The sequence below is a fragment of the Massilia sp. 05N420 genome (assembly GCF_056397205.1).
In genome coordinates this window covers 54,595-168,656 of record NZ_JBFTMX010000005.1, presented here as the reverse complement: position 1 = coordinate 168,656, position 114,062 = coordinate 54,595, and the positions used below count along the sequence as shown (strand labels likewise).

The 114,062-nt window shown below is 64.3% G+C and carries 102 protein-coding genes and 1 tRNA gene (2 of these 103 only partly in view); 59 read left to right on the top strand and 44 right to left on the bottom strand.

The genetic code is table 11. The annotated features are described in order from the left end of the window. From AC1DIX_RS04745 to AC1DIX_RS04735, 3 genes are all read right to left on the bottom strand, one after another. Positions 1-82, bottom strand: partial view of a cation diffusion facilitator family transporter gene (locus AC1DIX_RS04745; RefSeq protein ID WP_477322394.1) — the 5' end (the start) only. Its footprint begins 920 nt before the window's first position; the window shows 82 of its 1,002 coding nt (coding positions 1-82); its start codon is at positions 80-82; its stop codon lies beyond the left edge, outside the window. Beyond that, positions 79-402, bottom strand: a complete 324-nt coding sequence (locus AC1DIX_RS04740) for an ArsR/SmtB family transcription factor (RefSeq protein ID WP_442124414.1) — start codon at positions 400-402, stop codon at positions 79-81. Before AC1DIX_RS04740 ends, AC1DIX_RS04745 begins: the two co-directional genes overlap by 4 nt. A 74-nt stretch (positions 403-476) precedes the next feature. Continuing rightward, complete coding sequence (locus AC1DIX_RS04735; protein ID WP_477322392.1) at positions 477-2,330, bottom strand: polysaccharide deacetylase family protein; 1,854 nt, start codon at positions 2,328-2,330, stop codon at positions 477-479. A 308-nt stretch (positions 2,331-2,638) separates the two neighbouring features. On the opposite strand from AC1DIX_RS04735, the gene AC1DIX_RS04730 reads away from it, so the two are divergent. Beyond that, complete coding sequence (locus AC1DIX_RS04730) at positions 2,639-5,350, top strand: TonB-dependent receptor plug domain-containing protein (protein ID WP_477322390.1); 2,712 nt, start codon at positions 2,639-2,641, stop codon at positions 5,348-5,350. Between the two features lie 14 nt (positions 5,351-5,364). Here the strand turns inward: AC1DIX_RS04730 and AC1DIX_RS04725 are convergent, their stop codons facing one another. The 3 genes from AC1DIX_RS04725 to AC1DIX_RS04715 are packed head-to-tail and all read right to left on the bottom strand — an operon-like array spanning position 5,365 to position 9,599. After that, positions 5,365-8,175: a M16 family metallopeptidase gene (locus tag AC1DIX_RS04725; protein ID WP_477322388.1), complete on the bottom strand. Its 2,811-nt coding sequence runs from the start codon at positions 8,173-8,175 to the stop codon at positions 5,365-5,367. Between the two features lie 19 nt (positions 8,176-8,194). Further along, on the bottom strand, positions 8,195-9,112 hold the full coding sequence (locus AC1DIX_RS04720; protein ID WP_477322386.1) for a metallophosphoesterase family protein: 918 nt from the start codon (positions 9,110-9,112) through the stop codon (positions 8,195-8,197). A gap of 4 nt (positions 9,113-9,116) precedes the next feature. Next, positions 9,117-9,599, bottom strand: coding sequence for a CinA family protein (locus tag AC1DIX_RS04715; RefSeq protein WP_442124409.1), 483 nt, complete (start codon positions 9,597-9,599; stop codon positions 9,117-9,119). Positions 9,600-9,831: 232 nt separating this feature from the next. Between AC1DIX_RS04715 and AC1DIX_RS04710 the strand changes: the two genes are divergently transcribed. Both AC1DIX_RS04710 and AC1DIX_RS04705 read left to right on the top strand, forming a co-directional pair. Next, positions 9,832-11,838, top strand: coding sequence for a sensor histidine kinase, YfiR-like protein-associated (locus tag AC1DIX_RS04710; protein ID WP_477322384.1), 2,007 nt, complete (start codon positions 9,832-9,834; stop codon positions 11,836-11,838). Positions 11,839-11,848: 10 nt separating this feature from the next. After that, positions 11,849-14,425 carry an EAL domain-containing protein gene (locus AC1DIX_RS04705; RefSeq protein WP_477322381.1) on the top strand — a complete coding sequence of 859 codons (2,577 nt, stop codon included), beginning with the start codon at positions 11,849-11,851 and terminating at the stop codon, positions 14,423-14,425. A 30-nt stretch (positions 14,426-14,455) separates the two neighbouring features. Here the strand turns inward: AC1DIX_RS04705 and thiL are convergent, their stop codons facing one another. Continuing rightward, on the bottom strand, positions 14,456-15,430 hold the full coding sequence (gene thiL / locus AC1DIX_RS04700; protein ID WP_477322379.1) for a thiamine-phosphate kinase: 975 nt from the start codon (positions 15,428-15,430) through the stop codon (positions 14,456-14,458). A gap of 178 nt (positions 15,431-15,608) precedes the next feature. Here thiL and AC1DIX_RS04695 point away from each other — a divergent pair, with 178 nt between their 5' ends. The 5 genes from AC1DIX_RS04695 to AC1DIX_RS04675 all read left to right on the top strand — a co-directional run bounded on the left by AC1DIX_RS04695 (position 15,609) and on the right by AC1DIX_RS04675 (position 22,569). Then, entirely contained in the window at positions 15,609-17,921 is a 2,313-nt protein-coding gene (locus tag AC1DIX_RS04695; protein ID WP_442124405.1) for an NADP-dependent malic enzyme, read from the top strand. A gap of 368 nt (positions 17,922-18,289) precedes the next feature. Beyond that, a complete protein-coding gene (gene gmd, locus AC1DIX_RS04690; RefSeq protein ID WP_477322375.1) occupies positions 18,290-19,333 on the top strand; it encodes a GDP-mannose 4,6-dehydratase in 1,044 nt (347 codons plus the stop codon). Between the two features lies 1 nt (position 19,334). Further along, on the top strand, positions 19,335-20,276 hold the full coding sequence (locus tag AC1DIX_RS04685) for a GDP-mannose 4,6-dehydratase (RefSeq protein WP_477322373.1): 942 nt from the start codon (positions 19,335-19,337) through the stop codon (positions 20,274-20,276). After that, positions 20,273-21,391 (top strand): glycosyltransferase family 4 protein, encoded by a 1,119-nt coding sequence (locus AC1DIX_RS04680; protein WP_477322371.1) that lies wholly within the window; start codon positions 20,273-20,275, stop codon positions 21,389-21,391. Before AC1DIX_RS04685 ends, AC1DIX_RS04680 begins: the two co-directional genes overlap by 4 nt. A gap of 26 nt (positions 21,392-21,417) precedes the next feature. After that, positions 21,418-22,569, top strand: a complete 1,152-nt coding sequence (locus AC1DIX_RS04675) for a glycosyltransferase family 4 protein (RefSeq protein WP_477322369.1) — start codon at positions 21,418-21,420, stop codon at positions 22,567-22,569. 17 nt (positions 22,570-22,586) lie between these two features. Here the strand turns inward: AC1DIX_RS04675 and AC1DIX_RS04670 are convergent, their stop codons facing one another. Next, the gene (locus AC1DIX_RS04670) at positions 22,587-23,597 is read right to left on the bottom strand and encodes a response regulator (RefSeq protein ID WP_477322367.1); all 1,011 of its coding nucleotides are present in this window, start codon (positions 23,595-23,597) and stop codon (positions 22,587-22,589) included. Further along, the gene (locus tag AC1DIX_RS04665) at positions 23,594-26,968 is read right to left on the bottom strand and encodes an MHYT domain-containing protein (RefSeq protein WP_477322365.1); all 3,375 of its coding nucleotides are present in this window, start codon (positions 26,966-26,968) and stop codon (positions 23,594-23,596) included. The genes AC1DIX_RS04670 and AC1DIX_RS04665 overlap by 4 nt, the downstream gene beginning before the upstream one ends. 305 nt (positions 26,969-27,273) lie before the next feature. Here AC1DIX_RS04665 and AC1DIX_RS04660 point away from each other — a divergent pair, with 305 nt between their 5' ends. The 9 genes from AC1DIX_RS04660 (at position 27,274) to AC1DIX_RS04620 (ending at position 37,773) form a co-directional block, all read left to right on the top strand. After that, positions 27,274-27,954: a substrate-binding periplasmic protein gene (locus AC1DIX_RS04660; protein ID WP_477322363.1), complete on the top strand. Its 681-nt coding sequence runs from the start codon at positions 27,274-27,276 to the stop codon at positions 27,952-27,954. A 220-nt stretch (positions 27,955-28,174) separates the two neighbouring features. After that, complete coding sequence (locus AC1DIX_RS04655) at positions 28,175-28,534, top strand: bleomycin resistance protein (protein ID WP_477322361.1); 360 nt, start codon at positions 28,175-28,177, stop codon at positions 28,532-28,534. 391 nt (positions 28,535-28,925) lie between these two features. After that, on the top strand, positions 28,926-29,231 hold the full coding sequence (locus AC1DIX_RS04650) for a hypothetical protein (RefSeq protein WP_477253602.1): 306 nt from the start codon (positions 28,926-28,928) through the stop codon (positions 29,229-29,231). 76 nt (positions 29,232-29,307) lie between these two features. Next, the gene (locus AC1DIX_RS04645; RefSeq protein ID WP_442124792.1) at positions 29,308-29,607 is read left to right on the top strand and encodes a hypothetical protein; all 300 of its coding nucleotides are present in this window, start codon (positions 29,308-29,310) and stop codon (positions 29,605-29,607) included. An 85-nt stretch (positions 29,608-29,692) separates the two neighbouring features. Further along, positions 29,693-30,043: a DUF4870 domain-containing protein gene (locus AC1DIX_RS04640; protein WP_442124793.1), complete on the top strand. Its 351-nt coding sequence runs from the start codon at positions 29,693-29,695 to the stop codon at positions 30,041-30,043. Between the two features lie 111 nt (positions 30,044-30,154). Next, the gene (locus AC1DIX_RS04635; RefSeq protein WP_477322359.1) at positions 30,155-32,557 is read left to right on the top strand and encodes a TonB-dependent receptor; all 2,403 of its coding nucleotides are present in this window, start codon (positions 30,155-30,157) and stop codon (positions 32,555-32,557) included. A gap of 227 nt (positions 32,558-32,784) precedes the next feature. Further along, positions 32,785-33,777: a helix-turn-helix domain-containing protein gene (locus AC1DIX_RS04630; protein WP_477322357.1), complete on the top strand. Its 993-nt coding sequence runs from the start codon at positions 32,785-32,787 to the stop codon at positions 33,775-33,777. A gap of 109 nt (positions 33,778-33,886) precedes the next feature. After that, positions 33,887-34,858 carry a hypothetical protein gene (locus tag AC1DIX_RS04625; RefSeq protein WP_477322355.1) on the top strand — a complete coding sequence of 324 codons (972 nt, stop codon included), beginning with the start codon at positions 33,887-33,889 and terminating at the stop codon, positions 34,856-34,858. A 38-nt stretch (positions 34,859-34,896) separates the two neighbouring features. Then, entirely contained in the window at positions 34,897-37,773 is a 2,877-nt protein-coding gene (locus AC1DIX_RS04620; protein WP_477322353.1) for an AAA family ATPase, read from the top strand. 31 nt (positions 37,774-37,804) lie between these two features. On the opposite strand, the gene AC1DIX_RS04615 is transcribed toward AC1DIX_RS04620, so the two are convergent. The 3 genes from AC1DIX_RS04615 to AC1DIX_RS04605 all read right to left on the bottom strand — a co-directional run bounded on the left by AC1DIX_RS04615 (position 37,805) and on the right by AC1DIX_RS04605 (position 40,277). After that, the gene (locus tag AC1DIX_RS04615) at positions 37,805-38,224 is read right to left on the bottom strand and encodes a hypothetical protein (RefSeq protein ID WP_477322351.1); all 420 of its coding nucleotides are present in this window, start codon (positions 38,222-38,224) and stop codon (positions 37,805-37,807) included. A gap of 811 nt (positions 38,225-39,035) precedes the next feature. After that, positions 39,036-39,566, bottom strand: a complete 531-nt coding sequence (locus AC1DIX_RS04610; protein WP_477322349.1) for a hypothetical protein — start codon at positions 39,564-39,566, stop codon at positions 39,036-39,038. A 123-nt stretch (positions 39,567-39,689) separates the two neighbouring features. Next, a complete protein-coding gene (locus AC1DIX_RS04605) occupies positions 39,690-40,277 on the bottom strand; it encodes a recombinase family protein (RefSeq protein WP_477322347.1) in 588 nt (195 codons plus the stop codon). Between the two features lie 443 nt (positions 40,278-40,720). Between AC1DIX_RS04605 and AC1DIX_RS04600 the strand changes: the two genes are divergently transcribed. Continuing rightward, positions 40,721-41,860: a hypothetical protein gene (locus AC1DIX_RS04600; protein ID WP_477322345.1), complete on the top strand. Its 1,140-nt coding sequence runs from the start codon at positions 40,721-40,723 to the stop codon at positions 41,858-41,860. 1,116 nt (positions 41,861-42,976) lie between these two features. On the opposite strand, the gene AC1DIX_RS04595 is transcribed toward AC1DIX_RS04600, so the two are convergent. The 5 genes from AC1DIX_RS04595 to AC1DIX_RS04575 all read right to left on the bottom strand — a co-directional run bounded on the left by AC1DIX_RS04595 (position 42,977) and on the right by AC1DIX_RS04575 (position 45,754). Next, positions 42,977-43,240 carry a helix-turn-helix domain-containing protein gene (locus AC1DIX_RS04595; RefSeq protein WP_477322343.1) on the bottom strand — a complete coding sequence of 88 codons (264 nt, stop codon included), beginning with the start codon at positions 43,238-43,240 and terminating at the stop codon, positions 42,977-42,979. Then, on the bottom strand, positions 43,240-43,437 hold the full coding sequence (locus AC1DIX_RS04590) for a helix-turn-helix transcriptional regulator (protein WP_477322341.1): 198 nt from the start codon (positions 43,435-43,437) through the stop codon (positions 43,240-43,242). The genes AC1DIX_RS04595 and AC1DIX_RS04590 overlap by 1 nt, the downstream gene beginning before the upstream one ends. A gap of 107 nt (positions 43,438-43,544) precedes the next feature. Then, positions 43,545-44,246 carry a hypothetical protein gene (locus tag AC1DIX_RS04585; protein ID WP_477322339.1) on the bottom strand — a complete coding sequence of 234 codons (702 nt, stop codon included), beginning with the start codon at positions 44,244-44,246 and terminating at the stop codon, positions 43,545-43,547. A 37-nt stretch (positions 44,247-44,283) separates the two neighbouring features. Continuing rightward, positions 44,284-45,504 carry a tyrosine-type recombinase/integrase gene (locus AC1DIX_RS04580; RefSeq protein WP_477322337.1) on the bottom strand — a complete coding sequence of 407 codons (1,221 nt, stop codon included), beginning with the start codon at positions 45,502-45,504 and terminating at the stop codon, positions 44,284-44,286. A gap of 165 nt (positions 45,505-45,669) precedes the next feature. Beyond that, positions 45,670-45,754, bottom strand: a tRNA-Leu gene (locus tag AC1DIX_RS04575). Between the two features lie 121 nt (positions 45,755-45,875). Between AC1DIX_RS04575 and AC1DIX_RS04570 the strand changes: the two genes are divergently transcribed. Then, positions 45,876-47,843 carry an APC family permease gene (locus AC1DIX_RS04570; protein WP_477322335.1) on the top strand — a complete coding sequence of 656 codons (1,968 nt, stop codon included), beginning with the start codon at positions 45,876-45,878 and terminating at the stop codon, positions 47,841-47,843. Positions 47,844-47,857: 14 nt separating this feature from the next. Here AC1DIX_RS04570 and AC1DIX_RS04565 read toward each other — a convergent pair whose 3' ends face one another. Continuing rightward, positions 47,858-48,310 carry a hypothetical protein gene (locus tag AC1DIX_RS04565; protein WP_477322333.1) on the bottom strand — a complete coding sequence of 151 codons (453 nt, stop codon included), beginning with the start codon at positions 48,308-48,310 and terminating at the stop codon, positions 47,858-47,860. Positions 48,311-48,598: 288 nt separating this feature from the next. Between AC1DIX_RS04565 and AC1DIX_RS04560 the strand changes: the two genes are divergently transcribed. Continuing rightward, complete coding sequence (locus AC1DIX_RS04560; protein ID WP_477253631.1) at positions 48,599-49,186, top strand: FxDxF family PEP-CTERM protein; 588 nt, start codon at positions 48,599-48,601, stop codon at positions 49,184-49,186. Positions 49,187-49,243: 57 nt separating this feature from the next. On the opposite strand, the gene AC1DIX_RS04555 is transcribed toward AC1DIX_RS04560, so the two are convergent. The 5 genes from AC1DIX_RS04555 to hutC form a co-directional block, all read right to left on the bottom strand. Continuing rightward, positions 49,244-51,025, bottom strand: coding sequence for an ArnT family glycosyltransferase (locus tag AC1DIX_RS04555; protein ID WP_477322331.1), 1,782 nt, complete (start codon positions 51,023-51,025; stop codon positions 49,244-49,246). Between the two features lie 121 nt (positions 51,026-51,146). Next, positions 51,147-51,416 carry a type B 50S ribosomal protein L31 gene (locus AC1DIX_RS04550; RefSeq protein ID WP_379776300.1) on the bottom strand — a complete coding sequence of 90 codons (270 nt, stop codon included), beginning with the start codon at positions 51,414-51,416 and terminating at the stop codon, positions 51,147-51,149. Positions 51,417-51,769: 353 nt separating this feature from the next. Beyond that, entirely contained in the window at positions 51,770-53,032 is a 1,263-nt protein-coding gene (rho, locus tag AC1DIX_RS04545; protein ID WP_442124777.1) for a transcription termination factor Rho, read from the bottom strand. Between the two features lie 137 nt (positions 53,033-53,169). Continuing rightward, complete coding sequence (gene trxA / locus AC1DIX_RS04540; protein ID WP_036236119.1) at positions 53,170-53,496, bottom strand: thioredoxin TrxA; 327 nt, start codon at positions 53,494-53,496, stop codon at positions 53,170-53,172. A gap of 320 nt (positions 53,497-53,816) precedes the next feature. Beyond that, positions 53,817-54,536: a histidine utilization repressor gene (gene hutC, locus AC1DIX_RS04535; RefSeq protein WP_442124778.1), complete on the bottom strand. Its 720-nt coding sequence runs from the start codon at positions 54,534-54,536 to the stop codon at positions 53,817-53,819. Positions 54,537-54,686: 150 nt separating this feature from the next. Between hutC and ada the strand changes: the two genes are divergently transcribed. Further along, positions 54,687-55,745, top strand: coding sequence for a bifunctional DNA-binding transcriptional regulator/O6-methylguanine-DNA methyltransferase Ada (gene ada / locus AC1DIX_RS04530; protein ID WP_477322329.1), 1,059 nt, complete (start codon positions 54,687-54,689; stop codon positions 55,743-55,745). Continuing rightward, positions 55,742-56,431 carry a 2OG-Fe(II) oxygenase gene (locus tag AC1DIX_RS04525; protein ID WP_477322327.1) on the top strand — a complete coding sequence of 230 codons (690 nt, stop codon included), beginning with the start codon at positions 55,742-55,744 and terminating at the stop codon, positions 56,429-56,431. The genes ada and AC1DIX_RS04525 overlap by 4 nt, the downstream gene beginning before the upstream one ends. 40 nt (positions 56,432-56,471) lie before the next feature. Here the strand turns inward: AC1DIX_RS04525 and AC1DIX_RS04520 are convergent, their stop codons facing one another. Next, complete coding sequence (locus AC1DIX_RS04520) at positions 56,472-57,167, bottom strand: transposase (protein WP_477322325.1); 696 nt, start codon at positions 57,165-57,167, stop codon at positions 56,472-56,474. A gap of 199 nt (positions 57,168-57,366) precedes the next feature. On the opposite strand from AC1DIX_RS04520, the gene AC1DIX_RS04515 reads away from it, so the two are divergent. The 8 genes from AC1DIX_RS04515 to AC1DIX_RS04480 all read left to right on the top strand — a co-directional run bounded on the left by AC1DIX_RS04515 (position 57,367) and on the right by AC1DIX_RS04480 (position 67,957). Beyond that, positions 57,367-59,037, top strand: coding sequence for an amidohydrolase (locus tag AC1DIX_RS04515; RefSeq protein WP_477322323.1), 1,671 nt, complete (start codon positions 57,367-57,369; stop codon positions 59,035-59,037). A gap of 64 nt (positions 59,038-59,101) precedes the next feature. Next, positions 59,102-60,808: a urocanate hydratase gene (hutU, locus tag AC1DIX_RS04510; protein ID WP_477253640.1), complete on the top strand. Its 1,707-nt coding sequence runs from the start codon at positions 59,102-59,104 to the stop codon at positions 60,806-60,808. Positions 60,809-60,824: 16 nt separating this feature from the next. After that, positions 60,825-62,387, top strand: a complete 1,563-nt coding sequence (gene hutH / locus AC1DIX_RS04505; RefSeq protein WP_477322321.1) for a histidine ammonia-lyase — start codon at positions 60,825-60,827, stop codon at positions 62,385-62,387. A gap of 16 nt (positions 62,388-62,403) precedes the next feature. Beyond that, on the top strand, positions 62,404-63,192 hold the full coding sequence (gene hutG, locus AC1DIX_RS04500) for an N-formylglutamate deformylase (protein WP_477322319.1): 789 nt from the start codon (positions 62,404-62,406) through the stop codon (positions 63,190-63,192). Then, a complete protein-coding gene (locus AC1DIX_RS04495; protein WP_477322317.1) occupies positions 63,189-64,559 on the top strand; it encodes a formimidoylglutamate deiminase in 1,371 nt (456 codons plus the stop codon). The genes hutG and AC1DIX_RS04495 overlap by 4 nt, the downstream gene beginning before the upstream one ends. After that, positions 64,556-65,173, top strand: coding sequence for a HutD/Ves family protein (locus AC1DIX_RS04490; protein WP_442124787.1), 618 nt, complete (start codon positions 64,556-64,558; stop codon positions 65,171-65,173). Before AC1DIX_RS04495 ends, AC1DIX_RS04490 begins: the two co-directional genes overlap by 4 nt. Next, positions 65,166-66,398 (top strand): imidazolonepropionase, encoded by a 1,233-nt coding sequence (hutI, locus tag AC1DIX_RS04485; RefSeq protein WP_477322315.1) that lies wholly within the window; start codon positions 65,166-65,168, stop codon positions 66,396-66,398. The genes AC1DIX_RS04490 and hutI overlap by 8 nt, the downstream gene beginning before the upstream one ends. 59 nt (positions 66,399-66,457) lie before the next feature. Continuing rightward, on the top strand, positions 66,458-67,957 hold the full coding sequence (locus AC1DIX_RS04480; RefSeq protein WP_477322312.1) for a glycine betaine ABC transporter substrate-binding protein: 1,500 nt from the start codon (positions 66,458-66,460) through the stop codon (positions 67,955-67,957). Here the strand turns inward: AC1DIX_RS04480 and AC1DIX_RS04475 are convergent. The 6 genes from AC1DIX_RS04475 to AC1DIX_RS04450 form a co-directional block, all read right to left on the bottom strand. Next, positions 67,952-68,131 carry a hypothetical protein gene (locus tag AC1DIX_RS04475; protein WP_477322310.1) on the bottom strand — a complete coding sequence of 60 codons (180 nt, stop codon included), beginning with the start codon at positions 68,129-68,131 and terminating at the stop codon, positions 67,952-67,954. The two genes, AC1DIX_RS04480 and AC1DIX_RS04475, sit on opposite strands and share 6 nt — an antisense overlap. A gap of 275 nt (positions 68,132-68,406) precedes the next feature. Continuing rightward, positions 68,407-68,901 carry an N-acetyltransferase family protein gene (locus AC1DIX_RS04470; RefSeq protein WP_477250862.1) on the bottom strand — a complete coding sequence of 165 codons (495 nt, stop codon included), beginning with the start codon at positions 68,899-68,901 and terminating at the stop codon, positions 68,407-68,409. After that, positions 68,898-69,845 (bottom strand): DMT family transporter, encoded by a 948-nt coding sequence (locus tag AC1DIX_RS04465; protein WP_477322308.1) that lies wholly within the window; start codon positions 69,843-69,845, stop codon positions 68,898-68,900. The genes AC1DIX_RS04470 and AC1DIX_RS04465 overlap by 4 nt, the downstream gene beginning before the upstream one ends. A 67-nt stretch (positions 69,846-69,912) precedes the next feature. Further along, positions 69,913-70,374 carry an outer membrane lipoprotein gene (locus AC1DIX_RS04460; protein ID WP_441934469.1) on the bottom strand — a complete coding sequence of 154 codons (462 nt, stop codon included), beginning with the start codon at positions 70,372-70,374 and terminating at the stop codon, positions 69,913-69,915. 53 nt (positions 70,375-70,427) lie between these two features. Then, positions 70,428-70,862: an Mpo1 family 2-hydroxy fatty acid dioxygenase gene (locus tag AC1DIX_RS04455; RefSeq protein WP_477250861.1), complete on the bottom strand. Its 435-nt coding sequence runs from the start codon at positions 70,860-70,862 to the stop codon at positions 70,428-70,430. Between the two features lie 52 nt (positions 70,863-70,914). Continuing rightward, on the bottom strand, positions 70,915-71,877 hold the full coding sequence (locus AC1DIX_RS04450) for a LysR family transcriptional regulator (protein ID WP_477322306.1): 963 nt from the start codon (positions 71,875-71,877) through the stop codon (positions 70,915-70,917). 122 nt (positions 71,878-71,999) lie between these two features. Here AC1DIX_RS04450 and AC1DIX_RS04445 point away from each other — a divergent pair, with 122 nt between their 5' ends. The 8 genes from AC1DIX_RS04445 to infA (AC1DIX_RS04410) all read left to right on the top strand — a co-directional run bounded on the left by AC1DIX_RS04445 (position 72,000) and on the right by infA (AC1DIX_RS04410) (position 80,997). After that, entirely contained in the window at positions 72,000-72,152 is a 153-nt protein-coding gene (locus AC1DIX_RS04445) for a hypothetical protein (RefSeq protein WP_477322304.1), read from the top strand. Beyond that, positions 72,149-73,027, top strand: coding sequence for an alpha/beta hydrolase (locus AC1DIX_RS04440; RefSeq protein WP_477322302.1), 879 nt, complete (start codon positions 72,149-72,151; stop codon positions 73,025-73,027). The genes AC1DIX_RS04445 and AC1DIX_RS04440 overlap by 4 nt, the downstream gene beginning before the upstream one ends. A gap of 198 nt (positions 73,028-73,225) precedes the next feature. After that, a complete protein-coding gene (locus AC1DIX_RS04435) occupies positions 73,226-74,431 on the top strand; it encodes an efflux RND transporter periplasmic adaptor subunit (RefSeq protein ID WP_477322300.1) in 1,206 nt (401 codons plus the stop codon). A 12-nt stretch (positions 74,432-74,443) separates the two neighbouring features. Further along, positions 74,444-77,638 carry an efflux RND transporter permease subunit gene (locus AC1DIX_RS04430; RefSeq protein WP_477322298.1) on the top strand — a complete coding sequence of 1,065 codons (3,195 nt, stop codon included), beginning with the start codon at positions 74,444-74,446 and terminating at the stop codon, positions 77,636-77,638. After that, positions 77,635-79,275, top strand: a complete 1,641-nt coding sequence (locus AC1DIX_RS04425; protein WP_477322296.1) for an efflux transporter outer membrane subunit — start codon at positions 77,635-77,637, stop codon at positions 79,273-79,275. Before AC1DIX_RS04430 ends, AC1DIX_RS04425 begins: the two co-directional genes overlap by 4 nt. Before the next feature lie 129 nt (positions 79,276-79,404). Further along, positions 79,405-79,944 (top strand): DNA-deoxyinosine glycosylase, encoded by a 540-nt coding sequence (locus AC1DIX_RS04420; protein WP_477322293.1) that lies wholly within the window; start codon positions 79,405-79,407, stop codon positions 79,942-79,944. Between the two features lie 316 nt (positions 79,945-80,260). After that, positions 80,261-80,527: a translation initiation factor IF-1 gene (gene infA, locus AC1DIX_RS04415; RefSeq protein WP_441934486.1), complete on the top strand. Its 267-nt coding sequence runs from the start codon at positions 80,261-80,263 to the stop codon at positions 80,525-80,527. A gap of 209 nt (positions 80,528-80,736) precedes the next feature. Beyond that, a complete protein-coding gene (infA, locus tag AC1DIX_RS04410; protein WP_441934488.1) occupies positions 80,737-80,997 on the top strand; it encodes a translation initiation factor IF-1 in 261 nt (86 codons plus the stop codon). A gap of 6 nt (positions 80,998-81,003) precedes the next feature. Here the strand turns inward: infA (AC1DIX_RS04410) and AC1DIX_RS04405 are convergent, their stop codons facing one another. The 3 genes from AC1DIX_RS04405 to AC1DIX_RS04395 form a co-directional block, all read right to left on the bottom strand. Beyond that, a complete protein-coding gene (locus tag AC1DIX_RS04405) occupies positions 81,004-82,005 on the bottom strand; it encodes an alpha/beta hydrolase (protein ID WP_477322291.1) in 1,002 nt (333 codons plus the stop codon). Between the two features lie 33 nt (positions 82,006-82,038). Beyond that, positions 82,039-83,190, bottom strand: a complete 1,152-nt coding sequence (locus tag AC1DIX_RS04400) for a tetratricopeptide repeat protein (RefSeq protein ID WP_477322287.1) — start codon at positions 83,188-83,190, stop codon at positions 82,039-82,041. 91 nt (positions 83,191-83,281) lie between these two features. Further along, positions 83,282-84,151, bottom strand: coding sequence for an HDOD domain-containing protein (locus AC1DIX_RS04395; protein ID WP_441934494.1), 870 nt, complete (start codon positions 84,149-84,151; stop codon positions 83,282-83,284). A 179-nt stretch (positions 84,152-84,330) separates the two neighbouring features. Between AC1DIX_RS04395 and AC1DIX_RS04390 the strand changes: the two genes are divergently transcribed. Continuing rightward, positions 84,331-84,900 (top strand): DNA-3-methyladenine glycosylase, encoded by a 570-nt coding sequence (locus tag AC1DIX_RS04390; protein WP_477250857.1) that lies wholly within the window; start codon positions 84,331-84,333, stop codon positions 84,898-84,900. Positions 84,901-84,903: 3 nt separating this feature from the next. Here AC1DIX_RS04390 and AC1DIX_RS04385 read toward each other — a convergent pair whose 3' ends face one another. The 3 genes from AC1DIX_RS04385 to AC1DIX_RS04375 form a co-directional block, all read right to left on the bottom strand. Continuing rightward, on the bottom strand, positions 84,904-86,571 hold the full coding sequence (locus tag AC1DIX_RS04385; protein ID WP_477322282.1) for a methyl-accepting chemotaxis protein: 1,668 nt from the start codon (positions 86,569-86,571) through the stop codon (positions 84,904-84,906). Positions 86,572-86,634: 63 nt separating this feature from the next. After that, a complete protein-coding gene (locus AC1DIX_RS04380; protein ID WP_477322278.1) occupies positions 86,635-87,090 on the bottom strand; it encodes a cache domain-containing protein in 456 nt (151 codons plus the stop codon). A 100-nt stretch (positions 87,091-87,190) separates the two neighbouring features. Further along, entirely contained in the window at positions 87,191-88,012 is an 822-nt protein-coding gene (locus tag AC1DIX_RS04375; RefSeq protein ID WP_477322275.1) for an alpha/beta hydrolase, read from the bottom strand. A 227-nt stretch (positions 88,013-88,239) separates the two neighbouring features. On the opposite strand from AC1DIX_RS04375, the gene AC1DIX_RS04370 reads away from it, so the two are divergent. From AC1DIX_RS04370 to AC1DIX_RS04335, 8 genes are all read left to right on the top strand, one after another. Then, positions 88,240-90,267, top strand: a complete 2,028-nt coding sequence (locus AC1DIX_RS04370; RefSeq protein WP_477322272.1) for an FAD/NAD(P)-binding protein — start codon at positions 88,240-88,242, stop codon at positions 90,265-90,267. Between the two features lies 1 nt (position 90,268). After that, positions 90,269-91,483, top strand: a complete 1,215-nt coding sequence (locus AC1DIX_RS04365) for a YbfB/YjiJ family MFS transporter (RefSeq protein WP_477322268.1) — start codon at positions 90,269-90,271, stop codon at positions 91,481-91,483. A 70-nt stretch (positions 91,484-91,553) separates the two neighbouring features. Beyond that, on the top strand, positions 91,554-92,405 hold the full coding sequence (locus AC1DIX_RS04360; protein WP_477250852.1) for a fumarylacetoacetate hydrolase family protein: 852 nt from the start codon (positions 91,554-91,556) through the stop codon (positions 92,403-92,405). 213 nt (positions 92,406-92,618) lie between these two features. Continuing rightward, positions 92,619-93,173: a carboxymuconolactone decarboxylase family protein gene (locus tag AC1DIX_RS04355; protein WP_477322263.1), complete on the top strand. Its 555-nt coding sequence runs from the start codon at positions 92,619-92,621 to the stop codon at positions 93,171-93,173. Positions 93,174-93,310: 137 nt separating this feature from the next. Beyond that, entirely contained in the window at positions 93,311-93,874 is a 564-nt protein-coding gene (locus AC1DIX_RS04350) for a transcriptional regulator (protein WP_477322260.1), read from the top strand. Between the two features lie 8 nt (positions 93,875-93,882). Then, positions 93,883-94,443 carry a transcriptional regulator gene (locus AC1DIX_RS04345; RefSeq protein WP_477322256.1) on the top strand — a complete coding sequence of 187 codons (561 nt, stop codon included), beginning with the start codon at positions 93,883-93,885 and terminating at the stop codon, positions 94,441-94,443. Then, positions 94,440-95,510: a sensor histidine kinase gene (locus tag AC1DIX_RS04340; protein ID WP_477322254.1), complete on the top strand. Its 1,071-nt coding sequence runs from the start codon at positions 94,440-94,442 to the stop codon at positions 95,508-95,510. The genes AC1DIX_RS04345 and AC1DIX_RS04340 overlap by 4 nt, the downstream gene beginning before the upstream one ends. Then, positions 95,507-96,238: a LytR/AlgR family response regulator transcription factor gene (locus tag AC1DIX_RS04335; protein WP_477322251.1), complete on the top strand. Its 732-nt coding sequence runs from the start codon at positions 95,507-95,509 to the stop codon at positions 96,236-96,238. Before AC1DIX_RS04340 ends, AC1DIX_RS04335 begins: the two co-directional genes overlap by 4 nt. 2 nt (positions 96,239-96,240) lie before the next feature. Here the strand turns inward: AC1DIX_RS04335 and AC1DIX_RS04330 are convergent, their stop codons facing one another. From AC1DIX_RS04330 to yjgA, 4 genes are read right to left on the bottom strand one after another with little or no spacing between them, the layout of a single operon-like run. Further along, positions 96,241-96,438, bottom strand: coding sequence for a hypothetical protein (locus AC1DIX_RS04330; RefSeq protein WP_441934518.1), 198 nt, complete (start codon positions 96,436-96,438; stop codon positions 96,241-96,243). Positions 96,439-96,442: 4 nt separating this feature from the next. Beyond that, on the bottom strand, positions 96,443-97,111 hold the full coding sequence (locus AC1DIX_RS04325) for an alpha/beta hydrolase (RefSeq protein ID WP_477322249.1): 669 nt from the start codon (positions 97,109-97,111) through the stop codon (positions 96,443-96,445). Positions 97,112-97,121: 10 nt separating this feature from the next. After that, entirely contained in the window at positions 97,122-97,733 is a 612-nt protein-coding gene (mog, locus tag AC1DIX_RS04320; RefSeq protein WP_477322247.1) for a molybdopterin adenylyltransferase, read from the bottom strand. Next, positions 97,717-98,316, bottom strand: coding sequence for a ribosome biogenesis factor YjgA (yjgA, locus tag AC1DIX_RS04315; protein WP_441934524.1), 600 nt, complete (start codon positions 98,314-98,316; stop codon positions 97,717-97,719). Before yjgA ends, mog begins: the two co-directional genes overlap by 17 nt. Positions 98,317-98,409: 93 nt before the next feature. Between yjgA and pmbA the strand changes: the two genes are divergently transcribed. Then, positions 98,410-99,762, top strand: coding sequence for a metalloprotease PmbA (gene pmbA, locus AC1DIX_RS04310; protein ID WP_441934526.1), 1,353 nt, complete (start codon positions 98,410-98,412; stop codon positions 99,760-99,762). Positions 99,763-99,792: 30 nt separating this feature from the next. On the opposite strand, the gene AC1DIX_RS04305 is transcribed toward pmbA, so the two are convergent. Further along, positions 99,793-101,802, bottom strand: coding sequence for a DUF262 domain-containing protein (locus AC1DIX_RS04305; RefSeq protein ID WP_477322245.1), 2,010 nt, complete (start codon positions 101,800-101,802; stop codon positions 99,793-99,795). Between the two features lie 209 nt (positions 101,803-102,011). On the opposite strand from AC1DIX_RS04305, the gene nfsB reads away from it, so the two are divergent. Further along, the gene (gene nfsB, locus AC1DIX_RS04300) at positions 102,012-102,665 is read left to right on the top strand and encodes an oxygen-insensitive NAD(P)H nitroreductase (protein ID WP_441934527.1); all 654 of its coding nucleotides are present in this window, start codon (positions 102,012-102,014) and stop codon (positions 102,663-102,665) included. Here nfsB and AC1DIX_RS04295 read toward each other — a convergent pair. Then, positions 102,660-103,469 carry a hypothetical protein gene (locus AC1DIX_RS04295; protein ID WP_477322242.1) on the bottom strand — a complete coding sequence of 270 codons (810 nt, stop codon included), beginning with the start codon at positions 103,467-103,469 and terminating at the stop codon, positions 102,660-102,662. The two genes, nfsB and AC1DIX_RS04295, sit on opposite strands and share 6 nt — an antisense overlap. Before the next feature lie 87 nt (positions 103,470-103,556). Beyond that, positions 103,557-104,690, bottom strand: a complete 1,134-nt coding sequence (locus AC1DIX_RS04290; RefSeq protein ID WP_477322240.1) for a M14 family metallopeptidase — start codon at positions 104,688-104,690, stop codon at positions 103,557-103,559. A gap of 260 nt (positions 104,691-104,950) precedes the next feature. On the opposite strand from AC1DIX_RS04290, the gene AC1DIX_RS04285 reads away from it, so the two are divergent. After that, the gene (locus AC1DIX_RS04285; protein WP_477322238.1) at positions 104,951-105,214 is read left to right on the top strand and encodes a DUF2442 domain-containing protein; all 264 of its coding nucleotides are present in this window, start codon (positions 104,951-104,953) and stop codon (positions 105,212-105,214) included. On the opposite strand, the gene paaX is transcribed toward AC1DIX_RS04285, so the two are convergent. Further along, positions 105,187-106,113 (bottom strand): phenylacetic acid degradation operon negative regulatory protein PaaX, encoded by a 927-nt coding sequence (gene paaX / locus AC1DIX_RS04280; RefSeq protein ID WP_477322236.1) that lies wholly within the window; start codon positions 106,111-106,113, stop codon positions 105,187-105,189. The genes AC1DIX_RS04285 and paaX overlap by 28 nt on opposite strands. A 128-nt stretch (positions 106,114-106,241) precedes the next feature. Here paaX and paaA point away from each other — a divergent pair, with 128 nt between their 5' ends. The 9 genes from paaA to paaK form a co-directional block, all read left to right on the top strand. Further along, a complete protein-coding gene (gene paaA / locus AC1DIX_RS04275; RefSeq protein WP_441934537.1) occupies positions 106,242-107,231 on the top strand; it encodes a 1,2-phenylacetyl-CoA epoxidase subunit PaaA in 990 nt (329 codons plus the stop codon). A 110-nt stretch (positions 107,232-107,341) separates the two neighbouring features. After that, positions 107,342-107,626, top strand: coding sequence for a 1,2-phenylacetyl-CoA epoxidase subunit PaaB (paaB, locus tag AC1DIX_RS04270; RefSeq protein ID WP_047821541.1), 285 nt, complete (start codon positions 107,342-107,344; stop codon positions 107,624-107,626). Between the two features lie 8 nt (positions 107,627-107,634). Continuing rightward, complete coding sequence (gene paaC, locus AC1DIX_RS04265; RefSeq protein ID WP_477322234.1) at positions 107,635-108,396, top strand: 1,2-phenylacetyl-CoA epoxidase subunit PaaC; 762 nt, start codon at positions 107,635-107,637, stop codon at positions 108,394-108,396. Positions 108,397-108,405: 9 nt separating this feature from the next. Beyond that, positions 108,406-108,933, top strand: coding sequence for a 1,2-phenylacetyl-CoA epoxidase subunit PaaD (gene paaD / locus AC1DIX_RS04260; protein ID WP_477322232.1), 528 nt, complete (start codon positions 108,406-108,408; stop codon positions 108,931-108,933). Positions 108,934-108,937: 4 nt separating this feature from the next. Beyond that, positions 108,938-110,014, top strand: a complete 1,077-nt coding sequence (gene paaE / locus AC1DIX_RS04255; RefSeq protein ID WP_477322230.1) for a 1,2-phenylacetyl-CoA epoxidase subunit PaaE — start codon at positions 108,938-108,940, stop codon at positions 110,012-110,014. A 71-nt stretch (positions 110,015-110,085) separates the two neighbouring features. Next, positions 110,086-110,877, top strand: a complete 792-nt coding sequence (gene paaG, locus AC1DIX_RS04250; protein WP_477250845.1) for a 2-(1,2-epoxy-1,2-dihydrophenyl)acetyl-CoA isomerase PaaG — start codon at positions 110,086-110,088, stop codon at positions 110,875-110,877. Positions 110,878-110,880: 3 nt separating this feature from the next. Continuing rightward, positions 110,881-112,461 (top strand): 3-hydroxyacyl-CoA dehydrogenase PaaH, encoded by a 1,581-nt coding sequence (paaH, locus tag AC1DIX_RS04245; protein ID WP_477322228.1) that lies wholly within the window; start codon positions 110,881-110,883, stop codon positions 112,459-112,461. After that, complete coding sequence (paaI, locus tag AC1DIX_RS04240) at positions 112,451-112,906, top strand: hydroxyphenylacetyl-CoA thioesterase PaaI (protein WP_441934548.1); 456 nt, start codon at positions 112,451-112,453, stop codon at positions 112,904-112,906. Before paaH ends, paaI begins: the two co-directional genes overlap by 11 nt. Positions 112,907-112,924: 18 nt before the next feature. After that, positions 112,925-114,062, top strand: partial view of a phenylacetate--CoA ligase PaaK gene (paaK, locus tag AC1DIX_RS04235; RefSeq protein WP_477322226.1) — the 5' portion only. It continues 185 nt past the right edge of the window; the window shows 1,138 of its 1,323 coding nt (coding positions 1-1,138); its start codon is at positions 112,925-112,927; the stop codon falls past the right edge of the window.

The window sequence follows — 114,062 nt, the reverse complement described above, 5'->3', positions numbered from 1 at the left end:
TGAAGGCGCGGCCGGCGTCGCTCGGGGCGGGATGGTGATGACCGTGCCCGTGGCCGTGGTCGTGATGGTGGTGAAGGCTCATGTGTCCAGTCCTGTTGCAGAGTCGGGTTCGGCGATGTGTTCGAACATGTTGGCGAGCAGCCCGCTGATGTGGGCATCGGCAGCCGTGTAGAACACCTGCTTGCCCTGGCGTTCGGCCTTGACGATGCGGGCCGCGCGCAGCAGGCGCAGGTGGTGGCTGACCAGGGAACTGGACAGTTCCAGCTGGGCGGCGATGTCGCCCACCGCGATCGGCTGTGCCAGGCAGGCCAGTACGATGCGCAGCCGGGTCGGATCGCCCAGCAGGTGGAACAGGTCGGCGAGTTCGTCGACCAGGTTGTCGATGTCGGGTGGCGTGCTCATCTTTAACATGTGAATAGGTGTTCACATGTTAATCGCAGAGTCAGGCCGGTGCAAGCTTTATTTGCCCCGGCGGCTCAATGGCGTTGCAGCAGCGCGTCCATCTCGTCGAGCGTCACGACCTTGACGAGGCCCTGGTCGGCGCGCGTCCTCAGGGCGGCGCACATGTTTTCCAGGTTGGACGTGGTGGCCCCGCCTACCATGTGGTGGTAGGAGCAGCCGCAGGCATGCTGGGTGATGCCGTCGTCGATATAGGCCACGATCTGCTGGATCGAGGGCTGGTCCGGGTTGTCGGTCTGGATGCAGTCCGGCTGCGCCAGCCATCCGCCGGGCGTGTTGGCGATGTTGGACAGGCCGCCGCCGGTCGGGTAGCCGGCCGCGATGGTGTGGGCGTGGTCGGAGGTGCCGCGGATCCATTTCAGGCCGCTGCGCATGCAGGCCGAGCGCACGTAGATGTCGGCGGCGCCTTGCGGCAGGGCGAAGAACTTTGCCCCGCTCGTGATGCCCAGTGCTTCCAGACCGGCGATCCCGGCCATGATGTCCTGGTAGATGGCGCTGTCGTCGAGGACCGCACCAGGATAGCGGTATTGGCCGAGCCCGGTCCAGTCGGCCTTCACCGTCACGGTGGCATCCAGGCTGCCCTGATCGCTGGCGAAGGTGGCCGTGAGCGCACTGGGAATGCTCTGGCAATAGTAGGTGATGCCCGGGACGAAACCGGACGGCGCGTCGTCGACGAAGACGATCGGCATATTGATCAGGAAGCGGTGCGGATTCTCGAAGCTCACCACATTGCTGCCGGCCGCGGCGCTGACGGCACGGCGCCGGAACGATGCATTCAGGCCCCAGGCCCGCACATACTGGGCCGGCAGGGCATCGACCGGATTGCTCAGGAAATAGCCGTAGGGACCGAGCAGGCGCAGACCCGCGTTCTCGGCGCTGGACGGATGCGAAAACGTATGCGAGCCCACCGACCAGCCCGCGGCATGCATCGCCTGCGCGTCGGCCACGCTCATGAAGCTGTTCGGGAGTTTGCCGTAACCGTGGATGCCCGAGGTGCCCAGCCAGCCCGGCACGAGGAAGAGGCTGCCCTTGAAGCCGTAGCTTTCGACGATCTGCTGGCCGCTGCGTGGCGGGCCGTCGTCGATGCTGAACGGCGCATCGCCGGTAAAGCCGCTGCTGGCCACCGCGGTCGACAGCGCGGCGTCGGCGGCGAGCGTGAAGGCATCCGGCGCCGGAATCGAGCGCACCCAGTAGCGTGTTCCCGGCGCCAGTCCGGACGGCGCAATCGACGGGAACACGATGGGGGCGCCGACCACCACCGTGTGCCGCCCGGCGGTGACGAACACGCCATTGTCGGTGCGGGTGACGCGGCTGCCGGGCGGCATGAAGACGGGCGGCGCGTTGCGCTGGGAATCGAAGCCGTCGTCGAAGGTGATCGCGAACAGGGCCTGCCCCGGCACAGCGGCGTAGATGTCGCCAAACAGCAGATAGTCGCCCGGCTGCCACGCTCCTTCGGGGGTGTCGTCCTGCTGCTCGAGGCGGACGGCGCCGACGGCATCGTGGCCGGCGTTCCAGCTCGTTCCCGCCAATTGGCTTGGCGATATGGTGAGCAGGACCCACCGATCGAGCGGGTCGGCCGCGCAGTTCCACGTGAGCAGGTGCTGGCCGCTGCCGTCGAGTAGCCGCAGCCGGAAGGCCAGCGTGCGCTTGCCCGGGTTGCGTGCCCAGATCGCCACCGAGAAGCCGGGTTGCGCGCCGGGCGGCACATAGCCCTGCGCCGCCGCCAGCACGCCCTGCTGTGCGCTGGTGGGAGAGGAGGCCCAGCCGAGACGCAGGGCCATGCTGGACGGCAAAGCCGATGGCTGGTCGCTGGCGGCCACCTGCACATCGCCGCTTGATTGCAATGCCCCGGACYAGTTGGCGATGGGCACGCCATATGGTCCGGCAACGGGAGGCCCGTTTGTGCCGGACGTGGTGCTGCTGCTGGTACCACTGGGGCCGCCGCCGCATGCGGACAACAGCATCGAGCCGCCCAGGATAAGGATCTCACGCCGGCTGACCATATCGTCGCTCCTGTCTGCCAAATTAGATTAGCAGTCAGCTGGTGGGTTCAACATTACCGCTTCATTACAGCCCATTGCCGGCGCACTGAAATAGTGCATAAGCATCTGAGAAATGCTTCGTTCTATTTCCAATAGGGAATTGTTAAGGTGGCGCCCCCATCAACAAGGACCCTTCAATGCAAACACGATTTAAATTGAAACCGCTGGCCGCGGGCGCGGGCGCGATCGCGCTGCTCTGCGGCGTAGCCGGCCCTACCCGGGCGCAGGCACAGGACGCGGTGGCGACCCCGGCAACGGCGGCGCCGGCCGTGGTGATCACCGGCTCGCGCATTCCACGCGCCAGCCTCGAAGGCCCCTCGGCCRTCACCGTGATCACCGGCGAGGACATCACCAGGCAAGGCTACAAGAACGTCTTCGATGCGCTCACCAACCAGTCGCAGAACAGCGGCTTCGTGCAGGGCGCCGACTTCGGCAATACCCATACGCCATCGGCCAATGCCATCAGCCTGCGCGGCCTGGTACCGAACCATACGCTGGTGCTGCTGAACGGCCGGCGCCTGGCGGACTTCCCGATCGCCTACGAAGGCACGGTCAACTTCACCAACCTCGCGAACATCCCGTCGAGCGTGGTGGAGCGCATCGAGATCCTCTCCGGCGGCGCATCGGCGGTCTACGGCTCGGATGCGATCGCCGGCGTGGTCAACATCATCCTGAAAAAGCAGGCCGAGGGTGTCGACGTCAACCTCAAGGCCGGCACCACCACGCGCGGCGGCGGCAGCGACAAGCGCGTGCAGGTCACCGGCGGCCACAGCTTCGACAAGCTCAATACCCTGTTCAGCGTGGAGCTGCTCGAGCGCGATCCGCTGTGGAGCGCGGACCGCGACTTCATGGCCAGCAGGACCGGCGTGGCGCCGACCCTGGTCATGGGCCGCAAGAACATCGGCACCGGCAAGTACGTGGACCTGGGCGATGCCTGCCAGTCGATCGGCGACCTGTTCGGCGGCAGTACCGTCAAGTACACGGCCAAGGCGGGCAGCTACTGCGCCAGCCCGAAGGTCGGCCCGACCTACTGGACCACGCAGACGAAGAACAGCAGCCAGAACCTGTTCGGCAGCGCCAACTACGAGCTGTCGCCGACCACCACGCTGTTCGCGGAAGCGTTGTATGGCCAGAACCGCAGCAGCAACAACACGCGCGGCCCGTCGTGGACCTCGCGCTCGGCCACCGACAGCTATTTCTGGAACCGGAATACCAGCGCCTACGAGGCCTGGAGCCGCTACATCTCGCCGGAAGAAATGGGCGGCGTGAACCGCTACAACCGTAGCTGGGACGACCAGGCCAGCTCGCTGTCCTTCGGCCTGCGCGGCGAGATCCCGCATACCTCGTGGAGCTATGAAGCGGGCTACACCGCTTCGCTGTACAAGAGCCAGAACCACACGCCGCGCGCGCTGGCCAATATCGACAGCTTCTTCCTCGGCCCGCAGCAGGGCGTCAACGCGGACGGCCTCGCCATCCATGCGCCCGATCCGGCGCGCCTCGCCAGGCGGCTGACCCCGGCCGAATTCGACACCGTCTACGGCGAGTCGGTCAGCGACGACAAGTCATGGACCAACACCCTGAGCCTGACCGCCAACGGCGACGTCTTCAGCCTGCCGGCCGGCCCGGTCAAGGTGGCGACGGTGGCCGAGCTGGGCAAGCAGGGCTTCTCCGCCGTGCCCGACGCGCGCATCAACCAGGGCTACTTCAATACCCTGGTGCCGTCCGACGGTGCGGCCGGGACCCGCAAGCGCTTTGCCGTCGGCGCCGAGGCCAGCATCCCGATCGCGAAGACCCTGGCCGCGACGCTGGCCGGCCGCTACGACCGCTACAGCTTCGCCGGCCGCAACGACGGCAAGTTCACCTATAACGGCGGGCTCGAATGGCGGCCGGTCACGCAGCTGCTGCTGCGCGCGAACCATGCGACCAGCTTCCGCGCGCCCGACATGAACTACATCTACCAGGCGCGCGGCAGCGGCTACTACGCGTCCACCACCGACTATTACCGCTGCGCGAAAGCCGGCCAGCCGGTGTCCGGCTGCGACTACGCGAACTATTCGCCGGGCGCGGATTACGTGCAGACCGGCAGCCGCGACCTGCGTTCCGAGAAGGGCCGCTCGACCGGCCTGGGCGCGGTGTGGTCGCCGAGCGCGGACTTCGACGTCTCGCTGGACTACTGGAAGATCAGCATCGACGACCTGGTCACCAACCTGAGCGCCGACAAGCTGCTGCGTGACGAAGCCGACTGCCGCACCGCCGGCGACCTGACCTCGCCGACCTGCGCCGACGCCATCGCCCGCATCGTCCGCTATCCGGACAATGCATTGAACCGGCCGGGCGAGATCAGGCGGATCCTGGTCAATCCGATCAACGCGGCATCCACCAGGGTCAGCGGCATCGACCTGGCGGCCAAGTACGTCCTGCGGACTGCCGGCTACGGCAGCTTCACCACCAGGCTGAACTACTCGAAGACGCTGACCCAGGAATCGCGCCAGTTCGCCGGCGATCCGCTCAACGACGACCTGCACGACCTCGGCAACGCCGACTGGCGCGACAAGCTGAACGCGAGCGTGAGCTGGAAGGCGGGCGACTGGACCAACACCCTGTTCCTTCAGCGCTACGGCAAGATCCCGAATGGCGCAGGGGAGGCCTGGCTGTCGCCGACCACCCTGGTCAACGCCAGCGTGGTCTACCGGCTGAACCAGCGCACCACGGTGTCGGCGGTGGTGAACAACCTGTTCAACCACATCAAGATGGATGCCACCGGCGGCTGGCCCTACTACCCGGTCGGCAGCTACAGCCCGGCAGGCCGCCAGGTCTGGCTCGAGCTGAACCACCACTTCGGTTCGTAAGCAGGCGGGGCGCCTCAGGGCAGCTGCCCATCGGCGTCCCGCAACTCCGGCTGCCCCAGCCCCAGGTCCTTCAGCTGCGGCAGCACCTTCGCTTTATCGCCGACCGCGATCACCTTCATCTGCTCCGGCGCCAGATATTTGCCGGCGGCCGCCTGCACCTGGGCGGCGGTGACGCGGCGGAACTGCTCGGGCAGGGTCTGCCAGTAATCCTGCGGCAGGTCGAAGATCCAGGTCTCGGCGAGGCTGGCGCCGATCGCGCTGTTGGTCTCGAACTGGCCCGGCAGCGAATACACCTGCGAGTCGCGCGCGCCCGCCAGTTCAGCCGGCGGCAGGGCCTTGGCGCGGATCGCGCGCACTTCCTTGAAGATCTCGGAAATCGAGGCGCCGGTGGCGTCGGTGCGCACGCTGCCGGCGATGATGAAGGGGCCCTGCGTGCGGTCGTAGCGGAAGTTCGAGAACACGCCGTAGCTGTAGCCCTTGTCTTCGCGCAGGTTGAGGTTGATGCGGCTCGAGAACAGGCCGCCGAGCGCCGCGTTCATCACCTGCAGGGCCGGATAGTCGGGCGTCTTGCGGTTCGTGGCCAGCTGGGTCAGGCGCAGCGCGGTCTGCGGGGCGCCCGGTTTGTCGACCATCACCAGGCGGGCACGCGTGCCTTCCGGATCGCCCATCCGCACCGGCGACGGCAGCACGCGCGGCCAGCCGCCGAAGCGCGCGGTCGCCAGGGCGCGCAGGTCGTCCAGGGTGATGTCGCCGGAGACGATCAGGGCCGCGTTGGCGGGCACGTAGTGGCGGCGCCAGAACTGGAACAGGTCGTCGCGGGTGACGGCGCGGATTGCCTGCTCGGTGCCGAGCTGGCCGTAGCCGTAGGGGTGTCTGGCGCCGTACAGCGCGCCGGCACTGGCCACGGCCGCCACCGCCTCCGGGTTGTCGCGCTGCTGGGTCAGCGCGCCGATGCGGGCGGCGCGCTGGCGCTCGACTTCGGCGGTGGGGAAGGCCGGATGCTGGACCACGTCGGCCAGTACCTCCAGCGCCTGCGGAAAGGTCGAGCGCAGCGACAGCAGCGAGACCGTGGACGAATCCGTGCTGCTGGCGCTGCCGAGGAAGGCGCCCAGCTGGGCGATCTCGTCGGCGATGCGCGGCGCGCTGCGGGTGGCCGTCCCTTCCTGCAGCATCTGGGCGGTGAAGCCGGACAGGCCGGGCTCGTGGTCCGGATTGGCGTCGGAGCCGCTCTTGACCACCAGCTCGGCCGCCACCAGCGGCAGCGCCGGATTGTAGTGGTGGATCACGCGCAGGCCGTTCGGCAGCTGGAAGCCATCGCCGCGCGGCAGCGTGAACYTCGGCGCCGGCCCCGGCTTCGGCGGCTGGCGGCGCCAGGCTTCGTCGCGGTTGATGCCGGTCGCGGCGACCGTCTTCGCTCCCGCTTTCGCCGGCTGTGCGGCCGGATCCGGTCCCAGTTCCGGCTTGCCCGGCACGGCCGCCGCCACCACCCGCGCGTTCGGCTGCAGCCAGCTGCGCGCCACCCGCTGCACGTCGGCGGCGCTGACGCGGCGCAGGCGCGCGATGTCCTTCGGCAGGTAGCCCGGATCGCCGGTGTACTGGTTGTACTGGTTGACCTGGTTCGCCAGGCCGGCGCCGCCCAGCTTCTCGATCGAGGTCAGCATTGCCGTCTCGATCGTGTTGCGGGCCCGTTCGACTTCCTGGTCGGAAGGACCGTCGTCGCGCAGCGCTTTCAGTTCGGCGTCGATCGCCGTTTCCAGGGCGGCGGCCTCAATGCCGGGCCGGGCGGTGACGTCGATCACGAAGGTCGAGGCGAGGGCGTTGGAATTCTGCGCGGCGGACGTGTCCTGGGCGATCTGGCGTTCGTAGACCAGCGATTTGTACAGCCGACCGGCCTTGCCGCCGGCCAGGATCTGGGCCGTGACGGCCAGCTCGGCGTCGCCCGGCTGGTAGGCGGGCGGCGTCAGCCAGGCCATGTAGACGCGCGACAGTTCGATCCGATCGGCCACGGTCAGGCGGCGCTCGCGCGTGATCGGCGGCGTTGCCACGTCCGGTCTCGCCACCGGCGCGCTGCGCTTGAAGGTCCCGAAATATTTCGTCACCAGGGCGCGCGCCTTCGCCTTGTCGATGTCGCCGGCGATCACGATGCTGGCGTTGTTCGGGCCGTAGTAGCGGGCGAAGAAGTCGCGCACGTCGGCCAGCCTGGCGTTCTGGATGTCGGCGTGGGAGCCGATCACCGAGGCATAGTAGGGGTGGTTCTTCGGGAACAGCGCGTGGTTCAGCGCTTCCTCGACGATGCCGTAGGGGCGGTTCTCGACGCTCTGGCGGCGCTCGTTGCGCACCACGTCCTGCTGGTTCGACAGCGCAGCCTGGTCGAGCACGTCGAGCAGGTAGCCCATGCGGTCGGCATGCACCCACAGCGCCAGCTCCAGCTGGTTCGAGGGCACGGTGTCGTAGTAATTGGTGCGGTCGTAATCCGTGCTGCCGTTGCTGTCGGTGGCGCCGGCGGCTTCCAGCAGGCGGTCCGCTTCTCCGCGCGGGATGTGCCGGGTGGCGGCGAACATCATGTGCTCGAACAGGTGGGCGAAGCCGGTCAGCCCCGGCGCCTCGTTGGCCGGCCCCACGTGGTACCAGATGTTCACGGCGACGATGGGCAGGCGGTGGTCCTCGATCAGGATCAGCTCCAGGCCGTTCGGCAGCGTGGTTTTCTCGTACGCGATCTGCGGCAGGGCGGTGACCGGCGGCGGATTCTGGGCGGCCGCCGGCGGGACGGCGATGGCCAGCACCATGGCCAGGGGCAGCAGGAGCGACGGCAGGCGCATGTTCATGAAACCTCCGTGGGGGCAATCAGTGGCAGGCTTCGCTGCCGCGGTCGGGCTCGGGCAGGCCCAGCGTGGTGAGGCGGTCCGACTCCAGGAATTCCCATTCGTAGCGGCCGTCCAGCAGGCGCAGGCGCAGCACGCCGGTGCGGCCGCTGTCGCGCATCTCGCTGTTGTCGACCGTCAGCAGGAACGGTGTCGGGTAGGCGCCGCCGGTGCCGACCACGAACTGGCGCATGCCGTGGGCGCGGTCGAGGCGGCCGTCGGCATCCTGGGGCGCGAAGCGTTCGTAGTCGTGGTCGTGGCCGGACAGCACCAGCTCGGCGCCGGCTTCCTGCAGCAGGCGCCATGCGTCGCGCATCTTCGGGATGCTGCCGTGGCCGCCCGAGCTGTACAGCGGATGGTGCCAGAAGGCCAGCGTGCAGCGGGCCGGATGGGCGGCCAGGTCGGCGCGCAGCCACTCCAGTTGGGCGGCATGCTCGGCCGGGGCCAGGTTGCTGTCCAGCGAGACGATATGCCAGCTGCCCAGCGCCAGGCTGTAGTAGCCGCGTCCGGCGCGCTCGCCGAAGTAGGCGAAGTAGGGCGCGGCCTTCGGCGTGTAGTACTCGTGATTGCCGGGCGCCGGCCAGGTGCGGTTCTTGAATGCGCCCCAGGTCGGGTCGTAGCAGTCGGTGAATTCCGCGGCGCGGCCGTAGGGATAGGTATGGTCGCCCAGGGTCAGCACCACGGCCTCGGGGTCGGCGGCGAGGCCGGTGGCGACGGTGCGGGCGGTATCGGCCGCGCGCGAATACGCGGGGTCGGGGTAGGGACAGCGGGCGATGTCGCCGGCCGCATACACGGTGACGTCGGTGCCGGCGCCGGTGCTGGTAGCAGTGCCGGCATACGCGGAAGCGGCCAGCAGCAGGCTGCCGGCCGCCAGGCCTAGTCGCAGGGCGAGGGCCGGCATCTCCTTATTCAAGGAAGCGCAGCAGCCCGGCCAGGGCGTGCGCCACTGTCTGTTCGCGCACCGCGCGGCGGTCGCCCGAGAACACCAGGCGCTCGGTGTAGGTGGTGCCGCCCTTCGACCAGCCGAAGCAGACGGTGCCGACCGGCTTGCCCGGCACCGCGCCGGTCGGGCCGGCGATGCCGGTGGTGGACACGGCCACGTCCGCATTGCTGTTGGCCACCGCGCCTTCGGCCATGGCGCCGGCCACCTCCACGCTGACGGACCCGAACTGGGCGATCAGCGCGGCCGGCACGTCCAGCATCTCGGTCTTGGACGCGTTCGAATAGGTGACGAAGCCGCACTCGAACCAGCCGGTCGAGCCGGGGATCTCGGTGATCGCCTGGGACACGCCGCCCCCGGTGCAGGACTCGGCGGTGGCCAGCAGCAGGTTCTTCGTTTCGAGCAGTTTGCCGACCCTGGCCGCAAGTTCAAGAATATCGTTCTGCATATCGTCTCCCGTATCCATTGGCGTTTACTTTTGAAGTGCGCCGGACCATTCTAGCGCGCATCGGTCCGGTGCGCGCTAAAACGTTAACGGAAAAATATTTGCTGTCGTTCCGTGCGACATCATCTTTGGGGCTGCTGCTATCCTGCACGCCTGCCGGGCTCGTCCCGGTAGCGCTCACTTCTTGACGTAGGACTGACATGCCGTTCGAACGTTCGCGCATGGCCGAGGCGGCATGATCGGCCAGCGCTCGATCCGTACCAAGCTGGTTACCATCGTGATGTCGACCACGCTGGCGGCGCTGGCGGTATCGGTCGGCACGGTGGTCGCCTATGACCTCCGCGGCTACCAGCACGCGCTGCTGAACGACCTCTCGACCCAGGCCGAACTGGTCGGGCACATGACGTCGGCGGCGCTGGCTTTCGACGATCCGCGCCTGGCCCGCGAGAACCTGGCCCTGCTGCGTTCGCGGCCCTCGGTGCGCGCGGCCGCCATCTACGACCAGAGCGGGGCGCTGTTCGCGTCCTACCTGGCGCCGGGCGAGAGCGGAACCTTCCCGCCGCATCCGCGCAGGACCGGGAAAAAAATCAAACCGTATACCAGGGACGGCGACGACCTGGTGCTGTACAAACCCATCGTCGAGAACGGCGAGACGCTGGGTACGGTCTACCTGCGCTCCGCCAACCAGCTGATGGGCCGGGTGCGCGACTATCTGCTGATCTGTATCGCCACCACCCTGCTGGCGTTGCTGACAACCTGGCTGCTGGTGCGCCGGCTCGGCCACACGATCACGACCCCGATCGACGCCATCACCACCATCGCGCGCGAGGTGGTGGAAAAGCGCGACTATTCGCGCCGCGCGCCGCGTATCAGCGAGGACGAGGCGGCCGCCCTGGTCGATTCCTTCAATGCGATGCTGACCGAGATCGAGCAGCGCACCCTGGCCCTGGAAGGCTCGAAGCAGGAAGTGATGCGCCTGAACGAGAGACTGGAGCAGCGCGTGCAGGAGCGCACCATGCAGCTGGAGCTGGCCAATTCCGAGCTGGAGCTGGCGATCGAGGAGGCGCGCAACGCCAACCAGGCCAAGTCGGCCTTCCTGTCGTCGATGAGCCACGAGCTGCGCACGCCGCTCAACGCCATCCTCGGCTTCGCCCAGATCCTGGCCGCCGACAATATGCCGACCACGCCCGAGCAGAAGAAGGAATTCTCCGGTCACATCCTGAAGTCGGGCCGCCACCTGCTCACCCTGATCAACGAGATCCTCGACCTGGCCAAGGTCGAGGCGGGCGCGCTGACCCTGTCGATGGAGCCGGTCGGCCTGGCCGAGGTCCTGGCCGAGTGCCGCAGCATGATCGAGCCGCTGGCGGCGGCGCGCGGGATCCGCGTGCAGTTCCCTGCGGCCGGCGATCCCGAAAGTGCCGTGGCCCTGGTCCAGGCCGACCGCACCCGCCTCAAGCAGGTGCTGCTGAACCTGCTGTCGAACGCGGTCAAGTACAACCGCGAGGGCGGCACGGTGAGCGTGGCGTGCACCGCCCGCGCGCCGGACCGGCTGCGCCTGTCGGTGGTCGATACCGGCATGGGGCTGCGCCCGGAGCAGGTGGCCGCGCTGTTCCAGCCTTTTAACCGCCTCGGCCAGGAGAACGGCACCCAGGAAGGCACCGGCATCGGCCTGGTCTTCACCAAGCGCCTGGTCGAGCTGATGAAGGGCGAGATCGGCGCCGCCAGCACCCCGGGCGTGGGCAGCACCTTCTGGATCGAGCTGTCGGCAGCGGCGCCACTGGCCCAGCTGGCGGCGCCGGCCCAGCAGGAGGCCGGCCAGGCCGCGGCCGCACCGGACAGCGCGGCGCCGCGCCTGATCCTGTATATCGAGGATAATCCCGCCAACCTGCGGCTGGTGCAGGAGATCGTGGCCTTCCGCGCCGACCTGCGCCTCCTGAGCGCACCGGACGGCCATGCCGGTCTGGCGCTGGCGCATACGCACCGCCCGGCGGTCATCCTGATGGACCTGAACCTGCCGGGCATGAGCGGCTTCGAGGTGCTGGCCCAGCTGCGGCGCGATCCGGGCACCGCGCACATCCCGGCCATCGCCCTCACCGCCAACGCCATGCCGCGCGATATCGAGCGCGGCCTGTCGGCGGGTTTCGCCCGCTACCTCACCAAGCCGATCGACATCGAACAGTTGAATGCGGCCATAGACGGCGTGCTTACCCAGCGCGCCCCGGAAGAAAGGACAGCCCCATGAGGTCATCTACATGATTTCGCCTTCGGATATCCGGCGCGCGAGCATCCTGATCGTCGATGACGAACCGGTCAACGTGCAGCTGCTCGAATTCCTGCTCAAGACCAGCGGCTACGAACAGGTCGCCAGCACCACCGATCCGCGCCAGGTGGCCACGCTGCACCTGCAGCATCGCTTCGACCTGATCATCCTCGACCTGCAGATGCCGCACATGGACGGCTTCCAGGTGATGGAAGCGCTGAAGCCGATGGAGCGCGAATCCTGGCTGCCGGTGCTGGTGGTGACGGCCGAGCCGGACAAGAAGCTGGCCGCGCTCGAGGCCGGGGCGAGAGACTTCATCGGCAAGCCTTTCGATACCGTCGAGGTGCTGACCCGCATCCGCAACCTGCTGGAAGTACGCCTGTTCCACAAGGAGTCGCGCGAGCACGGCGCCCGCCTGGAGCGCAAGGTGAGGGAACGCACCGCCGAGCTGCAGCGCTTCCGCGGCGCGATGGACGCCACCGCCGACGCCATCTTCCTGGTCGATGCCCGCAACATGGCGATGGTCGACGTCAGCGACGGCGCCTGCCGCATGCTGGGCTTTTCGCGCGAGGCGCTGCTGCGCATCGATCCGGTGGCGCTGGGCCTGGCCGAGCGGGCCCAGCTGGAACGCTACTCGGACCCCGGTTCGGCGCCGCGCGAGCACGACATCGTCGAGACCGACCTGCTGCGCGCCGACGGGCAGGGCGCGGTGCCGGTCGAGATCAGCTGGCAGCTGCAGCGGCTGGACGAGATGCGCATGCTGATCGCGGTGGCGCGCGACATCAGCGAACGCCTGCACGCGGCCCAGCGCCTGAAGCACATGTCGAACTACGACAGCCTGACCGGCCTGCCGAACCGCACCCTGTTCTTCCACACCCTGCGAGACGCCATCGAACTGGCCCAGGACAAGAACTGGCGCATCGCGGTGCTGTTCATCACCCTCGACCGCTTCAAGATCATCAACGATTCGCTCGGCCCGGCGCTGGGCGACGAGCTGCTGCGCCAGTTCAGCACCCGCCTGGTGCGCTGCGTGCGCCTGCGCGACACCGTCGGACGCCTGGGCGGCGACGAGTTCGCGCTGATCCTCACCATGACGCGCGAGCAGCAGGAAGAGGAGGCGGTCGCCGTCGCCAACGAGGTGCGCGAAGCGCTGCGCGCGCCGTTCGACCTGAACGGACAACAGGCCGCGCTGACGGCCAGCATCGGCATCGCCATGTACCCGGACGACGCCACCGACCCGGGCACCCTGGTCAAGTACGCCGACGTCGCCATGGTGCGCGCCCGTGAAGCGGGACGCGACGGCTACCGATTCTTCACCTCCGGCATGAACGTGCAGGTGCTGGCGCGCCTGGACCTCGAGCTGGCCTTGCGCGGGGCGATCGACGGCGAGCAGTTCGAACTGCACTACCAGCCCAAGCTCGACCTCAACACCGGAAGGGTCAGCGGGGTCGAGGCGCTGCTGCGCTGGCGCCGTCCCGGCTTCGGCCTGGTCTACCCGGCCGAGTTCGTGCCCATTATGGAAGAGACCGGGATGGTGGTGCGGGTCGGCTCCTGGATCATCGACGAAGCCTGCCGCCAGATCGCCGCCTGGAACCGGCAGGGCGTGCGCGACGTGCGGGTGGCGGTGAATGTGTCGAGCCGCCAGTTCGTCGAAGGCGACCTCGAGGGCGACATCCGCGCGGCGCTCCGGAAGCACAAGGTCGAGCCGGGGCTGCTGGAACTGGAGCTGACCGAGAGCGCGCTGATGAGCAATGCCGAGCGCACGATCGAGGTGCTGGAGAGCCTGAAGGCGCTCGGCATCCGCATCGCGATCGACGACTTCGGCACCGGCTATTCGAGCCTGGCCTACCTGAAGCGCTTCCCGATCGACAAGCTGAAGATCGACATCGCCTTCGTGCGCGACATCACGACCAATCCGGACGATGCCGCGATCGCACTGGCCATCATCAGCATGGCGCACAGCCTGCACATGCAGGTGATCGCGGAGGGCGTGGAATCGCGCGCCCAGATGGCGCTGTTGCGGCGTCATTTCTGCGACGAGATCCAGGGCTTCCATTTCTCGCGCGCGCTTGGCGCCGGCGAGCTGGGCAAGCTGGTGCTCGAGAACCGCGCCCAGCCGACCCGCCCGGCGCCGGACGATCGCAACGTCCAGACCCTGCTGGTGGTGGACGACGACGTCAACGTGCTCGCAAGCCTGCACCGCCTGTTCCGGCGCGATAACTACCGGGTGCTGACGGCGGCCACGCCGGCCGAGGGCTTCGAGCTGCTGGCGCTGTACCACGTGCAGGTGATCCTGTGCGACCAGCGCATGCCGGCGATGAGCGGGATCGAATTCCTGAGCAAGGTGAAGGAGATGTATCCGGACACCATCCGCATCATCCTGTCAGGCTATGTCGGCGTGGACACGGTGCTCGATTCGATCAACCGCGGCGCCATCTACCGCTTCTATACCAAGCCCTGGAACGACAACGAACTGCGCGACAATGTGCGCCTGGCCTTTCGCCAGTACTGGCTGACGCATGGGCCGTATGACGACCGCAAGAAGCCGCGCGACGAGCAGGTGGCCTGAACCGGGTAGGCTGGACTCTCCGAGTCCACCCTACGCGAAGTGGTCCCAGCCGTGCAGATTCAGGGCCAGCGGTGCGCCGCCGCCGTTTACCAGGCGCAGTCCAGGCTCGGTCTCGATACGTCCCACGCGCGTGACCGGCGTGCCCAAACGCTGCCCGGCCGCCAGGATCGCATCCCGGTTCGCGGCCGGCGCCGTGAAGCACAGTTCGTAATCGTCTCCGCCCGCCGCCGTGAAGCGCCGCCGCAGGTCGAGCGCCTGGCGCGCCAGCGCCGGTCCGGCCGGCAGCGCGTCGACGTCCAGCAGCGCGCCCACCTCCGAGGCCGCGAGGATGTGGCCGAGGTCACCGACCAGGCCGTCCGAGATGTCCAGCGCCGCATGCGCCAGCCGCTCGCCGGCCAGCAGCCGTCCGAGGGCCACGCGCGGCGAGGGCGCATGCAGGCGCGGCGCCGCCTGCCGCCGGTCCGCCTCGTCCAGCGCGAGCTCGTCCAGGGAATCCGCCAGCGCCAGGCGGGCATCGCCCAGGGTACCGGAGATCCAGATGTCGTCGCCGGGACGGGCGGCGTCGCGCCGCAGCGCCGTACCGGGCGCCAGCTCGCCGAAGATCGTGATGCAGATGTTCAGCGGCCCCTTGGTGGTATCGCCGCCGACCAGTTCGCAGCCGTGGGCATCGGCCAGCGCGAACAGGCCGCGCGAAAAGCCGTCCAGCCAGGCGGGATCGGCGGCGGGCAGGGCCAGCGCCAGGGTGAAGCCGAGCGGTGCGGCGCCCATCGCGGCCAGGTCCGACAGGTTTACGGCCAGGGATTTGTGGCCGAGGTCGAAAGCATCGGCGCCGGCCAGGAAGTGCCGGCCCTCGACCAGCATGTCGGACGACACCGCCAGCTGCATGCCGGGCGTGGGCGCCAGCAGGGCGCAGTCGTCGCCGACGCCGAGCACGGTGCGGCCGGAGGCGTCAGGGCGCCCCTTACGGGTGAAATACTGTTTGATGAGGTCGAATTCGGAGAGCATGGGCGGGATTGTAATCCGGCCCGGCAGCCCGGAATACGTCTGCCTGGCATACTGGCGGCCGCTGTATGTACAACTTTTTGGCAAGGCTGTCGGTAGAAATACCTACACGATTAGAGGATTCCCTCTGATAAAATCAAAGTCCCCCAGTCCCAGTACAGTTCAGGAAGGCCTGCAAAGCATGGATTCGTCAATCGACAAAAAAGAAGAATTACGCCAACAACTGCGTGCTGCAGCGCTCGAGTATCACCAGATTCCCCGCCCCGGCAAGATTTCCGTCACCGCCACCAAGCAGCTGCTGAACCAGCGCGACCTGGCGCTGGCCTATTCTCCGGGCGTGGCCGCTCCCTGCGAGGAGATCGTCAAGGATCCGGCCAACTCCTATAAATACACGGCGCGCGGCAACCTGGTCGCCGTGATCTCGAACGGCACCGCCGTCCTCGGCCTGGGCAATATCGGCCCGCTGGCTTCGAAGCCGGTCATGGAAGGCAAGGGCGTGCTGTTCAAGAAGTTCGCCGGCATCGACGTCTTCGACATCGAGATCAACGAGACCGATCCGGACAAGCTGATCGACGTGATCGCCGCGCTCGAGCCGACTTTCGGCGGCGTGAACCTGGAAGACATCAAGGCGCCGGAGTGCTTCTACATCGAGCGCAAGCTGCGCGAGCGCATGAAGATTCCGGTCTTCCACGACGACCAGCACGGCACCGCGATCATCGTCGGCGCCGCCATCCTGAACGGCCTGAAGGTGGTCGGCAAGGATCTCAAGCAGTGCAAGCTGGTGGTGTCGGGCGCGGGCGCGGCGGCGCTGGCCTGCCTCGACCTGATCGTCGACCTCGGCTTCCCGATCGAGAACATCTTCGTGACCGACCTGGCCGGCGTGGTCTATAAAGGCCGCACCGAACTGATGGACCCGGACAAGGAGCGTTTCGCCCAGGACACGCCGCACCGCAGCCTGGCCGAGGTGATTCCGGACGCCGACATCTTCCTGGGCCTGTCCGCCGGCGGCGTGCTGAAGCCGGAGATGGTGGCGAAGATGGCGCCGAATCCGCTGATCCTGGCGCTGGCCAACCCGAACCCGGAGATCCTGCCGGAAGATGCGAAGGCCGTGCGCAGCGACGTGATCATCGCGACCGGCCGCTCGGACTACCCGAACCAGGTCAACAACGTCCTCTGCTTCCCCTACATGTTCCGCGGCGCCCTGGACTGCGGCGCGAGCACCATCACGCGCGAGATGGAAATCGCGGTGGTGCATGCGATCGCCGAGCTGGCCCATGCCGAGCAGTCGGACATCGTGGCCTCGGCCTATGGCATCGCCAACCTGTCCTTCGGGCCGGAATACCTGATCCCGATGCCCTTCGACCCGCGCCTGCTGACCCATATCGCACCGGCGGTGGCGAAGGCCGCGATGGATGGCGGCGTCGCCACCCGTCCGATCGCCGACCTGGCCGCCTACGCCGAGAGCCTGGAGCAGTTCGTGTACCGTAGCGGTTCCTTCATGAAGCCGCTGTTCCAGGTCGCCAAGAGCGCCCCGGCCGAGCTCAAGCGCATCGTCTACGCCGAAGGCGAGGACGAGCGCGTGCTGCGCGCGGTGCAGGTGGTGGTGGACGAAGGCCTGGCGCGCCCGATCCTGGTCGGCCGCCCGGCCGTGCTGGAACAGCGCATCGAAAAGTTCGGCCTGCGCCTGAAGCCCGGCCAGCACTTCGACGTCATCAACCCGGACTTCGACGAGCGCTACCGCGACTACTGGCAGACCTACCACCAGATGGTGATGCGCAAGGGCGTGACCCAGGACATGGCCAAGCTGGCGATGCGCCGCCGCCATACCCTGATCGGCGCCATGATGGTCCACAAGGGCGATGCCGACGGCATGATCTGCGGCACCTACGGCACCACCCACGCCCACCTGGAATTCATCGACAAGGTGCTGGGCCTGCGCCCGGGCGCCAACGTCTACGCGGCGATGAACTTCGTCATCACCGAGGAACGCCAGCTGGCGATGGTCGACACCCACGTCAACGAGAACCCGACGGCGGAAGAGCTGGCCGAGATCACGATCATGGCGGCCGAGGAGCTGGAGCGTTTCGGCATCACGCCGCGCGCGGCGCTGCTGTCGCACTCGAACTTCGGTACATCGAACAGCGAGTCGGCGCAGAAGATGCGCGCCGCGCTGGCGCTGGTGCAGCAGAAGGCCCCGAACCTGGAAGTCGACGGCGAGATGCACGGCGACGCCGCGCTGGATTCGAAGCTGCGCGCCAAGATCATGCCGCAATCGACGCTGAAGGGCGACGCCAACCTGGTGGTGATGCCGAACATCGACGCCGCCAACATCGCCTACAACCTGCTCAAGACCGCGGCCGGCAACGGCATCGCCGTCGGTCCGGTGCTGCTGGGCTGCGCGCGTCCGGTGCACATCCTGACGCCGTCGGCCACCGTACGCCGGATCGTCAACATGACGGCGTTGTGCGTTGTGGACGCCGTATCCGCACGCTGAGATTTAACATTCTCGGGACAAGAAAAAAGGCCGTTCGCGGCCTTTTTTCATTGGTGTTCCCTATGGTGTCGTCCAAATGTAGAAGTTCCCTACATTTGAAGAACTTGTAAGGATTCTTGAGGCATGCGTAACAATGCGTAATCACGCGACGTGTTTCAAGCCTTTGAGGTGATAATAGTCATATATATATTTTAGTCAAATATATATTGCTCCTTTTGCACGATTTCTTTCGTGCATGGGTGTGAACATTGGCTCTGTTACAGTGCGGAGTTTTCGGAACTTCAATGAGTCCGGACTCGCCCAAACGCATGCCGTCTGCCGCCTGTCGCGGCGGCCTCCTCAGACCAGCACCTGGAACTACCTAGAACATGCAAACTACAAAAAGAGCCCTGATTACCGGCATTACGGGCCAGGATGGCGCTTATCTTGCGCAATTGCTTCTGGAAAAGGGGTACTACGTGACGGGTACGTTCCGCCGATCCAGCTCTGTCAATTTCTGGCGCATCGCAGAACTGGGCATCGAGAACCACCCGAACCTGGCGCTGGTCGAGTACGACCTGACCGATCTCTCCTCCAGCATCCGCCTGCTGGAATCGACCCGCCCGGACGAAGTCTACAACCTGGCGGCGCAGAGCTTCGTCGGCGTTTCCTTCGAGCAGCCGGTCACCACGGCCTCGATCACCGGACTGGGCGCCGTCAACCTGCTGGAAGCGATCCGCATCGTTCATCCGGCAGCGCGCTTCTACCAGGCTTCGACCTCCGAAATGTTCGGCAAGGTGCAGGCCGTGCCGCAGGTCGAGAGCACCCCGTTCTACCCGCGCAGTCCGTATGGCGTGGCCAAGCTGTATGCGCACTGGATGACCGTCAACTACCGCGAATCCTACGGCATCTTCGGCAGTTCCGGCATCCTGTTCAACCACGAGTCGCCGCTGCGCGGCCGTGAATTCGTGACCCGCAAGATCACCGACTCTGTGGCCAAGATCGTGCTGAACAAGCTCGACGTGCTCGAACTGGGCAACCTGGACGCCAAGCGCGACTGGGGCTATGCGCGCGAATACGTGGAAGGCATGTGGCGCATGCTGCAGGCCGACCAGCCGGACACCTTCGTGCTGGCCACCAACCGCACCGAGACCGTGCGCGACTTCGTGACCATGGCCTTCCGCGGCGCCGGCATCGACGTCGAATGGAAGGGCCAGGGCGAGGGCGAGACCGGTCATTGCGGCCGTACCGGCAAGCTGCTGGTGCGCGTGTCGCCCAAGTTCTACCGCCCGGCCGAGGTCGACCTGCTGATCGGCGATCCGGGCAAGGCCGAGCGCGAACTCGGCTGGAAGGCGCACACCACGCTGGAACAGCTGTGCCAGATGATGGTCGACGCCGACCTGCGCCGCAACGAACTGGGTTTCTCGTTCTGACATGAACCGCATGGTCACGGACGAGATCGCCGGCATGGTCGAAGGGCGCGAAGGCGAGGGCAAGCGCGCCCTGATCACCGGGCTGCGCGGTTTCACCGGTTATTACATGGCGCGCGAACTGAGCGCCGCCGGCTACCACGTCCACGGCACCGTGCTGCCGGGCGAGCCGACCGGCCCGGACATCTTCGCCGTCGACCTGCTCGACCGCGCCTCGGTTGCCGCGGCCGTCGAACAGGTGCGCCCGGACGTGGTCGTGCACCTGGCCGCCATCGCCTTCGTGGCCCATAACGATGCCGACCAGATGTACCGCGTCAACGTGGTCGGCACCCGCAATCTGCTGGAAGCGCTGGCGGCCGGCGCGCACAAGCCGTCCAGCGTATTGCTGGCTTCTTCCGCCAATATCTACGGCAACGCCGACGTGGCCGTCATCGACGAAAGCGTGGCGCCGAATCCGGCCAACGACTACGCGGTCAGCAAGCTGGCGATGGAAACCATGGCGCGCCTGTGGATGGACAAGCTGCCGATCACGATCGCGCGTCCGTTCAACTATACCGGCGTCGGCCAGACCGACAATTTCCTGCTGCCGAAGATCGTCTCCCACTTCCGCAAGGAAGCGCGCCGCATCGAGCTGGGCAATCTGGCGATCGCGCGCGACTTTTCCGACGTGCGCATGGTGGCCAGGAGCTACCGCCGGCTGCTGGCGGCGACGCCCGCCGGCGAAGCCTTCAACGTCTGCTCGGGCCAGCCGCATTCGCTGGAAAGCCTGATCGACATGATGAGCGAAATCGCCGGCTACCGCATCGAAGTGCACGTCAATCCCGCCTTCGTGCGCGCCAACGAGGTGCTCACGCTCACCGGCAGCAACGCCAAGCTGGCAGGCGTCATCGGCAAGGTCGAGCCGACCCCGCTGCTTGACACGCTGCGCTGGATGTACACGGCGTGAGTGGAGTGAGAGTCGGCCTGGGAACGACCATGATCGAACCGGGCTTCACTGGCGGGCGGCTGGACGGCATCGGGGTATACACCCGGGCCCTGCTGCGCCACCTGCCGGCTGCCGGATGCGAGGTCTTGCCGTTCTCCTGGCCGGAAGGGAAGATCCCGCCCAGCGAGGGCCGGGCGCTGCCGCAATCCTTCGGGCGCGCCACCCTGATCGACCTGCTGACGCCGAACGCGCACCGCATCCACATGCCGGCCGACGTCTTCCACGCGACCGATTACCGCGTGGCGCGGATGGATTGCCCGGTGGTGGCGACCCTGCACGACGCGCTGCCGATCAAGCATCCAGAATGGTGCAATCCGCGCCTGAGAGGAATAAAGAACTGGCTGCAGCGCAAGGCGGCGCAGAAGGCCGACCACGTGATCGCCGTGTCGCAGTATGCGGTCGAGGAACTGGTCGACTGCTTCGGTGTCGACGAGCGCCGCATCTCGGTGGTGCCGAACGGCGTCGACGAGGAATGGCTGGAACCGCCGGCGCCGGGCGAAGTGGCGGCCACGCTGCACGCCTCCGGATTGCGGCCCGGCTACTTCCTGTTCGTCGGCACGCTGCAGCCGCGCAAGAACGTCGAGCGCCTGCTGGAAGCCTGGCTCGCATTGCCGCGGGCGGTGCGGGACGAGCGCCAGCTGGTCATCGTCGGCAATGCCGGCGCCCGTTCGGAAGATCTGCTGCGCCGGATCGCCGCCAAGGTCGCGGACGGCGCCTGCGTGATCTGGCTGAACCGCCTGACGGACGACGCCCAGCTGCGCCATGTGTATGCCGGCGCCGGGGTGTTCGTGTTTCCTTCGCTGTACGAAGGCTTCGGGATTCCCGTGCTCGAAGCCTTCGCATCGGGTGTGCCGGTGGTGACCTCGAACGTGACCTCGCTCCCCGAGGTATCGGCCGGGGCGGCGCTCGAAGTCGATCCGCTCGACGTCAAGGCGATCGGCGAGGCCATGCTGGCCCTGGTGCGCGAACCCTCGCTGCGGGCGCGCTGCATCACCGCCGGGCGCGCCCGCGCAGCCCAGCTGACCTGGCATGCGACGGCGCGCCAGACCGCCGCCGTCTACCGTTCACTTATCTAAAGATTCAGTGCTCTAGCGATTTAGCCATGCGTATCCTTCACTTCTACAAGACTTACTATCCCGATTCGGTGGGAGGGATCGAACAGGTCATCCGCCAGATGTGCGTCGGAACCGGGCGGCAGGGGGTGACCAACCAGGTGCTGTCGTTGTCGCGCGAGACCGACCTCCGGCCTTTCGAGTTCGAGGGGCATATGGTGCACCGGGTGCCGCAGAACTTCGAGCTGGCATCGAACGCGGTGTCGCTGCAGGCGATTTCCGAGCTGGCGCGCATGGCGCTTGATGCCGACGTCGTGCACTACCATTTCCCCTGGCCCTTCATGGACCTGGCCCATTTCCTGGCGCGCGTGAACAAGCCCAGTGTGGTGACCTACCATTCCGACATCGTGCGTCAGAAGGCCCTGCTGCGTCTCTACCAGCCGCTGCAGCACCGCTTCCTGCAGAGTGTCGACGCGATCGTGGCAACCTCGCCCAACTATCTGGGCTCGTCGACGGTGCTGGACCGCTACCGCGACAAGACCCGCGTGATCGCCTTCGGCCTCGACAAGTCCAGCTATCCGGAGCCGGATGAGGCGCTGCTGGATCACTGGCGGGCCAAGGTGGGGCCGAAATTCTTCCTGTTCGTCGGCGTGCTGCGCTACTACAAGGGGCTGCATATCCTGCTGGATGCGGTGGCGGGCACGGATTACCCGGTGGTGATCGTCGGCGCCGGCCCGATCGAGAAGGAGCTGAAGACCCATGCCGGGCGCCTGGGCCTGAAGAACGTGATGTTCGTCGGCAAGGTCAATGAGCTAGACAAGGTTGCCCTGCTCAAGCTGTGCTATGCGGTGTCCTTCCCCTCGCACCTGCGCTCGGAAGCCTTCGGCATCTCGCTGCTCGAAGGCGCGATGTTCGGCAAGCCGATGATCTCGAGCGAGATCGGCACCGGCACCACCTACATCAACATCCACCAGCAGACCGGCCTGGTGGTGCCGCCCTCCGACCACGAAGCCCTGCGCGAAGCGATGCGCACCCTGTGGGACGATCCGCAACTGGCCAGCGAGATGGGACGCCGCGCCGAGGCGCGCTACTGGCAGCTGTTCACCGCCGAGCAGATGGCGGACGGGTATGTGAGCCTGTACCAGGAACTGGTGGCGCGGCGGGAGCAGGTGGGGTTGAGGCCGGCGACGCGGCTGGGGTGACGTTCGCGGGTGGTCAATCAGGCCGCTTTCAGATCCTGCGTATCTTCCGCCCAGCGCTGCCGGATCGCCCGGATCGCCGGTATCTGGCCGATGAACAGGTCCACCAGGGCCGGATCGAAGTGCTTGCCCTTCTGCTCGACCAGGAAGGCCAGCGCTTCCTCTTCGCTCCAGGCTTTCTTGTACGGACGCACCGAGGTCAGGGCGTCGAACACGTCGGCGATCGCCGTAATCCTTCCTTCCAGCGGAATCGCTTCGCCCGCCAGCCCCTTCGGATAGCCGCTGCCGTCCCATTTCTCGTGGTGGGTGAGGGCGATGTTGCGCGCCAGCGCCAGCATGCCGCTCGGGTGCTCGCCGATGATCTCGGCGCCGATGGCGGCGTGGCTTTGCATGATCTTCCATTCGTCGGGGTCGAGCGGCCCGGGTTTCTGCAGGATGCGGTCGGGGATGCCGATCTTGCCGACGTCGTGCATCGGCGCCGCGTGCAGCAGGTCGTCGGCTTCGTTCTCGCCCATGCCGGCCGCCAGGCCGAGGATGCGCGAGAAGTGGCTCATGCGGATCACGTGCAGGCCGGTCTCGTTGTCCTTGTACTCGGCGGCCAGGCCGAGGCGCTGGACGATTTCCAGGCGCGTCGCGCGCAGCTCTTCCATACGCACCAGCGACAGGTGGGTGCGCACGCGCGCACGCACGATCGGCGGGCTGACCGGCTTGGTGATGTAGTCGACCGCGCCGGCTTCGAAACCTTCCAGCTCGTCGTTGGTGTCGGTCAGCGCGGTCACGAAGATCACCGGGACACTGGCCGTGCGCGGATCGGCCTTCAGGGCGGCGCAGACTTCGTAGCCGCTCATGCCCGGCATCATGACGTCCAGCAGGATCAGGTCGGGACATTCCTCGCGCACCAGTTCGAGTGCGCGCGGGCCGTCCTTGGCGAAGCGCAGGCGGTAATGGTCCTGCAAAATCTGGCGCAGCAGTTGCAGGTTGCTTGCTTCGTCGTCGACCGCAAGGATCAGCGGAAGGGTGACGGTACTCATTCGGACATCTCCTGTGCCATGTCGTCGATGGCGCCCAGCACAGCGTCGAGCTGCTGCAGGGCCAAATCAAAATCAAAATCGGCGATCGCCGCGTGGACCTGGGCCGCGCGCGTGGCGAGCGGATGGCCGCTCAGCGCTGCCGCCAGGCCGGCCGAGGCGGCGTCGTCCAGTCCGCCGCGGCGCAGGGCTTCGCGCAGGACATTGCCGGCGCGCTTGGCGCGTTCCAGGTCGAAGCCCGGACGGGCGGCCTTCGCCGCCTTGGCCGCCGCCGGGGCCGGCTGCGCGGCGCGGATCTCCGCCAGGCCGCCGTCGAGCAACGCTTCAAGCCGGGTCAGGGAATCGCGCAGGGTATCCTCGGCGCCCGGATAGAGCTTGCCGCTGTCGCCGTCGACCAGGCCTTCCAGCTTGCCGAGGGCATCGGCAAGCAGCTCCAGGCCGAGGTTGGCGGCGACGCCGCGCACCCGGTGCGCCAGCATGCGCAAGGCGCGGTAGTCGGCGCTGGAAGCCTGAGCCGCCAGTGCCTGGACCAGCCCGGCGTGCTGGCTTTCGAAATGCGCCAGCGCCTCCAGATAGGCGTCTTCCTTGTGGCTCCAGCGGCGCAGGCCGGCCTGGCGGTTCAGAATCATGCGTTCCTGGACCGGCAGGTCCGGGTCCGGATGAAAGTTGCCCAGGCCCAGCACGCGTGCGATCTCGTGCGACAGCGCGAACCAGTCGACCGGCTTGCTGGCGAAGCCGTCCATGCCGGCGTCGACGCTGGCGCGGCGATGTTCGGGCAGCACGCTGGCGGTCATCGCGATCACCGGCACGCGCGGGCGGCCGGCGGCTTCGGCCTGCTGGCGGATCAGGCGCGTCGCCGCGAGGCCGTCGATGGTCGGCATCTGGAAGTCCATCAGGATCACGTCGAAGGCTTCGCGCGCGGCCAGCTCGACCACCTGGACGCCGTCGCCGGCGGCGGTCATGGTGTGGCCGCGGCGCGCCAGCAGCAGCTGCAGCAGTTCCTGGTTCTGCGGCACGTCGTCGGCTACCAGCACGCGCAGCGGCGGTAGGGCGGCCGGGGTGCGCACGCGCGGCTGCTGCGGCGCGAAGCGCGCCAGCAGCAGCGGCAGCACCACGTGGAAGGTCGTGCCCTTGGCCTGTTCGCTCTCGGCCCAGATCCTGCCGCCCATGAGCTCGACCAGCTGCTTGCTGATCGTGGTGCCCAGGCCGGTGCCGCCGAAGCGGCGCGTCATCGAGGCGTCGGCCTGGGTGAAGGGATCGAAGATCGCCTGCAGGCGCTCCGGCGCGATGCCGATGCCGGTGTCCCTGATCTCGAAGTGCAGCTGTTCGTCCAGCAGCGAGGCGCGCAGGGTGACGCTGCCCTTTTCTGTGAACTTGATCGCGTTGTCGAGCAGGTTGGTCAGCACCTGGCGCACGCGCAGCTCGTCGCCGCGCAGGCAGGTCGGCAGGGCGGGGTCGTAGTGGATGTCGACGTGCAGGCCCTTGGCGCGCGCATTCGCCGCCAGGGTCGACGACAGTTCGTCGATCAGCGACAGCAGGTTGTAGTCGTTCTGCTCGAGCTCGACCGCGCCTTTTTCCAGCTTGGCGGTGTCGAGGATCTCGTTCAGCAGGCGCAGCAGCGCACGGCCGGCGCTGCGGATCGTATCGAGGTGACGCCGCTGCTCGGGCGCCAGCTCGCCGTCGAGCAGCACATCGGTGAAGCCGAGGATCGAGTTCATCGGCGTGCGGATCTCGTGGCTCATATTGGCCACGAAGCTGGCGCGCGCCGCGGCGGCCTGCTCGGCGTTCTCCTTCGCCTCGCGCAGCGCGTCTTCCATCTGGCGGCGTTCGGTGATGTCGAGGATCACGCCGTCCAGCCAGTGCAGATCGCCAGCGTCGTTGCGTACGCCGGTGCCGTTTTCCCACAGCCAGTGGACGCTGCCGTCGGCGTGCAGCAGGCGGTACTCGACCAGGTAGGGATGGTCGTCGCGCAGCGCCGTCTCGATCGCCTCCAGCACGCGCACGCGGTCGGCGGCGTGAATCAGGGCGTCGAAGCTGCGGCGCGCCGGCTTGCCGGGGTGCGTCGGCACGAAGTCGCTGCCGCGGTAGCCGGTGATGCGCTCGACGGCGTCGCTGATGAAGACCAGTGGGCGGTCGCCTTCCAGCAGGCTGCGGTAGGAAATGCCGGGAATATTGCCGATCAGGGAACGGAACTGCCGCTCGCTGGCGCGCAGCGCCTGTTCCATCGCGCGGCGCTCGCTGATGTCGGTGATGAAGCAGACGAACAGCTCCTTGTCGTCCAGGCGCGCATGGCCGACCGCGCGCCGGATCGGCACGATGCTGCCGTCCTTGCGGCGGCCGGTGACGTCGGCGCTCTGGGCGCCGGCCGAGATTTCGCCGGTCTGCAGCGTGCGCAGCAGGCCGACCTGGGCCGAGGCTTCCTCGTCGCCGATCAGGACGCGGATGTGCTGGCCGAGGATTTCCTCGCGCGTCCAGCCGTAGATGCGCTCGGCCGAGGCATTGAATTCGAGGATGGTGCCGGAACGGTCGACGGTGACCACGCCGTCCACCGTGGTGGTCAGGAGGGCGCGCATCCAGGCTTCGCTGCGTGACAGTTCGCGGAACAACTGGCGGTAGCGCAGCAGGCCGTTCCCGCCCAGCACGAAGATGGTGAAGGCGACCGTGATCAGGCTGATCGCCAGCGCCAGGAAGGTATCGGATTGCGCCTTGTGGGTGGTCTGGGCGGCGCGGCCGACGAAGCGCGCGGCTTCCATGCCGGTATAGTGCATGCCGGCGATGGCGCAGCCCATCACGACGGCGGCCAGGAAGATGCGGCGGCTCTCGCTGAGGCGGTGCGACAGGCTGGACAGGCCGAAACGCACCCACAAGGCCAGCGTCGCCAGCACCACGGCGACCACGATCGACAGCAGGAACATCGGCAGGTTGTAATGCAGTTCGAGGCCCATCCGCATGCCCGCCATGCCGGCGTAGTGCATGGTGCCGATGCCGGCGCCGACCACCACGCCGCCCGCCAGCAGGCCCCAGCCGCCCAGGCGCTCGCGCGCGATCAGCCACAGCGCGGCAAGCGACGCGAAGATGCTCGGCACGCCCGAGATGATGGTGGCGACCGGATCGTAGTCGACGTCGGTGCACAGGTCGAAGGCCAGCATGCCGATGAAGTGCATCGCCCATACGCCGGTACCCAGCGCCATGCTGCCGGTGCCGAGCACGATCCAGCGCTGGCTGCGGTTGGCGGCCGCCTGGCCGGCGATCAGCAGCGCCATCCAGGAAGCGAAGATGGCCACCAGCACCGACAGGATCACCAGGCCAGGCGCATACATCCCGTAACTCAGCAGGGACGGATCGTCGGGCACGTTAAACAATGAAAACAGCATAAATTTGATGAAAATGACGGCGATTGTTGTCAATGGGCACGCAAGTATGTCACTTTCTCACAGGAAAATGTTATGGTACAAGTAGATAGTGAAGGATCAGTAGCAAATCCTGTCGCGTTGGCACCACCAATTTGACGAAAATTGTCGAGTTGTTATGAATTGCCGCAGGCCGGATGTTGCTGGTATGCTAGTTGCACAGGTCGCTGCCAGACGGCAGCGTTGGCATCGGGTGCGCTATGCGAATCGACACAATCATTGTTTCCGCAATGCTTGCCCTTGGCTGTGCCGCATCGCAGGCACAGCCGGTGCCGCGTCTGCATCTCACCACCGAGGCCGCGGCGCCGCACAGCATGCAGGACGGGCCGCGCGTGATCGGCATCGGCGCCGACACCGTGCGCGAGATCATGACGCGCGCCCGCATCGATCACACGATCGAGCTGCTGCCATGGAAGCGCGCCTACACCGCGGCACTCGAGCACGACGACACCTGCGTGTTCTCCACCACCCGCACGCCCGAGCGCGAAGCCCTGTTCAAGTGGATCGGACCGATCGGCGAGGCCGAATGGGTCCTGATGGCGCGCGCCGACCGCAAGCTGCATCTGGACAGCCTGGAGGAGGCGCGCAAATACCGCATCGGCACGTATAACGGCGACGCCCGTGACCAATACCTGCGCACGCGCGGCTTCGACGTCGACCCGGCGCCGAACGACCTGCTCAATCCACGCAAGCTGATGGCGGACCGCATCGACCTCTGGGCCGCCAGCTTCCGGCGCGGCAGCGCCACCCTGTCGCACCTGGGCTATGGCGACAAGATCGTGCCGGTGCTGGTCTTCAACCGCATCCGCGTCTACCTGGCCTGCAACCGCGGCGTGCCCGACGCCCTGACGGCGCGCATGAACGCGGCCTTCGAATCGATGGAGCGCGACGGCACCCTGCAGCAGATCCCGCACCGCTACGACGCTGTCGGCATGCCGGCGCAACGCTGAGTTTCCGCGTGCGACCCGAACGGGTCGTTTATGTATGATGGAAAATCTGCAACTGAACCGCAGAGGTAGTTGTGACGGCATCCCTCATCCCGACCGACCGTTTCTCGCTTGGCTCCCTTCGCATGCTGTCCCTGCGCGACGCTTTGTTGACCATCCGATAACCCAGGGGTATCGTGGACGATCAGCCGGCATCCCGGCCGGCTCCTGACATGAGGCTCCGATGGCCACCCGTTTCCTGCGTGTGTCACCCCTGATTCCTGCCCGCGACGTTGAAGAAGCCATTCGCTTCTATCGCGAGGCACTGGGCTTCGAACTCGATTACCGCGACGCCGAACCGGCCCAGTTCGCGATCGTCGGGCGCGATTCGGCCTGGCTGAACCTGTTTTTCAATGAAGACAAGTACCTGGCCGACCAGACCAGCCTGCGGATCGTCGTCGATGGCGTCGATGCGCTGCATGAGCGCTGCCAGGCGGCCGGTTGCGTGCATCCGAACGGCGCACTCGGCACACGGCCCTGGGGCACGCGCGAGTTCTCGATCATCGATCCGAGCGGGGTATGCATTGCCTTGGTGGAGCAGTAGAGAAAGTCGGGACAGCAGGCGGGCCAGGCGAAGCTCTTGCCGGACCATTGGACGGGCTCGTGGCCCAGGAGTTGTCAAACCGCTCGGGTTTTCCTGATGCGTGCGATTGCTTCCTGATTCAGGACATTTTGAATGTCTTGATTGGGGCGGTAACGGAAAAGCGCATATCTCCATGTCTCTGCACAGGGACATATTCAACGAGACCCATCCATTCGATTTCCTTAATGACGTTTTGGCCCCGACCATTTAGGACATGTGTTCTATATGCTCGCCGAGATCGGAAATTTATAATCCGACAAGCAGCCAGCGCTTTGCGCCATGATTTTCCTGATAAAGAACCGCAGGTCGCGCACGCCCTGAATCGTCACCATTCAATTTTAAGGATATTCGAATGCACCAGTCTCCGACCATCCGTCGATCGGCAGGCATCCTCGCGATGCTCGCAATGCTTTCGGCATGCTCGACCATCGCTGAAAAGACGAATTTCATCTCCGACAGCGAGATCCAGTCGAAAGTGGCGGGAACGCTCGGCTACAGCCCCGACGCGGTTACCCTGATCAATCGCCGCACCGAAGGCACCAATACCTTTGTCGTGGTGCGGGTGGGCGGCAAGAAGGAGTATTCCTGCACGCTCAACGGCGGGAATCTGTTGAGCGCCGGGATCGTCAATCCGCCGACCTGCACGCCGAAAGCCTGATATCAAAGCGGTCAATGTACTGATGGTTTCGGAAGCTGCCGATCAATGACTCGGCCAATCCTGGTAGGAGAACTCGATGAAGAAAATGCTTGTACTTGTGGCGGCAATTTCCCTGGCTGGATGCGGTAAGGGTCCATCCGAAAGCGACATGAACAAGGCGGTCAAGAAATCCGTCGAAGACAGCAATCGCCAGATGGCGAATATCGGTTTTGGTGGCTCTTTCCAGTCGGAGGTGCCCGAGGTGAAAAAAATCGGCTGCAAGGACGACGGTGACAATGCCTATCGTTGCGATATCGAACTCAGCGGCAAGGGCGGAAAAAAGATCGTGCCCGCGCGATTCGTGAAGGCCAGCGACGGATGGGTGATTACGAACTGACCGGGTCGCGGGAATCGGGCGGTATCCGACGCGTGTCACGCCCGAAAGATTCGAACAATAACAGAAGACTATAACGAGGATTCGTATGCAAAATACAGCAGCTTCCAGTGTCGTTCGCCAGGATAAAACGGTTGCGATCCTGGTCCATATCGGCGGCCTTTTTTTCAGCTGGCTTGCCCCGCTCGTCGTTTACCTGATCAAGAAAGGGTCGGATGATGAATTCACCGTTCATCATGCACGCGAAGCCCTGAATTTTCAGTTGACTCTGATGATCGCTTATTTCATGTGTTTCCTGCTGTCGTTCATATTGATTGGTCTCTTCCTCATCTGGTTTGTCATGCTGGCCAATCTGATCCTGTCGATCATGGCGGCGGTGAAGGCAAGCAATGGCGTCGATTACCGTTATCCCTTGACCATTCGCTTCGTCAAGGCCTAGGCAATGCAATAGATTTTGCTGTCTTTCCGATGGTATGATATGAAAATTGAAATATTAAGTTTTCATTATTAAACCAAACGTAGGAATCCAGTGAAGTCGAGTCAACGGCGCGTGCCCTTACGCAGGGTCGTCCTTGTAGTCGGCCGCGCGCTCGCCGCCCTCGGCATGACCGCGGCCGCGCCGGACATCGTTCACRCCCAGGACGGCACGCCTGTGGTGACCGTGACCGCCCAGAGCCGCAGCCAGCAGATCCAGGATGTGCCGATCGCCATGCAGACGCTGGCGGGCGATACGCTCAGGGACGTCGGCGTGAGCAACCTGGCGGATATGGACGCCTTCGTGCCCGGACTGTCGGTCGACATGGCGCAATCGACCCGCCCGATGATCTACCTGCGCGGTATCGGTACGCAGGACTTCGGTATCGGTACGGATTCGCCGGTGGGTATCTACATCGATGGCGTCTACACCGGCAAGACCGGCGGCTCGGTCCTGAACTTCAACGACATCAAGCGGGTGGAAGTGCTGAAAGGACCGCAGGGCACGCTGTTCGGGCGCAATGCGGCGGCCGGTGCGATTCTCATCGTCAGCAACGATCCGGTCGACCGGCGCGAAGCCACCGGTCTGGTACGGGGCGGCACGCGTGGTGCCATCTTTGCGGAAGCGGTCTACAACACGCCTTTGGCCAAAGGACTGGCGCTGCGCATCGCGGCGATCGGCCAGCAGGACGACGGCTGGGTCCGTAACAACTACGACGGCAGGCGCATGGGCGACGAAGGCGACCGGGGCCTGCGCGTCGCACTGCGCTGGAAGGGCGACGACGTCGACGCCATCTTCGGTTGGGAACACGAAGTGATGCGCGAATCCGGGCCGCCAGTGTTTTCCCTGAACGCCGGGAAGATCGACTTCGGACGACCGGCAGCCCCGGCCGACCTGTTCAAGCAGCCTTTGTTCAACGACGCTTCGCCAAGCCTGCAGTCGCGCACCTTCGATGGCGTCACCTTGCGCGTCACGGTGCCATTACGCTTCGCGACGCTGAGCAGCATGAGCGCCTACCGCCATTTCAACACCCAGAACTGGATGGATAACGACGCTTCGGCGAATCCGGCCGCTTATCTCGGCACCGGAAATATCGAGTCGAACTCGACCTGGCAACAGGAGTTGAAGCTCAATGGCCAGACGAGCGTGCTCGATTGGGTGGCTGGCGTCAGCGCCTACCGCGAGCGCGTCACCGAGATGGAAAACGTCGATGTGACCACCAGTTCACTGGATACACTGATCAGCCACGCCGCCGGCATCGCGCCGTATGCCACCTTGACCAGCTTGTCCCAAGGCCTTGGCGCCGCTACCGGCAACACGGCGCTGAAGGGGCTGAGCCTGGCCGGGCTGCCATGGCGCGAGAGCATCCACGACAAAGGCGCATATCGTGCCTGGGCGGTGTACGGCGATACGATCTGGCGCATCGGTCCGACCACCAGGCTAAGCTTCGGCGGGCGCTTCACCCGCGACGATAAACGGTTCAGCTGGTATAACCCGCCGCGTACTGCTCCCGAACTCGATGCCCGCCTCGCCGTTTTGCAACAGGCGAAGCTATTTTCGACCGCGTTCGCGACGCGGCTGCTGACGCCGCAACAGGCGTCATCGTTGCAGGCAGTCGTCGCACGCAATGTCGAGTTCAACAACGCGGTCTCGAGCACGATGCCGTTCGCGTCATCGAAAAGCTGGCGGAATTTCAGCCCGCGCCTCGTGCTGGACCGCCGGTTGGCGCCAGACCACATGGTGTATGCGTCATGGAGCAAGGGCTATCTGGCGGGCGGCTTCGACGCCGTGGGCGTGAATGGGCATTATGACGAGGAGCTGGTGACGAATTCCGAAATCGGCATCAAAGGCCAGGTGCGATCGCTGGGCCTGTCCTACGACGCCTCGGTCTTCCATTACGATTTCACCAAGCTGCAAAGCCTGACCCTGGTGCCCTCCAACGCCTCGGCCGGCGTGCCCAGCTACCAGGTCGTCAACAGCGATCAGCGCGCCACCGGTGCCGAACTGGGGACGCAGTGGCGGCTCAGCCACATTTGGCGCCTGACCGGCACGCTGGCCTACCTCGACCAGACGTATGCGCATTACATTTCACCGACCGGCGTCAGGCTGGACGGCCAGCCAGCTGGCGCACCGCGCCTGAGCGCCAGTGTCGGCACCGGCGCGCGCTGGCCGCTGTGGGGCGGGACGGCGGATTTCAACACGATGCTCGGCTACATCGGCAAACAGCGCTGCAATGCCGACACCACAGCCCAGGGCACCTGCACGATTGGCGGCAGTGCCGGCGTGGCGCGCGAGAAGGTCAATGCACGCCTTGGCTGGTCGGCAGCATCCGGCAACTGGGGCGTGGGCCTGGTCGTGAACAATCTGACCAACAAGCAGTATCTGACGGTCAGCACGCTGGGTGCGGTGGTCGGCTCACCCTATGCCTACGCCACCAGGCCGCGCACGATCGCGCTCGAGTTGCGCGGGCGCCTGTAGATCCCGCCGGCCGACCAAACCGATGCTCTTCCAATGGCTGCCATTTACGGGTGGGCGGCTCCGTGATATCTACTTGCAGGCAATGAGCATGATCTACTAGCAAGAATGATATTATTGAATTATTATCTTCACTTGTTTTTAGTGAAATAGTTTTTCAGGACTGCCAAGATACGACGTCGTAGTCGTTCGGGATCAGTAACAAACACTGTCCGGATCAATGAGCCGAAATGCATGCGCTTAATAAATCACTGATTGGCATCTATGAGCGCGCACAGGACTGCAGTCTGGCGGAATTCAACCAATCTGCGCTGCAGGAAATGAAACAAGTGGTCGCCTTCGATGCCTGCGCCCTGGCCGACCTGCAGGTCGCCGCAACCGGCAAGATTGTCGTCCAGACCCTGTATCTCGAGTCGACGCCGATCGAACGGTTTCAAGACCGTAGCGCGGCAGTGGGGCAGGAGGCCCTGGCGCAAAATGGCGCCCTGACCAGTCAGGACGATACGCTGGTCAGTGCATTTCGGCAGCGTGGCCGGAGCGTCGTCGCCGACATCGCAGCAACCGCACGCGACCCGCATGTGCTCTCGTATTGCCGCAAATACGAAACCGCCCATTCCCTTGCTTTTGTGTCTGAAAAAACATTCGGTTGCGCCGTGCCGACACTGGGCTTATGGCGGGCCAACAGCCGGAACGGCTATACGGCCCAGCAGGAAGAAGATGCCAATGTTTTTATTCCCCATTTCATACAGGCTAGGGAGATCAACCGGCGTTTCAAATCGGTTGCGGCAACTGTGCCGGCATCCAGCGCAATGGTTCTCAGTTCGTTGATGGGCCAAGTGTATTTCGTCGACGACGAGACGAGTCAATTGCTGCAGACCGAATGGCGGGAATGGAGCCCTCCTTTCCTGCCGCGCCCCCTGATGGACGCGCTCGAGTCGGCCAGTGCAAAAGTATTCGTCGGAAAGAAAATTGCAATTCGTGCTGAAATATTGAATGGGATGCTTTGCCTGAAAATAAATAAGATCGAAAACAGGAGCGCAGGTCTTACCGCCGCCGAATCGCGCGTTGCCATGCTTGCTGTTCGCGGAATGCAATACAAGGAAATTGCAAAACTGATCGACGTGGCGCCGGCCACAGTGAGGAACCAGCTTCATTCGGTCTATCGCAAGCTCGGCGTGTCGAACAAGACAGCCCTGGCCGCGGCAATGGCTGCTCCAGCCTGAGACAAGCTGCCGCTGCCGCATGTCCCACGATGGCATGGGACATGTGTTCTATTGTAGCGGGATTGTTCGCTTCATATGATTGCATATCGATAACCATGCAATCAATGACATGTTTCCTGAATCTGCACAATCCGCTATTCGAATTCGTACCGGCTATCTCTTCGTCGGCATCGGCCTGACCCTTGCCCTGGCGTCGGGATGCGCCAAAAAAGAAAACAATCAAGCAAAGCCCGAAAGCTCGGCCGTGGTTTCGAGCGAAAAAATCCGGCGTGACGATTACGGAAATGTCCTGCTGGCACGTGAACCCCTGCGTCCGTTCGATCAGTATCAGGTCAAGAATGTCTCGAGCGGTTTCAGGGTCTCGGGTGACGAAGCCATCGCCGCCGAAGCCTACAAGTATCGCCAGCTGTTCTGGTCCGGCGCGAGACGGGATGACGCCCTGCTCGCCTATGACTACCTTGAAGAGTACCGTGCAGAGCAGGACAGCTTCAAGCGTGCGGATATCGTGAAGCAGCAAAAGCCGGCTTTGGAAAAAGCTTACCGCGAGGCGCAGGAGAAAAAACTCCATGCATTCTATTTCTCGAAAGAGAACGAAAACCAGCAAATGGTCAGTCTGGGCCGGTATGACGCGGAAAAAAACCGTTTCGAAATCAACTTCGGCATACCCGATACATCGTCGTTCGCATGGGAGAAGCCGCACGGGAAAAACCATCCCCGCCAGACCTGGGGCGCAACGTTTATTGGCGGCGAATACAGCAATACCGGTTCGCATTTCTATACGCCGAAAAGCGAAGACGAAGCTCGCGCAATCGAGGCGGCATTGGCACCGTTGAGGGAACAGTCGAAGTATGGCAATGGGAACATGGTCCAATTGCCGACTTATTATCTTGGACATGTCGTCGGATCGAATGCCGGGATGGGTAATTCCGATTACGTGACATTTTTCGTCGTCGATGGGCTCGCGGTAGAGGATCCCAAGTCCAGGCGTATCCTCTTCACTGTCGACCGGATGAAGGAAGAGCCGATGGCACATACCTCCTTGCTGGCGGCTCAGAGGGAATTCTTCCCCCAGAAAGACTGATTTCTTCGTCCTTGAAATACGCTCTCGCTTACCAACCCATGCGCATTCGAAAAGTCGGCTATGGCCTGTTCTCCCCCAAGACCTTGAGCGAAGCGCTGCTCAAGGTCGAGTCTGGAGAGACGCTGAGCATCGCATCCGAACATCGGCAGTCCGGCACGGAACTGAACCTCGACAAATCCATCACACTTGCGCCCCGCGCACCCGGCGAATCCGTGGTCCTGCGAGATCCGATCAAGATCGGCGGCGCTGCACAGGTAGCCTTCCGCGAGGTAACGATCGCGTCGACAGTCCTCGTACTGGAAGGGTGCGAGGCGAACTTCGAGCATTGCATCTTCACCCCCGACGTCGTGCTGACAGTAAGGGCCAATGGCCGGATCTCGATCCGGCAGGGCCACGGCAAAGGCGAGATCCGGGCCGTCGGCGCAGCAGGCAAGCCTGCAAGCCTGCACATGCAGAACGTTCGCTGGGATGGTGCGAACGGCGACACCCTGTCGCTACAGCATGCGAACGCGGAGATGAAAGGCGTGATCCTGGCTGGCGGCGCCATCGTTGCGGACGGGACTGGCGGTTTGTCGATCGAGCAGGTCACGATCCACAACACGGCAAAACCTGCCTTGAGCCTGCGCGGGAATGTCATGGCCAACGTGCGCGCCCTGAAGTCCACCGGCGGCGGAATCGTCGTCGAGGGGAATGCGACCGCGTCGATCAATACGCTCCACATCGAAAGAGCGGTGCAGGTGGCGTTGAGCCTGCGAGGCAATGCGCAGGTCGAGGTCACGGACGCCGACATCAGCGATGGTCGCGAAACGGGATTCGTGCTTCAGCAGCAAGCGAGCCTCAAGGCGTCCAAATGCCGGATAAGCGGCGGCGCCAAGGGCGCGGTCTGGGTGCGTGAAACCGCCCAGGCCACGCTCACGGATTGCGAATTGCTGGGCGGCGGGCCCAAATATCCGGCCGTGGTCGCGACCGAGAAAGCGAAGCTCACCATGTCGGGCGGACGTATCGCCGACACCAATTCGAACGGATTGTGGCTGAGGAACGAGAGCGTTGCATCGGTCAACGGAACGTCGATCGAATTCACTGCCGGCGCGAACGTGGAAACCGAGGATTCCGCCCAGCTCAAGCTGCTCGATTGCGTACTCAACGGCGGTAAGGGATATGGGCTGCTAGCCGAAGGAAAGTCCCAGATCAAAGCCATCAACTGCCGTATCAGCGGCCATGCCGCCGGCAGGTTGAGCCGCGATCCCGAAGCCGGCATCGACCTGCAGCATTGCGACTTGCGTGACAATATGGCCCTGGCTGTCGCAATGACCGAACTCAATGCGCTCCAGGGGCTTGAGTCGGTGAAGAGTGAAGTGTCGAAGCTGATCGACCTGGTCGAGGCCGAGCGCCGTCGCGCAGAGGCGGGCGTCGCCGCAAACGTCATCGCCTTGAACCTGGTCTTCACGGGAAACCCGGGCACAGGCAAAACCACCGTGGCGCGCATCATCGGCAAGATATTTGCGGCCCTGGGCCTGCTCAAGCAGGGACAGCTCGTGGAGACCGAACGCAGCGGGCTCGTTGGCCAGCACATCGGCGAGACCGCGCCAAAGACCCGCAAGATCGTCGACGCGGGCAAAGATGGCGTTCTCTTCATCGATGAGGCATATACGCTTTATGTGCCGGACTCGCCGCGAGATTTCGGTCCCGAGGCCATTACGACCCTGATGAAGGAAATCGAGGATCGGCGCGGTACGATGGCGGTGATCGTCGCGGGCTACGAAAGGGAAATGCGGTCCTTTTTCGACGCCAATCCGGGGATGAAATCGCGATTCAATCGCTACATCGATTTTCCCGACTATGCCGCGGCGGAGCTCTGCCAGATATTCGCCTCCATGGTCACTTCGCGCCAGTTCCGCCTGACCGCAGAGGCCACGATGCGCGCCAACCATACCTTCGAACAGATGGTGCGTACAAAGGGCAAGCACTTTGGCAATGCGCGCGACGTGCGGAGCTATCTCGACGCGACGATCGAACGCCAGGCGGGGCGCCTGCGCACCCAGCCGCAGGCGGACCCCCTGATTCTCGAGGACCAGGACTTGCCGGTCATCGGCCGCCAGGGCGAGCTGAATTTCGAAGGCCTGCTCGCGAAACTCGATGCCCTTACCGGTCTCAAATCGGTGAAGGCCGAGATCCGCAAGCTCGCCAGCCTGGTGCGGGCGCAAGAGCGCCGGCGCGAAGCGGGAATGGGTTGGACACCGGTGTCGCTGCACCTGGTCTTCACCGGCAGCCCGGGGACCGGGAAGACGACAGTCGCGCGGCTGGTCGGTGAACTGTATGCCGCACTCGGTCTACTCGAAAAAGGGCATGTGGTCGAGGTGCAGCGTTCCGATCTGGTGGCCGGTTATATCGGCCAGACCGCGCAGCGAACCAAGGCGAAAATCGAAGAAGCGTATGGCGGCGTGCTGTTCATCGACGAGGCGTACACGCTCGTGGGAGCGAACACCAACGATTTCGGCCCGGAAGCCATCGATACCTTGCTGAAGGAAATGGAGGACAACCGGAACCGGCTGGCAGTCATCGTCGCGGGCTACACGGACAGGATGACGCAATTTGTCGAATCGAACCCGGGCCTCGCATCCCGTTTCACCCGCTATATCGAATTCGACGACTACTCGGCTTTCGAACTCTCGCATATCTTCCAGTGCCTGGCCAATACGCATGGCTACCGGCTCAGCAGCGAAGGCGAGGGCTTGCTCCTCCAGATCACGGAACGCCTGCTCGCCGCCGGCGATCCGAATTTTGGCAATGCCAGGGTCATGCGCAGCCTGTTCGAAGCGACAATCGAACAGCAAGCCCTTCGTATCGGCATCGACGAGCTTGCGCCGGTCGACGGCATCGATCCGGCAGACATCGAACTGGCGTCGGTGGCATAAGGAATAGCAGCTTCCGTGCCCGAGGCGGCGCTCAGCGCTTGGCCTTCTGCGCGGGTATCGACACCATCGATGGTTTGCTGGGGTCGGGTACATAGCTCATCTTCATGTCGTCGCCCGTGCCCTGGTTGAATTCCATGACCACGTTGCCGTCGCCGGAGACGAACTTGTTCTTCGACACTGCTTTGAGCCGCATCGGTTTTTCCATATCGATGGTCGCGTCGATGTATTCTGGCTTGCCGCGCACTTCCAGCCGCCAGCCATTCGCCATGTCATAGGTTCCGGCGATCTGCCTGACTTCGTCAGGCATGAGCCGGACCGTCCTGGCCGGGGCCGTCACCGTCACGGTCGAGATCGGCGCAGTATCGGGCCGTGGGTAGGGTTGGGTCTGCGCACTGGCGCCAGTGGCAAGCACCAGCAGGAATGCGGGAATCAGGAGAGATAGGGGTCGCATGATCGTTCCTTCACAAAGCAGAAACCTTTGGACAGGCGTCACGCCGAATCAGCCTCGTGGCGGGCGTCGGATGCCGCAAAGCCGGTATTGCCCTTGCGGTATTTCAGTCTAGGTCAGTGCCGATCCAGGACAAGGCATGCAGGCGCGCGCATCACGAAACTGTCTGGAACCGGAAAAAGTCATATCCGCGCGAAATGAGGTCAGGCTCGGCCAGGAAACGTAAGCGCAACGGACTTTACCAGCGATTGACGAACAAAAAACCCGCGTTCTCACTATGAGAGTCGCGGGTTCAGTGGGCTTTCCTGGACTGCTTAATACTTGCTTTTGGTGCTCCGGCCGGAACCGCGAAATGGCTTGAAACCCGCATGGATTCTATTTCATACAGTTTTTTTTTCGAATGATGGATGCACTTATGGATGAAAAACTCATCTTGCCTACTTGTTGGAAGGAGGGGGCGCTCGTCTAAGGTCAAGATGCGACTATTCCCGTAGCCTGATTTTTCGCTGTCTCACTAATACAACACGATATCGCGYCACGTTAGCCTGCGTTGACCACGCGAACCAGTCGATCCCAACCAATTTTACGACTACCAAACCTTGGCGGTTTGGTCGATGAAAACCGATTTTTCAATTTCTGGATAGAAATCCGTCGAGGATTAGTCGTGTTGCCAAGCAGACACATGGCGTCTCAGATGCCGCCCTAACTTGCTGAGTCAAAATATCCGTACTCAAACGCTCCAGGCGGTGCGGCATCGTTTAGCGAGAGATAGCTACCGAACGCTGCCGAGCCCTCGTGCTATACACGTCTACCGTTAAACTACTTCAGCGCCTTTGGTGCGCAAATGCGCAACTGCACTCCGAAGAAGGACCTCGGTATGTGCATTGTCGTGGACTTGTTGGAACAAGTTTCCTTTATAGCCGATCGTAACGAAACCTGTTTGCACGCTATCGCCTTGGAAGAAGCCGAACTTTGCACCGTCCTTGGTAGCATAGATCACTTCTGTGTAATCAGTCTTTGTTCTACCAATCTCTTCCGCTGTGTGTCTAATGACCTTGAGCGCCTCAATAAGCTCTTCAATCTCATCGAAGTCTAGATGCACCTTCTCGTTTAGGTTGGTGGTTTCGTTCTTCAATGTTAATAACGCACCGAAAGCGTCTTTTTGATCTGCACCCTTAATTACGCGTAGCACCACCGTCTCAACGTCGAGGGCACAGCCATAGTCCCCGCTGACGGTTCCGATTGGGCGTGTCTCCTTGATGATGATTGCGCCACGGTTTGCCATAAAGCTACGTAAGTTCGTGCCAGCGTCAGGAGCGGTTTTTGCTGTCGCGAGATCATCCATATTCTGTTCTCCGAGAGGTAAGTCGATGAGCACGTCCGAACATAGTATGGTTCTGTGATTTAAAAATTGCAACAGTTTTCGCCGGCTGAGCAATGCGAACCCTTAACGCCACATGTGATACGTTTAAACGCCGGTTTGAGTTGCCTTCTTCGCGTCCGCCAAAATACGGTAAACCGACGCGACTCCGATATCTACCGCGTTTGCGATCTCTTGCTTAGCCAAGCCTTTACCAGCAAGCTCAAGTACTTTTGCCGTCTTCGCCTTTGCTTTTGGAGCTCGCCCTTTGTAAAGCCCTTTTTCCTTCGCAGCCGCGATACCTACCTTCTGACGTTCAAGCATGTTTTCGCGTTCGAACTGACTAATGGCTGAGAACAAACCGAGCGTCAACCGGCCTTGAGGTGTCGCGGTATCCACATTCATGTCCAAGATGCGAATGGTTGCGCCTGCTGCTGCAACCTGAGATTCGATCTCCATCATGTGGATCATCGAGCGTGCTACTCGTGACAAGCTGGTGAAGACCAACACATCGCCGCTCCTGAGCTTTGCAAGCGCCTTTGCGAACTCGGTGCGATCAGCCATCTTGACCGAGCTTACCTGCTCCCTGAAGATCGTCTGATCGCTGCACCCAGCATCTTTTAGCTTTGCTACCTGATCTTCCAGTCCTGCCACTTGTTCGACAGTCGATGTCCTTGCATATCCCCAAATAGTCATTACTCCTCCTTATTCTCAAATGACTCTAGATACACTGATATTATCATTAGAATCTAGAGTTAACAAGCATTCTGATAGCTTTTCTCAGTCATTATTAGCTCTACCATTAGGGCAAGCCCCAGTGATACAAAATCCAAGCAGAGCATTATCGGACCGCGAAGTCATATTAATTTCTTTACAATAATTGTTCCCCTAAGTAGAATCGCTAGAACGACCGCCAAAAGTTAGATTTAGCGCGACATGCATGCGACATCTGTCTTGGCTATTATGCAGCAACGAATTTTCGAACTTTGAGCTAACGTCGGGTTGTTTCCCAATGGCTGGCAGAGCTAGATGTTCAGCTATATTTCGATTTTGTCCTTAATATTCTCTAGATTATTTGTTTTTTAAAGTCGGCAAAATAGTTAATTCAACAGGTTAATATTTTCTGGAGCTTGTTCCATATGATTAAAATGGCCTTGTGTAGCTGTGCTTTTTTCTCCTCATTGCTTGCCAGTCAAACTGCTAGTGCAGGTCTATACACCTATTCTAAAATTAGTTACCCGGACTCTAAATATGGGGCAAACATCATGCAGGTCAACGGTAGTGGACAGTTTACTGCTAACGTATTTGACGCATCAGGATCATCATTGGCTCCTTACATATGGTCATCCAAAGGTGCAGAGGTTCAGCTACAAACACCTGGCAGTTCCTATCAATCCGAAGTATTGTCGTTAAACGATCACGGATTGGCAGTGGGAGACTCTTTCAATTCGTACGCTACCGATTTTGCCACACGTGCGACCGTATGGCGCAGTGCTACGGCAAGCTTCTTGCCGGGGTTAGGCGATAACAGGACTGAACAAGCTCGTGATATCAACAATGCCGGCGTTATCGTCGGGTATTCATATTCGAACGACACCAGAGTTTCCAATGCATTGTTTTGGAATAGTGATGGCCTTCACGATCTTGGCACTGGCGGTGGTATATCGGCTGGTGCCTACGCCATCAACAACGCGGGCGTTATTGTCGGCAGTACGCGCTTTTCCGGCGGCCAACAAGGCACTGTCTGGAAGGACGGCGATGTAACTCACATTGGAACCTTAGGGGGCACGCGTAGCGTGTTAGCCGATGTAAACGATGTTGGATGGGCGGTCGGAGATTCTCTACTAGCAGGTGATAACGAAAATTGGCGTGCCATACTCTGGGATGGTGTTGCGTTACACGACTTGGGGACCCTGGGGGGACAGTGGAGTTCAGCCAACAATATCGGAGCGGATGGTACCGTCTTTGGATCGTCTTTAACCTCCTCCGACTGGAAACAGCATGCAACAATATGGCGTGACGGTTCAGCTATCGACCTAAATGATATGATAGTTAACCCTGCAGACCTTGGTGCGAGAATACTGGCAACTGCGATTGGATCTGATTCTAAAGGAAATATTTACGGCATCGCTATTGACGAGACGGGGTCCATGAATGGAACATTCGTACTGACTCCTGTCAGTGAGACCGAGGTACCCGAACCAGCTCCAGGAACATTCGTCTTGGCTGGCGCGATTTATTTCCTATTGCGTCGTAAAAAGTTGGCGACTGGTTCGTAACCTATATTATTAGCGGAACTCGCGCCAACTTGAATTTTACATAGACTGTAGGAATGCAACTCCTAGCGCCCTGCGCTAAACCTGCTTGCGCTATAGACCTCGCCACTGAGGGGCTTCGAGCGCATTTTGTAAAGATAGCTAATCCATACTTTTGCATCGTGTATTTTCTCTTGCTTAGAACACGGAAGACTCACATAATTCTCACCGGAATGCATGGGGTCCAGCGGGGGATTAATGAAAACATGTATTCCTCGCTTTCTTCCGTACGTCGCAAGCCATCCTTTATCCTTGCGATTCAGAATGTGGCATGGATTATTCAGCGATGCTTCACAACACAGGAAAATGTGAAGATGATCGCCCCTGCTCTCGTCAACCTCCCTCGCTGCTCTCCAACTGCATCGGATACGCTTGCGGCGTAGTCGTTGCACAACATCCTTAAGCATGCTTTTATGAGCTTGGTACTCTGCACCAGTAAAACAAAGATGGTATAGACGAGGACTTTTGTACTCAGTCGTGCATTCGTCTATCCATGTCCATGCTTGACGCGTATGCTGTGGTGCATGGTTCCCCTCATTGCATTCAGTAATCAATGTTTGATACCTCAATTCTCCACTCCTTTCATTAACTATTCTTCTGATAGAGACTACTCACTCTTCCCCATACACTACTACTTAATAACAAATCACCTTAGGCTCTCTATGCCCTTTGGCGCGTACATCCGATAATGTCTAGAGATGTACGAATCATTGGCGGCGTCACTCAGAAAAGCGATCATGAAAGCGGAAAACGCCCCTATTCCGCAAAACAGTGTTTCTAACTCGCCTATTTGGAGCTTAAATGCTTAATGTCAGTTAAGTGAGATAGACATGGCAGTTGCCTGCGACATATAGAAACCAATCAACCCGCTTCGGAGTGCACAAAAGCCGCACAAAGCGCTTACACCGCATCGACGTGCCCCAATCCCTTACCAATCTAGAAAAAGGCGATTTAGGGGCCGCCAGCCGCGTTAAAAAGGCTTCGTTGTTCAACCGACCGTCAAGGGTAGTCACTGCGCGCGCGCGGGCTTATGAAGCCAGCACAGAGCATGCCTGACAGCCCTAACGTCTGACCTCTAAATTATTCCGATGCGCTGCTCTTCCGCTTCCTAGAAGGCTCAGCCAAGAGAGAATAGAGAGTTACGTTTTTTCGCTTGACGCCGTTGGAGTCAACGATATCGATTCGTCGTCTGTGGATTACATAGCCCTTGGCGATGAGTTCAACGATACGCGGAGCGGGATTGGCAACACCTAGGGTGCGAAACTCATACGTGTTGCGAGGCTTCAGACGAAGCAGGTGAAGGATCAGTTGATACGTGAAGTTGCTCTCTTTTGCTTGGGTCATCAGTTAACCTCGCGAGACGTAGTGACAAGCGAGTCAATGAACTCATCAATGTCTGATGAGAGCCAGCCAACAGCCCTTGCTCCGAGCTTGAGAGGGGGAGTCAAGTGTCCCGACTTAATGCGGGCATAGATGGTAGAGCGGGAGAGGCCCGTCCGTTGAATCACGTCGGGCAAACGAAGAACTGCTTTGTGTGTCATTTATCGAACCTTTCTTTTGTCATCCGAAATTGGATAACGACAGCTTAGAGTGTGCTGCGAGAAAGATCGATGCCGTCTACCGGCAGACTGTATAAGAGCGGGAATTCCTACAATGTTCCTCTATCGAGAATCTTAGCTTTGAGTTCAGCAAGTCGAGACTCAATAAACGCGCGGTCGGCTTCGGTGGTACAGGAGTTGTCGTTTGGCTCCGTGAGCCCAGAACGAGAAGGCAGAAAAACAGAAGAAAGGCCGGCGATGTACTGATCCGTAGCCTTGCCTAGCAACTTAAACTCTGCCGCATAAAGCTCGGCGGTTCTTAACTCAACAGCGCATTGCTTAATTAAAATTTCGGCTGCGGCCTTATTGGTAAGCTTGTCAAGACCATTCTCTCTGTAAAAACGTCGAGCCAAAGCTTTTTCAGCAGCATTTTTTTTATGCCTTCCCTTTCCACCACTTCGACCGCGCGCAGCAGAAATTAATGGCGCTACTTCTTCACTCACCAAAAATGCTTCAATCTTAAAAAGCTCATCAAGCGCCATTATGAACTGATTGTTGTTTAATGCTTCGTTCGCGCCCTGAAACTGCATAAGTGCTAGATAAGTCTTAAAGAAATATTCATTTACCTGATACTCATCATCTTTTTTAAAGGCATATAGATCAACAAAGGAAGATGGAATTGTGCCTAGCATTTCCCACGTACTGGCAAACTCGATTTGCTCTGAGTTATTCGAGCTACGAAGAAGCTTTAAAAAGCGCTCACGATATTTGCATAACTTTTCTTTTATGAAATTGTTTATATCTTTTTCCATGTCAGCATGCAACCTTAGTATGTTGAATAATTAAATTTTAATTAACTGAAGGTGGTGTTAATCGCACTTTGTCCAAATAGTCTGCCCACCGCTGCATCATCGATCGGCGGGCCGGAAGGTGTGCCGTCCGGTTGTAGGCGCGTCCGTTCGGATCTTTGACGGCGTGGGCAAGCTGATGTTCGATCAGGTCAACCCGCTCGCCCAACTCTTCATCCATAATAGTGCGCGCCATCGCGCGGAAGCCGTGGCCAGTCATCACAGCTTTGCTGAAGCCCATGCCGCGCAAAGCCGCATTGATAGTGTTCTCGCTCATGCAGCGTGCGCCGGTGCGGACGCTCGGAAATACGAATTTGCCATGCCCTGTCATTGCGTGGACGGTCCATAGCAGCTCGACGGCTTGCGTTGCCAGCGGCACGATGTGATCCTGCCCCATTTTCATCTTGGAGCCGGGAATGCGCCACTCTGCCGCGTCGAGGTCCATCTCGCACCACTCAGCGGTGCGCAGTTCCCCAGGACGAACAAATACCAGCGGCGCTAGCTTTAGCGCGGCGACAGCGTAGGGATGGCCGCTGTAAGCGTGTATAGAGCGCAGCAGTTCGCCCGCTTTCTTTGGTTCAGTGATTGCGGCGTAGTGCGCTTGAGGGACCGCAGACAAGGCTCCGCGCAGGTCAGTGGTCACGTCACGCTCTGCTAGTCCGGAAGCCACGGCGAACCGAAATACTTGACCGCATAGCTGCTTGATCTTGTGTGCAGACTCGATCGCCCCCCGTGCCTCGATTACGTGCAGCGCGGCCAGTACGTCTTTTGGCTTAATGGTCGAGATAGGCAATGCACCGATAGTCGGGAATATGTTCCGTTCAAGCCATGCAGTATTTTTGTCTTGAGTGCTGCTGGCACGGTCTGCGGCGGTTTTACCTAGCCATGCCCGCGCTACGGCCTCAAAGGTGTGAGTCGCGGCAACTGCCTTGGACTGCTTTTCCTCGCGTTTGGCGCGGGCAGGGTCGATCCCTTGGTCTAGCAGCTTGCGTGCCGCCAAGCGCCTCGCGCGAGCTTCTGCAAGCGTCACTTCGGGATACTTACCGAAGGTCAGACGGTTGGTTTTTCCGTTCGTCTGGCGATAGGCCATGCGCCAAAACCTCGACCCATTGGGCATGACTTCCAGGTACATACCGTCGCCGTCGCCCAACGTGTAAGTCTTGTCCTTCGGCTTGGCATTTCTAACGGCAGTGTCTGAGAGCGGGGTGGCGAGTTTAGGCATTTTGTATCCATGTTGTTTGGGGCTTTGCATCCATGGACAAAAGTATGGATGCAAAAATGCTGGATCGCAATGGACGCTAAAGACGCTTGACGAACAAAAAACCCGCGTTCTCACTGGGAGAGTCGCGGGTTCATGGACATTATTGGACTTCTTGAAACGTGTTTTTGGTGCCTCCGGCCGGAATCGAACCGGCACGCCTTTCGGCGCTTGATTTTGAGTCAAGTGCGTCTACCAATTCCGCCACAGAGGCTGCAAGCGCAGGCGCGCATCTTAGCACATGCGATGCCAAAAAGACCAGTGCCCGTGCGCACGGTTCAGGCGTATGATCTCGCCTACCTCGAGAAACGACCGCCGGCAGTGCGGTGCGCATAATGAAGAATAAGAAGATACGCGAGATTATCCTCGGCAAGGCGCTCGATCCGATGCAGAGCGAGACCCGCCATTCGATGGCGCTGGTCGCCTTCCTGGCCTGGGTCGGATTGGGTGCGGACGGCCTGTCCTCGTCCGCCTACGGTCCCGAAGAGACCTTCCGTGCGCTGGGCGCTCATACCCACCTCGGCCTCTACCTGGCGGTGGCCACCGCGGTCACCGTCTTCGTCATCGCACTCGCCTACAACCAGGTGATCGAGCTGTTCCCGACCGGGGGCGGGGGCTACCGCGTCGCCACCAAGCTGGTCGGGCCTTATCTTGGCCTGGTCTCGGGCTGCGCGCTGGTCCTCGACTACGTGCTGACCATCGCGATCTCGATCGCCTCCGGGGTCGATGCGCTGGCGTCCTTTTTGCCGCTCGGCTTCCAGGACTATAAATTGTGGGCCGAGGCCTTCTTCATCGGCCTGCTGATCGTGATGAACCTGCGCGGCCTGAAGGAGGCGATCCAGATCCTGCTGCCGATCTTCCTCGGCTTCGTCGCCACCCACCTGGTGCTGATCGTGTACGGCATCGTCGCGCATGCGTCGCACCTGCCGGCGCTGGTGCCGAATACCCTGGGCGAGACGCGCGAACTGGCGGGCAGCATCGGCTGGGCCGGCGTGGCCGGGATGCTGCTGCTGGCGTATTCGCAGGGCGGCGGTACCTATACGGGCCTGGAGGCGGTATCGAACAACGTCAACCTGCTGGCCGAGCCGCGCGTGCGCACCGGGAAGATCACGATGTTCTACATGGCGGTGTCGCTGGCCGTGACCGCCGGCGGCATCATCCTGCTCTACCTGCTGTGGGATGTGCGGCCGGTGGCCGGCGAAACCCTGAACGCCACCACCTTCCGCCACATCATCGGCAACATGGGCATGCACAGCGAGATGCTGAATCACGTGCTGCTGGCCGTGGCGCTGGCCTTCGAGGCCGGGCTGCTGTTCGTCGCCGCGAATACCGGCTTCCTGGGCGGTCCCTCGGTGCTGTCGAACATGGCGTCGGACTCCTGGGTGCCGCACCAGTTCCGCTATCTGTCGACGCGCCTGGTGAAGGAGAACGGGATCCTGGTGATGGGCATCGCCGCGCTGGCGATCCTGTTCTGGACCGGGGGCCAGGTCGCCTTGCTGGTGGTGCTGTATTCGCTGTCGGTGTTCCTGACCTTTGCGATTTCGCTGTTCGGCCTGTGCCTGTACTGGTGGCGCCACCGCAAGGACACGGACAACGTACGCTGGGTGCGGCGCTTCCTGTTGTCCCTTGGCGGATTCGTGATCTGCGCCGGCATCCTGGCGATCCTGCTGGTCGAGCGCTTTACGCAGGGGGGCTGGGCCACGGTGCTGATCATCGCCGCGATCGCCGGCCTGTGCGTCGTCATCCGCAACCACTACCGCGAGACCAAGCGCGCGATCAGTTCGGTCGACGAGGTCTTCGCGGACCAGCCCTTTGGACCCGAGAAGGAGTCGGTCGAGCCGGATCCGGAAGCGCAGACCGCGGTCTTCATCGTCGGTAACTCGCGCGGCGGCGGCCTGCATGCGCTGCTGTGGGTGTTGCGCATGTTCCCGGGCCACTTCAAGAACTTCCTGTTCGTGAACGCGCGCACGGTCGATGCGCATGCCTACGGCGGCGAGGGCGCGCTCGAAAAGATGCGGGAGGATGCGGCGGAGACGCTGGAATACTTCGTCGATTACTGCCAGAGCCACGGGATGGCGTCGGCGTCCTATATCGGCTTCGGCACCGACGCGGTGGATGAGATCACGCGCATGTGCGAGCAGATCAATCGCGAGTACCCGAATACGATCTTTTTCACCAGCAAGCTGATCTTCGCACGGGACAACTGGTTCACCCGGCTGCTGCACAACCAGGCGGCGCTCGCCGTCCAGCGCCGCCTGCACCTCGAGGGATTACAAATGGTGATCCTGCCGATGAAAGTCTGAGCGGGCGCGGACCGTCAACGCGTCATCTGCTGGCGCAGTACTCGCAGCGCCGGCACCGGCCCCGTGACCTCGAGCGCATGCGCGCGCACGGTCACGGCGATTTCCTTGCCGCCACGCGTGCGGTAACGCACGGCGCCGGGGATGCGTTCGGCCGGCGCATAGCCGAGCCGGCCCAGGGCTTCGTCCAGCGTGCAGACCAGGTGGCAGGCTTCGAAACGGGTCGTGACCTCGAAACGGCCCGGCATCATGGTCAGCGTCGGCAGCAGGCCGCCGGCGAGGATCGGCAGCACGATATAGGCCAGCGGCGCGCCCGGATCCAGTTGCCAGAACGCATACATCAGCGCCGGCAGGCCCAGCGCCAGCGTCAGCGCCAGCCACGCCAGGCGTTGCGGCGAACCCAGGGAGGAGGAGGTGCGGCGCGCCTGTTCCGGGACGCGCACGATATCGGAAAACGTCACGCTTTTCATGATGGCTCCTTGGCTGGCGATGCCGCCGGATAGCGGGCACATCCACCATTCTGATAATGTAAGCCAAGGAGGAATTGATTTTTCTCAAGTGGGCTCTTGCCGGAAATGAAGTGTTTTCGTTGCGGAAATTCGTAGTCAAACAATGCTAATTTCCGGCAGAAAACGGCTGAGATTTGTGCGCAATCTAACAGTTGACAGGTTGGACCGAACTTAAGCTGCTATCAAGGATCGGTGTCAGTACGCCGTACCCCGGATAGTATGTCCCGACAACTTATCTCAGGAACTATCATGAAACTGAAATCTCTCGTTCTGAGCGCCCTCATCGCGGGCGCGGCGTGTGCCTCCCAGGGCGCCGCCGCCCAGGCGATCGACCGGACCGCTCCGCTAGTGACAGCGGGCGACGGCGTGGGCGGCTTCAACGCGCATTTCGGCGATACCTTCGCGGCCTCGACCGTCGGCAATACCTTCACCGATATCTTCACCTTCAACATCGGCACGCCTTTCGATGCCGCTTCTTCCCTGACCTCGTCCTACCTGAACACCCCGCAGACCAAGGACCTCTTGATCACCGGCTTCAGCCTGTACCGCTACGATCCGGCGACCATGGCGATCCTCGGCACGGCAATCGCCGGCATCAACGACACCGGCTTCGGCTCGCATCCAACCGATTCCTGGTCGCTGACGGCGTATGGCCTGAATAGCGGCTACTACGCGCTGAAGGTCGACGGGAAGGTGCTGGGAGCGGGTGGCGGCGCCTTCGGCGGCGATTTGACGGTGTCACCGGTACCGGAACCGCAGACCTGGGGCATGCTGCTGGCCGGCCTGGGCCTGCTCGGCGTGGCGGCGCGGCGCAAGCTGGTGCCGGTCAGGATCTGAATGACGCGAAGGGATCGTGGATACGAAAAAGCCACCTGCTCAGGTGGCTTTCTCGTTTCAACGCCGCTGGTACAGGCGGAAGCGCTCGGTGCGGTCGGAGGGCCGGCGGCCTTCCCACAACAGGGTCCAGTCGCGCGGGCGGAAGTCGTCCAGCACGATCTGGCCGCCGCGCGGACCGTCGCCGGTCTGGAGCACGCTCTGGCGGTTCGCATCCGCATGCGCGCCGTCGGCGGGCTTCCTGAGGCTTTCCTGCAGCAGCAGGTAGCTGCACTTGCCGCCCTCGACGCCGGCGAAGGGCAGGTGGCCGAAGTAGGCGAAGGAGGCGCGCTGGGCCGGGCCGACGTTGGTGTCGATGCAGTCGGCATTCGCCGGCAGGCGTGCCGCGATCTGCTGGCCGACGCTGGCGTAGCTCCTGGCGTAGTTCAGGTCCGGCATGAACAGGGTCATCAGCAGCACCCACAGCAGGATCAGGCCGCCGGACGACAGCACCACGGCGCGCCACAGCACCGAAGGCTGGCGCGACAGGCGCCAGTGCACCAGCAGGAACCAGCCGACCGTGGCGGCGGCGGCGACGATGAAGGCGACGATGCCGAATTCCGGCTTGAAGCCGGGCACCAGTTTCAGCGCGTTCTTTGCGAGCTGGGCCGGCCAGCCGGTCAGCTTGGCGACCCAGAACAGCCAGACGAAGCCGCCCAGCAGGCTCAGGACCATCACCGAGAACCAGTCGATCGCATTGATGGTGCCGCGTTTCATGGTCGGCAGGCCGAAGGCGGCCATCAGGGCCATCGGCGGCAGCAGCTTGAGCAGGTCGCCGTTTTCCGGCACCGGATCGCACAGCACCAACAGCGCCAGCAGGCCGACGAAGCAGGTCGGCAGGATGATGTGCAGCATGCCGTGCTGGCGGCGCCAGGCCCAGGCGGCCCAGGCGGCGAAGGGCCAGGCCGGCCAGCAGAACCAGATGCCGACGCGGAAGAAGGCGCCGATCGAATGCCAGCTCGGCACGCTCAGCTGGCCAGCGTTCCAGACCAGCCATTCGCTCACCGGCGACAGGCCATAGGGTTGCACCAGCATCGCGGGCAGGATCCAGACCAGCATCACCAGCACGGCCGAGCCAGCGGCCAGGCCCAGGTTGCGCAGCACGGGACGGGCGGGCAGTTTCAACAGGCGGGTGCACAGGAGCAGCGCGCCCAGCAGCACGATGGGTGAGGCGACGCCGCGGGTCAGTGCCAGCGCGCCCAGCACCAGGCCGGTCAGGGCCGCGTTGCGGCGGGACGGATCCTCGATATAGCGCACCGAACGGTAGAGGAACCAGGCCAGCAGCGAGCCCTGCAGGGTCACGGCCAGGGTTTCATGGCTTTGCAGCAGCAGGCCCAGGCAACCCAGGTAGATCAGGACGGCGGTGTCGGCCAGGGTGCGGCCATAGTCGTCGGGTTCGGGCTGGCCGCCGAAGGCCAGGCGCAGGGGCTGGGCTTCCGCGCGCCGGCCCAGGCGGAACGCGGTCTGCCACAGCGAGACGGTGCCGAGCACGAAGATGCCGATGGTCGACAGGCGCGCCGCCAGCACGTCGCCCACCAGCCAGCCGAACAGCTTGATGCACAGCGCGCCCAGCCAGAAGGCCAGCGGACCTTCCTCGGGCGAGGGCAGGCCGGCGATATTCGGCAGCAACCAGTCCTTGAAACCGCCGTGCGCCATGGTCCACATGATGCCGAAGCTGGCGGCGTCGTCCTTCCAGGGATCGCGCCCGATCAGGCCCGGCAGGATGTATAACAGCCCAAGTGCATACAGGGCCCATCGTGGCAGCGCGAGGGTGGCGGCGGCTGGGAGGCGGACTGGTTTCATCGATAGTGTTGCGTGATGTGCTGGAATAATGTCGCGCTAGTATAGCGGCAAAAAAAAAGGAAGCCCCAGGGCTTCCTTCTTGGAGACCCGAAGGCCTCCTGACAGTGCGCTCGCCGGGGAATTAGCCGTTGGCGACGCTGGTCTTCGAGCCGACCGAACCGAACTTCTGGCGGAATTTCTCGACGCGGCCAGCGGTGTCGACGATCTTGTGCTTACCGGTGAAGAACGGGTGCGATTCAGCCGACACCTCGATCTTGACCAGCGGGTATTGCTTACCTTCGAAATCGATGGTTTCGCGGGTGTTGATGGTCGAACGGGTGATGAATTTGAAATCGCAGGACAGGTCGTGGAAGACGACTTCGCGGTAATCCGGATGGATATCGGTTTTCATGTTTTGCCTCGGTTAAGTTGGTAGCCAAAAGGCACTTCGTCGGTCGCGCTGCTTCTTGACCCGATTGCCGATCACTTGCCATGGGTGGTAATGAACCGGAGATTATATGTCAGCCGGAGCCACGAGGCAACCTTCCAGGGTTCAGGCATGGGGCAGGCGCGACATCATGGTCAGGATCATGCCGCCGAAACCGATGACCATGGTGATGGCGGTTGCCGCCATCCACTTGCTCAGGCGTGAGGATTGGCCATGGATGTCCGTTTTGAGGATCTGAACGAATCGTGGCGCATAAAGCAGAAAAGGCGAGTTCGACTCGCCTTTTCCGTGGATCCCGTTATCTCAAACGGCAGGGATCAGCCGCCGCGGCGCATCATGTCGAAGAACTCGACATTGTTCTTGGTTGCGCGCATCTTGTCGAGGATGAACTCCATCGCCTCGATCTCGTCCATCGAGTACAGCAGCTTGCGCAGGATCCAGATCTTCTGCAGCTGGTCCGGCTTGATCAGCAGTTCTTCGCGGCGGGTGCCCGATTTGTTCAGGTTGATCGCCGGGTAGACGCGCTTCTCGGCCAGGCGGCGCTCGAGGTGCACTTCCATGTTGCCGGTACCCTTGAATTCTTCGTAGATCACGTCGTCCATGCGCGAACCGGTTTCGATCAGCGCGGTGGCGACGATGGTCAGCGAACCGCCTTCCTCGACGTTACGGGCGGCGCCGAAGAAACGCTTCGGACGCTGCAGGGCGTTGGCGTCGACACCACCGGTCAGCACCTTGCCCGAGGCCGGGATCACCGTGTTGTAGGCGCGTGCCAGGCGGGTGATCGAGTCCAGCAGGATCACGACGTCCTTCTTCATTTCGACCAGGCGCTTGGCCTTTTCCAGCACCATCTCGGCGACCTGCACGTGGCGGGTGGCCGGTTCGTCGAAGGTCGAGGCAACCACTTCGCCGCGCACCGAACGCTGCATCTCGGTCACTTCCTCGGGACGTTCGTCGATCAGCAGGACGATCAGGGTGACGTCCGGGTGATTCGCGGTGATCGCGTGGGCGATATGTTGCAGGATGACCGACTTGCCGGATTTCGGCGATGCCACCAGCAGGCCACGCTGGCCCTTGCCGATCGGGGCGATGAGGTCGATGATGCGGCCGGTGATGTTTTCCTGGCCGTTCATGTCGCGCTCCAGGCGCAGCGGCTCGTTCGGGTGCAGCGGCGTCAGGTTCTCGAACAGGATGCGGTGCTTGGAGGCTTCCGGCGATTCGCCGTTGACCTTGTCCACCTTCACCAGCGCAAAATAACGCTCGCCATCCTTCGGCGTACGCACTTCCCCTTCGATCGAGTCACCCGTATGCAGGTTGAAGCGGCGGATCTGCGACGGCGAGATGTAGATGTCGTCGGTCGACGCCATGTAGCTCGCATCGGGCGAACGCAGGAAACCGAAACCGTCCGGCAGCACCTCGAGCGCGCCGTCGCCGAAAATCTGTTCGCCTTGTTTCGCGCGCTTCTTGAGGATCGCGAACATCAGTTCTTGTTTGCGCAGGCGGGCTGCGTTGTCGATATCCAGGCTGATCGCCATCTCCAGAAGGGCGGAGACGTGCATTGCCTTCAGTTCAGATAAGTGCATGTGTCGGGTGTCCCGTGACGGGAAAGTAAAGGTAGGGGAGGGAACTACGTGGGTTGATTAAAAGAGAAGCATCGGAGTCGATGGCCTTCCCGGACCGGAATGGCGGCAGTGCGGGCGCGCTGCCGCCGGCTATGGTATCAGATGTTGCTATCGATGAAAGCAGTCAGTTGGCCTTTTGCCATTGCGCCGACCTTCTGGGCCGCCGCCACGCCATTCTTGAACAGGATCAGGGTCGGGATGCCACGGATGCCGAACTTGGCCGGCACGGCCTGGTTCGCATCGACGTCCATCTTCGCGATCAGGAGCTTGCCGTCATATTCCTTAGCGACTTCTTCGAGGATCGGGGCGATCATCTTGCAGGGGCCGCACCACTCGGCCCAGAAGTCGACCAGGACCGGGCGCTCGGACTTCAGCACGTCGGTTTCGAAAGATGCATCGCTAATGTGTTTGATGTTTTCGCTCATGTTTTCCTCAGTGAGAGGTAGGTCAATTAACGCCTGAACGCACAATGGTGGAGACACTGTGTGCAATATTCAATAGTGGAAGTGCTGCAAGGAGGTGTCAGGCGGGGGTTAGCTGAAATAATAACCGATTTTCCTGAAACGTGTTCGCAAGCTTTGTACAAAATCTTAACACGTTGTGGCGCACTGCAAGCGCGCCACAGTTTTAGCCCTTGCCAGGCTGGCGGACGGCGGATCGACCTGAACCTATTATTGCCGACGATGTCGCCGTCTGTACATGGGGCCGGCGGAATTATTTTGCGGCGTGGTACAAGCGGCAAGCTTCAGGTGACGCTGCCGGTAAACTTGTACAGCTGGCCCGGATGCCACATGGTCGCCACCGTCGCCACCCGGCCCTGCGAGGTGGTGCGGCGCCGCAGCACCAGGCAGGCGCTACCGGCGTCGACGTCCAGCATCTCGGCCACCTCGCGCGGCGCCGGCAGCGCTTCGATGCTGTAGGTCGCATCCTGCAGGGGCGCGGCCACCATCAGGTGTTCGTTCGGGGTGACGCGGGTATAGTCCTGGTCCAGGTAGGCGGGGGCGCAGGCCGGGTTGACCCAGCGGTCCTCGATCTGGATCGGCTGGCCGTTCTCGTGGTGCACGATCACGGAGTGGAACAGCGGCGTGCCCGGTTCCAGTTCGAACTGCAGGGCCAGCGCCTCGCCGGCGGGCGCCTGCTCCAGCAGCAGCGGGCGGCTGGTGTGGGCGTGTCCGCGGGCGCGCACCTCGTCGGCGATGTTGCGGATCTCGACCAGCGTGGCCTGGTATTTTTGCGGCGCGACGAAGGTGCCCGCGCCCTGGCGCCGGGTCAGTACCTGTTCGGCGGTCAGCTCGCGCACCGCGCGGTTGACGGTCATGCGCGAGACGCCGAACTGGCGCACCAGCGCCTGCTCGGACGGCACCAGGTCGCCTTCCTTCCAGCGGCCGGAGGCGATCTCGCCCATCAGGTAATCCTTGATGCGCTGAAAAATGGGGGTGGCGTCTTGCGCGAACTGTTCGTCCAAACTACTCTCCGGGATTCAGGTGTGTCTTGTGCCGCTTGCCGAGTGACGCCACATTCTAGCACTGCGATTTGAAAGCAAGACCCGGGATGACGCCGCCTTGGCCATGCCGATACGATGATGGCATTCGACTCGTGGAGCATGGAGATTATCATGGACAAACTGGCTTTCGACACCGACGCGGAGCGCTGGGCCGCGGTGCAGCAGCGCGCGCGCGAAGCCGACGGCATCTTCTATTACTCGGTGCGCAGCACCGGCGTGTACTGCCTGCCGTCCTGCCCGTCGCGCCCCGCCAAGCGAGCTAACGTCGCCTTTCACGCCACCCGTGAAGCTGCCGAAGCGGCCGGCTTCCGGCCCTGCCTGCGCTGCAAGCCGGACCAGCCGCCGCTGGCCGAGCGCCAGGCGCAGGCGGTGGCGCGGGCCTGCCGCCTGATCGACGCCGCGGAAGACGAACCTGACCTGGCCAGCCTGGCCGAGGCCAGCGGCATGAGCCGCTTCCACTTTCACCGCGTGTTCAAGGCGCATACCGGGATCACGCCGAAGGCCTATGCGGCGGCGCGCCGCGCCGAACGACTCAAACGCGGACTGGCGCAGGCCGCCACCGCGACCGAGGCGGCGTATGACGCAGGCTTCAATTCGAGCGGCCGCTTCTACGCGGCCACGCCCGGCGTGCTGGGCATGACCCCGGGCCGCTGGCGTGCGGGCGGCGGCGGGGAGCAGATCCGCTTCGCCGTGGCGCAATGCTCGCTGGGAGCGCTGCTGGTCGCCGCCACCGGCAAGGGCATCTGCTCGATCCTGCTGGGCGACGATCCGGATGCGCTGGTGCGCGACCTGCAGGACCGTTTCCCGAAGGCCGAACTGATCGGCGCCGAAGCGGCATTCGAAGCGACGGTGGCGCAGGTGGTGGCGTTCGTCGAAGCGCCGCGCATCGGCCTCGACCTGCCGCTGGACCTGCGCGGGACCGCCTTCCAGCAGCGCGTCTGGCAGGCACTGCGCGCGATCCCGGCCGGCCGCACGGTGGGCTATGCCGAACTGGCCGCGCAACTCGGCATGCCGCAGGGAGCGCGCGCCGTGGCCGGGGCCTGCGCCGCGAATCCGGTGGCGATCGCCGTTCCCTGCCATCGCGTGGTGCGCAACGACGGATCGATTTCCGGCTATCGCTGGGGTGTGGAGCGCAAGCGTGCGCTGCTCGAACGGGAGAGCAGCGAATGAAGGATATCGATTGGGACCGTGCCGGCGTCGAGCTGGACGCCTATGGCTGCGCGGTGCTGCCGGCGCTGCTGGATGCCGGCCAGTGCGCCGCCTACGCGGCGGCTTACGCGCAGCCGGACATGTTCCGCAGCCGGGTCGTGATGGAGCGCCACGGCTTCGGGCGCGGCGAGTACCAGTATTTCTCGTACCCGCTGCCGCCCGACCTGGCGGCGCTGCGYGGCGCGCTGTATCCGCCGCTGGCGCGCATCGCCAACCGCTGGCAGGCGGCGCTCGGGCTGGACGGGCGCTATCCGCTGGAGCACGTACGCTACCTGGAACGCTGCCGCGCCGCCGGTCAGGCCAGGCCGACCCCATTGCTGCTGCAGTACGCCCCCGGCGACTACAACTGCCTGCACCAGGACCTGTACGGCGAGCACGTGTTCCCGCTGCAGGTGGCGGTGCTGCTCTCGCGTCCGGGCGAGGATTTCAGCGGCGGCGAATTCGTCCTCACCGAACATCGCCCGCGCATGCAGTCGCGCGCCGAGGTCGTACCGCTGGCCCATGGCGATGCCGTCGTGTTCCCGGTCCACACCCGCCCAGTCAACGGCACCCGCGGCCTCTACCGCGTCAACATGCGCCACGGCGTCAGCCGCATCCGCAGCGGCCACCGCCACACCCTCGGCATCATCTTCCACGACGCCGCCTGACCTTCGGGGTCAGAAATTCGGGGTCAGAGCACTTTTTCGATCAAGTGCCTGACCTCACTTTCGGCCGCCCGCGCACGCCGATGCCGCCGGGACGGCCGATTTTCCGGGCGATGTCATCGACAAAATCCGGCGCCCCGAGCACCGCATTGGCCTTGCCGGCCTGCCGGATCTGGGCCAGCAGATGTTCAGGCATCGCTTCCCTGAACAGGTCGCGGTAGGCGGCGCGCCGTTCTCCTTCATGCATGCCGAGGCCCGTGTAGATCAGGTGCGGCGTGACCAGATCGTCTTCCGCGCCGAGCGCATTGGCCCGATAGCTCGACCACCGGTAGTGCGCCGGATCGCCGGCCATGCCCGCCCGCACCGGATTCAGCTCGATATAGCGCTGGCAGACCAGCAGATAGCGTTCATCCTCGACCAGGCACGAGCGGAACCTGCCTTCCCACAAGGTACCGGTACGCGCATGCCGCCGGTTGAAATACTGGACATAGTGCTGGCCGAGGCGCCGCATGAGCACGCTTGGCCCGGTCTTGCTTCCCGATGACAGCAACAGGTGCACGTGATTGGTCATCAGGACATAGGCATGCACCTGGCATGCGGACTCGGCGGCGTATTGCCGGGCAAGGGTGAGATAGACGAGGTAATCGGCCTCGCAGCTGAAGCAGGAAGTGCGATTGTTCCCGCGCTGGATGATGTGGAGCGGTACCGCGGGCAGTACCAGGCGTGGTCGTCGTGCCATGGGATCGTGGGTGCATGAGAAGGCATGACCATATCGAAGCAGGGCGGATGGGGAATGGATGAATCTCAATTGCGCGCGGGTCCTTGCCGCAAAAAGTGCTCTGACCCCGAATTTAGAGAAAAAAGTGCTCTGACCCCGAATTTGACCCTTGCGTGTTTTTCTATACACTCTGTTTCTTTATAAGAATGGAGGCCCGACGATGCGCCTGAAACCTCTGCAGTCCGCCCTGTTCGCCCTGATGGCCGGCGGTGCCATGGCCGCGGCCCATGCCGATACCGTGATCGACAATGCCAACGGCTATACGCTCAACGCCAAGGGGGATGTCATCCAGTTCGCATCGATGGCCTTCGACGACAACGGCAGGATCATCGCGGTCGGCAGCGCGGGCGAGGTGGCGGCCAGGGCGCCGAATGCGAAGCACGTCGACCTGCAGGGCCGCACCGTGCTGCCCGGCCTGATCGATGCGCACGGCCACGTGTTCGGCCTGGGCGCGATGCTGACCCAGCTCGACCTGTCGACTTCCACCTCGCTGGACGGCGCCCTGAAATCCATCGCCGACTATGCGCGCGCCAATCCGCAGCAGGCCTGGGTGCGCGGGCGCGGCTGGAACCAGGAGATCTGGAAGCTGGGCCGCTTCCCGACCGCGAAGGAACTCGACGGCGCCGTAGCGGACCGTCCGGTGTGGCTGGAGCGCGTCGACGGCCACGCGGGCTGGGCCAACAGCCGCGTGCTGGCGCTGGCCGGCATCACGAATGCCACGCCGGATCCGGTCGGCGGCAAGATCGTGCGCGACGAGAAGGGTGTCGCCACCGGCGTGCTGATCGATGCCGCCCAGGCCCTGGTGACGAAAGTCCTGCCGCAGGAGACCGAGCAGGAAGGCCGCATCATGCTCGACCGCGCCCTCGAGAACATGGCCAGCGTCGGCCTGACCAGCGTGCACGACGCCGGCATCACGGCCGGCGAAGACAGGCTGTACCGCGACTACGCCGACCACGGCAAGCTGACCGCCCGCATCTACGCCATGATCGGCGGCACCGGTCCGGATTTTGACCAGTTGGCAAAAAATGGCCCGCTCCCCAGCTATGGCAAGGACATGTACGCGCTGGCCGCGGTCAAGCTGTATGCGGACGGCGCCCTGGGCAGCCGCGGCGCGGCCCTGCTGGCGCCCTACAGCGACGATCCGCATTCGCACGGCCTGCTGTTCCACACGAATAAGGAAATCGACGCGATGATCACCAAGGCCATCAAGAAGGGCTACCAGGTGAACGTGCACGCGATCGGCGACGCCGGCAACAAGCAGATCCTCGACACCTTCGCGAAGGAGATTCCGGCGAATAAAGCGCTGGACAAGCGCCACCGCATCGAGCATGCCCAGGTCGTGACCCTGAGCGACATTCCGCGTTTCAAGAGCATCGGCATCATCCCGTCGATGCAGCCGACCCACGCGACCTCGGACAAGAACATGGCCGAGACCCGCATCGGTGCCGAGCGCATGAAGGGCGCCTACGCCTGGCGCAGCTTCCTGCAGCAGGGCTCGCGCATCGCCTGCGGTTCCGACTTCCCGGTCGAGGCGCCGAACCCCTTCTTCGGCATCCACGCCGCCGTCACCCGCCAGGACAAGCACGGCCAGCCGATCGCCGGCTGGTATCCGGAGCAGGAGATGTCGCTGAAGGAAGCCTTCCGCTGCTTCACGCTGGACGCGGCCTACGCCGGCCACCAGGAAAAGACCCTGGGCTCGCTCGAAGCCGGTAAATACGCCGACTTCATCGTGATCGACCGCGATCTGTTCAAGATTTCGCCTTACGACATCTACAAGATCGGCGTGCTGGAAACTTGGGTGGCGGGACGCCAGGTCTATCAAAAGAAGTGAAAAGAGGGGCTTGACTAGGTTGTATAGACAACCTAGACTTTCTTGACATTCAAAGGAGCCTGCCATGACCAACGCTTCGCCGATGCAAGACCCCCGGTTCGATCCCACCCGCGACATCCGCGCCCCGCGCGGCAGCCAGCTCTCGTGCAAGAGCTGGCTGACCGAAGCGGCCTACCGCATGTTGCAGAACAACCTGGATGCCGAGGTGGCGGAGAACCCGCAGCACCTCGTCGTCTACGGCGGCATCGGCCGCGCCGCGCGCGACTGGGCCTGCTACGACCAGATCCTCGCCTCGTTGCGCGAACTCGAGGACGACCAGACCCTGCTCATCCAGTCCGGCAAACCGGTCGGCGTGTTCCAGACCCATCCCGACGCGCCGCGCGTCCTGCTCGCGAACTCCAACCTGGTGCCGAAATGGGCCAACTGGGAGCACTTCAACGAGCTCGATCGCAAGGGCCTGTTCATGTACGGCCAGATGACGGCCGGCAGCTGGATCTACATCGGCACCCAGGGCATCGTGCAAGGGACTTATGAAACCTTTGCCGAAGCCGGCCGCCAGCACTTCGGCGGCGACATGAGCGGCCGCTGGGTCCTCACCGCCGGCCTGGGCGGCATGGGCGGCGCCCAGCCGCTGGCCGCCACCTTCGCCGGCGCGGTCTCGCTGACGGTGGAGTGCCAGCAGAGCAGCATCGACTTCCGCCTGCGCACCCGCTACCTGGACAAGCAGGCGTTCAGCATCGACGAAGCCCTGCAGATGATCCGCGAGCACAAGCAAAACAAGGACGCGATCTCCATCGGCCTGCTCGGCAACGCCGCCGACGTGCTGCCGGAGCTGGTGCGCCGTGCAAAGGAAACCGGCATGGTGCCCGACCTGGTCACCGACCAGACCTCGGCCCACGACCTGATCAACGGCTACCTGCCGCGCGGCTGGACCGTCGAGCAGTGGAAAGCGGCCCAGCAGGACCCGGGCCAGCACGCCCAACTGAAGAAGGCCGCAGCGGAATCCGCAGCCGCCCACGTGCAGGCCATCCTCGACTTCCAGGCGATGGGCGCCAAGGCCGTCGACTACGGCAACAACATCCGCCAGGTCGCCTTCGACGAAGGCGTCAAGAATGCCTTCGACTTCCCCGGCTTCGTGCCGGCCTATATCCGCCCGCAGTTCTGCGAAGGCCGCGGCCCCTTCCGCTGGGTGGCCCTGTCGGGCGACCCGGAAGACATCTACAAGACCGACGCCAAGATCAAGGAGCTGTTCCCGCAGCATGCGCGCGTGCACCGCTGGCTCGACATGGCGCGCGAACGCATCGCCTTCCAGGGCCTGCCGGCGCGCATCTGCTGGCTGGGCCTCGGCGAACGCCACATCGCCGGCCTGGCCTTCAACGAGATGGTGCGCAAGGGCGAGCTGAAGGCGCCGATCGTGATCGGCCGCGACCACCTCGACACCGGTTCCGTCGCCAGCCCGAACCGCGAAACGGAAGCCATGCGCGACGGCACCGACGCCGTCTCCGACTGGCCGCTGCTGAACGCCATGCTGAACACGGCCGGCGGCGCGACCTGGGTCTCGCTGCACCACGGCGGCGGGGTCGGCATGGGATACTCGCAGCATTCCGGCGTGGTCATCGTGGCCGACGGCACCGAAGCCGCCGACAAGCGCCTGGCGCGCGTGCTGGTGAACGATTGCGCCTCCGGCGTGATGCGCCATGCCGACGCCGGCTATGAGCTCGCGATCGAAGCCGCCAAGCGCTTCGGCCTGAAACTCCCAATGATCAAATAAGCAGCACATGAGCACCATGAAACCAGCATCGAACCACCTGACCCTGCAGCCCGGCTCCCTCACCCTTGGAGAGCTGCGCGCCGTCTGGCAATCCGCCGGCAGCCTGTCGCTCGCTTCGGAAGCCTATGCCGCCATCGAAGCCTCGGCCGCCACCGTCCAGGCCATCGTCGCCAAGGGCGATCCGGCCTATGGCATCAACACCGGCTTCGGCATCCTGGCCAAGCGCCACATCCCGCAAGCCCAGCTCGAGCAGCTGCAGCAGAACCTGATCCTCTCGCACGCGGTCGGCACAGGCGAACTGCTGGCGGACCACATCGTGCGCCTCATCATGCTGACCAAGATCGGCAGCCTGGCGCGCGGCTTCTCGGGCGTGCGTCCGCTGATCGTCGATACCCTGATCGCCCTGTACAACGCCGGCATCATGCCCGCCATCCCGTGCCAGGGTTCGGTCGGCGCGTCCGGCGACCTGGCGCCGCTGGCCCACATGACCCTGGCGATGCTGGGCGTCGGCCAGGTGCGCATGAAGGGCGAGATCATGGATGCAAGCGCGGCCCTGCAAGCGGCCGGCATCGCGCCGGTGACGCTGGCGGCGAAGGAGGGCCTGGCCCTGATCAACGGCACCCAGGTCTCGACCGCGCTGGCCCTGCACGGCCTGTTCATGTCCGAGCGCCTGCTGGAAGCGGCGATGGTGAGCGGCGCGCTGTCGCTGGACGCCGCCCGAGGCAGCGACGCGCCCTTCGACCCGCGCGTGCATGCGGTGCGCGGCCAGCCGGGCCAGATCGCGGCGGCGAAGATTTATCGGGAACTGGTGGCCGGCAGCGCGATCCGCGCCTCCCACCTGGTCGGCGACGAACGCGTGCAGGATCCCTACAGCCTGCGCTGCCAGCCTCAGGTGATGGGCGCCGTGATGGACCTGATCGCCCAGGCCGGCCGCACGCTGCTGATCGAAGCGAATGCCGTCACCGATAACCCGTTGATCTTCCCGGACGCCGGCGACACCGGCGCGGGCATGATCGTTTCCGGCGGCAATTTCCACGCGGAACCTGTCGCCTTCGCGGCCGACACCCTGGCCCTGGCCATTGCCGAGATCGGCGCCCTGGCCGAGCGCCGCATCGCGCTGCTGATCGATTCCACGCTGTCCGGCCTGCCGCCTTTCCTGGTCAAGGAACCGGGCGTGAATTCCGGTTTCATGATCGCCCACGTGACCGCCGCGGCCCTGGCTTCGGAGAACAAGTCGCTGGCGCATCCGGCCAGCGTCGACAGCCTGCCGACCTCGGCCAACCAGGAAGACCACGTCAGCATGGCCACCTTCGCGGCGCGCCGTCTCGACCAGATGGCGCACAATACGGGTGTCATCGTCGGGATCGAACTGCTGGCCGCGGCGCAGGGCATCGAATTCCACCGTCCGCTGACCAGTTCAAGCCACCTGGAGCACGTGCACGCCCAGCTGCGCAAGCGGGTGGCGGCCTTCGACGAAGACCGCTTCTTCGCGCCCGACATCGAGGCGGCGAAGCGGATGGTGATGGCGGGCGAGCTGTCCTCGCAGTGCCGCGAATTGTTCACCGCGCTGCATCCTTAAGCGACAAGGAGGGGTAATGGATTTCAGGTTCAAGGCGGGCACCCTGCCGCTGCTGGTATCGATGCCCCACGTGGGCACCGACATTCCCGACGAGCTGGCAGCAAGCCTGGCGCCTTGCGCGGCGGCGCGCGCCGACACCGACTGGCACCTGACGGAGCTCTACGGCTTCGCCCAGGAGATGGGCGCCTCGGTGCTGTCGGCGCGCTGGTCGCGCTACCTGATCGACCTGAACCGCCCGCCGGAAAACACCAACCTCTACCCGGGCCAGGATACCACCGGCCTGTGCCCGGTCGACACCTTCGGGCGCGAGCGCCTGTACCGCGAAGGCATGGAGCCCGATGAGGCGGAGGTCCGGCGCCGCCTGGAGCAGTACTGGCGGCCCTACCACGACCAGCTGCGCGCGGAACTCGACCGCCTGCTGGCCGAGCATGGCAGGGTGGTGCTGTGGGACGCRCACTCGATCGCATCCGAGGTGCCGCGCTTCTTCGAGGGCCGCCTGCCGGACCTGAACTTCGGCACCGCCGACGGCAAGTCCTGCTCGCGGCAGCTGGAAGGCGCGATGATCAAGCTGGTGGACAGCCAGGACCGCTTTTCCTTCGTCTTCAACGGCCGCTTCAAGGGCGGCCACATCACGCGCTTCTACGGCAACCCGGCCGCCGGCGTGCACGCGATCCAGCTCGAGATGGCGCAGTGCCTGTACATGAACGAGAGCGCGCCCTTCGACTACCGTCCGGACCTGGCCGGCCGGATCCAGCCGCTGCTGCGCGAGCTGCTCGGCGCGGCCGTGGAGTGGGTGCGAACGTGAGCGCGAACCAGCTGTTTGCGCGCCACGCGCTGCTGCCCGGCGGCTGGCAGGACGACGTCCTGCTGGAATGGGACGATGCCGGCAATCTGACTGCGGTGCGGCCGGGGGCCGAGCCCGGCGCGCGGATGGTCGATTACGTCCTGCCGGGGATGGTCAACCTGCACTCCCACGCCTTCCAGCGCGCCATGGCGGGCCTGGCCGAAAAGGCGGGCGATACCCAGGACAGCTTCTGGACCTGGCGCGAACTGATGTACCGCTTCGCCGGCCGCATCACGCCGGAACAGATGGAGGCGGTGGCCGCCCAGCTGCACGCCGAGTGCCTGCGCCATGGCTACACCTCGATCTGCGAATTCCACTACGTGCAGCGCGACCCGGATGGCGAGCTGTATGCGAATCCGGCCGAGACCGCGCTGCGCATCGCCCAGGCCGCGCGCCGCACCGGCATCGGGCTCACCATGCTGCCCGTGATGTACAGCTACGCCGGCTTCGGCGAGCAGCCCTTGACACCCGGACAGCGGCGCTTCCGCRCCGATCCGGAACTGGTGCTGCGCATCGTCGAGGCCCTCGAAAAGCAGCGCGGCCCGCAGATCGAAGTGGGCGCGGCCCCGCATTCGCTGCGCGCCGCCTCGGCCGGCCAGCTGCGCGAGCTGGTCGCGGGCCTGCCGGCCGGCCGGCCGCTGCACATCCACATCGCCGAGCAGCAGCTCGAGGTCGAGCAGTGCATGGAGGCGCTGGGTGCGCGTCCGGTCGATTACCTGATGAACCAGGTCGAGGTCGACCAGCGCTGGTGCCTGGTGCACGCGACCCATTTGTCGGACCGCGAGACGGCCGCGCTGGCCGCCAGCGGCGCCGTGGCCGGCCTGTGCCCGACCACCGAGGGCAATCTCGGCGACGGCCTGTTCCCGCTGACGCCCTATATCGCCGCCGGCGGCGTGTTCGGCATCGGCAGCGACAGCCATGTGTCCCAGAGCCCGGTCGAAGAACTGCGCTGGCTCGAATACGGCCAGCGCCTGGTGCGCCAGCAGCGCAACGTGGCCGTCGACGGCGCCTGCCGCGACGTCGGCACCTATCTGTGGCAGCAGGCCCTGCGCGGCGGCGCCCGGGCCTCCGGGCGCGCCGTGGGCAGCCTGGAGGCGGGACGGCGCGCCGACCTGCTGGTGCTGGACAGCGCCCATCCGAACCTCGACGGCGTGGATGCCGGCGAGGTGCTGGGCCGCTTCCTGTTCTGCGGTAACGACAACCTGGTGCGCGACGTGCTGGCCGGCGGCCAATGGGTGGTGCGCGACGGCCGCCACGTCGACCAGGATGCGATTGCCCGGAATTACACGCAGGCCGTGCGCGCACTGCGCGAAAGGAGTCAGCCATGACGATGCTCATTCCCTATGCCGGCCTGAGCCCGGTGTCCTGGAAGAACGGCGGCGGCAGCACGACGCAGATCGCGGTCTTCCCGCCGGACGCCGGCTTCGAGGACTTCGACTGGCGCGTCAGCCTGGCGACGATCGCCGAGGATGGCGCCTTCTCCGAGTTTCCCGGCATCGAGCGGACCCTGGCCCTGGTCGACGGCCACGGCATGACGCTCGAGATCGACGAGCGGTCGGTGCTGCTGACCAGGGCCGACCCGGTGGCCGCCTTCGACGGCGAATCGCGCGTGGTCGCCAAGCTGAATCGCGGACCGAGCACGGATTTCAATGTGATGACCCGGATCGAGCGCTGCTACCACCGGTTCGGCCGGCGCGTGCTGAGCGGCGAATCTCGCTTCATCGCGCGCGCCCCCGTCACCGTGCTGTTCCTGGCCGAGGGCGACAGCCTGGAACTGTGCAGCGACCACCAGCGCATCAATATGGTGCGCTACGACGCCGTACTGCTCGACCAGGGCACGACCTGGACCCTGCAGGCGGGGCAGGGCGTGATCTTCATCGCCGACATCCATTACTACGACAGCGAGGAAGACCTCGAGGAAGGCGATGGCCACTATGAGTGAGCGCGCTGCGCATGTCGATCTTCTGTTCGTCCACGCGCGCCTGGCTACCATGGCCGGCGGCTACGGCATCGTCGAGGACGGCGCGGTGGCGGTGCGCGATGGCCGCATCGCCTGGGTGGGACCGCGCAGCGAAGCCCCGGCCGCAGACCGCGAGCACGATTGCGGCGGCCTCTGGCTCACGCCCGGCCTGGTCGACTGCCACACCCACATCATCCACGCCGGCAACCGCAGCGACGAGTGGGAGGCGCGCCTGAACGGTGCCAGCTACGAAGACATCGCCCGCCAGGGCGGCGGCATCATGTCGACCGTGCGCGCAACCCGCGCGGCCAGTGACGACGAGCTGCTGCGCCAGAGCGCACCGCGCATCGAGGCCCTGCTGGCCGAGGGCGTGACCACGCTCGAGATCAAGTCCGGTTATGGGCTCGACCTGGCATCCGAAGCGAAGATGCTGCGCGCGGCGCGCCGGGTCGGCGAGCTGCTGCCGGTGGAGGTGGCCACCACCTTCCTCGGCGCGCATGCGCTGCCGCCGGAATTCGCCGGCTGCGCCGACGACTACATCGACGAGATCTGCGAGCGCATGCTGCCGGCGCTGGCGGACGAGGGCCTGGTCGACGCCGTCGACGCCTTCTGCGAACGGATCGGCTTTTCGCACGCGCAGACGGCGCGCGTGTTCGAGGCCGCGCGGCGGCGCCATCTGCCCGTGAAGCTGCATGCCGAACAGTTGTCCGACCAGGGTGGCGCGGCGCTGGTGGCGGAATACGGCGGCCTCTCGGCCGACCACCTGGAACACCTGTCGGCGCAAGGCGCGGCGGCGATGGCGCGCGCCGGCACGGTGGCGGTGCTGCTGCCTGGCGCCTACTACTTCCTGCGCGAGACCGTGATGCCGCCGCTGGCCCTGCTGCGCGAAGCGGGCGTGCCGCTGGCGGTGGCGACCGACTGCAATCCGGGCACCTCGCCCATGACCTCGCTGCTGCTGGCGATGAACATGGCCTGCACCCTGTGGCGCATGACGCCGCTGGAAGCTCTGCTGGGCGTGACCGCGAACGCGGCGCGCGCGCTGGGCCGCGGCGACATCGGCACCCTCGAGCCGGGCAAGCGCGCCGACTTCGCGCTGTGGGACATGGCCCGTCCGGCCGACCTGGCCTATGCGATCGGTGCGAATCCCTGCCGGGGCGTGGTGAATGCCGGTGTGCCGCGCGAGCCGCGGGTAAGCCTGTCTTTTTAATCACGGCTATCATGGCGTAGCCCGGCGGCTCATCCGCCGGCTTCACGACATGGAGGCGTATGCGCAGGTTTGCCTTGCTGGTGCTGGTGTGCTTGGTCTGCTGTGCGGCGTCGGCGGCGCCGCCGGCCGACCGGGTATTGAAGGTCGGTTCCAAGCGCTTCACCGAGTCCTATATCCTGGGCGAGATCCTGGCGCAGACGGCCGCGCCGGTGACGCGCGTCGAGCATCGCCAAGGCCTCGGCAATACCGCCATCGTCCTGAATGCGCTGCGCACCGGCGCCATCGACGTGTATCCGGAATACCTCGGCACGATCGACCTCGAAATCCTCAAGAATCCCAAACCGACTTCGCTGGAAGCCATGCGCGACGCCCTGCGCCCGCTCGGCCTGGGCGTGGGCGTGCCGCTGGGCTTTTCGAACGGCTATGCGCTGGCCACGCGCGGCGACGCCGGCATCACGACCTTGTCCGGACTGGCATCGAAGCCGGCCTTCAGGCTGGGGCTGTCGCATGAATTCCTGGGCCGGGCCGACGGCTGGCCGGGGCTGGCCAGTTACTACGGCCTGCCGCAGCAGCCGCGCGGGATCGACCACGGCATCGCCTACGAAGCCCTGAAGCAGCACCAGGTCGACGTCATCGACATCTATTCGACGGACGCCAAGATCCGCCAGTACGGCCTGCGCGTGCTGGACGACGACAAGCACTACTTTCCGCGCTACGACGCGGTGCTGCTGTACCGGCTCGACCTGCCGCAGCGCTTTCCCCAGGCCTGGCGCGCCTTGCAGGGCCTGGAAGGGAGAATCGCCAGCGATGCGATGATCGCGATGAATGCCGAGGCCGAATTGGAGGGCAAGCCGTTCGCGGCGATCGCGCGCGGCTGGCTGGCCCGGGAGGGCGGCCAGCCGGCGGCACCCGCCGGGGCGCCGGCCCCGCGCGACGGCCTGCTGGCCAAGACCTTCGGCAACGGATTTGCGCAACTGGCGCGCCAGCACCTGATGCTGGTGCTGGCCGCGGTGCTGCTGGGCTGTGCAGCCGGGATACCGCTGGGCGTGCTGGCGGCGCTGGCGCCGCGCCTGCGCCAACCGGTGCTGGCGGTGGCGGGGACCTTGCAGACCGTGCCTTCGCTGGCCCTGCTGGCCATCCTGATCCCGCTGCTGGGGCGGATCGGCACCGTGCCGGCGCTGGTGGCCCTGTGTGCCTACGCCCTGCTGCCCATCGTGCGCAATACCTGTACCGGCCTGCTGCAAGTGCCCAGTGGCCTGCGCAACGCCGCTCTGGCGCTGGGCCTGACGCGCCGCCAGGCGCTGCTGAAGGTCGAGCTGCCGCTGGCGGCGCCGGTGATCCTGGCCGGCGTGAAGACCGCCGCCGTGATGAGCGTGGGGACGGCGACCATCGCCGCCTTCATCGGCGCCGGCGGCTTCGGCGAACGCATCACCACCGGGCTGGCACTGAACGACAACGACATGCTGCTGGCGGGCGCGATCCCGGCCGCGCTGCTGGCCTTGCTGACGCAGGCCGGGTTCGAGCTGGCCGAGCGCCTGCTGGCGCGCCGGCGTCTATAAGGATTGTAGTTTGGAGCGTGTAGCGGAAATCGCGCGGTGCAGGATGCGCTCTGCGTGGAAGTCGTTCTCGCGCTGCGCCGCGATGATGTGCAGGCTGCGCGTGTAATTGTCGAGCCGGGACCGCAGCCAGGTCCGGTAGATGATCCGCGTGATCGGTTTGACGCTCAGTTTCATGTCCGTGTCCTCGTCTGGAGGCCACATTGTCATGCAGCGCGGCTTATTGCATTTGTGATCACTCAATCGGGCGCGGCAGTGTCCTGTCAACCGGCGCAGGGCGCTTTTAAGCCTCAGTTAAGCCATCTTAACCGCGCGTTACCGACGTAAGCATTTGTAAGCGACCATTCCRCCCGGGCTGTCCGGGGCGTATATTGAAATCGTTGGATTCAAGTCTCCCCTCCCATCTAATTGGGTTCACCCACGGCGCCACACGGCCCCGTGGGTTTTTTCTTTTAGGCCCGCGCCAGTGCCGTCAGCGGCTCGCCGGTCACGCGGCAGATGCGCCAGTCGGGCAGGATCTCGGCGCCCATGGACTTGTAGAAATTGATTGCCGGAGTGTTCCAATCCAGCACCGACCATTCGAAACGGCCGCACTCGCGCTCGACGGCGATGCGCGCCAGGTGTTTCAGCATGCGGCTGCCGTAGCCGTGGCCGCGGTGGGCCTGGCGCACGTACAGGTCTTCCAGGTACAGGCCCTTCTTGGTGAGGAAGGTCGAGAAGTTATGGAAGAACAGGGCGAAGGTCACCACTTCGCCATCGGCCTCGCCGATGATCGCTTCGCAGGACGGTTTCGTGCCGAACAGGCCTTCGTGCAGCAGCGCTTCGGTCGCCACCACCATGTGCTCGAGTTTCTCGAACACGGCGAGTTCGACGATCATCGACATGATGTGGGGGACGTCGGCCGGGGTGGCGGGACGGATGGCAAAAGTGGACTGTTGAGCGGTCATGGTGTTTCGAGGGGTGCGTCGAGCGCATTGTTCAGGTTGACGGAAGCCGCCTTGCGTTTAGGCGTGTACAGGGCCCAGGCGACACTGCCCAGGCAGACTGCCATGCCCAGCCATTCGATGGGGCCGGGACGGTAGTGTTCGAGCTTGATCGACATGAGCACCGACAGCACCGGCGTGATCACGCCGATATAAACGGTCTTGGCCGAGCCGATGCGGTTGATCAGCGTGAAGTAGCAGATGAAGGCCACCACCGAGCCGAAGATGGCCAGGTGCAGCAGGCCGAGCACGTAGGGCGTCGTGTGCGGCAGGATGAATTGCTGGCCGCTGGCCAGGCACCACAGCGCGACCATGCAGGTACCCCAGAACATCGACCAGCCTGTGGTCAGGATCAGCTTGCTCGACTGCTCGCGCACCTTGCCGACCACGATGCTGCCGGCCGCGCTGGCGATCGAAGCGCAGATGCCGAGCCCCAGGCCGAGCAGGAAATGGCCCTGGCCGCCCTGGCTCAGGTCGTGCAGGGCGCCCTGGATCGAATGCCAGAACAGCAGGATGACGCCGGCGATCGCACCGACCCCGGCGGTCCAGGTCTTGCGCGGGATCGGCGTGCCGAACACGAAGCGCGACAGCAGCGGCGTCCAGAACACCATCAGTGCGAACAGCACCGCCACCAGGGCCGAGACCACGTACTGTTCGGAGTTGTAAGTGCATACATACGAGAGGCCGAAGGTCAGGAAACCTTGCAGCAAGGTCCACTTTTGCGTGCGCCAGGGCAACCACAGCTTGTCGCCGCGCGCCAGGCACCAGGCGAACAGCGCGCCTGACGCTAACGCGAACCGGTAGACGACCGAGACGGCGGGCGGAATGTCGCCCAGTTGCAGGGTGATGGCCCAGAAAGTGGAACCCCAGATCAGGGAGGCGATGGTGAACAGGACGTAGGAAGGCATCCGGAAAGTATACGTGCTTTCCGGAGTTCATTGTGGCGCCAGCCGGGTTTGCTCGTCTATTTCGTCGTCAGTGCGTCACGCGGGTCGTATAACCGTTGCTCAGCAGACGCACCCGGTCCCCGGGCCGGAACATTTCGTCAGCCGGCTGGGTGATGGCGCGCAACTCTCCGCTGTCGAGGCGGACCGTGATCTCGAAGCCGGCGCGGTTGCCGGCATTGCGCTCGACCTGCTGGCCGACCAGGCCGCCGGCCACGGCGCCGATGATGCCGGTCGCGATCGACCCTTTGCCGCCGCCTATCTGGGAGCCGCCCAGCCCGCCCAGCGCGACGCCGGACATGGTGCCGACCCCGGATTCGGGGCTGGCGATGGTGACGTTGCGGATCGATTCGACGGTGCCCATGCGGATCACCTGTTCGTTCATGGTCTGGTAACTGTTGTACACGCTGCCCGACTCGGGCGGTGTGGCGCAGCCGGCCAGCAGGCCAGCTCCGGCCAGGGCGACGGAAAGGGGAATGGCGGCGGATTTCATGATGTGCTCCTCATGCGGCGCTGCGGCTGCAGCGGCCGATCCAGCCTACTCTTTTAATACGCCAGATTCAAACGGCGATACAGGAAGCCCAGCACGAACAGCGGTCCGATGAGCAGGAAGCGCAGGTCGTCGAAGAAGGAAGGCTTCTTGCCTTCGATCTTGTGGCCGATGAACTGGCCGATCCAGGCGACCACGAAGATCGCGATCGACAGCGGCAGCACCGTCATCGGCGGCATCAGGGCCAGCACGCCCAGCATCACGGCGCTCATCAGGAGCATGCCGAAGGCGAAGGGAGGCGACAGCCTGAAGTAATACACCAGCGAGGCCAGGCAGGCGATGACGGCGACGGCCGGGTGGATGCTCCACAGGATGCCCAGCAGCGACAACACGATCACCGGCACGCACACGAAATGGATCAGCTCATTGGTCGGGTTGCGATGGCTGTCGCTGTACTGTTCCAGCAGGGTGTCGATGGTGCGCGGCTGCATCGCTGTCTCCTCGTCATGTGACTTGTCATGCAGCCGATTCTACCGTCGCATTTTAGGCGGTGGCCTCTATTAATGCGGGCACCGCCTGCGGCCGCGGCACCGCGCGCAAGTGCATATAAGGGTGGTTCGCGAACAGGTCCGACACCCATTCGACGAAGACCCGCACCTTGGCCGACAGGTGGCGGTTCTGCGGATAGACGATGTGCACCGGCAGCGGCTCGCTGGTCCAGTCGGGCAGCAGCTGGACCATGCGCCCGGCCGCCACGTGCTGGGTCACCAGGTAATCCGTCATCTGGATCACGCCCAGGCCTGCCAGGCCCGCCTGCACATAGGCGTTCGAATCGTTCAGCGCGATCACGCCGCGCATCGGGATGTCGATGCGTTCCTCGCCGCGCCGGAAATCCCAGTCATAGGTCTTGCCGGTCTTGGCCGAGAAATAGTTCACGCAGCGGTGGCGCTCGAGGTCGAGCGGGTGCTGGGGCACGCCGTAACGTTCCAGGTAGGCGGGCGAGGCGGCGGTCAGGAAGTTGATGATGCCGACCCGGCGCGCGATCAGCCTGTCGTCGCCCAGCTCGCCGCCGCGGATCGCGCAGTCGACGCCTTCCTCGATCAGGTCGACGGGACGGTCGGTGCTGCCCAGTTCCATCATGATGTCCGGATAGCGCTCGAAAAAGGCGGGCAGGGCAGGGACCAGGATCTCGCTGGCCAGGCCGGTGGGCACGTCCACGCRCAGGCGTCCGCTGGGCGACAGCCGCGTGCGCGACAGCGATTCCTCGGCATCGCGCACGTCGGACAGGATGCGCACGCAGCGTTCGTAATAGGCGGCGCCGTCGGTGGTCACGGTCACCAGGCGCGTGGTCCGGTGCAGCAGCTTGGCCGACAGCGAGGCCTCCAGCGATTGCACCAGAGTCGACACGGTGGCCTTGGGCATTTGCAGGGTCTCGGCCGCGCGCGTGAAGCTGCCGGCGTCCACCACCTGCACGAAAACTTCCATGGCTTGCAGCTTGTTGTTCATTTCGATTGTTCAGGGATCTGAATAATGGATTCGGGATTGAGGTATTTATCAGATTCTAGATCATGTCTATAGTGTCGGCACGGTCACTGATAAAAGTGCCACTTAACGAAGGGAAGCAGGTCATGAAACGACGCGATGGAGGTTTCTTCACAAGCCTGGCGCTCGCGCTCAGCGTGACGCTGATGGCGGGAGTGATTGGCACGGACGTCTACGCGAACGCCGCCGCGGGCGAAGCCGCCGGCTACCAGGCCCTGTTCAATGGAGCGCAATCATGAATGCCGCCGTTCTGAACAATGAGCAGCTCGACCAGCAGGAAGCGATGCGCGACCTGGTGGTGCGCGAACTCGAGGTCGCCGGCTTCGAAGGCCCGCTGGCGGGCCGCCTGTACCGCGCGGCGGTGGACGGCAAGCGCGACATCCTGATCGTGTTCTTCCATGGCGGCGGCTTCGTCGAGGGCGACCTGGACGAGTCAGACAGCTTCCTGCGCCGTCTCGCAGACGCGAGCGCTTATCCGGTGGTGCTGTCCTCGACCTATACGCTGGCGCCGGTCAAACCCTTTCCGGCGGCCGCCGAGGATGCACATGCGATCGTCAACTGGGCCAAGAAGAACAAGAGCAAGCTCGGCTGGACCGGCAAGCGCCTGATCGTGGCCGGCATCGAAGCCGGCGGCAACCTGGCGGCGGTGGCGGCGATGATGTCGCGCGACCGCGGCGGCCCGCTACTTTCCGGCCAGATCCTGATCATGCCGATGCTCGATCCCGGCCTGTCGACTTGCTCGATGCGCGAGATGCCGACCTGCCCCGATAAAGCCCGGGTGTTCGACGAATGCGCCGCCGCCTACCGCGGCTACCTGCCGCACGCGGCCGACCGCGGCCACCCCTATGCGTCGCCGCTGCAGTCGAGTCGCCTGAAGAACCTGGCGCCGGCACTGATCCTGTCGGCCGACGACGACCCGCTGCGCGACGAGGCCGAAGCCTACGGTGCCAAGCTGATCAACGCAGGCGTGAGGACCACGGTGCGGCGCATGGCGCCGGCCCGCATCGAGGAGCCGAACGCCCGCAACGAATGTGCGTGTACGGGCCATGCCCTGCACGAAATCGCCAACTTCATCGCCGGGCTCGAATCCGACAACGCACCGCCCGGCAAATGACCTGATCTGTCACGGATCGCCCGGCTGGAACGTCTAGCCGGTAACGCTTCACCGCACCCAAAACCACAACAACGTGCCTGTTCGCAGGCACGGGAGACCTGTCTTTTCCTGCGTTTCTGTCCGCATCCCGCATGCGAGACCRGAAGGGACCGCTTTCGCCTAATTATTAATAAGTCATCAAGATCGGAGGGCTCACTCATGAAAGCAATTCATCAATTACGTAGCGCGGTACGACCCGTCGTCCTGGCGCTCGGCGCCGCCGGCGTCGCTGTCCTGATCGCCGGCTGCTCGGACGCGACCGGCAAGGCGGCCGAAGCCAAGACCCAGGCCCAGGCCGGTCCGCCGGTGTCCGCCGCCGTCGTGGTCGAGAAGCCGGTCGCCGATACCCAGGAATTCTCGGGCCGCCTGGAAGCCGTGGAACACGTCGAGATCCGTCCGCGCGTGTCCGGTTTCATCACCGCCGTCAACTTCAAGCCCGGCGCCACGGTGAGGAAGGGTGATGTGCTGTTCGTGATCGATCCGCGTCCGTTCCAGGCCGAAGCCGAACGCGCCGACGCCGCCGCAAGATCCGCCCGTGCGAAAGCCGAGCTGGCGAAGCTGGAGCTGACCCGCGCCGAGCGCCTGCTGGGCGACAAGGCCATCGCCCAGCGCGAGTACGACGCCAGCGCCTCCGCGCAGAAGGAACTGGAAGCGAATGCGCGCGCCGCCCAGGCCCAGTACGAAACCGCGAAGCTGAACCTGGGCTATACCCGCGTGGTCGCGCCGATCGACGGCCGCGTGTCGAAGGCCGAGATCACCCTGGGCAACCTGGTCGACGCCTCCAGCATCCTGACCTCGGTGGTGTCGCTCGAGCGCATCTACGCCAGCTTCGACGGCGACGAAGACACCTATCTGCGCGTGCGTTCGCAGGCCCACAGCGGCCAGCCTGTCACGGTGCGCGTCGGCCTGGCCAACGAAGAAGGCTTCCCGCACGAGGGCAAGCTGGAATTCGTCGACAACCAGCTCGACACCCGCGCCGGCAGCGTGCGCATGCGCGCCATCTTCGCCAACAAGGACGACGTGATGGCGCCCGGCCTGTTCGCCCGCGTGCAGATCGGTGGCGGCAGCGAGAAGCCTGCCCTCCTGATCAGCGACCGCGCGGTCGGCACCGACCAGAGCCACAAGTTCGTGTTCGTGGTCGACAAGGACGGCAAGGCCGAGTACCGCGAAGTGAAACTGGGCCCGGTGGTCGAGGGCCTGCGCGTGGTGAAGGCCGGCCTGAAGCCGGGCGAAAAAATCGTCGTCAACGGCCTGCAGCGCGTGCGTCCGGGTTCGCCGATCACCGCGCAGACCGTGCCGATGGTCGCCACCACCAGCGTGGGCAAGGACAAGTCCGCGCAGCTGGCCATGGCAGATGCAAAATAAGGAATCAATAACATGAACATCTCACGCTTTTTCGTCGACAAGCCGATCTTCGCGGCGGTGTTGTCGGTCATCGTCTTCGTGGCCGGCCTCATCTCGATCTTCCAGCTGCCGATCTCCGAGTATCCGGAAGTGGTGCCGCCGTCCGTGGTGGTGCGCGCCCAGTATCCGGGCGCGAACCCGAAGGTGATCGCGGAAACCGTCGCCACCCCGATCGAACAGGAGATCAACGGCGTCGAGGACATGCTCTACATGACCTCGCAGAACACCTCGGACGGCGCGCTGCAGCTGACCGTGACCTTCAAGATCGGCACCAACGTCGAGCAGGCCGAGACGGCCGTGCAGAACCGCGTCCAGCGCGCGCTGCCGCGCCTGCCCGAAGAGGTGCGCCAGATCGGCGTCACCACCGTCAAGAGCTCGCCCAACATCACGATGGTGGTCCACCTGAATTCGCCGGACGGCCGTTACGACGACCTCTACCTGCGTAACTATGCGACCCTGAACGTCAAGGACCAGCTGGCGCGCATCAAGGGCATGGGCGACGTCCAGCTCTTCGGTTCGGGCGACTACGCGATGCGCGTCTGGCTCGACCCGCAGAAGGTCGCGGCCAGAGGCCTGACCGCCGGCGACGTCGTGGGCGCGATCCGCGAGCAGAACGTGCAGGTCGCGGCCGGCGTGGTCGGCCAGGGCCCGTCGAAAGGCGCGGACTTCCAGCTGACCGTGAACACCCAGGGCCGCCTGCAGTCGGAAGAGGAGTTCGGCAACATCGTCGTCAAGACCAGCCAGGATGGCGCCACCACCCTGCTGAAGGACGTCGCTCGCCTGGAGATGGGCTCGAACTCCTATGCCCTGCGCTCCCTGCTCGACAACAAGTCGGCGGTGGCGATCCCGATCTTCCAGTCCCCGACCGCGAATGCGCTGCAGCTGTCGACGGACGTGCGCAACAAGATGGAAGAGCTGTCCAAGGACTTCCCGCAAGGTATGAAGTACAGCATCGTCTACGACCCGACCCAGTTCGTGCGCGAGTCGATCGACTCGGTCGTCCACACCCTGATCGAAGCGGTGGTGCTGGTGGCCCTGGTCGTGATCGTGTTCCTGCAGACCTGGCGCGCCTCCGTCATCCCGCTGCTGGCGGTGCCGGTGTCGGTGGTCGGTACTTTTGCCGTGATGCTGGCTTTCGGCTTCTCGATCAATACCCTGTCGCTGTTCGGGCTGGTGCTGGCGATCGGTATCGTGGTCGACGATGCGATCGTGGTGGTGGAGAACGTCGAGCGGAACATCGAGAACGGATTGACGCCGCACGACGCCACCGTGCAGGCGATGAAAGAGGTGTCCGGTCCGATCATCGCGATCGCCCTGGTGCTGTGCGCCGTGTTCGTGCCGATCGCTTTCGTGTCCGGCCTGACCGGCCAGTTCTACCGCCAGTTCGCCCTGACCATCGCGATCTCGACCGTGATCTCGGCCTTCCTGTCGCTGACGCTGGCACCGGCCCTGTCGGCCGTGCTGCTGCAGCCGCATGGCGCCAAGAAGGATGCGCTGACCCGCGGCATGGATGCCGTGTTCGGCCGCTTCTTTGCGGGCTTCAACCGCTTCTTCCACCGCTCCTCGCATGCCTATGAAGGCGGTGTGAAGGGCGTCCTGAAGCGCAAGAGCGCCTCGCTGGGCGTGTACGTGCTGCTCGCGATCGCCGGCATCTTCATGTTCAAGGCGGTGCCGCCGGGCTTCGTGCCCTCGCAGGACAAGGCTTACCTGATCGGCTTCGCCCAGCTGCCGGACGCCGCCTCGCTGGACCGCACCGACACCGTCATCCGCAAGATGTCGGATGTCGCCAAGCAGATCCCGGGCGTGGAATCCTCGGTCGCCTTCCCTGGCCTGTCGATCAACGGCTTCACCAATGCGCCGAACGCCGGCATCGTGTTCACCACCCTGAAGCCTTTCGACCAGCGCAAGGGCAAGGGACAGAGCGCCGAAGCCATCGCCGGCGAGATCAACAAGCGCATGGGCGCCATCGAAGACGCCTTCGTGATGGTCCTGCCGCCACCGCCGGTGAACGGCCTGGGCACCACGGGCGGCTTCAAGATGATGATCGAAGACCGCGGCAACCTCGGCTACGATGAGCTGAACAAGGCGGTGCAGGCCTTCATGGCCAAGGCCGCGGCCGACAAGCGCCTGGCCGGCGTGTTCTCGGGCTACCAGATCAACGTGCCGCAGCTGTTCGCCGACGTCGACCGCGTGAAGGCCAAGCAGCTGGGCGTGTCGCTGGCCGAGATCAACCAGACCTTGCAGATCAACCTCGGCTCGCTGTACGTGAACGACTTCAACCAGTTCGGCCGCACCTACCAGGTGCGCGTGCAGGCCGATGCGCCCTTCCGTTCGCAGCGCGAGCAGATCGCGCAGCTGAAGGTCCGCTCCGGCAGCGGCGAGATGATCCCGCTGTCCTCGATCATGAAGGTCAAGGACACCTATGGCCCGGACCGCGTCCAGCGCTACAACAACTATGTCGCCGCCGAGATGAACGGCGGCCCGGCTCCGGGCGTGTCCTCGGGCCAGGCCCAGGCGGCGATGGAGGAGATCGCACGTGAAGTGCTGCCGAAGGGGATCGCGTATGAATGGACCGACCTGACCTACCAGGACATCCTGGCCGGTAACACCATGATCTACGTGTTCCCGCTGTGCGTGCTGCTGGTGTTCCTGGTGCTGGCCGCGCAGTACGAAAGCTGGACCTTGCCGTTGGCAGTCATTTTGATCGTGCCGATGTCGATCCTGTGCGCGCTGATCGGCGTGAAGCTGACCGGTGGCGACAACAATGTGTTCACCCAGATCGCCCTGTTCGTGCTGGTCGGCCTGGCGTCGAAGAACGCGATCCTGATCGTGGAATTCGCGGTCGAGCTGGAACACCACGGCCGCAGCATCGTCGCCGCCGCGCTGGAAGCCTGCCGCCTGCGCCTGCGTCCGATCCTGATGACCTCGATCGCTTTCATCATGGGCGTGGTGCCGCTGGTGTTCTCGCACGGCGCCGGCGCCGAGATGCGCCACGCGATGGGTGTGGCGGTGTTCGCCGGCATGCTGGGCGTGACCTTCTTCGGCCTGTTCCTGACGCCGGTGTTCTACGTCCTGCTGCGCACCCTGGCGGCGCGCTTCGGCAAGCCCTCGCATCGCCTCGAGCATGTCGAGCCGCACGCCCCCGAACTCGAAGGAGCATTGAAATGAGTGTCATGAGCATCAATCCGGTTTCCCCGACGCCGCAGGCCGAACAGGCCTGGGATCGGGCTCTCGATGAAGCGCTGGCGACGCCGAAGCGCCGCCCGCTGGCGCAGCCGGTGGTGAAGACCGCCGCCAAGTTCGCGCCGCGCTTCGCCACCGTGCTGGCGGCCCTGCTGCTGAGCGCCTGCGCGGCCCCTGCCTTCCACCAGCCTGCCGTGTCGACCCCGGCGGCGTTCAAGGAATCGCAAGTGGCTACGCCGTCGGCATCGCCCGAGGTGGTGCGCAGCGCCGCCGACGGCACCACCTGGAAGATGGCGCAGCCGGCAGAAAGCCAGCCGCGCGGCGAATGGTGGAAGGCCTTCAATGACGCCCGGCTAGACAGCCTGATCGCCCAGGCCACGGCCAGCAACCAGAACCTGTCGGTGGCCGCGGCGCGCGTGAAGCAGGCGCGGGCCATCGCCGGCATCGCCGAAGCCGACCGCATCCCGCAGATCGGCGTCGGCGTCGGCGCCCAGCGCGGGCAGCAGTCGCCGCTGGAAGCCGGCCTGGCGCCCGGGACGCGCATGTCCCCGGTGACCAGCTACAAGGCGAACCTGAGCGCCAGCTACGAGGTCGACCTGTTCGGCCGCGTGTCCGGCAATGTGGCGGCAGCGCGCGGCGATGCGGGCGCCGTCGAGGCGACCTATCGCTCGGTGCTGCTGTCGCTGCAGGCCGACGTCGCCCAGACTTACTTCCGTCTGCGCGCCCTGGACGCGGAAATCGCGACCGTGAACCAGACCGTGCGCCTGCGCGAAGAGAGCGTGCGCGTGACCGGGCGCCGCTTCGAACTGGGTGACATCGGCGAGTTCGACCTGTCGCGGGCGAAGACCGAACTGTCGACCGCGCGCGCCGAGGCGATCGGCCTGCAGCGCCAGCGCGCCACGGCGGAACACGCACTGGCGGTGCTGCTGGGCCAGCCGGCCTCGAACTTCGGCGCCGCCAGCGATCCGCTGGAAGCGAGCGCCAACCTGCCGCTGATTCCGGCCGGCCTGCCGTCCGCGTTGCTGGAGCGCCGTCCGGACATCGCCAGCGCCCAGCGCACGATGGAAGCGGCCAACGCCCGCATCGGCGTGGCCAGGAGCGYGATGTTCCCGGCGCTGAGCATCGGTGCCAATGGCGGCGGCGTGGCCGGCACCTTTGCCGACGTCTTCAAATGGAGCAGCCGTTCTTGGCTGCTGGGCGCGGCGCTGTCGATGCCGCTGATCGACGGCGGCCGCAATCGCAGCAACGTGGTGCGCAGCGAGGCCGCGCTGGAAGAAGCGGTGGGCGCCTACCGCCAGAGCGTGCTGGTGGCCTTCGCCGAAGTCGAGGACAACCTGGCCGGCCTGCGCGTGCTGGCGGGGCAGGGCGCCGAAGTCGAGCAGGCTTTGGTATCGGCGCGCCGCTCGGCCGACCTGGCGCAGAAGCTCTACGACGCCGGCCGCTCCAGCTATCTGGAGCTGCTGGATGCGCAGCGCAACCTGGCTGCAGTCGAGCGCACCGCCGTGCAGCTGCGCGGCGACCGGGCGGTCACCACGGTGGCGCTGATCCGCGCGCTGGGCGGCGGCTGGGGTGCTGCGCCGGCTTCTTCGCCGGCAGGCAGTGTGGCGCTGGCCAGCAAATGACGTGAGGTGAGGGGGTAGTTTTGGGATGCCCTTTGCGGCGGTACGTACGAGCGTGCCGCCGTTTTTTTTCATCGTCATTCCGCTTTCGCGGGAACGACGTATTTCAGGCGAGCGGGCTACAATCGCCCCATGTCCAGCACTTCTCTCGAATCGACCTCCCTTCTCACCGGCCTTGCCCCTATCATCGCCCCCGGCACGCGCATCCTGATCCTGGGCAGCTTCCCCGGCGCCGCCTCGTTGGCCGCCCAGCAGTACTACGCCCACCCGAGGAATCAGTTCTGGAAACTGGTCGGCGCCCTGGTCGATGAAGACCTCTACAGCCTGCCCTACGACGAACGCCTGCCGCGCCTGCTGGCCCACCGTTTCGGCCTGTGGGACGTGCTGGCCGCCTGCGAGCGCGAAGGCAGCCTCGATTCCGCCATCCGCAAGCCGGCCGCCAACGATTTCGACCGCCTGCGGCATCTGTGTCCGGCACTGGAAACGGTGGGCTTCAACGGCCAGGCATCCGGCAAATTCGCGCCGCAGTTCGAACAGGCCGGCTACCGCACCGTGGTGCTGCCGTCGTCGTCGCCGGCGCACATGGCGATGAGCTTCGAGCAGAAGCTGGCCGTGTGGCGCAGGCTGGTCGACGCCGGCCTGGATGCCGGCGTTACCGCCCGGCTGTTCTGAGGTATTTGTGCGGTGCAAAAGGAACCGTGCTACACTACGTTATCGGTCAGGTCTGATGGTCCTGCCGTTCCCCGCGAAAGGCACGCGGCGCAATATGTGTAATGCTGCGCGCGAGCACGCCCGACGGGGATGTCATTCCACATACGTTGGTCGGTTTACACGATGGGTGCACCTGGCAGATAGCCTGGGCGTCCGGGCTCCGCACCTTGCAGATAGCAAGGGCTGGAGCGGCGATTAAGGCATTGGCGTCACATTGAAACGAAGCCCGCAGTGAGCGGGCTTTTTTTTCACCATCCTACCGAACTGGAGTATGCAGATGGCAAAAGAAGAACTGATCGAAATGAATGGCGTTGTCTCGGAAGTTTTGCCCGACTCGCGTTTTCGTGTGGATTGCGAAAATGGCCACAAGCTGATCGCCTACACCGCGGGCAAGATGAAGAAAAACCACATCCGTATCCTGGCCGGCGACCAGGTCAGCCTGGAGCTGTCGCCGTATGACCTCAGCAAGGGCCGCATCACCTTCCGCCACATCGAAAAACGCGGCGCACCGGCAGCCCGGTCGAGCTTCCGCGGCCGCCGCTGACAGCACGGCGAACGTAAAAGGGCGCCAGCCCTTTTTTTTCGGCGCAACGTCCCCATATCTGCTCCATCCCCCCAGTCTCCACACGGCTCGACACTGCAGCCGGAGCCGCTTTTCCCGACTTCGACCCTGTCAACCGCCCCAGGCGCTGCGTCAGCATTGCCTGGGATTGGGCATTGGCGTTAACGAATCACATGATTAAAGGACACGAGATGAAAGAAGAGCTGATTGAAATGAATGGCAAGGTGACTGAAGTGCTGCCGGAAATGCGCTTCCGCGTCGACCTCGAGAATGGTCACCAATTGGTGGCATACACTTCCGGCCGGATGAAGAAGAACCACATCCGCATCATCGCCGGCGACCGCGTCACGCTGGAGATGTCGCCGTATGACCTCAACAAGGGACGGATCACTTTCCGTCACCTCGAGAAGCATGGCATGCCGAAGCCGCCGGCGCGTCCGCGCCGGCACTGATCGAATTTAATCGACCGCCATCGCCTGCGAGATAGCGGCGAACGAGGCATCGAAGCGGTAGGGGATGTTCAGGTGGCTGTCGTCGAATTCCTCGTGCACGAAGGGAATGCCGCGCTGCCTGAGCTTCTCGCAGAAGATGCGGGCGCCGTACTGCAGGTTGAATTCGTCTTTCGTTCCGGCGTCCAGGTAGATCAGCCGCAGCGACGCCAGCGCGCGGCGGTATTCGTCCACCAGGTGCACCGGATCCCATTCCAGCCAGCGGCGCCATACTGCTTCGTCGAGTTCGCAGCTGTGCGGATCGAAGGGCAGCACGAAGCCGTGCGGGGCCTGCGGATCCGGCGAATAGCAGGACGCCATCGCCAGCGTGTTGACCGCCGCGCGGTAGCCGGCGTCGCGCGGGCGGATCGTGTGCAGGTCGCGCATCAGCCGGTCGATGCCGCCCAGGCGTGCCAGTTCGCGCGCGCAGGCGACGAAGGCCGGCTTGTAGCACAACTCGAAATACAGGTCGCCGCTGTGCGAGGCCGTCAGGCCGAAGATGCCCGGATGGCGCATCGCCAGCATCAGCGCGCCATATCCTCCCGAACTCTTGCCCACCACGGCGCGGCAATCGCGGCTGTCCAGCGTGCGGTAGCTGCGGTCGATGTGGGGCACCAGTTCCTGCACCAGGTGGTCTTCGTAGCGTCCGGTGGCGCTGGAATTGATGTACTGRCTGCCGCCCAGTCGGGTCAGGCAGTCCGGCATCACGACGATCGCCGGCCGCATGGTCCCGCTGCCGATCAGCCGGTCCAGGCGCTGGACGATGTTCTCGTCCCATACCGTATCGTTCAGGAAGGTCGTGCCGCGGCCGTTGAAGCCTGCCAGCAGGTAGACGACGGGGTAGCGGCGTGCATGCTCCTCGTCGTAACCGGGCGGCAGGTAGACCGGGATGTCGCGCCGGGCCGGGTCCCCGAGGGGATTGCCGGCCAGGATGGGGCTGTGGAAGGATTCGATGACGATACGGCTGGGCAAACAGTTCTCCTTGTGCCTGGTGATGGACGAAGATTAACGCATGCCGAGCTGGCGCAGGTGGGCCAGCTTGGCGTTATAGAGATTACGCGTGTCCTTGCGCGTGCTGGTATCGGCCGCAAGGGTCAGCTGTTCGCGCGCTTCCTTGACCTCGCCAAGCTGCAGCAGGCTCGCCGCCAGCCAGAAATGGAATTCGTCGTAGTAGGGGGCGCGCCTGACTTCGCGCGCGAACAAATCTCTGGCCTCGCTGTATTCCCCATGCTGGTAGGCGGTGACGCCCTTGTTGAAGTAGAGGAAGGGCGGAGCCGGTTCGATCCTGGCGGCGCGCTGGGCGACCGCCCTGGCTTCCTCGGTCTTGCCCTGTGCCGTCAGCACCGGTTCGAGGTTGCGCAGGGTGATGACGCTTTCGGGTTCGCGCGCCAGCGCTGCGCGGAACGCACGCTCGGCCATGGCGAAATCGCCGCGGCGATCGTAGACCACGCCCAGGGTATTGTAGGCCAGCGCGGTGCGCGGGTTGCCGCTGGTGGCCGCGCGCGCCCACCAGTAGGCATCGTCGAGCTTGCCCTGCACCAGGGCTTCGGCGGCGCGGTTGTTCTGGAACATCATGATGATGTCTTCTTCGTCCAGTTGCCGGGTATAGCGCTTGTCGGCGCGCGCATCCGGCAGGAAGTCGACCACCAGCGCGCGTTCCGGATCCGAACCGTAGAGGTCGGGGGCGCGATAGGCCAGCAGCAGATTGACGTGGCCGCTGAGCAGGTAGAAGCCGTTGTTGCGGCTCCAGCTTTCCTCCATGATGACGTCCTGGTAACGCACCGTCATCCCGAGTTCCTTGGCGAAGGCGRCCGTCATGATTACCAGCGACATGCAGTTGCCGGCGCGGTCGCGGAAGGTCTCGGCCGCGTTGCGGGTATAGCTCGCGTCGTAGTCGAGTTTGAGGCCGGTCTTGCTGCCGGTGTACAGGGCTTCCAGCAGGCCGTATTCCTTGCCGCGGTTGCGCAGATAGGTATTGAAGGCCGAGCTGTGCAGATACTCGCGCATTTCGGGGCTGAGCGCGAACAGGTCGGCGGTACTGATCTTTTCCGTCGGCGGACCGAAGGCGGCGTCGCGGTACAGGTCGGGTGCCGGGGCCGGCGGCGCGCTGGCGCAGCCGGCCAGCAGGACCATCATGAACGCTATGAGGTATCTCATTTTCTCCTCCGTGTCCGGTGTACTTTTCCTTCAGTATCTGCCGGTGCGAAGAAGATGTAAAGACGCTCTCGAGGGGGGAGCTTACTGCTCGTTACTGGTCGTCGTGGAAGGCTTCGTGCAGTTCGTCGAGCAGCTCGGCGGTTTCTTCCGCCGACAGGCCCAGATAAGCGCAGGCGCGCACGCCGCCCTTGTTCCACTCGAGCGATTCGGCATGGCCCTGGTACTTGCAGATCGCGGCTTCCGCCAGCAGCGACAGCGCCACCAGCGAACGCACCGCGCCGGCGGTATGCGCGTCTTCCAGCACGGCGTAGTCGTGATGGTGCAGGATGGCCCAGACGACATGGTCGGACAGGCCCCAGTTGCGCGCCAGCAGGCAGCCGATCGAGGCGTGCGAGGTGGCGTGGCGCTCTTCTTCCAGCGCCGTGAACGGACGCTCGGCTTCGAGCGAGGCGGCGGCGTAGGTGGCGCCGTAGTCGGCGAAGCGGTCCATCAGCAGGGGCAGGCCGGTGTCGCAGAACAGGCCGAAGGTATGCGCCACGTCCGGCTCGCCGATGCGCAGGCGGCGCGAGAGGAATACCATGGCCTGGGCGCGGCGGGTCGAGACGTCCCAGAAGCTGGCCAGGGCCGCGCTGTTGGCGGGAATCGCCTGGCGCGCCAGCAGGCCGGTCATCAGCGAGGCGACCTGGTTAATGCCGAGGAAGAGGATGGCCTGTTCGATCGACTTGGCCTTGCGCCGTCCGCCGTAGATGGCCGAATTGGCCAGTTTCAGCAGGGCGCCCGACATGCCGACGTCGCTGGCGACGATGCGGCCGATCGTCTCCGGGCTCGGATCCGGCGAAGCAAGCTCGCGCTGCAGGTCCGCCAGCAGGCTGGGACGAGGCGGGATGCGGATCGACTTGATCAGGGCGTCGACGGGATCCTCGGCGGCGGCGGGACGCGCCAGGGCGGATGCTGTACTCATGGCAGGGGAGGGGGAAAACGATGCTGCACGGAAAGATGTGCAAAGCTCGTCACTATAAACCAGCACAAGCCAAGTTGCATCAAAGTATTCATTTTGTGTGGCAAATCAGACAGTTGCCGTTGTCACACTGCAGAGGCGACCGTGCGACTTGGCGGACGCGGCCGTTATAAGATTGTCACATGTCTTCTTTCATTCTCGCGGGGATCGATTTCTCCGCCCGTTCGGACGTGGTGGCGCGCCGGCTGATCGGCGTGACCGTGCTGGTCGACGGCGTCGGCGGCCGGATCGTCGAAACCGAAGCCTATGACGGCGAGGACCCGGCCTCCCACGCCTATTCCGGACCGACGGAGCGCAACTTCGCGATGTTCGGCCCGCCGGCCCATGCCTATGTCTACCGCTCCTATGGCATCCACTGGTGCCTCAACTTCGTCTGCATGGAGCAGGGGCACGGCGCCGGGGTGCTGATCCGCGCCCTCGAACCGGTCGCCGGCCTGGAGACGATGCGCGAGCGGCGCGGCACCACCGACGAGTGGCTGCTGTGCTCCGGGCCCGGCAAGCTGTGCCAGGCGCTGGGGGTGACGCGGGCGCTGAACGGGTCGTCGCTGGCGCAGCCGCCGTTCGAACTGGCGGCCGCGCCGAAGGGCATCGAGGTGGTGACTGGCCCGCGGATCGGCATCTCGAAGGCGGTCGACGTGCCGTGGCGCTTCGGCCTGAAGGGTTCGCGCTACGTCAGCAAGCGCTTTCCATGAGGGCTAGGCGCGCCGCCGCAGGCCCTGGCGGTTTTCCAGTGCGGGACGCGGCCCCCGGCTGCCGCCGGCGCGCATCGGGCTGTCCGGCGCGCGACGTTCCTGCTCGGCCTTATCGGCCGCCTCGACGCCCTCGACCTGGAACACGGATACCGCGCGCGCCAGGTTGACGGTCTGCTCGTGCAGGCTGGCCGCCGCCGCCGCCGCCTGTTCGACCAGGGCCGCGTTCTGCTGGGTCATGTCGTCCATCTGCCCGACCGCGCGGTTGACTTCCGCGATGCCGTCGGCCTGTTCCGTGCTGGCCGAACTGATGCGGTTGATGATGTCGTTCACCTGCTGCACCGAGGCGACCACGCTGCCCATGCTGGCGCCGGCTTCGTTGACCGAGGCGCTGCCGCCGTCGATGATGGCGACCGAATCGGCGATCAGCGCCTTGATCTCCTTCGCCGCCGAGGCCGAGCGCTGGGCCAGGGTGCGCACCTCGCTGGCCACCACCGCGAAGCCGCGTCCCTGTTCGCCGGCGCGCGCCGCTTCCACCGCCGCGTTCAGCGCCAGCAGGTTGGTCTGGAACGAGATGCCGTCGATGACGCCGATGATGTCGACGATCTTGCGCGAACTGGCGCGGATCGATTCCATGGTCGCCACCGCGCGCTCGACCGACTGGCCGCCGCTGGCCGCCAGCCGCGCCGCCTCGGCCGCCAGCCCGGTGGCCAGGCGCGCGTTGTCGGCGTTGCCCTTGACGGCCGTGGTCAGGGTCTCCATCGCGCTGGCGGTCTGCTGCAGCGAGCCGGCCTGCAGCTCGGTGCGGGTCGAGAGGTCGAGGTTGCCGCTGGCGATTTCCTTCGAGGCAGTGTCGATCGAGTGGACCGAGGCCAGGATGCTGCGCAGGGTCTCGTTCAGGGTGGCGATCGAATGGTCGAGCGCCCGCGAAGTGTCGGCGATCTCGTCGCGTCCGTCGTTGCCGGCGCCGCGCTTGAGTCGCCCGTTGGCCAGTTCGCCGACCACTTCCGACATCGCGTGGATATCGGCCAGCATCGCACGCCGTACCAGCATCGTCACCACCAGCGACAGCGCGATCGACAGCACGACCAGACCCGCCATCGTCATGCCGAGCATCTGGAACTCGGCCTTGGCGGCGTCGTGGGCCTGAGAACTCAGTTGCTGTTCGAGCGCCGACAGCTGCGCCAGCTGCGTGTTCAGTACGCCGAAGCGCTGTTCCGCAAGCCGCATCGAACCGGTGGCCAGCGAATGGTCCACCTGCGCCAGTTCGATGCTGTCGGTCGCGCTCTTGCGGTAGTCGGCCAGGGCCTTGATCGACGATTCGACCAGCTTGCGCTCGGCGGGATTCGATGCGTCCGCCAGCGCCGCCAGGCGGGCCTGCAGCGCTTCGTGTTTCTTCTTGATGTCAGCAACCAGCGCATCGATCCGTCCCTGCCCGAAGCTGCCGCTGATGGATGCCAGCAGCTGGTAGATGTTGCCATGCGCGTACTTGGCGTCGCCCGAGATATCGGCTGCGGACTTCAGGTGTGCGGTGCGGACCTGCACGATGTTTTCCAGCGATGCGTTCTGGCGCACCATGCCGTAATAGGCGGCACCCGAAAGCAGCATGAGGAGCAGCAGCACCAGGGTCGGCGCCAGCAGCAGTTTGGGACCGATCCGTAATTTTTTCAGCATGCTTCCCCCGCCAGTAATGGCCGGCGAGCCGGCCGGAATCGCACCCCGCTCGACATTACACCGTCATTTCTTGTAGATGCCCGCTTCCAGTACGACGTCGTCGACCTTCACCATATAGGTGGTCTTCGGTTCGATCTTGCCGCTGACCGGGTTCTTGTAGGTGTAGTCGTACCAGCCCTTGCCCTTGGTCGCTGCCAGCTGGACCATTTCGCGGCGGTACATCTTGCCGTTGGTATCGGGCACGTCGATCAGGTCCTTGCCGATCAGTGTCGGGTTGACCGGATGGGCCAGCATGATCGCGTTCCTGGCGTCACGCATGTGCAGGTAGAGTTCGCCTTTGAAGAACTCCGGATCCTTGCTGTTGATCCGCTTGATCATGGCGTCCTTGCCGTTCGCCTTCATGAAGGCGACACCTTTTTCGACCAGTGCAACGGCATCCTTTTCGCTTGCGTCGGTGGCGCAGGCATTGCCCATGGCGAATGCGCAGGATAGTGCGGCGGCAGTGAACAGCAGCTTCATGGCGGGATTCCTTTCTAAGAAAAATTCGAAAAGAAATGTTTCCTATTTGCATTAATTAATGTACGACACCGGGTCCGCAAATAAGTTGCGCTGGCACAAGCTAGACGGCGGCCAGGAAGTCGGCCAGCATCAACGGCTCAGTAATCATCGGATCGTGATGGGTGTTCAGCTCCACCCATTTCCAATCCGGCTGGCGTTTGAGATTCTTCTTGACCTCGACCAGGGGCTCGAACGGCGATGCGACGCAATCGATGTAAATCCGCGGAACGCCATTGCCCATAGGGTTGTTCAGCACCAGCTTTTCCTGGTAGGTGCCTACCGGCTGCGGCGCCAGGCGTTCGCTGAGCCACTCTATCGTCTGTTTGTCGGCGACGCCGTAGGAGCTGGCGGGCGGCGCCGGAATCGCGATGCCCTTGCCCTGGCGTTCCACCTGTTCGAGGCGCTTCTTCGTCACTGCGGCCGGCTGGGCTTCGAACACCGACAGCCCGCTGTCGAGCACCATGGCGTCCACGAACACCATGCTTTTGAGCAGCTGCGGCATGCGGTCCGCGACGCCACTGATCACCACGCCGCCGAAGCCGCTCCCCACCAGGATCACATCGCTCAGGTTCTCGTAGCGGATGTGATTGCCAATGCTCGTGATGAAGGTCGATAGCGAAAGGTCCTTCGACAGCAAATGGGCCTGTTCGCCCAGCCCCGGGCAGGTCGGCGCGGTGACCGTATGGCCGCGTGCGCGCAGGGCGTGCGCGACCGCGTCCCAGCACCACCCGCCATACCATGCGCCATGGACCAGCACGAAGGTCTTCGGCTTGTTCGGCACAGGCGATGCCGCCGGGCGTGCGGCCGAGGCCGCGCCGCCCAGGAACAGGCTGCCCAGCGCGGCGAGGTGGAAGGTACGGCGTCCCAGCTTGGTCGACTTCATTCAGGCCTCCTTGTGATCGTGAGCAAAGCGAATTCGCAGTGTCGTTCTGTTCCGCAAGCGTTTCCTTGACAGGACGCAAGGCAAAACGTTAACCCACGGATATTGCCCTAGACCTTAAAAAGTTGCGGATGCGCAATCTTGTCCTTGGCCGCCTATCTATCATTGGTTTGTTTTATTCATGAACCATTGTTCAAAAAATGCACTCATCTCATCCATATGAGGTTCACATGTACAAGATCGCAGTCATTGGCTTGGGACCGCGCGGTATCTCGGTGCTCGACCGCATCATCGCGTATGCACGGAACGATCCGCATGCAACGCCGCTGGGGTTGTACCTGTTTGACGGTAAGGAATTCGGGCCGGGCTGCCATACCACCGACCAGGCAGACCACCTGCTGGTCAACACGGTCGCTTGCCAGATGACGCAGTTTTCCGACGACACCGTCCGCGGCGCCGGACCGCTCCTGTACGGGCCTTCGTTTGCCGACTGGCTCGGCAGCAAAAGCGGCAGGGGACCGGGTGTGGCGGCCGAGCATCTGGTCATCGACCGCAACGCTTACTATTCGCGCGCCCTGTTCGGCGACTATCTGCGCTGGGGCTTCGAGTACCTGAAGAAGATGGCGCCGCCGCACGTGAAGATCTTCCTGCACAACTTCGCCAACGTCGACGATCTCGAGGCCAACGGGGAAGGCTGGAATGTGTTCTACGACGGCTGCGCCTATCCGGTCGATTTCGTGTTCCTGACCACCGGCCACGCGCGCAAGCTGCCGAGCGAGGCCGAGTCGGCGCTGATGCAGAAGGTCGAGCGCGCGCGCGCCCACAACCCGAGCCTGCAGGTCGTGCTGGAACCCTATCCGATCCGTAATGCCGTCTCGAGCGTCAAGGAACGCGACACTATCGCCATCGAAGGCATCGGCCTGACCACCTTCGACCTGCTGGCGCAGTTGACCTCCGGCCGGGGCGGCGGCTTCGTCCCATGCGGCAAGATGGAACCGGTGGGCCGCCTGCGTTACCGGCCGTCGGGCAAGGAACCGAAAATCCTGTTGTACTCGCGCTCGGGCTTGCCGCTGATGGCGCGCGCGACCAATCAGAAAGGCGTGTTCGGCCAGTACAAGCCGAAATTCCTGACCATGGCCAGGGTCGAGGAACTGCGGGCGAAAACGCCGGGCGGCAAGCTCGATTTCGACCGGCAGATCATGCCGCTGCTCTGGAGCGACATGCAGTTCGCCTACTATTTCTCGTATCTGTACCGCAAGCTGGACAAGCTCACCGCGTTAACCTTCAGTAACGAGTTCATGGCGGCCGGCAGTGCGGCGGCGCGCCAGGAGCTGATCGACAAGTACGTCACCCGGCGCGACCAGCTGTCGTGGGACGAACTGGTCAACCCGATTCCCGCCCGCGCGCTGCAGAGCCGGCGCCAGTATGACGACTGGCTGCGCGGCTATATGTGGGGCGACTTCGAGCAGGCCTGCCTCGGCAACCTCGACGGACCGCTGAAGTCCGCCTGCGACGTCCTGCGCGACGTGCGCGACGTGATCCGCAGCGCCATCGACTATTGCGGATTGACCGAGCAGTCGCACCGCTGGGTGCTGTCCGAGTTCCTGCCGATCATGAACCGGCTGGCGGTCGGACCGCCGAAGGAGAGGATCGCGCAGCTGCTCGCGCTGATGGACGCCGGCATCGTGCAGGCCGATTTCGGACCCGGCGCGAGCTGTGTCCTGGACGAGCACTCCGGCCGCTTCTTGGTACGCAGCCACTGGAACGGCGAGACCGAAACGGCCGACGTACTGGTACGCGGGCGCGCCTCGCTGCCGGGGCCGCGCGAGGACAAGTCGCCGCTGATGCGCAAGATGATGCAGCGCGGGATCGTGTCGCCCTTCATGAACGGCAGCTTCCATCCGGGCGGCATCACCGTCGACCGCAACATGAACGTGATCGGGCGCGACGGCGCTCCGCAGTCCAGCCTGTGGGCGCTCGGCACCCTGGTCGAAGGATGCAAGTTCTACACCTTCGTGCTGCCGCGTCCCGGCGCCAATTCGACCACGATGGTCGACGCCGGGCGTGCCGTCGGCCGCATGATGGACGCGATCGGCGAGCGCAGCGCGCGTCTGCGGCTGCTGCAGGCGACCGATGAGCTGGCGGAACCCGGCGCGGGGATCGCGGCGCTCGCCTATCCGCTGGAGAGACCGGCGGAGCCGGCCGACGCCGAAGCGCCGGAGGTTCCGGTTGCGCCGCTCGCCCTGACCGGGGCCTGAGGTGGGCGCTGCGCTGCGTACCCGCCTCGCACAGGCCGGCCCCGGCCTGTGCGGCATGGCCGCCACGCTGACCGGGGTCGGGATCGGGCGCTTCGCCTATGCCGCGATCCTGCCCCTGCTGGTGCGGCAGGCATGGTTCGACCTGACCGCGGCAGGCTACCTCGGCGCCGCCAACCTGGCCGGCTACCTGCTCGGCATCGGACTGGCATCGCTGCTGGCGCGCCGCTGCCGGGCCGGCCGCATGGTGCGGCTGTCGATGCTGCTGTGCGCGCTGAGCTTTTTCGCCTGCGGCTGGCGCGATGGCGGCCTGGCCTGGTTCGTGGTGTGGCGCACCGTCGCCGGCGCCTGCGGTGCGATCCTGATGGTGCAGGCGCCGGTGCTGATCCTGCCGCGCACGCCGGCGGCGCGGCGCGGACGCACCAGCGGCGTCATCTTTTCCGGTGTCGGCCTCGGCATCGTCGCCGCCTCCACCATCGTTCCCAGCCTGGCGAGCTACCAGCTGGCGGTGACCTGGCTGGCACTGGGCGTCGTCTGCGCGCTGCTGACCGCGCTAACATGGCGCTACTGGCCGGCCGCCGCACCCACGGCAGCGGCGGCGCACCGGACAGCCCCGGGCTGGCCGCGCCTGTCCTTGCCGATCCTGCTGCTGTGCCTCGCCTATACGCTGAACGCGATCGGCTACCTGCCGCATACCCTGTTCTGGGCCGATTACATCACGCGCGAACTGCACCAGCCCCTGGCCGTCGCCAGCTTCTTCTGGGCCTGTTTCGGCGTGGGCGCGGCATGCGGCCCTTACCTGACCGGCGTGATCGCCGACCGCTTTGGCCTGAACCGTACGCTGGCGGTGGCATTCGGCCTGAAGGCCCTCGGCGTGGCGCTGCCGATGTTTTCCCACGGCGCGGTGACGCTGCTGTTGTCGTCGGTGCTGGTCGGCTTCTTCTCGCCGGGTATCGTCGGCGCGGCATCCAGCTATGCGCTCGAGATCGGCGGCGCCGGAGACCACCGGCGCAACTGGACCGCGATGAACCTGTGCTTTTCGCTGGCCCAGGCCGGCGGCGCCAGCGGCATGGTGTGGCTCATGCATGGCCGCCAGTCGTACGCAATCCTGTTCTGGATCAGCGCCGCCGCACTCGCCGTTTCGGCGCTGTGCATCGTCGCCATCGCCATGCTGCGCTTCAGGCACCGTACCGGCGGCGCCCAGCCCGGCATCGCMTGAGGCGGCGCGCGACGTGGCGGACGGCGAGGTCAAGTAGAATGCGGGATCGGTTTACTCGCAAAGGAAGAATATGAGATTGGTTCGCTACGGCCGCCCCGGTAAGGAAAAACCCGGCCTGTTCGACGAAGAAGGCCGCCTGCGCTCGCTGGCCGGCATCATCGACGACATCGACGCGTCGGTGCTGTCCGAAAAGGCGCTGCGCAAACTGGCCAAGGTCGACTGGAAGACCCTGCCCATCGTACGCGGCGAGCCGCGCTTCGGCGTCCCGGTCAAGGGCGTCGGCAAATTCATCGGCATCGGCATGAACTACTCGGACCACGCGGCCGAGGTGGGCGCACCAATTCCGAAGGAACCGATCCTGTTCATGAAGGCGACCAGCTCCCTGTCCGGCCCGGACGATGCGATCCAGCTGCCGAAAGGCTCGAAGAAGACCGACTGGGAAGTCGAGCTGGGCGTCGTCATCGGCGAGCGCGCGCAGTACGTCAGCGAAGAAGACGCGCTGAAGTACGTGGCGGGCTATTGCGTGGTCAACGACGTCTCCGAGCGCGCCTTCCAGTTCGAGATGGGCTCGCAGTGGGACAAGGGCAAGGGCTGCGACACCTTCGGCCCGGTCGGCCCCTTCCTGGTGACGAAGGACGAGATCTTCGACGTGCAGGACCTCGACCTCTACCTGGAACTGAACGGCAAGCGCGTGCAGACCGGGAATACCTCGAACATGATCTTCACGGTGGCGCAAATCGTCAGCTACCTGTCGCGCTTCATGACCCTGGAGCCGGGCGACATCATCAGCACCGGCACCCCGCCGGGCGTGGGCCTGGGCCGCACGCCGCAGCGTTTCCTGAAGAAGGGAGACAAGCTGCGCCTGGGTATTGCGGGATTGGGGGAGCAGCAGCAGGAAGTGGTGGCTTACCCGAAGGCTTGATATAGGCCCGCTGCCTTAAACGTCGTTCCCGCGCAGGCGGGAACCCAAGTTTGCTCGCTGGACCGCATACTGACCTTGAATTCCCGCCTGCGCGGGAATGACGCCTCCTCTAGCCGAGCCCGGAATCCCCTCCAAAAAATTGAGGATTGAAAATAAGCGCGAAGCGCCGGGATTCTTTTGATTTTTACCGGACGGCATGCGAATATTTCCTGCATGACAGACCGCCTCCGCCTCATCCCTCCTGACGCCTGGACCGCCGCCCAGCGCGCGGCCGCGCAAGAGATCGTCAACGGCCCGCGCGGCGCCCTCTACGGGCCCTTCGTGCCGCTGCTGCACAGCCCCGAGCTGATGGCCCATGCGCAGCGCATGGGCGAGTATCTGCGCTACCGCAGCGCCATCGGCGTGCGGCTGTCCGAGCTGGCGATCCTCGTCACCGCGCGCGAATGGGACCAGCAGGTCGAGTGGGCGATCCACGCGCCGATCGCGCTGCAGGCCGGCATCGCGGCGGACCTGATCGACGCCATCGCGCACCGCCGGCGGCCGAAGGCGATGCCGGCCGACGAAGAGGCGGTGTACGACTTCTGCGTGGAGCTGCACCGCGACAAGCGGGTCTCCGACCGCGTCTATCAGAATGCGCTGGCGCTGTTCGGCGAGCAGGGCGTGGTCGACCTGATGGGCGTGAACGGCTACTACACCTTCCTGGCGATGGTGATGAACAGCGCGCAGACCGCGGCGCCGGCGTCGAGCGCGGATCCGCTGCCGGAATGAGGGCTGCCGGGATGGCTTATCGACGCGTTGGCGCGTTCGTCGCCGCCTTCCGGGCTTTCGTCGCGCAGTGCCACGCGCTGCGCTTCCGGCAGGCAAAGTAGGGGCGTAACACCACCCCTCAACCAACGGAGACATGAATGAAACCACACTACGTGCTTGCAGCGGCGATCGCCGCCACCTCGGTCCTGGCCCTGGCCGCTGCACCGGAACCGCTGCCGGCACCCTGGCAGCTGGCCGGCGAGAATCCGCAGAAATTCGCGGCCGGCGTAGACCAGGAAGACGGCGTCAAGGGCGCCAAGTTCCTCACCAATAAAAGCGACGATGGCAAGGCCTGGGCTTCGCTGACCCAGGCGATCTCGGCGCAGAACTACGTCGGCCAGCGGGTGCGCTTCCGTGCGCGCGTACGCACCCAGGATGTCGGCAACTGGGCCGGCCTGTGGATGCGCGTCGACGGCGTCAACCGGCCGGGCCTGTCCTTCTACAACAGCCAAGACAAGCCGATCAAGGGGACCACCGACTGGCAGGAGCGCAGCGTGGTGCTGGACGTCCCGCAGGATGCCCGCGCGATCGTGTTCGGGGTGATCGGCGCCGGCAAGGGCACCGTCTGGATCGACCAGCTAGCGTTCGAAACCGTCGGCCAGGACGTGCCGGTCGACAGCATACAGCCGGCCCGTTCGCTGTCGGTGTCGCCGACGCTGTGAGGGCCGCAATGAAGACCTGTGCCATGTTTGCCGCCGGCATCGCCGTCTCCGCGGCGGCGTTCGCAGCGGCTCCCGAACCGCTGCAGGCTCCCTGGGTCGTCACCGGCATGCACCCGCAGAAATTCACGGCCGGCGTCGACCAGGACCCCGGTGTGCGGGGCGCCAAATTCTTGCGCAACAAGGCGGACGATCCGAATGCCTGGGCCGCGCTGGCACAAGTAATCTCGGCACAGAACTACCTCGGCCAGCGCATCCGCTTCCGCGCCTTCGTGAAGACCCAGGACGTGAGCGGTTGGGCGGGCTTGTGGATGCGGGTCGATAGCCGTGCCGGCCGCAGCATCGCCTTCTACAACAGCGCCGACAGGCCGATCACGGGTAGCACCGACTGGCAGGAACGCAGTGTGGTGCTGGACGTGCCGCAGGACGCCGCGGTCATCGTGTTCGGCGTGAACAATATTGGCAAGGGCCAGGTATGGATCGACCGCCTCGGCTTCGACCAGGTCGGTCAGGATGTCCCGGTGGACAGCATGCAGCCCGGTCGTCCGTTGCCAACGGTGCCGGTCCTGTGAGTGTGCAGGACGACACCGCCGCCGCGGCTGTACGGCGCCTGTACGGTTGCAGCGCGCGCCAGGGCTTGTGCAGCCTGGCCGCGCTGTGCGCCTTCGTGTCTGGCGCCGCCTGGCTGCAACGGTATTCCCTGATCGGCTTGTTCACGGCGATCCTGGGGCCGATGCTGCTGACCTGTGCCATCCTGCTACTGGGCGCACGCATCTTCGGATCCCGCCTGGGCTGGCGCGAGGCCTGGGGAGCGCTCCTGTTTGCTGCCGGCGCGGGGACGCTGGCAGCGCTCGCGCCCTACCATGCCTGGATGCGATCGCAGGGCCTGGCTGGCTTACCCGATCTGCAGGTGCTGGCCTGCACCTTTGGCGTGAGCACGCTGGCGCTCGGCCTGCCGCTGTGGCAGGCCCAGGTCCGCGCCCGCGCCCAACAGTTGGCCGGCTTGCGCCACGCGGTGCTGGCCGCGGAGCTGAAAGCCCTGCAGGCCCAGGTCGAGCCGCACTTCCTGTACAACACCCTCGCCAACACTCGCTACCTGGCGCGCCATGATCCGGAGCGCGCCGCGCAGATGCTGGAACACCTGATCGCCTACCTGCACAGCGCCTTGCCCGACATGCGCAGCCAGGACTCGACCCTGGGCCGCGAATTCGACCTCGCTGGCCACTACCTGGCCCTGATGGCGATCCGCTTCGGCCAGCGCTTGCGCTACCGCCTAGATTGCCCTGACGTCCTGGCCGATATGCCCGTGCCGCCGCTGCTCCTGATGACGCTGGTGGAAAACGCGGTCAAGCACGGCGCCGAGCGCAAGCCCGGCCCCGTCAGCGTGAGCCTCGACGCGCAGCGCGCCGGCGCAGCGGTGACGATTACGGTCGGCGACGACGGGGCAGGGATAGCCGCCACGGTGCTGGGCAGCGGCGTCGGCCTGCGCAACCTGCGCCAGCGGCTGGCCGCGCTGTACGGCGACGCGGCCACATTCGACTTGCGCCGCACGCCGGCCGGCGTGACCGAGGCTGTGCTGACGCTGCCGATTGTGGACGGAAAGCTGGACGGGAAGCCGGGTCTGGAGATGGCGGCATGAGCGGGCCCTGCATCCTGGTTGCGGACGACGAGCCGCTGCTGCGCGCCGAGCTGACGGAAGCGCTGGCGCGGCTGTGGCCCGAAGCCCGCATCGTCGAGGCGGAGGATGGCATCGAGGCGCTGCGCTTGGGCCGCGAGATGGCGCCGCAAGTCGCCTTCCTCGACATCCGCATGCCCGGCCTGGATGGCCTGGAACTGGCGCGCGTGTTCGGGGCGCGCACCCACGTCGTGTTCGTGACGGCCTTCGGCGACCATGCCCTGGCAGCCTTCGACGAAGGCGCGGTCGATTACGTGATGAAGCCGCTGGGCATGGAGCGCCTCGCGCGTGCGCTCGAGCGGGCGCGGGCGCGTATCAAGGCAACGCCGCCGGACCTGGCACGGATAACGCAGCCGCCGCCGAAGAGCCAGCCGGCCTGGCTACAGGCCACAGTCGGCAACACCATCCACTTCATCGACCTGGCCGACGTCGTCTACTTCTGCGCGGACGCCAAGTACACGCGGGTGGTGACGGATTCGTTGGAAGCGCACATTCGCCTGAGCCTGAAGGAGCTGGCGGAGTCGCTGGACGGCGGCGCGTTCTGGCAGATTCACCGCGGCTACATGGTGGCGATCAAGCGGATCGCGGCGGCGGCGCGCGCCGAGGATGGAACCTTATGGGTGCAGCTGCGCAAACATGGCGCCAGACTGCCGGTGAGTCAGCGTTTCCAGCACCTGTTCCGCGGCATGTAAAGCTAGGCCAGCGCTTCCTTGGCCGCCTGCTCCGGCGTGAACTCATCGTAGAACATGTCGGTGAACCACTCGACATTCTCTTCGATGTAGTCCTGCGCCTGCTTCTGGGTGGCGCCGCCGGCCACCAGGTGCTTCTCGACCTCGATGCACCAGTTGATCAGCGCCATGGTCTCTTCGTCGAGTTCTTCTTTCTTCGCCATCGCTTTAGCCCAATACTTTTTTGAAGAAGGCCGAGATGGCCTGGACTTCCTCGAGGCACACCGAGTGCTGCATGGCGTACTCGTGCCACTCGACCTGGTAGCCCAGCGAGACCAGCAGGTCGCGCGACTGCTCGGCGCGGGAGAAAGGCACCACGTTGTCGTGGCGGCCGTGGGCCATGAAGATCGGCGTGGACAGGCTTTCCGGGGTGCGTTCCGTCGCCAGCGTGGCCGACAGCGGCACATAGCCCGACAGGCAGATCATGCCGGCCAGCGCTTCCGGGTGGCGCAGGCCAGTCTGGATGGTCATCGCGCAGCCCTGCGAGAAGCCGGCCAGCACGATGCGCGAAGCCGGGATGCCGCGCGCCTTTTCGCGCGCGATGAAGGCTTCGACTTCCTTCTGCGAAGCGCGCAGGCCGGTTTCGTCTTCGCGGCGGGTCAGTTCGGCGCCGGTGATGTCGTACCAGGCGCGCATCACGTAGCCGCCGTTGACGGTGACCGGCATGGTGCGCGCGTGCGGGAAGATGAAGCGGATGCCCGGCAGGCCGGCCAGGTCGAGCTCGCGCACGATGGGCACGAAGTCGTTGCCGTCCGCGCCCAGGCCATGCAGCCAGATGACGGAGATTTCCGGGTTGTCGCTGGTGTCGATGGTGACGTGGTCGAGCAGCTCGCTCATGCATGCATCCTTATTTTTTCTTGGGGCGCCAGGCGGCGCACACGGTCGGGTCGGTATCGATGAAGGGACCGCCGATTAGGTCGATGCAGTAGGGCACCGCGGCGAACACGCCGTTGACGATGGTCTTGCCGTCCGCGTCCTTCAGGCCCTCGAGGGTTTCCTTGATCGACTTCGGCTGGCCCGGCAGGTTCATGACCAGGGCAGCATGATCAGAAGCGGGGTCGGGCGTCTCGCGGATCACGGCCACCTGGCGCGACAGGATCGCGGTCGGCACGAAGTGCAGGCTGACCTGGCGCATCTGCTCGCCGAAGCCCGGCATCTCCTTGGTGCCGATGGCGAGGGTCGCCTCGGGCGTGACGTCGCGCCGCGCCGGGCCGGTGCCGCCGGTGGTCAGCACCAGGTGGCAGCGCACTTCGTCGACGAGCTCGATGAGCGCGCTCTCGATGTCGCCGCGGTTATCGGGGATCAGGCGGGTCTCGACGCGGAACGGGGTGGTCAGGGCCTTGCCCAGCCATTCCTGCAGGGCGGGGATGCCCTTGTCCTCGTACACGCCGCCGCTGGCACGGTCCGAAACCGACACCAGGCCGACGACCAGTTCCTGGACCTTATTCTCCAGACTCATCGCCGCTTTCCTCTTCGCCATCGCCTTCCGCGGCAGCCTTGGGCGCCTTGGCCAGGTCCTTCAGGATCTGGAAGATCTCGCGGTAGGCCTTGGGCGGCTTGTTCTCGGCCTGCTCCTTGCGCGCATTGCGGATCAGGGTGCGCAGGTGCTGCGCGTCCAGCTCCGGATGCTCGCCCAGCAGCTGGGTGAGGGCCTTGTCGTCGGCCAGCAGCTTCTCGCGGCGGCGCTCCAGCGCGTGCAGGGCGGCAGCTTCGGCCTTCGAGGTGCCCTTCCAGCTCTCGATGGTGCGCTGGATGACGGCGACTTCCTCCTCGTCGAGGGAGCGCATCATCTTGCCCACGTACTGCAACTGGCGGCGGCGGCCTTCGTGGTTGGTGATGGTCTGGGCCATGAGGATCGCATCCTTGACCTCGTCCGGCATCGGCACGCGCTTGACGCGGTCGCGCGGCGCTTCGATGAGCTGTTCGCCGAGCTTCTGCAACTCGTTACTCTGCCGCTTCAGTTCGGACTTGGAGGGGCGGTCGTATTCCGGTTCGAACTCGTCGGAGCGGAAGCCGACAGCGCCGCGGTTTGCATTTGGCATGATGATCTAGATTCGTCAGACGCACGTCTGGACGGTAAAAACAGTAAACGGCTGCTATGATAACTGTTTTAGGGCTCGCTACGACAAACGCACATGAACGACTCCGTCTTCACCCATACCCAGGATCAGCTCAAGCAGCTCGCACAGGACGTGCTGGCAATTGCAAAGGAAACCGGCGCCAGCGACGCGGCGGTCGAGATCAGCGAGGGTAGCGGTCTGGCGGTGACGGTGCGCAAGGGCCAGGTCGAGACCATCGAGCAGAACAAGGACAAGGGCATCGGCGTGACCGTCTACTGCGGCCAGCGCCGCGGCCATGCCAGCACCTCCGATTTCTCCAGCGCCTCGCTGCGCGCCACGGTGGAGGCGGCTTACAACATCGCCCGCTTCACCGCCGAAGACCCGGCCGCCGGCCTGCCGGACGCCGATCTGCTGGAAATGAACCCGCGCGACCTGCGTCTGTGCTACCCCTGGGACATCGATGCCGAGGACGCCGTGCGCATCGCCCAGCGTTGCGAAGCGGCCGCCTTCGGCGTCGACAAGCGCATCACCAACAGCGAAGGCGCCAGCGTCTACGTGCAGCAGTCGCACTTCGTGGCCGCCAACAGCCTCGGTTTCTGCGCCGGCTACCCGTTCTCGCGCCATACCCTGTCGGTCGCGCCGATCGCCGGCAAGGGCAACAAGATGCAGCGCGACGACTGGTACACCTCCGCGCGCGACCCGAAAAAGCTGGCCGATCCCGAAAAGGTCGGCCGCTACGCCGCCGAACGCGCCCTGGCGCGCCTGAACGCGCGCAAGCTCGACACCCGCACCTGCCCGGTACTGTTCGAAGCCCCGCTGGCCGCCGGCCTGGTCGGCTCTTTCGTCCAGGCAACCTCGGGCGGCGCCCTCTACCGCAAGTCGAGTTTCCTGCTGGATTCTCTCGGCAAGTCGATCTTCCCTTCGCACATCCAGATCGTCGAAGACCCGCACATCGTCGGCGCGGTCGGCTCCTCGCCCTTCGACGAAGAAGGCGTGCGTACCCAGACCCGCAAGGTCGTCAGCGATGGCGTGCTGCAGGGCTATTTCCTATCTTCTTACTCGGCACGCAAGCTGGGCATGCAGACCACCGGCAATGCCGGCGGCTCGCACAACCTGGAAATCCTGTCGAAGGAAACGAAGATCGCCGACGACTTCGAAGGCATGCTGCGCAAGATGGGCACCGGCCTGCTGGTCACGGAACTGATGGGGCAGGGCACCAACTACGTGACCGGTGACTATTCGCGCGGCGCGTCCGGCTACTGGGTCGAGAACGGCGTGATCCAGTACCCGGTCGAAGAGATCACCATCGCCGGCAACATGAAGGACATGTTCCAGTCCATCGTCGGCATCGGCAATGACGTGCTGACGCGTGGCAACAAGTCGACGGGCTCGATCCTGATCGAGAAGATGGTCATTGCGGGAAGCTAAGGCCGCCTACCACTGCCGGCGTCAGCCCCGCTATGCTTGAGGCAATGGCCACAGCTTTAATGCTTGCTCCAGCAAGACTTCTGCACGCTCCCGGATATCAGCCTCTGTCCAACTGGACTTGCTTTGCAGGTAAGCGTTCAGATTAAGGAGGCTATATCGACAAATCTGCGTTCTTTTTCCCTCGACCAATTCGGTACCATTCTTCTCCCAGGTATCCAGGAACGGCCCGTTGCTGACCGAGCTGTTGAGGCTTTGCGTGAGCAGCGTGAGGTTACCAAAGGTCTGGATAACCTGGTTACGCCGTGCGAATTCGTGGTCCGATTCGTTCGCAAGTGGATAATTGGCCGTTCCCGCCCATCCCTGCGGCATAATGTGTTCCACACTGAGCTGCTCAGTGGTTGGGACAGCTAATTGCTCATGCTTGACGGTACGGGCCCCAACTTCGAGCGCACGCAGCACGGCCGCCGTTTTCGCAGGGCGCAGCTCCTTGTAGACTGGTCGGTGCATCCAGTGCTCGGCAAATTCATCGTCGCGTGGCCAACAAGTACTATGGCCGCTGAGTCCGATCAAATAGGTTCGCAAAGCTTGCGCCGGATTGGCCTCGGTGGGATTGGACACCAATTCCAGCATCCGCAGGAAGATACGGTTATATCCTTTCGTGGTGAATCCACACACAGCACGACGGGTCAGGAAAGACAACAAGTCTGACAGGGCCTGGCAGAGCGCGGGATCGTTCTTTTCGTAGTGTTCGCGCAGGAATAGGTACACGGGTGTCAGCGTGCTGACATCGAGGACTTTGATCATGCGCGCGAATTCGGCCACATGGTCGTCACCGTCAGGAGAAATCAGCTCGCTGAAGTATTGGCTGGTCCGGACAATGTTTTTCAGCTCTTTCTCGATGTCACGGGGCTCTGCCAGCCACCACTCCTTGAAAGCCTGGAAGACATGGCTTACCTTGGTCTCCCGCTTGCACTTCAAGATGGTGTAATGGAAGAAGAACAGGTCGATTCGGGGATGGGTAATGCGGCCTTGCCGTTCTTTCTCCCGCCAATAGCGATTCGCCGTCACTTTATCATTTTGGTCGCGCTGCTCATCGAAACCTTGCCAGAACTGGTCATATAACTTCCCTACGCTCATTTCGCGCCGTGCGGCATCGAGGAAAACAAAATTCCGGACCAGATCCGATGCAAGTAGCGGTTCGCCACGTGCGTTCAGCGTTTCAAAGATGACTTGCGGATCGTCATCGCCCTCAAGCGTCAGCGTCATTATTTGTACCGCCTCCTGCAGAGACATATACAGGGCCTGGGCACGCTGCAGGGAAAGTGCCGGCAGATCGGAAACGGGTAACTGCGGCACGTTTTCCTTGCGGACCGACTGGATGACGGCATCGGATAAGGTGTTATCGCCTTCCGGGTTTTGGGGTTCATCCATCGAAATCCCCGCCAGAAAGGCCTTGATGGCCTGGTGCATATACAAATAGGCCTGCACCATCAAAGGCCGTTCATGCTTTTGCCTGCCTGTTGTTGCTGGAAATTCCTTGCAAACTGCTTGCATGGATGGCGCAGTATTGAGAAAACTGATCTCGTCCCGGCCGGCTTTCGTCGGCCATACTTTGTAGCGATCCGATTCGACTGCGAAAGCGCCGTCGTTTTGAAGAAGGCTCGACAGCATCTTGGTCATCGCAATATCTTCCAGCTGGGCGACCGCATGGCGAAAGGCGAGCAGGAAAAGGTGGAGCGTCGTCGTGCGTTGCTGTCCATCGATAACTTCGTATGCGGTAACCCTGCCGAACGCGCCATTAATTGGCGTTAGCACGACGGAGCCTAAGAAGTGCTTTCGCAAAGGCGCCAACTGAGCGGGGCTCGACGTTCTGAGTAACTCCTGACGGTCGAGCCATGCGGATGCTCGTTCTTCGACGTCGGCCCATAATGGTCCCACCTGCTTTTCCAGCGTCCACACATAACCGCGTTGAAAAACTGGAATAACATATTGTAGGGGCGAGCTGAAAAGGCGGATTGCCGAGGTTTTATCGGGTTGCATTGATTTCGTTTTTCTAAAAAGTCCCGTAGGGAATACATCAAATCGGGGACTATAAAACAGTACATCGAAAGCATGGAAGAAAAACAGCAGCTGTGAGCGAAATAAAACGGCGCCGCCGGCCGGGCATAAGCACCGAACTCGCCGCCCACGCAATTTTTTGGTTCCTGCAATAATGTGCAGATATGCACTGCACATAAAAAAGGAACCACGTGAACATTCTCGCCGCCGCCACCAAGCGCCACACCGCCAAAGCCTACGACCCGACCCGTCGCGTCCCCGAGGAACTGATGCAGCAGATCTATGGTCTGCTGCGCAACAGCCCGTCCTCGGTCAACTCCCAGCCCTGGCACTTCATCGTCGCCAGCACGCCGGAAGCCAAGGCCCGCATGGCCAAGGGCGCCCAGGGCGGTTTCATCTACAACGAACCGAAGATCCTCAACGCTTCGCACGTGATCCTGTTCTGCGTGCGCGCCGATGCCGACCAGCAGCACCTCGACAGCATCCTCGAGCAGGAGCAGCGCGACGGCCGCTTCCGCGACGAAGCCGCCAGGGCCGGCCAGGCCAAGGGCCGCCTGGGTTATGTGAACCTGCACCGCTACACCCAGAAAGACCTGCCGCAGTGGCTGGAAAAGCAGGTCTACATCGCCCTCGGTACCGCCATGCTGGGCGCCGCCAACCTGGGCATCGACACCACGCCGATGGAAGGCATCGACGTCCCCGCGCTGGACGCGGAATTCGGCCTGCACGAGCGCGGCCTGACCAGCCTGGTCATGCTGAGCTTCGGCTACCACGCCGAGACCGACTTCAACGCCGGCCTGCCGAAGTCGCGCCTGCAGGAAGAACAGGTGTTTACTTTCCTATAAAACGATGCGGAAGGGCTGGAGCGCGGGAAACCAGGCCCGCTCGAGGAGCTTCATGAATCCCTCGCGGGTCGGATAGCCCTCGTTCTCCCAGTCTTCCGCGTAGTGTTCCGGGTCGGTCGCCAGGACCCCGCGGCTGTCGACGTGGAACACGCGCTCGAGGGGCGAGTGGAATTCCGCCAGCACCTCGTCGTTCACCACGTCGATCATGCGCTTCATGACTTCGGTGCGGAAGGCCAGGTCGGGATCGACGTCGGCGTCGTCCATGATGGTCGTGAGCCAGCCGCCATGGCTGTTGACGAAGCCGCGGCCGTCGGGCACCGGATAGTCGTAGCCGTTCAGGAAGATCGGCTGTTGCCAAGTGGTCTTGCGGTAGGCCCAGCGGATGGCGCGGATGATGCCGTTCAGGCCTTCGCTGATGTGGTAGAGCATCAGGTCGAGGCGCGCAGGCGAGAAGCAGGCGGCCGGATCGGAGGCGGAGGAGCAATCGTCGCGCAGCGCCAGCCGGTGCTCGAGCGCGTCGTTGGCGAAGCCGCCGAGATAGACTTCGCTGAAGTGGCAATCCGGCGACAGGTGCATGCGGATCACGCTGGCATAGTGACCGTCGCCGATGTACTCGTTCAGCCTGGCGCCATTGAAGCCGAGCAGGCGGACACCCGCATGCTCGGGAGAGACCTTCGGGTGCTCGACCAGCGCATGCAGCAGCGTCTGGTCGGTATGCCAGAACCAGGCGTCGCCCAGCGCCAGTCCGGCGGGAGGCAGCGCTCCCGCAGCCGGACTTTCTCCTGGCCGATAGACATTGCCCATGCCGCTCTCCGCAGTTTCCCTGGCGCTGGCCGCCGCTCATGCTTTTGACAGGCGGCGGCGCAGGCCGGTTCCCGGCCGGGCAAAGACTTACTTGATCGCGCGGACCGCCTGCAGTACCGGCTGCAGCACGCTAGCGCCCAGGCGGGCGCTGCGCGCGCCATCCCAGCCCACTTGCGGATCCGGATCGTTGGCGTTGTCCTTGAACGGCAGTTCGAGGGTCAGCGACAGGCAGCCGAAGGCGTGGGTGATGTGTGGCGAACCCATGGTCAGGGTCTCTTCGCTATAGGGCGTCTCGCCATAGCCGTGCACGTCCTGGAAGTCCGGGCTGGCGACCATGAAGGCGTCCGAGAAGGCCTTCTGGGCGGCGGCCTGTTCGGCCGTGAAGTTCGGCAGGGATTCGCTGCCGGCGATGAACACATAGGGCAGGCCTTCGTCGCCGTGCACGTCCAGGCACATGTCGACGCCGACCTCGTGCATCTTCTGCTTGACGAGGAAGACTTCCGGGCTGCGCTCCATGGTCGGGTTCAGCCATTCGCGGTTCAGGTTGGCGCCGGCGRCATTCGTGCGCAGGTTGCCGCGCACCGAGCCGTCCGGGTTCATGTTCGGCACCACATAGAACACGCTTTCTTTCAGCAGCTGGCGCCCGAAGGGGTGAGCGGGATCGAGCAGGGCGTCGAGCATGCCCTCGACGAACCACTCGGCCATCGTCTCGCCCGGGTGCTGGCGTGCGATCACCCACACTTTTTTCTTCGCGGGCGAAGGTTCGCCGATGATCAGCATGTTCAGGTCGCGGCCGTCGACGGTCGAGCCGAGGTCGACCATGCGCACCTGCTCGGACAGCTGGGCGCGGTCCAGCAGCTCCAGGTGGCGCTCCCACGAGTAGGGCTCGAAGTAKGCGTAGTAGACGCTGTCCATGGCCGGGATGTGCTCGATGGTCAGCACCTGGCCGTCGAAGCTGGTCGGCACGCGGAACCAGTTGATGCGGTCATAGCTCGCCATCGCGTTGTAGTCTTCCCAGCCCTTCGGGTAGGCCGACTGGCCGGCGTTGAGCAGGCGGATCGTGCAGGGCTGGGCCTGCGCGCCCTGCAGGCGGAAGTAGAACCACTGGGTGATGTCGGCGTGCGAATCCTTGCGGATGTTCAGGTCGATGGCGTTCGCGCTCGTGGCGTTCACGATATCGATGGCGCCAGCGTCGAACTGGCTGCTGATYTTGATAGACATTGTGCGTCCTGTAGTGGGGACCTCGTCAAACCTGCTGCGCGTTGCATTTTCGGCCTGCGATGCTCGCCGTACCGTAAGTACGGCTGCGCTTCTCGGCCGAAACTGCGGCCGCTCGCTACGGTTTGACGAGGTCCTGTTATTTGAGTGGTAGGGCGTGCATCATACCCATGACTCGTTTCGGTGCGCAAATCGGCTCGTCTGTTGCCGGTCAAATGTCGGCCATCCGGCTTTTGCTAAGGTGCTCGTTTGGGAGGACAAACATGAAGAACGAAATTCGTGTCGCACATGCCGAAATCACCAGCATCGACAGGCGGGGCTTCTGGCTGCGCTGCCATCGGGAGGAGCTGTACCTGCCATTCGCCATGTTCCCCTGGTTCGAGCACGCGACCGTGGCGCAGCTGTGCCGGGTCGAGTGCTTCGGTGAAACCTGCCTGTACTGGCCGGGACTGGACCTGGAACTGGGCGTGGAGAGTATCCGGCTGTCGATGACGGCGCCTCAGCGCAATCCGCCGAACCTGTCGTAGAAGCCGGCATCCGCGCCGGGCGCCTCCGGATCCTCGCGCCGCAGCACCTCCATCAGGTGGGCCTCGGCCCTTTCCCAGGTCAGCCGGTAGATCGCCTGCGCCAGCGCATAGGCCTCCGAGCCCGGCCAGGGATTCGGGAGCAGGGCCAAAGGCAGCATCGGATCGTGCAGCTGGACGCGGCGGTAGGCGTGGATCAGCAGGCTGCGCACCACGAACGCGGCCTGGGGCGTGAGGTCCGTTTCCTCGCGCAGGGTCGCCAGCAGGGGCGTGAATTCGTCGATGAAGCGGCAGTAGTCGGATACCACGCCGGACAGGTCCCAGCCCTCCTGCACCAGTTCGCCCAGCGGACGCGAGCCGGCATCCGGCAGCTCGGCGGCGCTGCAGACGAAGACCTTGCCGCCGGCCTTGACCCGTTCCAGGATTTCGGCCAGCGGCGCGGGATCGGCGGCCGGATGCGCCAGCAGGCCCGGCGCCAGCATCGCATAGCCCTCCCACTCGAGCTCCTTGCGCACGGCCGTGCGCAGGGGCGCGTCGATGCTGCCGTTGGGCGCCATCACCAGGGTCCAGCGGCCATCCCAGTCGAGTCCCGGCGCGGCGTAGATGCGGCGGTTCGCGCGCTCGAAGCGCGGACGCGCCTCCGGCAGCAGGGCATAGCTGCTGCGCCGTCCCTCGCGGTTGGCCACCAGCCAGCCTTCCTGCACCAGGCGGAACACGCTGGTGCGCACCAGGCGGTCGGTCACGTCCATCGGCGCCACCAGTTCGATCAGGCTGCCCAGCCACAGGCGGGCGCCGTGCGGGGCGATGGCGTCGCCGAAGATGGTCATCACCAGCGATTTGGAGCGCGGCGGATCGGTGGCGAGGAAGCGGTTTATCCACTCGTTGCTGGTGAGCATTTTCATATGATTACTTTACCGCAATCACGACGCAGCCGACAGCTCTTGCATCACGATATGATTCAAAATTTTGGTGTACATCGCGTTTTTTGTATCGTATTATGGATTCAGTCAGAACACAAACGGAGACAGCCATGTACGCCCAAATGGTAGAAACCGGCCTCAAGAAAGTGCAGACGCGCGACGACATGAGCGCGGAAGAACAGGCTTTCCAGGCCCGCATCGACGCCGGCGTCAAGATCGAGCCGAAGGACTGGATGCCCGAGGCTTACCGCAAGACCCTGGTGCGCCAGATCTCGCAGCACGCCCACTCGGAGATCGTCGGTCAGCTGCCGGAAGGCAACTGGGTCACGCGCGCACCCACGCTCAAGCGCAAATCCATTTTGCTGGCGAAGATCCAGGACGAAGCCGGCCACGGCCTCTACCTGTACAGCGCCGCCGAAACCCTGGGCGTCTCGCGCGACGAGCTGCTCGATGCCCTGCATTCGGGCAAGGCCAAGTATTCGAGCATCTTCAATTACCCGACGCTGACCTGGGCCGACATCGGCGCGATCGGCTGGCTGGTCGACGGCTCCGCCATCATCAACCAGATTCCGCTTTGCCGCTGCTCCTATGGCCCCTACGCGCGCGCCATGATCCGCGTGTGCAAGGAAGAGTCCTTCCACGCGCGCCAGGGCTACGACATCATGATGCAGCTGGCCAAGGGCACGCCCGAGCAGAAGGCGATGGCCCAGGACGCGCTGAACCGCTGGTGGTGGCCCTCGCTGATGATGTTCGGCCCGTCGGACGCCGAATCGGTCAACAGCGCGCAGTCGACCCAGTGGCGCATCAAACTGTTCTCGAACGACGAGCTGCGCCAGCGCATGGTCGACCAGACCGTGCCGCAAGCCGAATTCCTCGGCCTCACCATCCCCGACCCCGATCTGAAGTGGAACGAAGAACGCGGCCACTACGATTTCGGCGAGATCGACTGGGACGAGTTCTACAACGTCCTGAAGGGCAACGGCCCCTGCAACAAGGAGCGCCTGCGCACGCGGGTGAAGGCCTGGGAAGAAGGCGAGTGGTTCCGCGATGCGCTGGTGGCGTATGCGGACAAGCAGGCGGACAAGAAAGCCGCGGCGTAAGAACAACCACCGTCGTCCCCGCGAAGGCGGGGACCCAAGTTGGGCGAGCAGCCTGCAAACAAACTTGGCCCCCGCCTTCGCGGGGGCGACGGCAGACAGGAGACACAAAAATGAGCAAAGAATGGCCGCTGTGGGAAGTCTTCATCCGCAGCCAGCACGGACTCGCCCACAAGCACGTCGGCAGCCTGCATGCACCGGACGCCGAGATGGCGATCAACAATGCGCGCGACGTCTACACGCGCCGTAACGAAGGCGTCTCGATCTGGGTCGTGAAGGCGGCCGACATCGTCGCCTCCAGCCCGAGCGACAAGGACGCGCTGTTCGAGCCGTCCAACAGCAAGGTCTACCGCCACCCGACCTTCTTCCCGATGCCGGAAGAAGTCAAGAACCTGTGAGGCCGGCCGTGGACGCAAACAATGCCAAGGTCGAATACCTCCTGCGCCAGGGCGACAACGCCCTGATCCTGTCCCAGCAGCTGTCCCAGCTGTGCGGCAAGGGCCCGGCGCTCGAAGAGGACATGGCGCTCACCAACGTCGCCCTCGACCTGCTCGGCCAGACGCGCATGTGGCTGACCTACGCCGGCGAACTCGAAGGCCATGGCCGCGACGAGGACCGCCTGGCCTACCTGCGCGACAGCCGCGAGTTCCGCAACTGCCTGCTGGTCGAGCAGCCGAACGCCGACTATGCGCAGGTCATGGTGCGCCAGTTCTTCTTCGATACCTGGCACTACTTCCTGATGCGCGGGCTGCTGGCCTCGACGGATCAACGCATCGCCGAGATCGCGGAAAAGTCGCTCAAGGAAGTCACTTACCACCTGCGCCGCAGCGGCGACCTGGTGGTGCGCCTGGGCGACGGCACGCCGCTCAGCCACGCGAAGATGCAGGCCGCCGTCGACGAGCTGTGGACCTATGCCGGCGAGATGTTCATCTACGACGCGGCCGACGAGGCCATGGTGGCGCAGGGTGTCGCGCCGCACGCCGAGCCGCTGCGCGAAGCCTTCCTGCAGCACGTCGGCGAAGTGCTGCTTGAAGCGACCCTGGCGATGCCGTCGCCGGAGGCCTATATGCAGCGCGGCGGCAAGCAGGGCCGGCATACCGAACGCCTCGGCTACATCCTGGCCGAGATGCAGTTCCTGCAGCGCGCCTATCCCGGCGCGGATTGGTAAGGCAGCACCATGAGCGAGGAGACGGTGATCGATACGTCCCAGGTCTGGGCCTGGCTCGGCGAGGTGCCCGATCCCGAGATCCCGGTGATCTCGGTGGTCGATCTCGGCATCGTGCGCGATGTCGCCTTCGACGGCGCTAGCGGCGAATGCGTGGTCACGATCACACCGACCTATTCCGGCTGCCCGGCCATGCAGGTGATCGCCGAGGACGTGGAGAGCGCCCTGCGCGCGCACGGACTCCAGCATGTGCGCATCGCCACCCGCCTGTCGCCGGCCTGGACCACCGACTGGATGAGCGAGGCCGGCAAAGCGGCCCTGAAGGGCTACGGCATCGCACCCCCTAGCCAGCAGGTGATCGACATCAGCGCCCTGAAGCACGGTGTGAAACGGCACGCGATCCAGGAGCCGGAAGTGCCGTGCCCGCATTGCGGTTCCCGCCACACCCTCGCCATCAGCCAGTTCGGCTCGACCCCGTGCAAGGCGCTGTACCGCTGCCTCGATTGCCGCGAGCCCTTCGACTACTTCAAGTGTCATTAAAACGATGAGCAAATTCCATCCACTCACCGTCGCCAAGGTGAAGCACGAAACACGCGACGCGATCGCGGTCACCTTCGACGTGCCGCCGCAGCTGCGCGAGGCCTTCCAGTACCAGCAGGGCCAGCACCTGACCCTGCGCGCGATGATCGACGGCGAGGACGTGCGCCGCTCCTACTCGATCTGCTCGGCGGTACAGGACGACCGCCTGCGCGTGGCGATCAAGCGCGTGAACGGCGGCCTRTTCTCGACCTGGGCCAACGAATGCATCCGCCCCGGCGTCACCATCGACGTGATGCCGCCCGAGGGCCGCTTCAACCTGCCGCTCGAACCGGAGAGCCGCCGCCACTACCTGGCCTTCGCGGCCGGCAGCGGCATCACGCCCATCCTCTCGATCATCAAGACCACCTTGATTGCCGAGCCGCACAGCCGCTTCACCCTGCTGTACGGGAACCGCGCTTCGTCGTCGGTGATCTTCCGCGACGAGCTGACCGACCTGAAGGACCAGTACCTGGAGCGCCTGAACCTGGTCTACATCATGAGCCGCGAGCCTCAGGACATCGAGCTGTTCCACGGCCGCATCACCGAAGACAAGTGCCGCGACCTGTTCCAGCACTGGCTGCGCGTGGAGAACGTCGACTACGCCTTCATCTGCGGGCCGGAAGACATGATGCATGGTGTCTCGGCCGCCCTCCAAGGCGCCGGCATGCCGAAGGAGCGCATCCGCATCGAGCTGTTCGCGGCCGGCGCGGCAAAGAGCGAGCGCAAGCCGCGCCCGGTGACGGCGGAGCCGCGTCACCAGACCGAGGTCACCGTGGTCATGGACGGTGTCCACGCCAGCTTCACGATGGACAAGGACAAGGAATCGCTGCTGGACGCCGGCCTGCGCGCTGGGCTGGACATGCGCTACTCCTGCAAGGGCGGCGTGTGCTCGACCTGCCGCTGCAAGGTGCTGGAAGGGCAGGTGGACATGGACGTCAACTACGCGCTCGAAGACTACGAAGTGGCGCGCGGGTTCGTGCTGAGCTGCCAGAGTTTTCCGGTGACGGATAAGATCGTGGTTGATTTTGATGTGCATGACTAAGCACCACTGACGCTAGCACGTCGTCCCCGCGGAGGCGGGAACGACGGGATAACAACAACGAGGAGACACCCATGACCTACGAATCCATCCAGTTCACCATAGCCGACGGCATCGCCGTCCTCACCCTCAACCGCCCCGATCGCCTGAACAGCTTCACCAAGGCCATGCACGGTGAAGTCCGCGACGCCCTGGACAAGCTCCAGGCCGACAAGACCGTCCGCGTGCTGGTGCTGACCGGCGCCGGCCGCGGCTTCTGCGCCGGCCAGGACCTGAACGACCGCGCCGTCGAACCGGGCGCGCCCGGCGTGGACCTCGGCGAATCGGTCGAAAAATACTATGCGCCGCTGGTGACGACCCTGCGCACCCTGCCGATGCCGGTGATCTGCGCCGTGAACGGCGTGGCCGCCGGCGCCGGCGCCAACCTGGCGCTGGCCTGCGACATCGTGCTGGCCGCGAAATCCGCCAGCTTCATCGAGGCCTTCTGCAAGCTGGGCCTGATCCCCGATACCGGCGGCACCTGGGTGCTGCCGCGCCTCATCGGTCCGGCGCGCGCGATGGGCCTGGCCCTGCTGGGCGACAAGCTGCCGGCCGAGAAGGCCGAGCAATGGGGCCTGATCTGGCGCTGCGTGCCGGACGAAGCCCTGATGGACGAGGCGATGGCGATGGCCGAGCACTTCGCCAAGGCGCCGACCAAGGGCCTGGCCTTCACCAAGAAAGCCATGCTGGCCAGCTGGACCAACACTTTGCAAGAACAACTGCAGCTGGAAGCCGGCATGATGCGCGAACTGGGCTACAGCCACGACTACCGCGAGGGTGTGGCCGCCTTCATCGAAAAGCGCCAGCCTCACTTCAAGGGAGAATGATCGATGGTCCAGGCACTCGAGAAGGGCAGCGTCGTCGCCGTGGTCGGCAGCGGCGCGATGGGCTCGGGCATCGCCCAGGTGGCGGCAAGCGCCGGGCACCAGGTGCGGCTCTACGACACGCGCCCCGAAGCCGTCGCCAAGGCGATCGCCGGCATCGGCAAGGCTTGGGACAAGCTGGTCGAGAAGGGCCGCATGGGCGCGGATGAAGCCAGCCTGGCGCGCGAGCGCCTGCGGCCGGCCGCATCGACGGCGGAGCTGAAGGACGCGGCGCTGGTGGTCGAGGCCATCGTCGAAGACCTCGAGGTCAAGCGTGGACTGTTCGCCGGACTGGAAGACATCGTTGGCCCGGACTGCATCCTGGCCACCAATACCTCGTCGATCTCGGTGACGGCCATCGCCGCCCGGCTGAAGCGCCCGGAGCGCCTGGTCGGCATGCACTTCTTCAATCCGGTGCCGCTGATGGCGCTGGTCGAGGTGGTCGAAGGCGTCGCCACCGATAAAAACGTGGCGGACACGGTCTACGCCACCGCCGAAGCCTGGGGCAAGAACCCGGTGCACGCGAAATCGACCCCGGGCTTCATCGTCAACCGCGTGGCGCGTCCCTATTATGCGGAAGCCCTGCGCCTGCTGCAGGAACAGGCGGCCGATGCGGCCACGCTGGACGCCGTGATGCGCGACGCCGGCGGCTTCCGCATGGGGCCTTTCGAGCTGATGGACCTGATCGGCCACGACGTCAACTTCTCGGTCACGCAGTCGGTGTTCAAGGCATATTTCGGCGACCCCCGCTTCACGCCCTCGGTGCTGCAGCAGGAGCTGGTGAATGCCGGCTTCCTCGGCCGCAAATCGGGCCGCGGCTTCTACCGGTATGGCGAGGGCGTGGCTGCGCCGGCGGCCCAGGCCGAACCGGCGGCGGAGATGCCGACGACGGTGCGCATCACGCGCCAGCGCGACCTCAGCGATCCCGTCTTCGACGCGCTGCAGGCCGTGGTCACCGAGCGCCTGGCGGCGCATGGGATCAATCCCAGCCATCCCTCGATGTTCGACGGTAGCGACACCCGCAAAGAGCCGGCCTTCCACGCCAATGGCGCCGCGATCTACCTGACCGACGGCCGCAGCGCCACCCAGCGCGCGGCCGACGACGATCACCCGAATACCGTGCTGTTCGACCTGGTGCTCGACCCGGCCAGGGCCACCCGCATCGCGCTGGCGAAAGCCGACCAGTGCAGCGAGGAAGCCTGGCGCGGCGCGGTCGGCCTGTTCCAGGCGGCCGGCTTCACTGTCACGCGCCTGGACGACGTGCCCGGCATGGCCGTGATGCGCACCTTCGCCATGCTGGCCAACGAGGCGGCGGACGCCGTCAACCAGGGCGTGTGCAGTGCGCGCGCCGTCGACGTCGCCATGCAGAAGGGCGTGAACTATCCGCGCGGACCGCTGGCCTGGGCCGATGCGGTCGGCCTGCGCCATGTCGCCGCGGTGCTGCACAACCTGGCGGCCACCTATGGCGAAGACCGTTATCGCGTGTCGCCGCTGTTGCGCCGCAAGCTGGCGGCCAATCCGGAAGGAGCGAGATTCCATGCAGTTTGATACCCGCGAACGTGCGCAGCAGCTGGCCGAACTGGCCGGCAAGACCATGTTCGAGCGCGACCCGGCCAGCCAGCGCCTCGGCATGAGCCTGGACCAGATCCGCCCGGGCTATGCGCGCATGAGCATGCGCGTGCGCGAGGACATGCTGAACGGTCACGGCACCTGCCACGGCGGCTATATCTTCATGCTGGCCGACAGCGCCTTCGCTTTCGCCTGCAACTCGCACAACTTCAACACGGTCGGCGCCGGCTGCAGCATCGATTACCTGTCGCCGGGACGCGAAGGCGACCTGTTGACGGCCGAAGCGGTCGAACAGGCGCTGTCCGGCAAGACCGGTGTCTATGACATCGTGGTCACCAACCAGGAGGGGCGCAAGGTCGCGCTCTTTCGCGGCAAATCCCACCGTGTGAACGGCATGGTGGCGGAAGCGGGCAATACCCAGTAATCAAGTAAGGAGAGGCAGATGGTGCAAGGCATTCCTCAACCCGGCGATCTCGAAGCGATCGAGCGCGCCAGCCGCGACGAGCTGCAGGCCCTGCAGCTCGAGCGCCTCAAATGGACGCTCAAGCACGCTTACGAGAACGTGGCGCATTACCGCCGCGCCTTCGACGAGAAGGGCGTGCACCCGGACGACCTCAAGACGCTCGCCGACCTGGCGAAATTTCCCTTCACCGAGAAGAAGACCCTGCGCGACAACTACCCCTTCGGCCTGTTCGCGGTGCCGCGGGAGCAGGTGGTGCGCGTGCACGCATCAAGCGGCACCACCGGCAAGCCGACCGTGGTCGGCTACACCAGGCGCGACATCGACACCTGGGCCGACCTGGTGGCGCGCTCGATCCGCGCGGCCGGCGGCCGTCCCGGCGACATGGTCCACATCGCCTACGGCTACGGCCTGTTCACCGGCGGCCTGGGCGCCCACTACGGCGCCGAGCGCCTGGGCTGCACCGTGGTGCCGATGTCGGGCGGCCAGACCGAGAAGCAGGTCCAGCTGATCCAGGACTTCAAGCCCTCCATCATCATGGTCACGCCCTCGTACATGCTGAACATCGTCGAGGAATTCAAGCGCCAGGGAATCGACCCGGCCACGTCCTCGCTGAAAGTCGGCATCTTCGGCGCCGAACCCTGGACCGACGCCATGCGCCGCGAGATCGAGCAGGGCGCAGGCATCGACGCGGTCGACATCTACGGCCTGTCCGAAGTGATGGGCCCGGGCGTGGCCAGTGAATGCATCGAGAGCAAGGACGGCCCGGTGATCTGGGAGGATCACTTCTACCCCGAGATCATCGACCCGGAAACCGGTGAAGTGCTGCCCGACGGCGCCGAGGGCGAGCTGGTGTTCACCTCGTTGTCGAAAGAGGCCCTGCCCATCATCCGCTATCGCACCCGCGACCTCACGCGCCTGCTGGCGCCGACCTCGCGCTCGATGCGCCGCATGGGCCGCATCACGGGCCGCTCGGACGACATGCTGATCATCCGCGGCGTGAACGTCTTCCCCAGCCAGGTCGAGGAACAGGTGCTGCAGATGCCGGCGCTGGCCCCGCACTACCAGCTGGTGGTGAGCAAGGACGGCCACCTCGACAAGCTGGAGGTGCGCTGCGAGC

Coding starts and splice junctions, on each gene's coding strand:
- AC1DIX_RS04685 (WP_477322373.1), top strand. CDS start 19,335: ATGAACCGCATGGTCACGGACGAGATCGCCGGCATGGTCGAAGGGCGC.
- AC1DIX_RS04455 (WP_477250861.1), bottom strand. CDS start 70,862: ATGCAGCCGCGCACCATCGACACCCTGCTGGAACAGTACAGCGACAGC.
- AC1DIX_RS04740 (WP_442124414.1), bottom strand. CDS start 402: ATGAGCACGCCACCCGACATCGACAACCTGGTCGACGAACTCGCCGAC.
- paaI (WP_441934548.1), top strand. CDS start 112,451: ATGCAGTTTGATACCCGCGAACGTGCGCAGCAGCTGGCCGAACTGGCC.
- AC1DIX_RS04595 (WP_477322343.1), bottom strand. CDS start 43,240: ATGACCCAAGCAAAAGAGAGCAACTTCACGTATCAACTGATCCTTCAC.
- AC1DIX_RS04630 (WP_477322357.1), top strand. CDS start 32,785: ATGCATGCGCTTAATAAATCACTGATTGGCATCTATGAGCGCGCACAG.
- trxA (WP_036236119.1), bottom strand. CDS start 53,496: ATGAGCGAAAACATCAAACACATTAGCGATGCATCTTTCGAAACCGAC.
- paaD (WP_477322232.1), top strand. CDS start 108,406: ATGAGCGAGGAGACGGTGATCGATACGTCCCAGGTCTGGGCCTGGCTC.
- paaB (WP_047821541.1), top strand. CDS start 107,342: ATGAGCAAAGAATGGCCGCTGTGGGAAGTCTTCATCCGCAGCCAGCAC.
- hutH (WP_477322321.1), top strand. CDS start 60,825: ATGAAACCAGCATCGAACCACCTGACCCTGCAGCCCGGCTCCCTCACC.
- ada (WP_477322329.1), top strand. CDS start 54,687: ATGGACAAACTGGCTTTCGACACCGACGCGGAGCGCTGGGCCGCGGTG.
- infA (WP_441934488.1), top strand. CDS start 80,737: ATGAAAGAAGAGCTGATTGAAATGAATGGCAAGGTGACTGAAGTGCTG.
- hutI (WP_477322315.1), top strand. CDS start 65,166: ATGAGTGAGCGCGCTGCGCATGTCGATCTTCTGTTCGTCCACGCGCGC.
- AC1DIX_RS04645 (WP_442124792.1), top strand. CDS start 29,308: ATGAAGAAAATGCTTGTACTTGTGGCGGCAATTTCCCTGGCTGGATGC.
- AC1DIX_RS04655 (WP_477322361.1), top strand. CDS start 28,175: ATGGCCACCCGTTTCCTGCGTGTGTCACCCCTGATTCCTGCCCGCGAC.
- AC1DIX_RS04615 (WP_477322351.1), bottom strand. CDS start 38,224: ATGCGACCCCTATCTCTCCTGATTCCCGCATTCCTGCTGGTGCTTGCC.
- AC1DIX_RS04715 (WP_442124409.1), bottom strand. CDS start 9,599: ATGCAGAACGATATTCTTGAACTTGCGGCCAGGGTCGGCAAACTGCTC.
- AC1DIX_RS04285 (WP_477322238.1), top strand. CDS start 104,951: ATGAAGAACGAAATTCGTGTCGCACATGCCGAAATCACCAGCATCGAC.
- AC1DIX_RS04710 (WP_477322384.1), top strand. CDS start 9,832: ATGATCGGCCAGCGCTCGATCCGTACCAAGCTGGTTACCATCGTGATG.
- rho (WP_442124777.1), bottom strand. CDS start 53,032: ATGCACTTATCTGAACTGAAGGCAATGCACGTCTCCGCCCTTCTGGAG.
- paaG (WP_477250845.1), top strand. CDS start 110,086: ATGACCTACGAATCCATCCAGTTCACCATAGCCGACGGCATCGCCGTC.
- AC1DIX_RS04590 (WP_477322341.1), bottom strand. CDS start 43,437: ATGACACACAAAGCAGTTCTTCGTTTGCCCGACGTGATTCAACGGACG.
- thiL (WP_477322379.1), bottom strand. CDS start 15,430: ATGCTCTCCGAATTCGACCTCATCAAACAGTATTTCACCCGTAAGGGG.
- AC1DIX_RS04490 (WP_442124787.1), top strand. CDS start 64,556: ATGACGATGCTCATTCCCTATGCCGGCCTGAGCCCGGTGTCCTGGAAG.
- AC1DIX_RS04305 (WP_477322245.1), bottom strand. CDS start 101,802: ATGCAACCCGATAAAACCTCGGCAATCCGCCTTTTCAGCTCGCCCCTA.
- AC1DIX_RS04370 (WP_477322272.1), top strand. CDS start 88,240: ATGTACAAGATCGCAGTCATTGGCTTGGGACCGCGCGGTATCTCGGTG.
- AC1DIX_RS04570 (WP_477322335.1), top strand. CDS start 45,876: ATGAAGAATAAGAAGATACGCGAGATTATCCTCGGCAAGGCGCTCGAT.
- pmbA (WP_441934526.1), top strand. CDS start 98,410: ATGAACGACTCCGTCTTCACCCATACCCAGGATCAGCTCAAGCAGCTC.
- AC1DIX_RS04325 (WP_477322249.1), bottom strand. CDS start 97,111: ATGAGCGAGCTGCTCGACCACGTCACCATCGACACCAGCGACAACCCG.
- AC1DIX_RS04360 (WP_477250852.1), top strand. CDS start 91,554: ATGAGATTGGTTCGCTACGGCCGCCCCGGTAAGGAAAAACCCGGCCTG.
- AC1DIX_RS04380 (WP_477322278.1), bottom strand. CDS start 87,090: ATGAAGCTGCTGTTCACTGCCGCCGCACTATCCTGCGCATTCGCCATG.
- gmd (WP_477322375.1), top strand. CDS start 18,290: ATGCAAACTACAAAAAGAGCCCTGATTACCGGCATTACGGGCCAGGAT.
- AC1DIX_RS04335 (WP_477322251.1), top strand. CDS start 95,507: ATGAGCGGGCCCTGCATCCTGGTTGCGGACGACGAGCCGCTGCTGCGC.
- AC1DIX_RS04375 (WP_477322275.1), bottom strand. CDS start 88,012: ATGAAGTCGACCAAGCTGGGACGCCGTACCTTCCACCTCGCCGCGCTG.
- paaA (WP_441934537.1), top strand. CDS start 106,242: ATGTACGCCCAAATGGTAGAAACCGGCCTCAAGAAAGTGCAGACGCGC.
- AC1DIX_RS04720 (WP_477322386.1), bottom strand. CDS start 9,112: ATGCCGGCCCTCGCCCTGCGACTAGGCCTGGCGGCCGGCAGCCTGCTG.
- AC1DIX_RS04665 (WP_477322365.1), bottom strand. CDS start 26,968: ATGCTGTTTTCATTGTTTAACGTGCCCGACGATCCGTCCCTGCTGAGT.
- AC1DIX_RS04440 (WP_477322302.1), top strand. CDS start 72,149: ATGAATGCCGCCGTTCTGAACAATGAGCAGCTCGACCAGCAGGAAGCG.
- AC1DIX_RS04350 (WP_477322260.1), top strand. CDS start 93,311: ATGAAACCACACTACGTGCTTGCAGCGGCGATCGCCGCCACCTCGGTC.
- AC1DIX_RS04675 (WP_477322369.1), top strand. CDS start 21,418: ATGCGTATCCTTCACTTCTACAAGACTTACTATCCCGATTCGGTGGGA.
- AC1DIX_RS04605 (WP_477322347.1), bottom strand. CDS start 40,277: ATGACTATTTGGGGATATGCAAGGACATCGACTGTCGAACAAGTGGCA.
- infA (WP_441934486.1), top strand. CDS start 80,261: ATGGCAAAAGAAGAACTGATCGAAATGAATGGCGTTGTCTCGGAAGTT.
- AC1DIX_RS04395 (WP_441934494.1), bottom strand. CDS start 84,151: ATGAGTACAGCATCCGCCCTGGCGCGTCCCGCCGCCGCCGAGGATCCC.
- AC1DIX_RS04555 (WP_477322331.1), bottom strand. CDS start 51,025: ATGAAACCAGTCCGCCTCCCAGCCGCCGCCACCCTCGCGCTGCCACGA.
- AC1DIX_RS04650 (WP_477253602.1), top strand. CDS start 28,926: ATGCACCAGTCTCCGACCATCCGTCGATCGGCAGGCATCCTCGCGATG.
- AC1DIX_RS04520 (WP_477322325.1), bottom strand. CDS start 57,167: ATGGCACGACGACCACGCCTGGTACTGCCCGCGGTACCGCTCCACATC.
- AC1DIX_RS04620 (WP_477322353.1), top strand. CDS start 34,897: ATGCGCATTCGAAAAGTCGGCTATGGCCTGTTCTCCCCCAAGACCTTG.
- AC1DIX_RS04695 (WP_442124405.1), top strand. CDS start 15,609: ATGGATTCGTCAATCGACAAAAAAGAAGAATTACGCCAACAACTGCGT.
- AC1DIX_RS04345 (WP_477322256.1), top strand. CDS start 93,883: ATGAAGACCTGTGCCATGTTTGCCGCCGGCATCGCCGTCTCCGCGGCG.
- AC1DIX_RS04465 (WP_477322308.1), bottom strand. CDS start 69,845: ATGCCTTCCTACGTCCTGTTCACCATCGCCTCCCTGATCTGGGGTTCC.
- AC1DIX_RS04610 (WP_477322349.1), bottom strand. CDS start 39,566: ATGGATGATCTCGCGACAGCAAAAACCGCTCCTGACGCTGGCACGAAC.
- AC1DIX_RS04705 (WP_477322381.1), top strand. CDS start 11,849: ATGATTTCGCCTTCGGATATCCGGCGCGCGAGCATCCTGATCGTCGAT.
- AC1DIX_RS04550 (WP_379776300.1), bottom strand. CDS start 51,416: ATGAAAACCGATATCCATCCGGATTACCGCGAAGTCGTCTTCCACGAC.
- AC1DIX_RS04480 (WP_477322312.1), top strand. CDS start 66,458: ATGCGCAGGTTTGCCTTGCTGGTGCTGGTGTGCTTGGTCTGCTGTGCG.
- mog (WP_477322247.1), bottom strand. CDS start 97,733: ATGAGTCTGGAGAATAAGGTCCAGGAACTGGTCGTCGGCCTGGTGTCG.
- AC1DIX_RS04580 (WP_477322337.1), bottom strand. CDS start 45,504: ATGCCTAAACTCGCCACCCCGCTCTCAGACACTGCCGTTAGAAATGCC.
- AC1DIX_RS04670 (WP_477322367.1), bottom strand. CDS start 23,597: ATGAGTACCGTCACCCTTCCGCTGATCCTTGCGGTCGACGACGAAGCA.
- AC1DIX_RS04330 (WP_441934518.1), bottom strand. CDS start 96,438: ATGGCGAAGAAAGAAGAACTCGACGAAGAGACCATGGCGCTGATCAAC.
- AC1DIX_RS04600 (WP_477322345.1), top strand. CDS start 40,721: ATGATTAAAATGGCCTTGTGTAGCTGTGCTTTTTTCTCCTCATTGCTT.
- AC1DIX_RS04625 (WP_477322355.1), top strand. CDS start 33,887: ATGTTTCCTGAATCTGCACAATCCGCTATTCGAATTCGTACCGGCTAT.
- AC1DIX_RS04385 (WP_477322282.1), bottom strand. CDS start 86,571: ATGCTGAAAAAATTACGGATCGGTCCCAAACTGCTGCTGGCGCCGACC.
- AC1DIX_RS04470 (WP_477250862.1), bottom strand. CDS start 68,901: ATGACCGCTCAACAGTCCACTTTTGCCATCCGTCCCGCCACCCCGGCC.
- AC1DIX_RS04295 (WP_477322242.1), bottom strand. CDS start 103,469: ATGGGCAATGTCTATCGGCCAGGAGAAAGTCCGGCTGCGGGAGCGCTG.
- hutU (WP_477253640.1), top strand. CDS start 59,102: ATGACCAACGCTTCGCCGATGCAAGACCCCCGGTTCGATCCCACCCGC.
- paaX (WP_477322236.1), bottom strand. CDS start 106,113: ATGAAAATGCTCACCAGCAACGAGTGGATAAACCGCTTCCTCGCCACC.
- AC1DIX_RS04585 (WP_477322339.1), bottom strand. CDS start 44,246: ATGGAAAAAGATATAAACAATTTCATAAAAGAAAAGTTATGCAAATAT.
- yjgA (WP_441934524.1), bottom strand. CDS start 98,316: ATGCCAAATGCAAACCGCGGCGCTGTCGGCTTCCGCTCCGACGAGTTC.
- AC1DIX_RS04390 (WP_477250857.1), top strand. CDS start 84,331: ATGTCTTCTTTCATTCTCGCGGGGATCGATTTCTCCGCCCGTTCGGAC.
- AC1DIX_RS04460 (WP_441934469.1), bottom strand. CDS start 70,374: ATGAAATCCGCCGCCATTCCCCTTTCCGTCGCCCTGGCCGGAGCTGGC.
- AC1DIX_RS04420 (WP_477322293.1), top strand. CDS start 79,405: ATGTCCAGCACTTCTCTCGAATCGACCTCCCTTCTCACCGGCCTTGCC.
- AC1DIX_RS04435 (WP_477322300.1), top strand. CDS start 73,226: ATGAAAGCAATTCATCAATTACGTAGCGCGGTACGACCCGTCGTCCTG.
- paaH (WP_477322228.1), top strand. CDS start 110,881: ATGGTCCAGGCACTCGAGAAGGGCAGCGTCGTCGCCGTGGTCGGCAGC.
- AC1DIX_RS04560 (WP_477253631.1), top strand. CDS start 48,599: ATGAAACTGAAATCTCTCGTTCTGAGCGCCCTCATCGCGGGCGCGGCG.
- AC1DIX_RS04565 (WP_477322333.1), bottom strand. CDS start 48,310: ATGAAAAGCGTGACGTTTTCCGATATCGTGCGCGTCCCGGAACAGGCG.
- AC1DIX_RS04445 (WP_477322304.1), top strand. CDS start 72,000: ATGAAACGACGCGATGGAGGTTTCTTCACAAGCCTGGCGCTCGCGCTC.
- AC1DIX_RS04355 (WP_477322263.1), top strand. CDS start 92,619: ATGACAGACCGCCTCCGCCTCATCCCTCCTGACGCCTGGACCGCCGCC.
- AC1DIX_RS04640 (WP_442124793.1), top strand. CDS start 29,693: ATGCAAAATACAGCAGCTTCCAGTGTCGTTCGCCAGGATAAAACGGTT.
- AC1DIX_RS04430 (WP_477322298.1), top strand. CDS start 74,444: ATGAACATCTCACGCTTTTTCGTCGACAAGCCGATCTTCGCGGCGGTG.
- AC1DIX_RS04475 (WP_477322310.1), bottom strand. CDS start 68,131: ATGAAACTGAGCGTCAAACCGATCACGCGGATCATCTACCGGACCTGG.
- AC1DIX_RS04515 (WP_477322323.1), top strand. CDS start 57,367: ATGCGCCTGAAACCTCTGCAGTCCGCCCTGTTCGCCCTGATGGCCGGC.